This is a genomic window from Pseudomonas sp. KBS0707, assembly GCF_005937945.2.
Lineage (GTDB): Bacteria > Pseudomonadota > Gammaproteobacteria > Pseudomonadales > Pseudomonadaceae > Aquipseudomonas > Aquipseudomonas amygdali.
In genome coordinates this window covers 1-115,343 of the sequence record NZ_CP041754.1, presented here as the reverse complement: position 1 = coordinate 115,343, position 115,343 = coordinate 1, and the positions used below count along the sequence as shown (strand labels likewise).

Here is a 115,343-nt window from a genome sequence, read left to right as displayed (position 1 = left end):
TCAGCGAAAAAATCATGCGTGCTGGCGTACGCTTGCCGGCGGATGATGGAAGCGCTGACAGTGCCAGCAGCCATGCGCCACACGGCTTGCGAACATCAGGGTTGATGGCGGGTTTGGTGGACTATGATGCGCTGTTGACCAGCACCGATACGCAGGCGCTGGAAATGGCGGAGAGGCTTCAGCAAGATGCCAGGCTTCCGGGGTTGTGCAAACTCGGTCTGTCTTCTTGGGTTCAATTAGCGGCCTTCGATGATGTGGTGACGACGTTTCGCGAACAGATATCGTTGCCGGGCTCGGCACGCCGCACCCAGTTGCTCAAAAATCTTGGCTTGCCGCCCGATGCCGCGCCGGACGAAATGGCCGCGCGTATGTCCGATTTATTCCTGGATCTGTTCAACAGGAGTACCTTTTTCTCGACGCAGTCGCGCGGTCTGGAAATTCGCGGGTCGTTGGGGGGCGCCGACTGGAAACATCTTAATGCGTTTAGCGTCGGCATAACTGGCGAGGCGCTTCAGGTACTCGGCGTGGAGCGCATCGGTGACGGCAAGGACGGCGATGCCGGGTTGGTCGCGTTTTTTGTGCGCCACGCCAAGGCCTCCGTATCAGCGACGTCAGGGGTCGGAATCGACTTCAAGCCAGGCCTTGGCACTGGTGGCCGTGTTCTTGATTCGCGGCCGGGTCGCTCGATGAACTCAACGTGGGGAGGCTCCGCCAACCTGGGTATTTCCGGGACATACCAGCATGGTCAAGGCGCCGCCGTGATTATCGCGCCTTCGACGATCTCTGATTTCGTGCGGCTGTTATTCGACGTCAATCACCCCGATAGCACTCAGATCCTGCGCACTGGCGTGAACGGTGGTTCGATTGGTCTGGATCTGTTCGAAACCAATTTGAATGGCTCGGTGGGGGCAAACGTCAGCGTATCGCCGTTTAGCCTGAGCCAGAAATATGGACCACAGAAACCGTCGGCAGATGCTGCTGCATCCGGCGCCGACAACCGACGCAGTACCGCGTCGGGGGCGCTGTCGGTAGGCGCGACGGCGCAGGCTGGCGCGCACTGGGGACAAATGGAGTTGCACCTGGATCACGCCTGGGCAGAGATTATCGGCCTGGAATTTCAGGGGCGCACGGATTTCAATCTGGAATTCAACAGCAACTTGAATCTGGGAGGCGCGCTCTCTTCAGCGCTCGGCGATCGCCCTCAAAAGTTGATAAATGCGTCTACTGGAAACGGTAACCTGCAGCTCGCCGGCATCCGCGTTGCGTCAAGCGATGTGCAACTGCCGACCGATAGCGTGGTGGACGATAAGCGCCGCGGCCCCTTCCTGTCGACGGCCAGCTATAAACGCACCTTCGATACGCAAGTCGCCAAGCCCATTACGGCCGACGAGTGGAGCCAGATGCGTCAGCGCCTGGCCAGCGCCTTTCCTGACAATATCGGGGAGTTGGGTGCGCTCGCTTATTCGACCAGCCCCAGCGAGCGTATCGCGACAATCAATCAGATGATTGACCGTATACAAAGTTCGAAGGCGCGTAACGTTGAAGCCGGTGGTGCCCTGGATGGAAATGCATTGCGCCGTCAGCGCCTTGATGCGGCCCGAGAGATGTCGAACGCAGGCAACAGTGTGTGGCAGGCGAGCTCCGAAATTGATCGCGCCTCGGTAGTGGAGATGCTGCATCAATTGCGTCAGCAGGAACAAAGCGCCGTCCAGCATCATGCCCGCGCAATTCCCGGAGCGCGGGTGGAGTTCAACCTGTTCGGGCGTGAATCGCTAGAAACCGTAGTCTTTCACGCCATCGGCCATATAGGGCTTGGCAGCAAACTGAACGACATGGCGGAACTGCGTCGCAAAACACCTGGCCTCGATCAGGTCATGCGCTGTTTCCAGTCGTTGCCCAACATCAATCAGGTGCGATACGTGTTCGAGATGCGTCCGCAGGCGAGGTTCGCCATCAATGACGCGCTACTGGCGCGCGAGCAGCAGGCGTCGGCACGTGCGCTGGGTTTGCCGGGCTCCTCAGCAAGCGAACTGAATTGGCGCGGCGTTCTGGACAAGATCAAAAACACACCTGACCTGTACCGTCTGGCGGCGATCGCCGTACATAACACCGATGAAAACCCCGTGACTTCAAGAATAGGGCTGCCGCTGCTGAACGTTTCGGCCACTGGCGCGACATCGCATCAGTTGTTCGAAGCGGAAATCCAGTTCCGATACGGTCTTTATGACGGTTTGCAAGGTATTGAGGTGCTGGAAGCCGGAAGCAGAGCGCTGCAGTCGCCGTTACGGGTATTACAGCAATCCGGTATTCAGGCTCTGGGGCAGAGAACCCAGGCCGGGGATGTTCCGTATGGCCCTCCGTCGCCGCGTAAAGAGGCGACGATGCGCACCGCAGGGGAGGCTGCTGCCCTGACAACGAATGACGTATGGCGACAACTTGACGGCAAAATTCAGCGTATGAATTCGGCGCATGAACGTGAGGCGAATGCTATCGGTTCGTTCCAGCATGCTTATGGGACGGCGTCCGCGCATGTAGACAGACTGCTTTTGCGCATTCCTGAATTGCCAGCGCCTGAAATTGATGACCGCAACGCCGATGGAGAAAGTGTGCGGGGTGCATTTGCGTCGCTCAAACGAAATCATCAGGCCCTGGATGAAGATGTAAAGGCCATGCGCCAGGCTAGCGAAATGGTGTACTCGATACCCGGCGAGCGGACCAGGCAGACGGAAACTTCGGCTTTGGCCCATGTGCTCAGTGTTGAAAAAAGTCGGCGTTCGCTCGGACATGCCATGGAAATATTGGCTGGCAAAGGGGTGGAAGCTGGCACGGCAACAGGACTTGAACTTAACAGGGTCTCATCGCAAGTGAACGCCCTGGTCGTTCGCCGCGACGAGTTGCTGACGCAACTTGAACGAGGAGCTCAGGAGGGCGGTTCGAACAGCGAAGAGATGGCGATGGAGCTTCAACAGACAACATCATTACTGCAGCGGCTGCGCGCCGACTTGCTCGGCGAGCGGCAAGCGATGGACGCTACTGCCAAGCGCCTGGATCAGGCAAACCGTGTTGCCCTCGAAGGTGAGCGCAGCTTCAGCGATGCCGTTCGTGATATGACGTGGGGTGAACTCGATAAGATGCCGCAGTAATTCCGTTACTCACTGAAACAACAAAGGAAGCGACCTGAGGGGCGCTTTTTTTGTTGTGGTTCGTCGTTCGTCTGGTTGAATCTCAACGACCGCTATACAAGCAGTAAGTGCTCAGCGTTGATGCGTGATCTATCCCTTGCAAGTCGCTCATAACGATTCCCTGACCACCAGCGGACAATCCACTGGCTGGACTCGGCTGGGCTCCCGAGACTTCGAGGCTTTCTATCAAGTGCCGGGCAGCATTACGACCGATCTCGTAGTACGGCAACTGCACCGTGGTTAGGCACTGCTTCGCACAGACTTGGTGATACTGGATGAACTCAGATATTTGCCCTTCAGTCAAAACGGTGGCACCTCCGCCCTTTTCGGTCGTGGGTTTGGAATATCGCGGTGGTGAGCGTTTCTTGTCAGTCGCCCCGCCTGGCAGCACTCAACTGAGCCCACTGAACCTCATACGCCCCGGCGATATGGTCGCAGCAACTGGCAGCTCAACAGCCTGGATGACTCCCGCGCACTGTTCAGTATCAACGGCTCCACCCGCATTCTGCCCCTGCGTCCTTAGAGATTCATATGTCCATCTACAACCTGAGAATGCTCACACTGGTGGGGATATCAGGGGGTCGATGCGTGCGTAATGACTACCTGTAACGGGTCGCAATCAGCACGCTTTTTGGCTCAGATTATCTACGACTGAAGGATCACTCGGGCTCACATTAACTGTAGCAGGCTTGTCTTCGGCGTTATCGTCCAACACCCTATAGTTTGTTGGACGATAAACGTGCTTTCAATAGGCTACCAGCTGCGATGCAGTTAATGTCATTAGCGCTTAGCCCAATTACAAAATCACTGGATCAAATACGGACCCAGTTAAGATCTACATCAACCTCAATGCCGTCGATGCGACCTTTATTACTGTGCTGCCAAATTGACCAGCTTTTACCTGCTGCCTTCCATGTAGCGGGAATCCTAGATTCACTAACATTCCAATTAGCGATCCACAGAGGGTATTCACTAAGAGGGTGTAGACAAAATCATGTAGTGAGTCGGCGCGCGAGTATTCGAGCCTCGGCCAACCAAACCCATGCCTCGCTTACCGCAAAAAGGCGATCATGATGCATGATCAGTCGCCGAGCTCTCTCATTCCAGGCATGAGTTCGCTCCACTACCCATCGCTTGGGCATGACCACAAATCCAGTCTGAACAGGCTCCACGGAAAATAGATCGCCTTGTTCAGAGTGCCATTGCCCTGTTCTTCTGTTATTCGGGCCACGGATCACTTGAACATCGATAGCGTGCAGTTGATGGGTGCGCTGTGCCCATTTTCCTGCGTACGCACTATCAACAAAAAGCGTGCTCAGTGACGGATATTTTTCCTTCGAGTACGCCACCGCATCATCCGCCGCGTCACGATCCTGCACGCTTGCAGCACTGATACTGACAGCCAGCAGCAGGCCCAATGTATCGACAATCAGACTTCGTTTACGCCCCTTCACTTTTTTGCCTGCGTCGTAGCCGCTGTCACCGCCTTGAGGAGAACTGCGGGTCGACTGTGAATCCAGGATCGCTGCTGACGGGCTGTCAGCGCGTTCTTCCCGCTCACGCCATTGAGCTCGCAAGCGATCATGCATTTGCTCGAACTTGCCTTGAGCGCTCCACCGGCGGAACGTTTTGTAGACATTGTCCCAATGAGGAAAATCGCGGGGTAGCATTCGCCATGAGCACCCCGTGCGTACGACATAGCAACAGGCTTCCAGCAACGTGCGCCGAGAGTGAAGCGGTGGCACTCCTCGTCCGCCCTGGCTTTCAAACAGGTCGGCGACCAGTGCCCACTCGGTATCTGTCAAGCAACTCGGATATAGCTGCTCCGGCAGTTGGCGGCGGTGGGTTTCATTGTAGCCATAGGCTTTATTAGGTTCAGGTGACTGAAAACTTCCCTTGGCCCGCTGCTTTACACGCGTAATCCCTGCCATTTTCAACGCTTTTGCAAAGGTGTCGGGATGCGCAGTGATACCGGTTTCGGCGAAGAATACGAGCGCCAATTCGGCCTGGCTGGAATAGGGCTGTGCATGAGCGAGTTTCACCAGCACGGGATAGTGCTCGGCGGCAATCGAGCGAGGACGTCCGGTTTTAGGCATGGCTTGAGGGCTATTCAGACAAGGGAGTGAAAGTTTAATTTATTTTGTCTACACCTTCTAAGGAAACTCTGAAAAAGACTTCCTAATTTGGCAAAATCTCCGGACACCAGTCGCCGAGCTTTTCGATGATGAAACAGATGACCTTCGCCGACGCCGAGTATGCCGGCAAGCGCAAGCAGACCCGTAAGGAATTGTTCCTGATCGAGATGGATCAGGTGGTGCCCTGGAAAGGTTTGATTGCCCTGATTGAGCCCTATTATCCAAAAGGAGAAGGTGGCCGGCCCGCCTACCCACTGATGGCGATGCTGCGTGTTCATCTGATGCAGAACTGGTTCGGCTACAGCGATCCGGCGATGGAAGAAGCGCTGTATGAGACGACCATCCTGCGTCAGTTTTCAGGCCTGAGCCTGGAGCGCATTCCAGACGAAACCACGATTCTCAACTTCCGTCATCTGCTGGAAAAGCACGAGTTGGCGACCGGGATTCTCGGCGTAATTAATGGTTATCTGGGCGACCGTGGCTTGTCGTTGCGTCAAGGCACCATCGTCGATGCCACGCTGATCCACGCGCCCAGTTCGACCAAGAACAAGGATGGCAAACGCGATCCTGAGATGCATCAAACCAAGAAAGGTAACCAGTACTATTTCGGCGCCAAGGCTCACATCGGCGCCGACGACGAGTCAGGCCTGGTGCACAGCGTGGTAGTAACAGCGGCCAATGTGGCAGACGTCACGCAGGTTGCCAAACTGCTGCACGGCGAGGAAAACGTAGTCTGCGCCGACGCAGGTTACACCGGGGTCGAGAAGCGCGAAGAACACGCTGGGCGCAAGGTCATTTGGCAGATTGCCGCCCGCCACAGCACTTACAAAAAGCACGGAAAACGCAGTATTTTGTACAAGGCGATCCGCAAAATCGAGAAGGCCAAGGCCCAGGTTCGCGCCAAGGTCGAGCATCCGTTTGGGGTCATCAAACGCCAGTTTGGCTATGAAAAAGTGCGCTTTCGGGGCTTGGCCAAGAACACCGCGCAGATGGTGACGTTGTTCGCCCTGTCAAACCTGTGGATGGCCGGCCGACATTTGTTGGCGAGCGCAGGAGAGGTGCGCGTGTAATGCAGGAAATGGTTACCGCAAAAGGCTTTGCAGCGGCCGAAAGAGCTAAAAAGCGAAGATAATTGAGCAAATTTCGACATGCATCGTTTTTTGAAAAGTGCTGAGGACTCGGTAGCCGGAAAACATCCGGCTACTTCAGACCTTCCCTAGCAGGGGTTACTTGACTCTGTGCCTGCTAGCTTTTGCCTCTAGCACAAGGCTTTTGGCAAAAATTTGAGAGGGGCGACCCCATCCGAATATACCGGGTATCGCCCCCACAAAATCGGCTCCACTTATAGCCTTTCAATTCTCTACGCTTAGTTCCCGACCAATCAGTTGATCAAAACGTGTTATCGCGATTTCGAATCGTTTAAATAGACCAAAAAACTCTTCAAGACCTATTTCAAATCTAACCTCCCTAACAAGAACTGGGGTCGTCCCATCAATAGCATTCCTAACCTCATCAAAGCCGGGACTATTTATGAGATAAACAGTCACGTCGACAGGTTTGTTTTGTATGTGGCCATGAACTTCACCTGACCATAGCTTAACCCCAACAATTTGATCACCCTTCCCCATTAATCCTTGCTTTATCATGTAGTCATTAATCGTCGAGCTATCGTGGGCGTCTGCAGCAGCCGTCCCTTTATAATCACCATACTGAACGCTAGCCTTGAAAGTTTCCATGCTCATCACGCGACTCCTTACAAAGTAATTTAGGCACGAGCAGCATCTGCCACCTCTTGAATTAAGGCAAGTAAATCTATGAATAGTACGTAACCATGCTCCTCAATACTGCAGTTCTCCCACGCTTTTACATGGTAACGGCTCTAAGTTGTCCAGCCAGAGTTGCCGCTTTGACTCCATCTGCGGTGAAGGCTGTGGTGTTACCAGGCACGGGTGATGGACCATGAGTGTGTGCCGCAAGCTGGGTATTCATATCCTGAACGAGGTCGAGCAGGTCACAAACCACCTGAAAGATGTTGACTGTTCCGGACCCAATCCAGCTTTTAGGCGCTTGCAGCCGTTGGCTCTTACTGGCGACGCTCTCACGCAAGCCGTGAATCCGTTCATGCATGTCGCCACCCACCGTGGCGTTATGCTCCTGGCCGACCACCAGGTTCAGGTCACGACCTGTTGCCTGGTGCAGGTCGTCCACTGCCGCCAAGCTCGCGGATCCGCCTGACAGCAGCTTGAGCGCGCCCAGAGCCTCGATCTTCTTCACACCACCCACTGACTCAGTCGAATGGTCGTCCACCGTCCTGGTGTGGCTCTGGAAGCTCTCTGTGTTCGTCATGGCGTCGACTTCGCGCTCGATCGCCTGGTCCTGGATCTTGCCGTCAGTCTTGCGCAACCAGTTACCGTCCGCGTCGACGCGCTGCTGCACGGCGTCACTGTGCTGCCAAACCTGGTCGCCCTTGGGGACCTTTGGCAGTGTGAGGCCGTGCGGCAGGATGGTCTGGATGTAGGGCTTGTGTGGCAGGCCATAGGCAAAACATACCACGACCTGAGTGCCTTCTTCCGGAAAGGCAAAGAAACCCATCTCATCGCCACCCACTGGCATGGGCAGCGGCACGCCGGACAGCACCGGCAACGTCGTGTCGATCTCGCCGTCTGGCCCCATCACCTGCAGGTCGACCGAGAAGCGCGGGCGGAAGTCGTCACAAAGCCCAGCGCTGGCCGGCGCATCCGCCACGGCCACTACTTTGGCAAAGCGCGGCAAGTGATAGCCGCCAGTGAGTTCAGGGAATTGCCGCTCTACGCTGCGCTTGATTGCGTCGTCCATTTGATAGCCATCTGCGTGCCGGCCAGCGTCACGTTCGTGATCCGCTCGCCCTGGTTGATTGATACGCCTGGTCGCAGGCCCGGTAAGGCCGCGATCATTGCGCTCTGGCTGCCCTGGTAACCGTCGAAAAGGTTCACCGGCAACTGCAACGGCGACCGAGCGCCGAAGAAACTGTCAGCCCAGGCACCGACGTAGATCTCGCCGTCGCCCTGTTGCTGCCAGATAAAGTCCTTGATGCCAAACACCCGCGCCATGCTGTCCAGTGCCTGGTAACCAGCGGCCAGGTTGTAGAAAAACGGCGTCTCGGTGCGTGTATAAGCCTGATCCGGTACCTGAAAGCGCAGCCCGGTCTTGCCGCCGATATCGGCCAGCACAGCGCGCAGATCCACGTGGCGTAGGTTCATGGGCAACGGGTTGGCCAGCACCGCGGCTAACTCGCTGCAAAGCACCACCTGCTCGATGCCATTGGTGGCGGTGCAGCGTTCGACGTAGCCAATGAAATGACGCTGCAGAACGGCTTCGTTGTAGCCGATATCGAACGTGACCAAACCTTTGACGGTAACGCCCGCCTTGATCGTGAACGTGGCGCGGCCCGGACTCTTGAGGTCAAGGCGGACATCGTCGTTGACCAGCGGCATGACCGTGCCGCCGATCGACAGCACCTTGTGCAGTTTCATGCTCATGACGCGCCACCCAGGTAGGTGAGCGCCAACGACATGCGCGTTCTGGCCAGCATTCTCGCCATCCCCTCCCCCAGTAATTGAGCCGTCAGGTTCTGGCTTTGAGCATCAGGGCGGGACGTTACACTGCCCTGATTGCTGCTTGATATAGAGAGCAATCATGAACTCCCAAACAAGCAATGTTCTCACTTTTGAGGACCTGCAGCGCATCACCGGCTACCAACGCCGCTCCGACGTCGAACGCTCGCTGATCACTCAGGGGATACGCATGTTCCGGGGGCGCACTGGTCCGTGGACGACGCTGGATCTTATTCACCACGCTGCGGGCATCGAGTCTGTAACCTCAGAGAGTTATGACACCAATATCCTATGAGGAAAGCGCGTAAGCGGAAGCACAATCCGCACATCCCCCCACACATCGACCAGGCCGCTCTTCCAGCGGCCATCTATTTTGATCATCGCAACGCCGGCGTCTGGTACACGCTGCATTACGACGAGACCGGCACACAACGCCGGCGCAATGTCGCACCGGCTGACGTGACACTCGCCGAGCTGCACCAAATCATGGAGCACACCTCGGGCGTCGACCAAGGCACCTTGCGTTACGTCTGCGCGCAGTTTCACCTGAGCGATCGTTACAAGAAACTCAGCTTTAAGACTCACGACGATTATTGCTATTCGCGGGACGTCCTGCTGGGTATCCCGACACGGCTGGGCAAACCGCTGGGGGATCTGCTGGTGAAGAAACTCACGGCGGCATTGATCCAGCGGATTGTTGATCGCCTGGCTGACGAGGGCACGCCGTCCAAAGCAGCGCACGTCCTACGCTACCTGCGCCGGGTACTGCGGTGGGGCCGCAACCGGGGCTACCTGGACAACAATCCCGCACAGGGCATTGAAGCGCCTGTTGAGCGCAAACGCCGACGTTTACCGGAGCACCAGGTCATGGAAACGTTGGTCGACCGCGCCTTGGCATTTGGCCGCCTGGCCAGGAACGAAAAAGGCGGCTGTCCGGAATACCTGAGCTACGTGATGGAGATCGGTTACCTGTGCCGATTGCGGGGCATTGAGACCATCACGCTAACAGATGCCCATGAACTGGCTGAAGGGATTATGACCAACCGGCGCAAGGGCAGCCGGGACAACATTGTCCGCTGGACGCCACGTCTGCGCGCCGCCTGGGAGGGAGCGAAGGCCTACCGGGCCAAGGTGTGGGCAAGCAAATCAACGGTCGTTCCGATCCGTCCTGATCGACGCTACATCATCGTGGCCAGCCACGGTGGTGCTTTACGTAAATCCAATCTGGATACGGCCTGGCAACGATTCATCACCTCGGCCATTGAGGACGGCACCATCATAGCCGAACAACGCTTTGGCCTGCATGACCTCAAGCGGCGGGGTATCACCGACACGGTGGGCAATAGGGCGGACAAACAGGAAGCTAGCGGTCACCGGGACGGGGCGATGATGGATGTCTACGATCTAAGCGTTCCTCTGGTGAACCCCTCTCGGACATGAGAGCCCTCGTGGGACAACCTATGTGCTGGGTATAAAAAAGCCGCTAGTTAGCGGCTTATTAAAGAACAAACTCAGGAAAACTAATCAATTGTCCGCCACAGCACTTATGGACGTCAGCTAAGTTTTCGTCCGAGAGATTTCTGCCTTTAGTTTTGAAAGCAACCAACACGCCAGGACAACAAAAATGAAAGATGCAGTTATTACCATATCAATTACAATTCCTTCTCCACTCTCGCCTCCAGCTACGCCAAAAAGATTTTTCATCAAGATGTATATAGAATTACCCACGGGGGTATCAAGCCCGGCTTGAGCCAGCCCGCTATCAATCATGAAACGAGCTAAAAATATGCTCAACAAGATAACAACGAATACTGACAAGATAACTTTAATGATGCGCATTATTTATTATCCCTAGAACTTACCACATCCAACACTCCATAATAATTCAGCCTGGCAAATCGCCACACTGCTGTCAAGCTTAATCAAGCGCGCAGCATCGACCTCATCCAGATCTTATCTGTAGGAATTTAGATATAATCACTTAAACCCTAACCAGCCAAAGTATTTAATAAAAAAAAACTTCCTCTTCTCTTCCATATGAAAATTTATTGATTTTAGCACATCACTAAAAAAAACATGCTCATCAACTCCAAACCTTTCAGGAATGAAACAAAGGTCATACCACGACAGTATCTCGTCAACTGAAAAATCGCCAGATTTTTGAAGACTTATATATGTCTCTATATCTTTTCTCAGCGAGAGGCTGGAGCAGTAAGACTTACTTGACATCCATTTCTCGATTACCTCTTCAACGGTAAGCTGCCCTACCCTTTGCTCTTCAGGTAGATGATCGAGTATTCCATCACTCAATTCTTTCATAAAGCTTATCAATTCCATATATCCGCGCATTACAAAAACCTCAAGGAATCGGGAAGGCAGTAAGGATGTACCTGGGCATGTGATTAAATTCTACAAACTCTATAATCACCCTCACCTTTGTCATGGCTACTGGGATATCTGGCGCTGAACGGTATATGCCCCAACCCACCTCCTGCTTAGCATCAAAGTCCAAGACTAGTCGATTGCTCTTACGAATAAATTGAGTTTTGGAATACATTAGAATTCTGAGACGATTTGCTTTTAATGTTTGGCTTACTGCCCATTCTGCAATATCCATCTTTTCAAATGTAGACATTACAGTCGCCGACCTTACCTTCTTAAAGCGTTGCTGTAATCCGGAAATATCTTTTTGAAAATGTTCCCGCCGTGTATGACCACCTGGATCTTTTCTGGGCAAGTTTTTGGGCTTTTCACTAACTTCAATCGTCATTCTGCCAGCGCGTATCGAGGAAACTCGAAATGCGTTGTACATGGAAGCAGTAGTCAGGGGAACCACAAACTCAGTAGCTAGCCCAATAACCTGACCAGTTTCTCGAGAAGCCCCCAATGCCTCTGCCGCAGTCATCCCGGCTTTGAATGCAAAAGAATCGGTTTGTTTTCCTGTTACAATCTGCGTTGATGCGGCTGACAGCTGGTCAGAAGCATGAACTCCCATTGCCACACAGCCGACTTTTGAAATCATCGTAGGCTCAGGTAATGCACACAAGACGCCCGAACCGGCAAGTTCAATGATGCCGCCGACGAGTCGAAGACTGCCAAATATACGGTTAGACATAATTTCAGCAGGCGTAAGGGACTCATGAGCGAGTATCGCCGCCATTTGGGCAAAATTGAGGATGACGCGAAAGCTTCCATCATCAGACATAAATACGTTTCCTTACGCAAATGGCTTGTTAGCGGTCCTGTCCCAGCCACCGGAAACGATACCCGCACTCCCACCATCAGCACGTCGCTGTTGTGAGTACTCAAACTTTATTCGACCGTAATTTAAAGTCACAACTTCGACAGGAAAGCCAGATTGTTCTGCACCTTGCCCACTCACCAACGCAATCAGCACCTCTTCAAGCACTATATCCAGGTACTTGAATTTTTCAGTTCCCGCTCGATGGATTCGGATGGTCACATTTTTGATGTGGGAGCCCTTGCAGCAAAGCTCAAATAGCTTCGGTGTGGCTCTGTCTACATATTTGCTGATCTGAAAATCCCCAAGGGATACGCCTCCAGCGGTCGCCCCACCACTGGAGCTGGCAGTCTGACTGATCGACTGCATAGCGTCGTAGTGATAAGAAAGCAGCTCGATCCAACCTCTGTGACCATCGTCAAGAGACTCGCCCTCAACACCATCAACTTTCATAAAAGCATCAAAAGACATAATCGCAGCTCCTTGCTTTTCAAAATTTCGAAGGCAAATATTAGCTATGTTTCTTCTTCTTTTACCAGCCTAGAGTGTGCTTGGTCTGATTGCACGATGAGAGCTGCCCCCGTGCCTAGCTGATACGCCCCCTAATCCCGTATACGCCATTTAGACGCCTTAGGACGCAACCACCCCTCGACTGGTAGCCCTAGTCATCAGCGCTCTTCGTGCCACGTAATAACGCGCCACGACCTCACGTAGGTCATCGCCTCCACGTCATGGGCACGTAATAAAAAAAGCTGCAAGTCATTGATCTGTAAGTTAAAAGCACCTTCCTTGTAATCAGTAGGTCCCGGGTTCGACTCCTGGTGCCGGCACCATATAAAAGAAGGGCTTGCAGCGATGCAGGCCCTTGTTTTTTCCCCCAGACGTAATAAGCCACGTAACAAGTCCACCGATCGGGCCTGTCTTACGCGCTCCACGTCGAGCTCCAACCGCAGCTACAGACGCTCATGAGCAGTAGCGCGAGACCCTGCCGACGGCCTTTGATGGCTACGTGGAACGCACCGTCCGTGTCTCTAGCACCTGCCTGATCAGCGTGGCGCGCAATCGTTATTCGGTGCCTTGCGAGCGTGTGGGTCAATGGGTCAGCAGCCGTTTGTACCCTTCGCGAATCGTGGTCATTGCCGACGAAACGGTGATCGCCAGTCACGAGCGCCTCTTTGATCGAGATCAGGTCGGTTTTGACTGGCAGCACTACATCCCACTCATCGAACGCAAGCCTGGTGCACTGCGCAATGGCGCTCCATTTGCTGATCTGCCAAAACCGTTACAGCTTCTTAAACGCGGACTGAGGCGTCACACCAACGGTGATCGAATCATGATGCAGGTACTGGCTGCTGTGCCCATCGCCGGTCTCGAACCAGTGCTGGTGGCGGTGGAGCTGGTACTTGAATCGGGAAGTCTGAGCGCCGATCACATCCTCAATGTCGTTGCCCGCCTGACCTCCACCGCACCACCTCCCTGTGTAGAAACCAGCCTGCAACTCAAAGTGGCGCCGGTTGCCAATACAGCACGCTACGACCGGCTCCGTACGACCGATGAGGAGAATCGCAATGCGTGACCTAATGACTGAACTCAAAGAACTGCGCCTGCACGGCATGGCCAGTGCTTGGGAAGAACTGGTCTCTCAAGGAACAGCGTCGACGGCTTCATCGAAATGGCTGCTGGAACATCTGCTTCAGCAGGAACATGCGGATCGCGCGGTGCGCTCGGTGAATCATCAGATGAACATGGCAAAACTCCCCATGCACCGTGACTTAGCTGGCTTTGACTTCAGCGCTTCCAGCGCTGATGCCCGGCTGGTCAGCGATCTATCCAGCTTGGCGTTCACTGAAACCGCGCAGAATGTCGTGTTCATCGGCGGCCCTGGCACCGGGAAAACACACCTGGCCAGTGCCTTGGCTGTATCCGGAATCACGGCCTACAACAAACGCGTGCGCTTCTTTTCCACGGTGGATCTGGTGAATCTGCTGGAGCGTGAGAAGTACGATGGCAAGGCAGGGCGAATCGCCCAGGCACTGCTGCGCACAGACCTGGTGATACTGAATGAACTCGGATATTTGCCCTTCAGCCAAAGCGGTGGCGCCCTGTTATTTCACCTGCTGTCCAAACTGTACGAACACACCAGCGTGGTCATCACCACCAACCTGAGCTTCTCGGAATGGTCGAGTGTGTTTGGCGACGCCAAGATGACCACCGCGTTGCTGGATCGGCTGACACACCACTGCCACATCGTCGAAACGGGCAACGAGTCCTACCGCCTACAACACAGCACATTGGCTGCCCAGACAAAGATCAAAACACGCGAACGAAAGCGAAAGGACGGAAATGATATCGAGGACGATGAGCCATTTTGATCCGCACCATAAATGCCCTGCTGCATGCGGTGGGGCTTGATGCGTCTTGAATCGGCACACTGCTGCTAAGCTTATTCACAATTGCTGGGGCAAAAATCAGCAATCCATCCTGGGTCAATTTTCAATCGGCAGGGTGGGTCAGTTTTCAATCCGCGCCAACATACATGGCAATTATCTTGTCGTCGAAGCCTGTAAAACGTCGTTCGTGCTTGGGAATCAGGATCGGGGCGAAGCTACCATCGCGGTCTCTGGGGATATCCAGGCGAAGCGGCCCGTCGTCGGTCAGAACCGTCTTGCTGCTTTTGCCATTGCGCTGATTGGTCGACTCCTCAGGGCGCTCCGCGCCCTGAGGATAACCAAGGTGGTGACCCAGCTCGGCGCCTAGCGCACGCTCGATCAGAGCCTTCTTGAACGCCATGGACGCGTCTTGAATGGCTTCGGCGCTCATCGGGCCTTTAACAAACTGCTCGATCAGCTCTTGGGGAATCGAGGGCAACTCCCTCGCTGTTGCATTGGCGGACTTCTTTTTGGTCGGCATACATGCACCTCTAGCTACATGTTATGCCCGAACACAAAATTTCTGACAGTCTCGATGTAGGGACTATCCAGCGACAGGCGGCATGCTCAGTCAGGACGCAATAACGCGGCCCTGATTTACCTACCCAGCCGGTCCGTCGCCTTGCGATAAACCTCTTCCCGTTCACGCTTGTCTACCGCAACCACGAAGACCACAACCTCTTGGTCAATAACCTGATAAACCAGCCGATAGCCGCTACTGCGCAGTTTGATTTTGTAGCAGTCAGGCAATGCATGCAGACGATTGGCTTCAACACGCGGAGCAACCAGAATCGTAGCCAGCTTTTTCTTGAGCTGCTGACGCACGGTATCTCCTAATTTGTGCCATTCCTTTAGAGCCCGCGCATCGAATTCGAGGTTATAGGTCATCCAGTGAAACCTTGACCCGCTGCGGAGCTGCAAGGCGCTCGCGCACAGTTGCCAACAGCGCTTCGTCTTCCTCTGTCATCAGAACCGTCTTGAAGGGTAGCTGACCACGCTCAGCTACGTACTGCAGGGTTTGGCGCAGCAACTCCGAGGGGGTGACGCCAAGCTTTTCCAGCTCGAGGTAAGCACGCGCTTTGAGATCGTCGTCGATACGAACGTTGATAGACGCCATGTGGGCATCCTCCAGTGTAATGACATTTGTATTTACAGTGAGGCAAAGTGGCCATTTTTGCAAGCAGCTGTAAAGATCATTTAGTCCCTACGCTCTCGCTGGTCAGCTCGAGCTGCGCGTACAGCCAAAAACGTGACAACTGCGGATTAATATCCCAACCCGTCAGCACATCGGCAGACGTTGCGGGCGGACATAGTAGTTGTCGAACTCGCCGCTCTCAACGAGCTGAAAACCGTGGCGAATGTAGAAGCGGTTTGAGTCGCTTTCTTTCAGGGCGCCTACCCGTACTGTCGAGGCGGTTGCGTCTGCTTGCGCGAACACCTGCCGAAGCACTGCAGAACCAATGCCCTGCCCTTGAAAGGCGGGCTTGATGTATAGGTGATCCAGCAACAGGCCATCGCTGGTCGGTTTGACGACCATAAAGCCGACCTTACTGCCGTCTACCTGGATGTAGTGTGTGCATGGCGCAGAAAACCCTTCACGAAAACGCTCTCGGGCGCGCACCGGGTCGAACCGGCCAACGCGCTCGAGGCTTTCGCGCATGGCTTCGATACGTATGGCCACCAAGGTTTCGAAGTCTTCGGGTTGGACCATTACCAAGGTAATGTCGGGCTCGGTCTTGCGGGTCAACGGCATTCGGGTCGCCCTCTGTTTATCGGGAATATCACTGGGCTCGTGGTTTTGGCAACAGATTAGTGCCCGGTCGGCCTCTACGTCAGATGTTCGAAGTGGCTGTTTACAGCCCCCGCGCCGACCACTCCTCCCGCGTCATCTCCCAGACTTCCACTTCGAACCGCCCGCTGACGAACTCACCCTCGTGCGTGCTCACTATGCGCATGCCTTCGTTGATCGAAATACGCCGCGAGGCTTCATTCGGGACGGCTTTGGGTACCTGCATCACGGGCATACCCATTACTTCGAACCACTGTCGATTGACCACACGGCAGGCCTCTTTCATGTAGCCGTTACCTTGCCAGTCCGGGTGTAGCCAGAAGCCGCGGTTGTTGCCGCGGTGGGTCATGAGGGTAATGCTGCCGATGATCTCCTGGGGCGCGCTGTGCAGGCGGATCATCCAGTGCCACTCGGTGCCGCTTGCGATGGCTGGCAGCGCAACGTCCTGAATGTAGTGCAGCGCACCGTCCTCAGGGTAAGGCCAGGGGACGCGGTTGTTCAGGTACTGCACGATTTCCCATAGCGGGAAACGCTGCTGGATAGCTGGCGCATCCTCTAGCTTGAGGGGCGTCAGCAGTAGGCGGTCTGTGTACAGCGTGGGGATGTTAGTCATGACTATGTCCCTCTCCGTCGAACAGTGCTCACAGGATGAACGGTCCCGTATGCCGGGGATTTAAGTCGAACTGCTCGATGCACAAGGGAGTCTATCCAGCATCTTTTACAAATCGGTAACGCCAGTGCCCAGAATCATTACGGATCAGACACCCCAAAGCGTGGTGGATGAGCAGCAAGTCAAATTGTTTGGCTCGCCCAAGGAACGGCTGGATTTCTATCGACGCGAAATTCATTACGAAACCACCAATCTGTCCAACCGCACCAACGCCTATTTATCAGCACAGTCGTTTCTGGTGATTGCTTACGCGTCGTCCATGGCGAACATGAACACTGAATGGGGCGCGATGTTCACGCTTGTGGTGCCGCCGATGCTGGCCTTGCTGGGGCTGCTCAGCACGCTGTTCGCCTGGCCGGGTATTCGGGCGGCTTGCGACATCATCCAGCACTGGCATCACAAACAGTCTCAGTTGCTGCTCAGCGAGCCCGTCATCGGGCTGACCTATGACGACTCACCGCTGTTCAGCGACTGGGAATCCAGCGAAACAGGGCCGAAAAAGTCGTTGCTGTTCTCCAAGCGGAGCCCTTGGCTGTTCAGCTTTTTCTGGATATTCCTCGGCGGCTTCGCGGTGTTTGTGCAGTTGATTGCGGATTGAGGCGGCCTTTTTTGCCAGGCCGCCTCCCTCACATCAAAAAACGTTGATCGGGTAGTCGACGAAGATACGCGTCTCGTTGCCTTCGCTGTTGTATGCCAACGCATCATCCGAGACACGCAGGAACGAGTTGCGCAGGCGGATCGAGAGGTCCTTGGCCGGGCCGCTCTGAACCACGTAGGTCAGCTGACTGAAGATCTCGCGTTCGGTGCCATCGCCGCTTCCAGGCGTGCCGTCGTCGATATTGTCGCCGCGTACATAAGCCGCTTTGTAGCTCAGACCGGGCAGGACCAGGCCGGACAGGTCGACGCCGTAGGCAGCCTGCCAGGAGCGCTCGTCCTTGCCGTTGAAGTCGGACCAGTAGGAGTTGGCGAGGTAGATGGTGTTGCCGCCATCACCAAAGCCGCCATCATTGCGATAGCCACCGTAGGCGTAGCCCATGTCGCCGGTGCTGCGCTGGTGTGCGAGGGTGAAGGAGTGGATGCCCACAGCCCAGGTCGCGGCCAGGCTCCAGATTTTGTTGTCACGCGCATCGCTGGTGGTGAAGTCTTTGTCCAGCTTGGTCTTGTAGCCGTTGAAGTCGAAGGTCAGCGACTGATCTTGCGGCAGAGCAAAGACGTAGTTCAGGTTGACGTACTGCTTCTTGAGCACGTCTTCGTTGTCGGAGGCGTAGAAAGCTGCACTGAATGCATCTGTGAACTTGTAGCTGGCACCGTAGACGTTGATGCTTTTCAGATCACCGCTGTCGCGACCCTCAGCACTTTTACGCGCCTCCTGGGTGAAACGCCCGGCAACCACTTCAAGCCCGTCGATCTCTTTAGAGGTGATCATGGTGCCGGTGTAGCTTTCCGGCAGCAGACGGGAATTGTCATAACTGAGCACCGGCAACTGAGGCATCTGGTCGCCGTACTTGATAACAGTATTGGAGATACGGGCCTTTACCGCCGCACCTGCACGGGACAGGTCATCGGCAGCAGCGCCGCTGTCACCTTGCTTGAAAAAGTCGATGCCGCCATTGCCGCTGCGACCCTTGCCGCCATCCAGACGGATGCCGTACAGGGCAAAGGCATCAACGCCGACGCCCACAGTGCCCTGAGTGAAACCGGACGCGAAGTTGCCCATGAAGGCCTGGCCCCATTCGGACTTGTCTTCACGGTCGTTCTTGTAGTCGCGATTGATGTAGGCGTTACGCAGATTGACGATCAGCCTGCTGTCTTCGACGAAACCCTTTGAGTCTGCCTGCCCTTCGGCCATGGCCTGACTGGCGCTGATGATGCCCAAAGCGAGCATGCCCATACGTTTGTTAAGCATTTTGTCTTCCTTTTCTGCGAATTGACACGCGCTGCAGCGACAGCCAATGGCTATCGGGGCCTCCAGCCTCTGAACAAGCAGTATAGAAGGCGACACGAATTCATCGCAGTGGACTGCTGATGCACGTACAGGATTGAGCCACAGACGGTGGGACGCGAATCCTAGTCCCGACGCATGGGGGTGTCAAACACGCAGATGGCCGGCCTAGAGCGGCTCAGCCAAGTTTGCCGGAGCAATCAACACGCTCGGTCAACACGCGGAGCAACGCTTCGAGCTCGGCCTCGTTGAACAGGCCTGCCGGGTAACGCTGTAACAACATTGCGCGAACATCCGGTCTGGATTTCGCGGGCCTGGTCGTCCTTAACCAATCCGCCACTAGCTGGCGGGCCTCGTTACTGAGAGAAGCAGAAAAACCACGAGCACGCTGCTGGTTCGTACCTGCGTTCATAACGAAAACCTCTTGATTTCATGAGGGGCTAAATCTACTCACGCCATATGACAGTCAAGCTAAGAAAACGAACGTTTACCAACCTGCTTCAGAGGTAGCGCTCTGCGCATCTGTTACAGGATGTTACTCGACAGGTAAAAACAAAAAGCCCATCGGGTGATGGGCTTGATACAGCAAGAACGGGACCAGTTGCCCCTTATCGGATGTTACTAGTTATTTCTAACTAGGCCTTGTGAGGGGCCGGTTGCTGCTGCGTCAGGCAGTGAATATTGCCGCCACCGAGCAGTAATTCGCGGCCAGGTGCCATCACCACTTCGTGCTCTGGAAACAGTGTTTGCAGGAGCTCACGGGCCTTTTCGTCCATCGGATCGTCGAAACTCGGCGCAATGATGCCGCCATTGACGATCAGGAAGTTCACATAGGACCCGGCCAAACGCACTGAAGGGTTGCGTTCCTGACTGCCGTGCACCTGATCGACGCCTGCACATTCTTCTTCTGTGGCGAACAATGGTCCGGGAATCGGCATTTTATGAACGATAAACGCGCGCCCCTTTGCATCCAGTGTGTTTTCCAAAATACCCAGCGCCGCATGGCAACGTGAATAGTTGGGGTCTTCGGGATCATCGGTCCAGGCCAGTAACACCTCACCCGGACGAATGTAGCAACAGAAGTTATCCACATGCCCATCGGTTTCATCGTTGAACAGACCATCTGGCAGCCAGACAACTTTATCCACAGCCAGATAATCACCGAGGATTGCTTCGATCTGTTCGCGGGTCAGGTGCGGGTTGCGGTTGCGATTGAGCAGGCACTCTTCGGTGGTAATCAGCGTGCCTTCGCCGTCGACATGAATCGAGCCGCCTTCCAGCACGAAGCCTTTGGTGACGTAACGCGGGCAGCGCTCGATTTCCAGTACCTTGCTGCCCAGCTGAGAGTCCAGGTTCCACGGCGCATACAACCCGCCGTCGAAGCCACCCCAGGCATTGAATTCCCAGTTCACACCGCGCACTTCGCCGCGCTCGTTGATGACGAACGTCGGGCCGCTATCGCGCACCCAGGCGTCGTTGCTGCTCATTTCCACAACCCGGATGTTCGGCACGTCCAACCGCGCACGAGCGTTGTCGTACTGCGCGGCAGACACGGCCACGGTAACCGGCTCAAAGCGGGCGATGGCCTTGGCGATCGCAACGTGGGCGGCCTGGGCGGGCTTGCCGCCCAGGCGCCAGTTGTCCGGGCGCTCGGGCCAGACCATCCAGACCTGGGTTTGCGGTGCCCATTCGGCCGGCATGTGGAAACCGTCGGCGCGTGGTGTGCTATTGAGCGTGGTCATGGCGATCAGGACTCCAGCGAACCGTCGAGGGTCTTCACCGCGCCGTACAGGTTAGGGCGGCGATCACGGAACGTACCCCACGCGCTACGGATGTGCTCCAGCTCGTCCAGGTCGAAGCTATGGACCAGCACGCCTTCTTCGGTTTCGTTGAGCTCGGCGACTTTCTCACCGAACTGGTTGGCAATGAACGACGAGCCGTAGAAGGTGATGTCGTAGCCATCCTGCTCTTCGTTGCCGATACGGTTGCTGGCGATCAGCGGCATCAGGTTCGCGCCGGCATGGCCTTGCTGCACGCGCTGCCAGTGATCGCGCGAGCTGATGGTTTTGTCGTGTGGCTCGCTGCCGATGGCGGTCGGGTAGAACAGAATTTCTGCGCCCTGCAACGCCATGCTGCGTGCGCACTCCGGGAACCACTGGTCCCAGCAGATGCCAACGCCGATTTTCGCGTAGCGGGTCTGCCAGACCTTAAAGCCGGTGTCGCCCGGGTTGAAGTAGTACTTTTCGTGGTAGCCGGGGCCGTCCGGGATGTGGCTCTTGCGGTAGATGCCCAGGTTGGTACCGTCTGCGTCGATGATCGCAATGGTATTGAAACGTGCACGCCCTGCCAGCTCGAAGAAGCTGATCGGCAGTACAACTTGCAGCTCTTTGGCGAGCTTCTGGAAATGCTTGATTGCGACGTTGGATTCGATAGTAGTCGCCAACTGCAGATAGTCCGGGTTCGGCTTCTGGCAGAAGTACGGGGTTTCAAACAGTTCCTGAATCAGGATGATCTGTGCGCCCTTGGCGGCAGCTTCACGCACCAGCTTTTCAGCGGTCTCGATGTTGGCTTCCAGATCCCAGGAACAGGCCATCTGGGTAGCAGCGACAGAAACGATACGGCTCATGAAAATATCTCCAGGGGCGGATGCAAGGACTTATCACCATAGCAGACAGGCGATGACGATTATGAATGCCTTTATAGCGGATATAAATCGGTATTAAAAGCTAAAATTTTGTTACTTTCACTATATTTTGTTATTTTTGCCGATATTAATCGACTTAAAATCCATCACAGTGCCCATTCCCCAAGCTGGGTGTGACGCGGAGCGTCACAAACGGCATTCCCACGCTGGAGCGTGCGGAACGATGGGCGCCCAGGCGCCACCTATCGTGCCCATTCCCTCGCTGGTGCATGCGGAACGATGGGTGCCCGGGCACCCCTATCGTGGCCATTCCCCCGCTGGAGCGTGCGGAACGATGGGCCCCCAGGCACCACCTATCGTGCCCATGCTCCGCGTGGGTATGCCGCTCTGGACGCTCTGCGTCCTCTATTCCAGTTCGTGGAGCACCTTCGATACGTTATCGACGAAAAAATCCACGCTTTGCCGGGTGGTGCACATCGGAGGTTTGATTTTCAGGATGTTCAGGTAGTCGCCGGTCGGCTGCATGAAGATGCCCAGTTCACGCAGGCGCTTGCAAAGCTGCGCGGTTTCTTCTGTGGCAGGTTCCAGGGTCTGGCGGTCGCGGACCAGTTCCATGCCCAGATAAAAACCCATGCCATGCACCGCGCCTACCAGCGGATGTTTATCGGCCAGAGCCTGCAGGCGCGCCTTGAAGTGATCGCCCACGAGCCGGGCATTGTCCCAGAGCCTTTCCTCCTCCATGACGTCCAGCACTGCCATGCCGATCCGGCAACTGACCGGGCTGCCACCGGATGAGGAGAAGAAATAGCCCTCGGCCTCCAGCGCCTCGGCGATCTCACGACGGGTGATGACCGCGCCCAACGGATGGCCGTTGCCCATGCCCTTGGCCATGCTGATGATATCCGGCACCACGCCCTGCTCTTCGAAGCCCCAAAAGTAATGACCCAGACGGCCATAACCCACCTACACCTCATCGGCAATGCATACACCACCCGCAGCGCGAATCTTCTGATACACCTGCTGCAGATAGCCGGCAGGCAAGGAAATCCCGCCCGCATTGCCATACACCGGCTCGCAGATGAAGCCCGCCACCTGCCGTTGCTGCTCTGCCAGCGTGACGAGTACCTGATCGATACTGCGCACATACTCCGGCGCACTGTCGGTGCCACGAAACGGCCCGCGATAGGTATTGGGTGCGGTGACCGGATGCACCCAATCCGGGCGGGTACTGAGTGCCTGCGGGTTGTCGGCAATCGAGGTGGAAATGGCGTCGGTCGCCACCGACCAGCCGTGATATGCCTCCAGCACACTCAGCATGTCGCGTCCGCCGCTGTAGGCCCAGGCCAGCCTGATTGCCAGGTCGTTGGCCTCGGTGCCGCTGTTGACCAGAAACACGCGGTCCATGCCCTCGGGTGCAAGCTCGAGCAAGCGCTCGGAGAACTCGGCAATCGCCGCGTAATGAAAGCGCGAGTTGGTGTTGAGCAGCGACCACTGACGAGCCGCTTCATGGGCCATGCGCGGGTGGCCGTGGCCGAGGACCGCGACGTTATTGAGCATGTCCAGATAGGAACGGCCCTGCATGTCGATCAGGTGATTGCGCCAGCCACGCTCGATCTGCGGCGGAGCCTGATAGTAGTGTTTTTGCGAGCGGGCGAAGCTGGCATCACGCCGCGCCAGCAATTGCGCGGCGTCTGCGAGCGCTGGAGCGTCACAATCAAAACCGAGCAAGGTCGACGGCGACGGGCACACGGTGCGCCAGGCTGCCGCCCAGGCAGGTGTGGTGAACAGCGGCGGGCTGAGGTCTGCCGTGGTGCACAGTTGCAGCAACAGCGAACCACCGCCCTGCCCGATCAGCGCGCCTACTGACACTTGATCAGCCAGTGATGCATCCGGCAGCACGCCCCACAGCTTCAAACTTATGCCCTCGCCGACCAGCAGCAATGCCGCATCCGCGGTCAGCCGCAGAGTGCCGTTGAACGGTGCATGCAGCGCCGTTTCGGCGGGCACATGCAATTCAACGTGCAGGGCGAAAGTTTCGGGCTCCTTAGCACTGTCAGGCAAGGTGCGCGACAGACGGTATTCCCCAAAGCGGCTGGCCGCCAGGCCATCGTCACCCGCAGCCTGGGAGAGCAGGTATTCATCAATGCCACTTTGCTCCCAGTTGCCTGCCACAAAGTGCTCACTGAGCACACCCAGATCCACCACTGTCGGCTTGAGCCCTTGTAGAGCGGGCAGCATCGGCTGGTAAGCGGGCTGTCCGGCAGGCGGAAACTCCACACCCACGGCCTGCAGAATCGCCGCTTCCATCAGCGCCATCGGCACCGAAGTGGCGACGTCGAAGATGTTCCATTCCCCGGCAAGGTTGGCCTGGATGTACGCGTTGTCCGGCTCGATGCTGGCCTGCTGTTCGCTGCTGAGCACCAGCACTGCGGATCGAGCGACAATCAGCGGCCAGAGCGCCTGCAATTCTTCAGTCTTCAGCGGATTGAGGGCGTGGTAGGCGCGAATGGCTGGCAGGATGTACAGCGGGTCGCCGTCGGCATGGTGCAGCAGCGCCGCGCAGGTCACCGACAGGTCGGCCACTCGCCAGGTGCTGACCAGATCGCCGAAGTCGATCAACCCCTGCAATTGCCATTGGCGCTGTGCATCACGCAGCCAGACCACGTTGTGCTCGGTGATGTCCAGATGCACCGCCTGTATCGGCAGCGCTGCTATCAATGGCAACAAACGACGATGAGCCTGTTCACCAGCCTCGATGACACAGGCGCGAGCGTCGGCGTCCTTGATCACCGGCAGCAGGTGCTTGATCAGCGCATGAGCGTGGCGCGGATCCCATTGCAGAATGCGCTCCAGGCCAGGATGATCGAAGCCTGCCAGTGCCAGGTCTACACGGGCACACAGTTCGCCCAACCCGACCACCACCTCATGGCCCAGATGCCCGGCGTGCCCCAGTGACTGCCCATCAATGAATTCAAGCAAGCGCACGTGCACCGCCTGCCCGTCGATCCTGATGGATAACAATTACCCGCCGTCATTGGCGCCAACCACGCCGGGCACGCCAACGGCGCTGTGGCTGCTCAGGTGTTGCAGCGCCGCGTGCTGGGCGTTCAGTTCGGTGCTCGAATAGGCCCCGTGGCAGATTTTCAGCACATAACGCCGCGTGTCGGTTTCAAGCAGAAAGTTGCGATCCTGTTGGCTGCCCAGCGCTTTCAGCGTGCCGCTCAAGCCGTAATGCTGCGCGAGCAATTGCAGCGCCTGATCCACGCTCACCTCGGGACAAGGCAGACTGGACCGGCGGATGAGCGTGGCAAGCGGCATGGAGAACCTCGATCTTGTTGGAAGGCCCGGGCTCGACGAGCAAGGCGTCATGGGCAGTCGCGCAACTATAAGGGCATTGACGGGGGATTGCTCTGCACTCCCCATCAGCACGAGTACTTCAGTGTTGGAAGCCCGCCAGAGTTTTATTCAACCGCCTGCTCGGGTTTAATGGCCTTATCTCGCCATATGCGCTCAAGCGCTATGCTGCTATTACGTCAAAACACACAAGAAGGTCAGTTAATGCGAATACTCGTTACCGGGGGCGCAGGTTTCATTGGTTCTGCACTGATCCGCCACCTGATAAACAACACCGAACACGAAGTGCTGAACTTCGACAAACTGACCTACGCGGGCAATCTTGAATCGCTGCAGTCAATTGCGACCAACACGCGCTATGAGTTCGTTCAGGCCGATATCTGCGATCAGGCCAGCGTCAGCGCGGTGCTGGAACGGTTTGCACCACAGGCGATCATGCACCTGGCGGCCGAGTCCCACGTCGACCGTTCCATTGATGGCCCGGCCGAGTTCATTCAGACCAACATCGTCGGCACCTACAGCCTGCTGGAAGCCACGCGCGATTACTGGCTGAAACTGCCGGAAGCTGAACGTCAGGCGTTCCGTTTTCACCATATCTCTACCGATGAGGTGTATGGCGACCTGCACGGCGTCGATGATCTGTTTACCGAAACCACGCCGTATGCGCCCAGCTCGCCCTACTCGGCGAGCAAGGCGGCGTCGGATCATCTGGTGCGCGCCTGGCATCGCACCTACGGCCTGCCTGTCGTGGTAACCAACTGTTCCAACAACTACGGGCCGTTCCACTTTCCCGAAAAGCTCATCCCGCTGGTGATTCTCAACGCACTGGCGGGCAAGCCGCTGCCGGTGTACGGCAATGGCCTGCAAGTGCGCGACTGGCTGTATGTCGAGGATCACGCACGAGCACTGCTCAAGGTCGTGACCGAAGGCAAAGTTGGCGAGACGTACAACATCGGCGGTCATAACGAGCAGAAAAACATCGACGTCGTCCGCGGTATCTGTGCGCTGCTCGATGAGCTGGCACCGCAGCATCCGGCGGGCATCGCGCAATACAACTACCTGATCACCTACGTGGTTGACCGTCCGGGCCACGACCAGCGCTATGCCATCGATGCCAGCAAAATCGACAACGACCTGGGCTGGACGCCCGAAGAGACCTTCGAGTCCGGGCTGCGCAAGACGGTGCAGTGGTATCTGGACAACCTGGACTGGTGCCGCAGGGTTCAGGACGGCAGTTATCAGGGCGAACGACTGGGTTTCACCGACCCAAAGGACCTGATTGCCTGATCACCCTACTTTTCGGCAGACGCGCGTGAGTGCAGACTGCCGAGCTGCCACCATTTATTGAAGATTGCAGGGGAAGCCACGTGAACGTAGTAGCGACAAAATTGCCGGAAGTCCTGATTCTGGAACCCAAGGTATTCGGTGATGAACGAGGCTTCTTCTATGAAAGCTTCAACGCCAGGGCTTTTCAGGCTGCTACTGGCCTGACCCGTGAGTTCGTGCAGGACAACCACTCGCGTTCGCAGCAAGGCGTGCTGCGCGGCCTGCATTACCAGATCGAAAACGCCCAGGGCAAACTGGTGCGCGTCACCGTTGGCAAGGTGCTGGATGTGGCCGTAGACATTCGCCGCAGTTCGCCGAACTTCGGTCAGTGGGTCGGCGTCGAGCTGTCCGCTGAAAACGCCAGGCAGCTGTGGGTGCCGGAAGGTTTTGCGCATGGCTTCGTAGTACTCAGCGAGCATGCCGAGTTTCTCTACAAGACCACCGACTACTACACGCCGTCAGCTGAGCGTTGCATCGCCTGGAACGACCCGGACCTGGCCATCGACTGGCAATTCGACGGCCAGCCCAATCTGTCGGCCAAAGACCAGCAAGGCAAACGCCTGAAAGAAGCCGATCTGTTTCCCTGAACACATGATCACAGGCCACCCGGCGCAATGTCCGGGTGCCTGACGAGTCGGCGGCGTGCATAATACGCGCCTGATGCCCACGTCAGGATCGACCGGGTGTTTCTGTTGCCTGTACCGGCCTTGTCGTCGGCAGGCATCGCCAACCCTTCGGCGACGGCCAATCGATGACCATGACTTCTGCTGCTCTGCCGCCCCGCCCTCGCTGGCGCAGCCTTGCCCTTCTGGCACTGTGCCTGGCACCGTTGCTGTGGCCGCTGGAGCATCTGGCCGAACGTTATTACCGCAACGTGCTGGCCAACCAGAACCGCCAGACCCTGGACCTGTACGTCGCCAACCTGCTCGGCACTCTGCACCGTTATGAAACCCTGCCGCAGATTCTCGGCGACCTGCCCGCCTTGCGCGGCGCACTGGCCGCACCGAGCGACGTCACCACCCTGAAAAACGCCAATCGTCTGCTCAGCGAGATAACGCGCCAGACCGGTGCCGACGTCATGTACCTGATGGACGCCAACGGCCTGACCCTGGCCGCTTCGAACTCGGAGCAGAAGGACAGCTTCATCGGCCGAAACTTTTCCTTCAGACCCTATTTCATCGATGCGCTGGCAGGCAGAACCGGCCGCTTCTTCGGCCTTGGCACCACGTCGGCCAAGCGTGGCTACTTCTTCGCAGGCCCGGTGCGCGACGGTGATCGGGTGATCGGCGTGCTGGTGATCAAAGTCGACCTGGACCACACCGAAACACTGTGGGGCAAGACGCCCGAGCAACTGCTGCTGACCGATCAGAACGGCGTGGTAATCCTGACCTCCAACCCGGAGTGGCGCTTTCGAGCGACCCGCGACCTGACCGATGACGAGAAAAAAGCCATCGTCGCGATTCAGTCCTACCCGACCCGCGACCCGCGGCCTCTGAGGATTGATGAGCACGCCTGGCTGACCCAGACCCAGGCCATCGAAGAAACCGGCTGGAACGTGAACATTCTCGCGCCTCGCGCCCTTGTCAACCGCCAGGTACGCACGGTGGTGGCGATTGGCGGCGCAGCGCTTCTGGTGCTGATGTTGTTGCTGGGGCTGATGATGCAGCGTCGCCGTCATTATCTGGACCGCATCGCCTTCGAAGCCAAGGCACGTCGCGAGCTGGAAATGCGAGTTATCGAGCGCACCAGCGATCTGGAAGGGCTCAACAGTCGTCTGCGCCAGGAAGTGCTGGAGCGCGAACAGGCGCAGCAGGAACTGGTGCAGGCGCAGGACGAACTGGTGCAGACCAGCAAGCTGACCGCGCTGGGCACCATGTCGGCGAGCATCAGCCACGAATTGAATCAGCCCTTGGCCGCCATTCGCAGTTACGCCGAAAACGCCGAAGTGCTGCTTGATCATCAGCGTACCGAAGACGCGCGCGGCAACCTCAAGCTGATCAGCGAGCTGACCGGGCGCATGGCCTCGATCATTGCTCACTTGCGCGCTTTCGCCCGCCGAGACCGGCACGCCCCTGAAAGCGTGGCGCTACAACCGGCGCTGGACGATGCGCTGGCGTTGCTGGCCAAGCGGCGGCGCGCCATGGAAGTCGAGCTGATCCGAGACCTGCCGGACGCAACGCTGTGGGTACAGGCCGGTGAAACCCGTCTGCGTCAGGTGCTCGGCAATCTGATCGCCAACGCGCTGGACGCCCTCACCGAAAAAGGCCCGCCGCGCAGGCTGTGGATAAGTGCCGAGCAAACTGCCGAGGGCGTCAATCTGTACATTCGTGACAACGGCCCCGGATTTTCTCAGGAAGCACTGGCGCGGGCCCGCGAGCCATTCTTCACGACCAAGACCCGCACCCAGGGTCTTGGCCTGGGTCTGGCCATCTGCGATACGCTGATGCGCGCGCTGGGCGGCGAATTGCTGTTCGCCAACCATCCGAGCGGCGGCGCAGTGCTTACCCTGCGCCTGCGTGCCGGCGCTTCCGGGGCCAATCTTCAACCGCCAGAGGACCTTTCCGCATGAGTTCGGACACAGCCATCGACAGCCAGATTCAGGTGGTGCTGATCGACGACGACTCGCACCTGCGTCAGGCACTTCGCCAGACCCTGGACCTGGCTGGACTGAACGTTCTGTCGCTGTCCGAGGCAACCGGGCTGGCCGAACGCATCGGCCGCGACTGGCCAGGCGTGGTGGTCAGCGATATCCGTATGCAGGGCATGGATGGCCTGGAACTGCTCGACCAGCTTCACGCGCAGGACCCCGACCTTCCAGTGCTGCTGATCACCGGTCACGGCGATGTGCCGCTGGCGGTCAAAGCCATGCGCGCCGGAGCCTACGATTTTCTGGAAAAGCCCTTCGCCAGCGATGCCATGCTCGACAGCGTGCGCCGGGCTCTGGCGCTGCGCCGTCTGGTACTGGATAACCGCAGCCTGCGCCTGGCCCTGAGCGATCGCCAGCAATTGAGCACACGGCTGATCGGTCAGTCACCGTCGATCCTGCGTCTGCGTGAACAGATCGGAGCCTTGGCCGGGACTCGCGCTGATGTGTTGATCCTCGGCGAAACCGGTGCGGGCAAAGAAGTGGTGGCGCGCGCCCTGCACGATCTGTCCAACCGTCGCAGCGGCCCGTTCGTGGCGATCAACGCCGGCGCGCTGGCTGAATCGGTGGTGGAAAGCGAGTTGTTCGGCCATGAACCCGGTGCCTTTACCGGCGCGCAGAAGCGACGTATCGGCAAGTTCGAGTTTGCCAGCGGCGGCACGCTGTTCCTCGATGAAATTGAAAGCATGAGCCTGGACGTGCAGGTCAAGCTGCTGCGCCTGCTGCAGGAACGCGTGGTCGAGCGAATGGGCAGCAATCAGCAGATCCCGCTGGACATCCGCATCATTGCGGCGACCAAGGAGGACCTGCGGCAGGCGGCTGATCAGGGCCGCTTCCGGGCGGACTTGTATTACCGGTTGAACGTGGCCTCGCTGCGTATCCCGCCGTTGCGCGAACGTGGCGAAGACGCGCTGATGCTGTTCGAGCATTATGCCGATGCCGCGAGCATGCGCCACGGCATTCCCAAGCACGAACTCAAGCCCGGCCAGCGCGCGCTGTTGCTGCGTCATAACTGGCCGGGCAATGTCCGGGAACTGCAAAACGCCGCCGAACGCTTTGCGCTGGGTCTCGAGCTGGAGCTGGAGGGCGGCGATGCAGAGCAGGCGCCACCGCCGGGCGGCGGCTTGAGTGATCAGGTGGAAAGCTTCGAACGGGCCTTGATCGCCGCCGAGCTGGCTCGCCCGCACAGCTCGGTTCGCAGCCTGGCGGAAGCGCTGGGTGTGCCGCGCAAAACCCTGCACGACAAACTGCGTAAACACGGCCTGACGTTTGGCGACAGCAGCGGAGCTTCCGATGACAACGATTGAGCCTGAACATGACGCAGCCCGCGAACTTGAGCAGGTGCTGCACCACGACATTCCGCTGACCCGCGAAATGGGCATGCGCGTGATTGACTGGCACAACCAGACACTGCGCCTGCACCTGCCACTGGCACCCAACGTCAATCACAAGAACACGCTGTTCGGCGGCAGCCTGTATTGCGGCGCAGTGCTGGCGGGCTGGGGCTGGCTGCACCTGCGGCTACGCGAGGCCGGGATCAGCGATGGGCATATTGTGATTCAGGACGGGCAGATCAGTTATCCACTGCCGGTACGCACCGACGCCATCGCCCGCTGTGAGGCGCCAGAGCTGGCGCTGTGGGACAAGTTCATCACCACCTACCAACGCAGAGGCCGCGCCCGCATGACCCTGCACACCAGCATTACCGCGCAGGACAGCGAAGAACAGGCTGTTCGTTTTGTCGGGCAGTTTGTATTGCACCGGTGAAGCTGCGCGCAGTGGATGCACTGGACGCAGACCTGTGGGAGCGAACTTGTTCGCGAAGGCGTCGTTTCAAGCACTGGATTTGCTGTGGATTCACCGGCCCTTTCGCGAGCAAGCGAAGCGTCGCCCGGTTCGCCCCTACGCTCGACGGGCAGAGGCCTTGAAGTCGGCCTCAGGACTGCGCAAGCACCAGCAGTTTGTCGCGCCATTCGGCGTTGGCAGGCAACGCCAGGAAGAACGGGTTGAGCAGCGATTCGCGTGCCGGGTAGCTGAACGGTTTGCCGTCCAGTTGCAGCACTTCGCCGCCAGCGCCTTCAAGCACGCCTTGCGCCGCAGCAGTGTCCCATTGCGAAGTCGGGGCCAGTCGCGGGTAGCAATCGGCAGCACCTTCGGCCAGCAGGCAGAATTTCAATGAACTGCCGATATTGGTCAGCTGCAAATGCCCAAGCCCGCTCGACAGGCCAGCCAGCAAATGCTCCTGCTCCGGACTGGAATGACGGCGGCTGGCGACTACGGTAAAGGTCTGCCCTTCGCCCGGCTGAGTGCGCACGGCAATCGGCTGGAGGTGGTCGATGTCATCACTGCGCCAGGCACCCAGCCCTGCACCGCCGAAGTAACAACGGTTGTTGGTGGGCATCGACACCACACCGAACACCACACGACCGCGCTCAATCAGCGCGACGTTGACGGTGAACTCCTCACTGCCGGAGATAAACTCCTTGGTACCATCCAGCGGATCGACCAGCCACCAGCGCTCCCATTTCGCTCGCTCGCTGAACGGGATGTCGGCGTCTTCTTCAGAGAGCACATGAATGCTCCGATCAAGCGCCTGCAAGCCCTCGACCAAAACCTGGTGGGCTGCCAGGTCGGCGGCGGTCACTGGCGAGTCGTCGGTCTTGGTGGTGACGGTGACATTGGCTCGCCAGAACGGCAGGATCACCTCGCCCGCCAGGCGGACCAGTTCAATCACCGGGGCGAGCAGCGGATGTGGCAGGTTTTGTAACGAATCGGTCATGGCTGGAACAATCCACGCTGGGTTAGCAGGTCACGGGTCAGGTACAGCGCCGCAAGCGCCCTGCCTTCACTGAACTGGGCATTCTGCGCAAGGCTCGACAGCTCGCGCAGGTTGATCCGGTCGACCCGGATTGGCTCGGGCTCGTCGCCTTCCAGCCGCTCTTCATAAAGGTCAGTGGCGAGGACCACCTGAATTTTCTGGCTCATGTAACCGGGGGACAGCGACAGTTCAGTCAACAATTCCAGTTGCCGGGCACCGAAACCGGCTTCTTCCTTGAGTTCGCGGTTGGCGGCCGCCAGCACGTCTTCGCCGGGCTCGATCAGCCCCTTGGGCAGGGACAGCTCGTAGGCATCGGTACCACCGCAATATTCTTCGATCAACACCGCGTGGTCGGCATCGAGCATGGCCACGATCATCACCGCGCCGGGCCCCGTCCCCCGGCTGGCCAGACGCTCGTAGGTCCGCTCGACGCCATTGGCAAAGCGCAGTTGCAGCTCTTCAACGCGGAACAGACGACTACTGGCGACAATTGCACGGGCAAGTACGGTAGGTTTCTGACGCATGACAGGCTCCTTTACATGAACGAGGTACTATACCGAGCTTTTCCCGATGTCTGTGTCGGATATGCTTACCCGCTCTCAACCCCTGACGAGGCCTGAATGCTTTCCATGCCCTGGAGCGAAATCGATACCGTCCTGCTGGATATGGACGGCACGTTGCTCGACCTGCATTACGACGAACACTTCTGGATGCAACACCTGCCGCAGCGTTATGCCGAGCTACACGGCGTCAGTTTCGCCATGGCCTGGCTGGAGTTAAAGCCGCTGTTCGAAAACAACGCGGGCACGCTCAATTGGTACTGCCTGGATTTCTGGAGTGCCGAGCTTAAACTGTCGGTTCGCGACCTGAAACGCGAAATTGCGCACATGATTGCACTGCGCCCGGACGCCGAGACCTTTCTCGCCGCCATCAAGCAAGCAGGCAAACGGGTGATCATGATCACCAACGCGCACCGCGATTCGTTGTCGCTGAAGATGGAGCGAATCGAACTGGCACCTTATTTTGAGCGCCTGATCAGCTCTCACGATTACGGCTTCCCCAAAGAGAGCCAGCATTTTTGGGACGCCTTGAAGGCCGACACCGCGTTTGACCCGGCACGCAGCCTGTTTATCGACGACACCTTGCCGATCCTGCGCAGCGCCCGCCACTTTGGTGTAGCCCATTTGCTGGCCGTCAGCCAGCCCAACAGCCAGAAAGGCCCGAAAGACACCGAAGAGTTCGCTGCGGTGGACGATTATCGGGAGCTGATCAAGGGCGTGCTCCATCCTTCAGCCTGAACGCGTAGAATCGGCTGTCTGGACGGCCCAGCGGAGTGAATATGGACATCAAGCAACTTAAGTTTCTGATCGCCCTCGATGAAACGAGGCACTTCGGCCATGCGGCTGCGCGTTGCAATATCACCCAGCCCACCTTGTCGATGCGTCTGCGCAATCTGGAAGAAGAACTCGGTTTGCCCCTGGTCAATCGGGGCCAGCGTTTTGAAGGCTTCACTGCGCCAGGCGAACGCGTGTTGGCGTGGGCACGCACGGTACTGGCAGCCTACGACGGCCTGCAGGCTGAAGCGGCTGCCTGCCGGGGGCACTTGGTCGGCACACTGCGCTTGGGTGTAGTGCCGCTGTCGAGCTTCGATCCGCTGCCATTGCTGCACCGGCTGCACCAGATGCACCCCAACCTGCGCTTCGAGCTGTCGTCACTGAGTTCCGAGCAGGTGCTGGAACAACTGGCGAGCAATCGTATCGATCTGGGCGTTTCGTACCTGGAACGGCTGGACACCGAACGCTTCGACTCGCTGACCCTGGACGACACGCGCATGGGGCTGCTGTATGACCGTCGGCACTTTACCTTTGGTGACGAACCGTTGAGCTGGGCCGATCTGGTCGAATTGCCGCTGGGCACTCTGACCAGCGGCATGCATTTTCGCCAATCGATCGATCACAACTTCCACAGCCGTGGCCTTCAGCCCAATCCGTTGATCCAGACCGATGCCGTTCATCAGTTGCTGCAGGCCGTCCATGGCGGTTTTTGCTGCGCGATCATGCCGCTGGATGGCGGCCTGGAAACGCTCACCGAGCATTTGCGCCTGCACCCGATCGCCGACGCCCGTACGCTGGCCCGGCTGGGGTTGATCATGCGCCGCAGTGCACCGCGCTCGGCACTGGCTGAAGCCTGTTTTGCACTGGTAGCAGAAATGCCGCGCTAGAGCGTTGATCGACGTCATCTATCGGCACATCAGCACTAGCGATTAGACGATTTACCAGAACGGGCCTAGTCTTGCAGATGTCATTCTGCCGGTATTTCAGCCCATGCCCGTTACGCGCAAGGTCAGCTCGGCGTCCTTTGCTACGCCAGCCCCCGAAGCAAGCCAGTCTTACAGCTACTCGAACCTCGAGGGCACGGACTCTGCACGTAACGAACTTGCCGAAGAAGTGGCACTGGCGATTGCCTACAACGGCATCAGCCAGGCAGTCATGCTGGTCAGCCCCACCGATCTGGAAGACTTTATCGTCGGCTTCAGCCTGGGCAGCGGCATCATTGCCTCGCACGACGAAATCTACGACTTCAAAATCAGCGGTTGCGGCTCGGCGATGCAGGCCGAGGTCGAGATCGCCAGCCGCGCGTTCTGGGAACTCAAGCAGCAGCGTCGGCAACTGGCTGGCACCAGCGGTTGCGGACTGTGTGGCGTTGAAGCCGTCGAGCAGGCACTGCCTGACCTGAAGGCGCTGCCCGGCGCGCCCCTGCCCCCGATCGAATGGCTGGAAGGCCTGCGTCAGCGCATCGGTGAGTTCCAGCCGCTCGGCCGCCATTGCGGCGCCGTACATGCGGCGGTGTTCATGGACGGTAACGGCCAGCTGTTGCTGGGACGTGAAGACATCGGCCGTCACAACGCGCTGGACAAGCTGATCGGCGCATTGATCCGTCAGGACATCCCCTTGGCAGGCGGCGTCGCCATCGTGACCAGCCGCTGCAGCCTGGAACTGATTCAGAAAGTATTGCGCGCCGGCATCCAGACCCTGGTCAGCCTGTCGTCGCCCACCGGCCTGGCCCTGCAATGGGCCCGCCGCCACAACCTCAATTTAATTCACCTGCCGCAGCACAGTGCGCCGCGGGTCTATAGCCCTGCGATGGAGATTCAAGCGTGAGCACTCATCATCAAGCCGACAAGACACCTATCCCCCGCTACAAGCCATACAAAGGTGCGGCAGGCGGCTGGGGCGCACTGATCAGCGTGACGCAACACTGGCTGGGCAGTGACAACGCGCTGAAGAACCTGCGCATGATGCTCAAGACCAACCAGAATGGCGGCTTCGACTGCCCTGGCTGCGCGTGGGGCGATTCGCCGGAAAGCGGCATGGTCAAGTTCTGCGAGAACGGCGCCAAGGCGGTCAACTGGGAAGCCACCAAACGCCGTGTCGATCCGGCCTTCTTCGCCCGCTACAGCGTCAGTGCATTGCTGGAGCAGAGCGACTACTGGCTTGAGTATCAGGGCCGCCTGACCGAGCCTCTGGCCTACGATGCCGAAACCGACCGTTACAAGCCGATCAGCTGGGACAACGCATTCGCGCTGATCGCCAAGCACCTGAAGAACCTGCCCAGCCCGAACATGGCCGAGTTCTACACCTCGGGTCGCGCCAGCAACGAAGCGGCGTACCTGTATCAGTTGTTCGTGCGCGCCTATGGCACCAACAACTTCCCGGACTGCTCGAACATGTGCCACGAAGCCAGTGGTGTAGCGCTGTCGCAAAGCGTCGGCGTGGGCAAGGGCACCGTGACGTTCGAAGACTTCGAACACGCCGACGCCATCTTCGTCCTCGGCCAGAACCCCGGCACCAACCACCCGCGCATGCTGGAACCCCTGCGTGAAGCGGTACAACGCGGCGCGCAGGTGGTGTGCGTCAACCCGTTGAAAGAGCGTGGTCTGGAGCGTTTCCAGCACCCTCAGCACCCGGTCGAAATGCTCACCAACGGTGACCGTCCGACCAACACCGCCTACTTCCGCCCTGCCCTGGGCGGCGACATGGCGCTGTTGCGCGGCATGGCCAAGTTCCTGCTGCAATGGGAGCGTGATGCACAGCTGGCGAATGAGCCGTCGGTCTTTGATCACGCGTTCCTCAACGAACACACCGAAGGCGTGCTTGAATACCTGGCCGCCATCGATGACACGTCCTGGGACGAGATTGTCGAGCAGTCCGGCCTGCCGCTGACTGACATCGAACAGTCGGCACGCATGTACGCCAAGGGCAAGAACGTCATCATGTGCTGGGCAATGGGTATCACCCAGCACCGCCATTCGGTTGCGACCATTCAGGAAATCGCCAACCTGATGCTGCTGCGCGGCAACATTGGCCGTCCAGGCGCAGGCCTGTGCCCGGTGCGCGGTCACAGTAACGTGCAGGGTGACCGCACCATGGGCATCAACGAGCGCCCACCGGTGTTCCTGCTCGATGCTCTGGAAAAACGCTTCCAGTTCAAAGTGCCCCGCGAAAATGGCCACAACGTGGTCGAAGCCATTCACGCCATGGCCGAAGGTCGCGCCAAGGTGTTCATCGCGCTGGGCGGCAACTTCGCCCAGGCAACACCGGACAGCCATCGCACTGCAGAAGCCCTCAGCAACTGCGACCTGACCGTGCAGATCAGCACCAAACTGAACCGCAGCCACCTGTTCCATGGTAAGGACGCGCTGATCCTGCCGTGCTTCGGCCGTACCGACATCGACATCCAGGCCAACGGCCCACAAGCCGTGACCGTGGAAGATTCGTTCAGCATGGTCCACGCGTCCAACGGACAGTTGAAGCCGTCGTCGAAGCAGATGCGTTCCGAGCCTGCGATCATCGCCGGTATCGCCAACGCAACACTGGGCAAGACACCTGTGGACTGGTTGTGGCTGGTCGAAGACTACGACCGCATTCGCGACCTGATCGCCGACACCATCCCCGGCTTCAAAGACTTCAACGAGCGCGTAAAACATCCGGGTGGCTTCTACCTGGGCAACGCCGCCGGTGCCCGCCGCTGGAACACAGCCTCGACGCGCGCCAACTTCAAATCCAACGCGTTGCCGCTGAGCCTGATCCATGAAGACATCAGCTCGACCGGGCAGATTCCGGACCTGATCATGCAATCGATGCGCTCGCACGATCAGTACAACACCACTATCTATGGCCTGGACGACCGTTATCGCGGTGTCAAAGGCCAGCGTGATGTGCTGTTCGTCAACGAAGCCGACATCATTCGTCTGGGCTTTCAGCCGGGTCAGAAAGCTGACGTGATCTCAATCTGGAGCGACAACCGCGAGCGCCGCGTCAAAGGCTTCACCCTGCTGGCGTTCGACATTCCGGCCGGTCAGGCTGCGGCCTACTACCCAGAGGTCAACCCGCTGGTACCGCTGGAAAGCGTTGGCGATGGCAGCAGCACGCCGACGTCGAAGTTCGTGGCCATTCGTCTTGAGCGATCGGCAGAGTCGGCCCGCATCATCTGACGTTCATAAAAGACGCCCACAAAAAAGGCCCGTTTCGCTGGAAACGGGCCTTTCACAAGTAACCTCAGACTCTCTTTTCCGACTTAAGTTCCTTAGCCAAAACAATAACTTAGCAGCTTGTGTGGCAATCGTGTTACTCGTCGGAATTGCATTGCTACATTCTTCACTTGACACCAAGATCGCGCCGTCATCCCTATGAGATTCCATACATGAAGTATTCCTCGATACTGTTGTTGTCTCTTGCCTTGATCAGCGGTGCAGCCTCTGCAGGCAACCTCGAATCAGGCGCAGGCGGAGCATTGGGTGGGGTACTCGGCTCGGTCGTCGGTCAACAGCTCGGCGGCAGCACCGGTTCAGCGATTGGCGCTGGCCTGGGTGGCGCAGCCGGCGGTGCGGTCGGTGCAGACCGTCGCAACCGTACAGAAGCAGCCATTGGCGGCGGTCTGGGCGCAGCAGGCGGTAACGTTGTAGGCCGCAGCGTTGGCGGCAGCACCGGCAGCCTGATCGGCTCGGCGGTAGGCGGCGGCGGTGGTGCCGCACTCGGCAACTACATGGGCAACGAAAGCCGCAGCGATGATCGTCGTTATCGCGGTGGCCGTGATGATCGCCGCTACTATCGCGATCATGACCGTCGTCCGAAGCACCACGGCCATCGTCGTCATCGCGACTGATACAGCCGTTATTTACTGATGAATCAAAACCGGCCGCTCCTGAGCGGCCGGTTTTGTTTTAGAGCATCGCCTGCACCCATGCCCTCACCTGCGCATACGGATAATCCTCCAGCAAGGCAAAACCGCTGGTGGCGCGAGCCTTGAGCCTAGTGAACAAGGGCACGCTGATACCGCACAAAAAGCGCGTCAGGCATTCGGCGCTGGGCGGCTGACCAGTGAAGTCCTGGTGCTTGTGGATAAAATCACCGCACACCTGCTGAAAGTCCCGGTTATCCAGAGGTTCCAGCGCAGGTGGCTGTGGAAGATGGGCGATCTGGCCGTGGCAGACCGAGCAATGGCCGCATTGCTCGGGCGCATTGTAATCGCCGAAGTAGCGTGCCAACCGATGAGTCAGGCACTGATCACTGGAGAACACCTCAAGCATTGCATGAATGCGCGCAACTTCAGTAGCCTCGTGATGGCGAAATAATCGTGCAGCTCGACGCTCAGGGCCTGCGGGTCAAAGTCACTGCGCAACACGCTGTAGACCTCGGTCATCTGCTTGCTTTCCAGCTCGATCCAGCCCTTTTCCTGAAAGTAATCCAGCGCCTTGACCACCCGCCCACGCTCGGCACCGTATTGCTGGTACATCGCGTCAAAGTTGACCGTGGCCCAGGTCCGCGCCCGGCTGGACGTATCGATCAACGCCTGAACGAATTCGCGCCGCTCACCCTCGAAACGCGTCATCAGGTCGTGCGGCTGAAGCAGAAACTTGAAGCGGTACTCGGCGAAGTAAGCGTAACGCGGTGCGATGATTCCGCGCAGTTCCAGCTGCACCAGCAGGGTCTTCAACGGCAATTGACGGATATTGCTGAGATCAGCCAGCGGCCCGAGCAGAAACTCCCACTGCCCGTCATGGCGTGCATCGAGCAAATCCTCCAGCACACGGGCAATCCCCTCGCGCTCCGGCGTGTCGCCATACACAAAACTTTCCAGCACATTGAGGCTGTCGCGGTTGGCCAGCACCAGACAATCCGAGGCACCACCATCGCGCCCTGCCCGGCCGATTTCCTGGCTGTAGTTCTCGATGGATTTGGGCAGGTCGAAATGCACCACATTACGGATGTCGCTTTTGTCGATGCCCATTCCGAACGCAATGGTCGCCACGATGCAGTTCAGGCTGCCGCCCATGAAACGCTTCTGAATCGACTCGCGCTGATCGTTGGGCAGCCCGGCATGGTAAGCACTGGCAGGCAGACCATTCTGTTCAAGGTGCCCCGCGACATGCTCGGCGGTCTTTTGCAGCGTCACGTAAACGATTGTCGGTTGGCCGCGCCGCTCATTGAGCCACTCGACCAGCAGCCGCCTTTTGTCACGCCCGCTGACCGGCTTGACCCACAGGTGCAGGTTGGCGCGGTAGAAGCCGGTGGTGATGACATCCTCGGGGGCAATGGCGAATTTGTCCTGCATGTCGGTAATGACCTGCGGTGTCGCGGTCGCCGTCAGCAGCAGTGCCTGAGGGATGTTGAATTCGCGCTGGTAGTCCGGCAGCTTCAGATAATCAGGCCGGAAGTTATGCCCCCACTCCGAAATACAGTGCGCCTCGTCGACCACCAGCAAGGAAATCGGCACCTGGGCGATGAAGTTGCGGAAACGTTCGTTCTTGAGGCGCTCGACCGAGATCATCAGGATCTTCAGCTCTCCGGAACGCGCGCGAGCCATGACGTCGGCGACATCATCGCGGCTTTGCGCCGAATCAATGCTTGCTGCGGCAATGCCGTGGCGGTGCAAAAAGGCAAGCTGATCCTGGATCAGCGCCAGCAACGGCGAAACCACCAGCGTCAGATTGGGCAGCAGTAGCGCAGGCAATTGGTAACATAGCGACTTGCCTGAGCCCGTCGGGAAAATTGCCGCAGCCGAGCGTCCGGCCAGCACGGCGCTGATCGCTGCCTCCTGGCCTGGCCGGAACTGCGTGTAACCAAAAACCTGCTCAAGACGCTGGTGCATTCGCGGTTCATCCATCAGTCAAACAAAACGGTCCCAACCTTAGCGCGACAGGCCAAATGCATACACTACCAAAGCGTTACAGAAACACGGCGCGTGGCCGATAACGTTGAGATTTCATGCCTGCTGCGTCAGCAGGCGCGGCGCTCACCTTCATACCGCTTGATCTGGAGCAGGAATGGATTCCACACAGCAACCCGAAGACGACGGGATCATCCGCATTCAGCGCCTTGTGCCGGGCCAGGTCGATGTCGTTCTGGGCGCGCATCCAAGCCGTAAACTTAGCGCTCGACCGGGCAAGTCGCGGCCCTACTGGCTATGGCTGGCAGGCCTTATCGTTGCGGGTTGCCTGGCCGGGCTGGTCGTGTCTCATGGGCGAAGCCCGAAGGTGGTACTGGCACCACCTGTCGAGCGACCTGCACCCGAACCAGAGACCACCGTGATCGACAGCGAACCGACAATGGTGGCAAGCCCCGCACCCGCACCGTCGATCCATGCGCCTGACCTGATACCTGTCGCCGCAACCCGGGAACAGCCAGCCGCCGTGCAGCCGCTGGATAACTGCATGAAAAGCGGCAATGTCATCGATGAGAGCGTATTGAACTGTCGCTTTGGCCAGGTTCCTCGACCCGCTCAGGCAGAACCGGCGAAAGGCATGGTGTCCGCAGACTACATGGCTGACTTCAAAGCCAACGCTGCTCGCAACCCTGCTCGCTCGGCCCGTCCCTACAGCGTTGCGACGGCCTCCATCCGTGAATGGGACGGCAGAAACCGCTATCGGGCGCAGTGGCGGGTTTACGGCAACACCATCGACGGCGACAGCGTCTGCGAAAACTTCGCCATTCGCTCATTCGAACGGCGCGAGTGTCGCAAGGCTGCGCAGGTCAACTTCAAGGAGGAATGCCGGGAGTGGACCAAACGTGCTGCCCGAAATCGCGACGAGGACAGTAAAAATGCCGAGCAGCGTTATTGTGAAGTGGCGGCGACTTTCTCGCCTTAGCAACACATTGAACCCCTCTGGAGCAACTGTTTCGCCGCTGAAACCGGTTTTTTGATGCGTACGTTCACGGCCATCCACATACAAAACCTTACACATGTATAGCCAAAGGCTTACACGCAATAGGGAAGGTTGGCTATTTTTCACCTGCTATCAGCGCCGTAAGATTGGATCCAACAACTGGCGAACAAGGAGTTCGCCAGGATCAGGGACGATCGACCATCGCCGGGAAGGCAGCCGACAGGGAGTTGGAATGGTCTTGGTACAAACCCGCTTCGGCGGGTTTTTTATTGCCTGCGATTTTTGCTGTCGGCGAACCTGCAGATGCAAAATCTTTCCTGACGCCAGAATTCCTGCCCCTCACCCCGCTGTTCGAGCATGAACACGTGAGGTATAGCGAAAGGCTTACACGCGGCGGGGGAACTTGGCTATTCCCGAACCTGAACGCGGCGCATAAGATTGGATCCATCAAGTGCTGAACAGGGACTTCACCAGGATCAAGGATGATCGACCATCGCCTGGGAGGCGTCCGACAGGAAGTCGGGATGGTCTTGGAAAAACCCGCTTCGGCGGGTTTTTTATTTGCTGCAAGAAAATCCGGGGACGTTTATCAGCAAGCACCTTCCTCCTTGCGCTCGGCAAGAATCGGTGTGCGCTTCACTCACTCTCCTGTTGCCACCTGAACCACTCGTGGTGCCATCATCCCTCATCCGAGAAATATCCGCTCACAAGACGGCATCGTGATTTTATCGTCTTGAAGACGCAAACAGCGGGCAAATAAGTTCATCTTTTTAAGCTTAATTGCGTTCGAAATCGGATCCAGATAACGCTCCAAAGCCCTTATAAATCAAGGCTTACGGCTATATTACTGCTGCAATATTAACCATTAGTGGCTCATAGCAATCATTGCTTACTGTAACAAAACCGAGAAAATATCCACCGTCTGTAGGAACTTTCCTACTGAAAATAGTGCCATAGACCACACTGCTGGCTAGACGACATCTATATGCCAGCACCAAATCCTTCCTCATAGTGGCGGTGCGTTTTGCTTTACGCACATGGCAAAACCACTTCATGAGCAGGTGTGCAGTCGAGAAATTCGCAACTCTTCCCCGTCCCCGGTCTGATCCGGGAAGCGGTCGTGAAGGGTTCAAGGACGATGTACCGATGACTCAGACGTTCGATATAGAAGCATTGATCAAGCTGCGCAAGCAGACGCGCGCTATTTCCGACGCGCTCAAGGTGCAGGCGTCCGACTATCTGTCGACCCTCGCGTTGCTGATACGCCCGCAGACATTCTTCGGTGAATACCTGCAGGGCGCGCAACGCAGCAGCGGTCGAGAAACTCAGCACCATTTCAAGGAGCTTAAAGAGCTCTATGACCGCATTGCATCGGCAGAGCCGTTCAAGCTGGTCAATGAACTGGAAGTGCCGCTCAACCTGATCAGTACGACGCCCGAGCTGTTCCCGCTCGAATACGACATGGTGCTGTCACAAAGCGGGCAGACCATACGCATCACCAGCCCGGTGCGCTGGGTGGTGGGCTTCAACTCCTTCGATCTGGCGCAGTTTCGCAAGGTAATCAAGGACCCGAATCGCAGTAGCGCCGAGCTGTATCGCTACGTTGTGCATTATCTGGTCCTGTTCTATTGCCTGAGCAAGTCACCCGGCATGAGCCGCCTGTTCGAAGGGTTGCGCTTCCCGGTCAGTTTCGAGCGCTTGAAAGACTTCGGCGATCTGCCGTTCTGCGTGATCAGCTCACCGGTGCGCTCCGAGCTGCCGGACGAGTCGGTCATTCGCAACAGCACGCAGATCGCAGGCAATACAAGCTTCGAAGAGTTGGTCGGGCACGAAAACATTCTGGAAATGAACGATGAAATCCGTCAGCGCCTTTTGCTGACGATTGAAGGACTCTAATCGCGCCCGGCCTGTCCAGGCCCGGTACGCAAACGACTTGCAGCGAGTTGCTCGCACAGGAGATGACGATGGCGAAGAAGGAAAGTACCCAGCACAAACTTGACCGCGTTCGCGCGCCTCGGGTCCATATCACTTACGACGTTGATATCGGCGACGCTCAGGAAAAGAAAGAGCTGCCATTCGTTGTAGGCGTTCTCGGCGATTTCTCCGGCAACCCCCTGGAGCCGCTGCCCAAGCTCAAGGATCGCAAGTTCATCTTCATCGATCGCGACAACTTCAACGGCGTCCTTAAAGGCATCAAGCCGCGCCTGGCGTATCGCGTCGACAACACCCTGGCCAAGAACGGTACTCAGCTTGGCGTCGAATTGAACTTCAATGCACTGGAAGACTTCGAGCCGCAGAACGTCGTGCGTCAGGTCGAGCCGCTGCGCAAGCTGCTGGAAGTGCGCAACAAGCTGGCTGACCTGCGTAACAAGATGGGTGGCAACGACAAGCTTGAAGAACTGCTGATGGACGTGTTGCAGAACACTGAAAAGCTGAAAACCCTGGGCAAGGAGTTCGGCCGTGAAGCCGCCGTTCCTGCCACCGACAGCAAAGAGTAAGGAGGAGCCTGACGATGACCGATAAGCAACCCGTGACTCAGCAGGACAGCGCTCTGGTTGAAGTTGAAAACTTCGCCCCGCAATCCTCCCTGCTCGACAGCATCATTTCCGAAAGCCGCGTTGCACGCTCCGAAACCGAGCGCACTCGTACCCGCGATCTGATCGGCGAACTCGTGGCCCAGGTGCTGGAAGGCGAGATGACGCCGAGCAAAGACCTGATTGCCGTGCTCGACGCGCGCATCGCCGAGATCGATTCGATGCTCTCCGAGCAGATGAACGAAATCATGCACGCCCGTGAATTCCAGCAACTGGAAGCGTCCTGGCGCGGCCTGAAATATCAGGTTGACCAGACCGAGACCAGCACCACGCTGAAGATTCACCTGCTCAATGCGTCGAAAAAAGACCTCGTGCGTGACCTCAAGGCCTCGTCCGAATTCGACCAGAGCGCACTGTTCAAGAAGATCTACGAAGAAGAGTACGGCACCTTCGGTGGTGCACCGTTCGGTATGTTGCTGGGGGACTACGAGTTCAACCGCAGCCCGGAAGACATGTACCTGCTCGAGGAGATCTCCCACGTTGCAGCCGCCGCCCACGCGCCGTTCATTTCCGCGGCATCGGCTGAGTTGTTCGGTTGGGACTCGTTCACCGACATGGCCGGCCCTCGCGATCTGGCGAAAATCTTCGATACCGTCGAATACGCCAAATGGAAGTCGTTCCGCGCCTCTGAAGACTCCCGCTATGTCGGCCTGACCCTGCCGCACGTGCTGGGTCGCCTGCCATATGGTCCGGATACCACGCCCGTCGAAGAATTCAACTTCGTCGAAAGCGTCGATGGCCGTGACCACAACAAATACCTGTGGATGAACGCTGCCTACGCACTGGGCACTCGCGTGACCGATGCATTCTCCCGCTACGGCTGGTGTGTGGCGATCCGCGGCGTGGAAGGCGGCGGTCTGGTCGAAGGCCTGCCGACCCACACCTTCAAGACCGATGACGGCGAAATCGCGCTGAAATGCCCGACTGAAATTGCCATCACCGACCGTCGCGAAAAAGAGCTGTCGGACCTGGGGTTCATTCCTCTGGTGCACTGCAAAGGCACCGACTACGCCGCATTCTTCGGCACTCAGTCGACCCAGAAGCAGAAGCAGTACAACACCGACATTGCCAACGCCAACGCGCGTCTTTCGGCGCAACTGCAATACATCTTCGCGACCTCGCGTATCGCTCACTACATGAAAGCGATCATGCGCGACAAGATCGGCAGTTTCGCATCGCGCAAGGATGTCGAGTTGTTCCTCAACAAGTGGCTGTCCAGCTACGTGTTGCTGGATGACACCGCCAGTCAGGAAGCCAAGGCCAAGTTCCCGTTGCGCGAAGCGCGTGCCGAAGTGTTTGAAGTTCCCGGCAAGCCTGGCGTCTACAAGGCCGTGACCTACCTGCGTCCGCATTACCAACTGGATGAACTGACAGCATCGTTGCGTCTGGTCGCCGAATTGCCGCAATCGACTCGCGGCTGATCCATCACTTAGCCAGGGAGGCAACATGAGTAGTCAACACAAGCTGTTGCCTTCATTGCTGGATCGGTTGCTCGACGATCGTCCGCATCAGTCCGTGGAATCGTCATCGCAACGGTTGAGTTCGCTGGCCGATTACAAGGCCAGCATCGTTCGTGACCTGGAGATTCTGGTGAACACTCGCCAGTCTCTGGTCGCTAACGAGCTGGAGGGTTTCGCCAATCTGAGCGGCACCATCCTCGATTACGGTATGCCCGACTTCACCAGTAGAAGCGTGCTCGACCCACAGGACCGTCTTTTGATTCAGCGCCAGCTGGAGAAGGCAATTTCTGTCGGTGACCGACGTTTCCGCAGCGTGAAAGTCCAGTTGCTTGCACAACAGACCGGCCAGCGCATGCTGACTTTTCGTGTGGACGCAGTACTGCGTCTGCAGGACATTTCGCGTCAGGTTTCCTTTGACGCCGTGCTGCAGGTCAACACTCAGGAATACAAAGTGCAGAACCTCAACTGATGCTCGACGATCTGCTGCCCTATTACGAGAAGGAACTCTCGCACCTGCGCTTTCTGGGCCAGGAATTTGCCGCTCAATATCCGAAGATCGCTTCGCGATTACTGATTGAGGGCGACAACTGCGAAGACCCGCACACCGAGCGCCTTATCGAGGCGTTCTCGTTCCTGTCGGCGCGCGTACACAAGAAACTCGACGATGAGTTTCCTGAAATCGTCGAGTCGTTTCTGGAGGTGCTGTACCCGCACTACCTGCGCCCTACCCCTTCGATGTCCATCGTCGAGTTCAACATGGGCAAGCAGGAAAAGGTCACCGAATCCTATCGCGTAGCCCGGCACACCGAGCTGCATGCCACACCGATAGACGGAATAGTGTGCAAGTTTCGTACGTGCTACCCGGTCGAACTGTGGCCAGTGGCAGTGCAAAGTGCTTCGTTCATTGAAATGGAGCGTTCGGCGTTCAACGGCCACAGTGCAGACCTGATTGCGCGCTTGCGCATCGGCCTGGGTGCGACCTCCGACGTCCTGTTCGGCAAGATGGAACTGGACCGACTGCGCTTTTTCCTTGATGGCGAAAGCACGCTGATGCATCAACTGTATGAGCTGCTGTTCAACAACCTGGCCAAAGCGACCCTGTCGTTCGAAGACGAAGGGCGCATTCGTGAAGTGGTGCTGCCCGCCGACGCCCTGAAGTCTGTCGGTTATGGTCTGGATGAAGGGCTGGTGGATTACTCGGAGCGTTCGTTTCTGGGTTATCGACTGCTGCACGAATACTTCACCTTCCCTGACAAGTTCATGTTCTTCGACCTGTCAGGCTTTGCCCGTATTCTGGCTGGCAAAGAGATCGCCAAAGTGGAAATCAATTTCTACTTTTCCGACTACGACCTGACGGATCGTCTGGCACGCCTGACCCAGAACATCGGCCGTAACAATTTCAAGCTCAACTGCACGCCCATCATCAACCTGTTCCGCCAGCAGGCCGAGCCGATCAAGCTGACCCACGTCCAGCATGAATACGCGGTGACACCGGATGTTCGCCTGCAAAGCTCTGCCGAAGTGGTCTCTATCGATCGCGTGCGGCGGGTGAAGAAGATCAATGGCAACGATCAGGTCGGCACCTGCCATCCGTTCTTTGAACCACGCGGTGATCAAGGCCCCGGTCAGAGCTTCTGGATCGCCCGGCGACGTCCGACGCAGAGCCGACAAAGCGATGGCTCGAACATGTTCATCCGCGTCGTGGATCGGGATCTGGAACTGATTGATTCCAACAACGACACACTCAGTATCCGCCTGACGTGCAGCAACCGCGATTTGCCACTGATGCTGCCTTTTGGCGGCGAGCGCGGGGACTTCAACATTCCCTCCAACTCGGTGATCAAGGACATCCGCTGCCTGCGCAAACCGACGGCGACGGTGCGCGTGCCGCTGGGCAACGGCGTGATCTGGCGGCTCATCTCGCACCTGTCGCTGAACCACATGTCGCTGGTTTCGAAGGGGCGCGAAGTGCTGTTGGAACTGCTGTCGCTTTACAACTACCGCAACGTGTCGGCGATTCGCAAACAGATCAACGGGATCGTTTCGGTGAGCAGCGAGCCGGTCGTGGCACGCATCGGCCATCCGCGGCCGAACTTTGTGCGCGGCGTCGGTATTACGCTGAAGTTCGATGAAAGCCAGTACACCGGCAGCGGCGTGTTCCTGTTCGGCATGGTCCTTGACCACTTCTTTGGTCAGTACTGCTCGATGAACAGCTTTACCCAATTAACCCTTCGCACCGTGCAGCGCGAAAAGAGAGTGGTCCAATGGCCCCCGCGAACAGGCGATCAACCCCTGGTCTGATTGACCAGGCAAGGGCTGAGCCGCACCGATTCGAATTTTTTCAGTTGGTGCGTTTGCTTCGCCTGCATTACAGCAGGAATGGGCGCATGGACCTGGAAACCAGGCCGCATGAGGACCCTCTGCGCTTTCGTTCGCAGCTGTCGCTGAACTTTCCGGCCAGTGAAGTCAGCGACCTGCAGTTCGAACGCGAAGGCAAGCTCTCGGCGGCCGGTTTGCCGCTGTCCGAGGTGCAGGTCACGTTCATGGGCCTGGTCGGCCCATCAGGCGTGCTGCCGCGGCCGTACACCGAGCTACTCATCGATAGGCATATTCAGTACCGAGACGACGCTGCGCATGCGTTTCTGGATATTTTTTCGCATCGCATGACCACGCTGTTTTACGAGGCCTGGCAGAAGTACAAGTTTTACATCGAGTACGAGCGTAACGGCACGTCGAACTTTGATCGTTATTTGCTCAACCTGGTGGGTTTCGGCCCCGAAGCCTTGAAGCAAAAGTTCGACAAGGGCGAGTCGCCATTGCGTCGCGAACTGTTCAGCTACTTCTCGGGGATGTTCGCCCAGAAGCCGCGCAACGCCCTGAACCTTGAAGTCATGCTGAGTTTTTATTTCTCGCTGCCGTTCAAGATCCAGCAGTTCGCCGGGCGCTGGCTGAAGCTCGACAGCAGCCAGTGCACGCAGTTGGGCCGCAAGAACGCCGTGCTAGGGCAGAGCGCCGTGGCTGGCAATCGCGTCTGGGATTACCAGTCGTGCGTACGTATCGAAATGGGGCCTCTGGAACTGGCTGACTACCAGCGCTTTCAGCCGGGCACCGAGGATTACCAGAAGCTTGTTGAGCTGGTGCGTTTTTACATCGGCGCCGAACTGGACTTCCAGATTGCGCCGAAGCTCAAGCGCGAAGCTGTACCCGTGGCCCGCTTGGGCCGCCAAGGCAATGTATCGCTGGGCTGGCTTGGCTGGCTCAAACGCCCCGGTGTCGACGTGGAGCCCTCCCGTTGCGCTGTTTTCCATATTCCTTTTGATGGGGTCTCCCTGTGAACCTGAAGTCCCTGTTCGCCAAGCTGAACGAAACGAGCCGCACTGCCACTGAAAGCGCTGCTGCGCTGTGCCTGTCGGAGAACCACTACGACGTTGAAGTCGAGCACTTGCTGCTGCAATTGCTCGACAACAACGATAACGACCTGCCGGTGATCCTGCGCCACTACGACGTAGTGCCTGATCGCCTGCAAGCACAGCTGGTCACCGCGCTGGGGACGTTCAAGAAAGGCAACACACGGACGCCTGCGCTCTCGCCGCACATCACGCGCATGATCGAGCAGGCCTGGGTACTGGCGTCGATCGAATTCGGTCAGTCGCAGATCCGCACCGGCCACCTGATTCAGGCCTTGCTGGATGACGATGCCCTGCGCCGCGTGGTCATCGGTTCGGCGCCGGAACTGGAGAAAATCAACGCTGACGACCTGCGCCTGAATATGAGCGCGCTGGTCGAAGGCAGCCCGGAGACCAAACTGAGCAAGCCTCTGGCCAACGCCGACGCAAGCACGGGCGCAACCACCAAGGGCAACGGCAAGACCCCTGCCCTGGACCAGTACACCGTCAACCTGACCCAGAGCGCCCGCGATGGTCGTATCGATCCGGTACTGGGACGCGAGTTCGAAGTGCGGCAGATGGTCGACATCCTGACCCGCCGCCGTCAGAACAACCCGATCCTGACTGGTGAAGCGGGTGTGGGTAAAACAGCCGTGGTGGAAGGTCTGGCGCTGCGCATCGTGCAGGGCGACGTGCCTTCGGTGCTCAAGGGCGTCGCCATTCACACCCTGGATCTGGGCCTGTTGCAGGCCGGTGCAGGGGTCAAAGGCGAGTTCGAAAACCGCCTCAAGTCGGTCATCGAAGAAACCAAGCGCAGCCTGCACCCGATCATTCTGTTCATCGACGAAGCCCACACGTTGATCGGCTCGGGTGGCCAGGCCGGGCAGAACGACGCAGCGAACCTGCTCAAGCCTGCCTTGGCGCGTGGCGAGCTGCGCACCATCGCCGCCACTACATGGGCAGAATACAAAAAGTATTTCGAAAAAGACGCCGCATTGGCTCGACGCTTCCAGGTCGTGAAAGTCGAAGAGCCTGACGAAGACAAGGCCATCCACATGCTTCGTGGGCTGCTGGCGAAGATGCAGGAGCATCACAAGGTCACCGTGATGGACGAAGCGCTGGTGCAGGCCGTACGCCTTTCCAATCGCTACATCACCGGCCGCCAATTGCCGGACAAAGCCGTCAGCGTGCTGGACACCGCTTGCGCACGCGTCGCGCTGGGCCAATCGGCGCAGCCAGGCGCGCTGGAAGACTGCAAGCGCCACATCGACAACCTGAATGCAGAAATCACCGTGCTGGAGCAGGAAACCGCCAAGGGCAGCGACCACGCTCGCCGTTTGACGGCCCTGCACGAAGAGCTGAAAGCCGAACAGGAAACCCGCGAGTCGCTGGAGCAACAGTGGAAGCGCGAGCTGGAACTGGTCGAAAAGCTTGGCGCACTCAGCGTTCCGGAAGACGGCGCGCCTGATGCTGAGCAGATCGCTGCAGTGCGTGCCGAACTGGCCAGTGTGCAGGGCGAGCAACCGCTGGTCCACGCGCTGGTAGACGGCGGCACCATCGGTGAAGTGATTTCCGGCTGGACCGGTATCCCGCTGGGCAAGATGCTGCGCGACGAGATCGATACCGTACAAAGCCTGCCGGCGCTGTTGGGTGAACGCGTACTGGGGCAGGATCATGCGCTTGAAGAGATCGGCAAGCGCATCAAGATTTCCCGCGCGCGCATGGAAGACCCGAACAAGCCGATCGGTGTGTTCCTGCTGCTCGGCCCGAGCGGTGTCGGCAAGACCGAAACTGCGCTGGCGCTGGCTGACACACTGTATGGCGGCGAGCGTAACGTCATCACCATCAACATGTCCGAATACCAGGAAGCCCACACAGTCTCCAGCCTCAAAGGCTCCCCGCCGGGCTACGTCGGTTATGGCGAAGGTGGCGTGCTGACCGAAGCCGTGCGCCGCAAGCCTTACAGCGTGGTGCTGCTCGACGAGGTGGAGAAAGCCCACCCGGACGTGCTCGAGCTGTTTTTCCAGGTCTTCGACAAAGGCGTGCTGGACGATGGCGAAGGTCGCGAGATCAACTTCCGCAATACCGTGATCATTCTCACCTCCAACACCGGTACTGATCGCATCATGCAGTGGTGCCTGAACACCGAGCAGAAGCCAACCCCCGATGACATCGTGGAAGGCCTGCGCGACGAGCTGAATCAGGTGTTCAAACCTGCGTTCCTCGGTCGCTTGACCATCGTGCCGTACTACCCGGTTCAAGACGCGATTCTGGAACGCATTGTCGGCCTGAAACTTGAGCGCATCCGCAAGCGTTTCGAGCGCAATCACCAGGCAGTGCTGCGTTACGACGAGGCGCTGATCAAGGCCATCGCATCGCGTTGCACGGAAGTCGACAGCGGCGCACGCAACATCGACAACATCCTGTCCAAAACCCTCATGCCGGAACTCGCCCAGCGAGTGCTGGAGCGGATGGCGCAGGACAAGCCGATTCAGAGCCTGACCATCGATCTGGGCAGCGATGGCGACTTCGCTTACACACTGACCTGATCGATCACCCCATAGGTAAGACGTGATGAATAAAAGACTTCAAGGCAATTGTTCCTCGAAGCCAGCCTTGGCAAGGTGCCTGGCTGTTCTGGCAATGATGCTGGCTCTGTCCGCCTGTGGCGTGACGGACCGTGTCGCCAAGCGCATGGATGACACCTGGGCTGGCGACATGATGTTTGGTGACAACGAAAAGGTCATCCTGACGACTGACGGCGGTAATCAGCTCAACCCTGACGAGTACGGCAAACCGCTCTCGGTGGTGGTGCGCGTTTATCAACTGTCCTCTCTGGAGCGCTTCGAGTCAATCAACGCCGACACCCTCTGGGATGATCCGCAAAAGGCTCTGGGCAACACACTGGTCGAAAGCAGAGAGCTGATTCTGTTGCCTGGCATAGGCGAGACCGATCAATGGCCGCTGAACCCGAATGCCTCGTATGTGGGCATCGCGGCGTTCTTCCGCACCGACGTCGACAGCCGCTGGAAGGTCGCGTTCGACGCCAACACGCTGCGCAAGGACGGTATCTGGTTCTCGTCCGACGGTGTGCGCGTGCTGGTGGACAACAACTACATCCTCGCCGTTCGTGGCGTGGATGTGCTGAACAGGCTCAAGACTGAAGAGCAGTTCACTAAATCCAATTCGATGCCCGAACAACCCGCCGGCAAAGGTATTACCGAGCGTGTGCAGGACGCCGCTGTCCAGCAGGTTCAGGACTCGGCCGGCAGTGCTGCGAAAAAGGCAGCGGACTCACAATTCAATTCTCTGTTGGAAGGCGCCAAATGAGTAAACAAAGCCGCGTGATGTGGTCGGAAGGCATGTTCCTTTTGCCACAACATTTCCAATATCAGGATGAGTTTCACCAGCATCAGCTTGCTGAGTCGACACTGCGTTCCACGCCTTTCCATTGGGGCGTGCAAACGCTGGAAGTCGACGTCGAGGCATTGGCCACAGGCTCGTTGCAACTGAAGCGCCTGAAGCTGGTGTTCCCTGACGGCAGCCTTTACGACGCGCCGCAGCACGACCCGCTGCCCGCCGCCCGCGACCTGAAAAATCTGATCAAGGGTGGAGAAATCAAGGTCTATGCGGCGCTCAAGCTGCCCGAGCCCTTTGGCCTGAACTACGTTGAAGATGGCCAGGAACAGAAGAGCGCCCGGCGCTTTCGCAAACAGTTCGACACCCTGCCTGACCTCAACGAAGGCGATCTGGAAAACGAGATCACCAGCCTGCGTCTGAACGTCGTGATGCTGGTCGATGGCGACACTCTGGATGGCTACAGTTATTGCCCGATTGCCCGACTGGCACGCAATAGCATCGGCGGTTTCAACCTTGACGCGCATTTTGTGCATCCTACGTTGCACGTGGGCACCCACGAGACGCTGGTTGGCCTTGGCAGACGCCTGATCAGCGTGCTGCAAGCCAAGAGCAAGGCACTTTCTGGCCGCCGCCGCGAGCGTGCCGACCAGATCGCCGAGTTCGGTTCCAGCGACGTTACGTTGTTCTGGCTGCTGAATACGGTCAACCGCGCCTACCCGCAACTGGCCCACCTGCTGGCGCACCCACGCCTGCATCCAGAGCGGCTGTATCTGTTTCTCGCGGAACTGGCGGGCGGTTTGCTGACGTTCTCGCTGGACACCCAGCTCACTGACATCCCCGATTACGATCATCAGGACCCGGCGGCCTCGCTGGTGAAGCTCGACGAACTGGTTCGTCTGCTGCTTGAGAACGTGATTCCGAACCAGTGCATCGTCATCAATCTGAGCCAGGTCCGGCCTTCGTACTGGCAGGGCCAATTGCTCGACCCACGCCTTACCGAAGCGGATTTCTATATTTCAGTGCATGCCGACATGCCCGGCTCCAGCCTGCTGGAACTGGTGCCGCGTGCGTTCAAGGTCGGCTCGCCGGAAGACATCGAGGTGGTCGTCAACAGCGCCATGCCGGGCGTCACCCTGAACCACTCGACACGCCTGCCAAACGCCATTCCGGTGCGCCTGGACAACCATTACTTCTCCATCGAGCCACATGGCCGGGTGTACGAACGCATGATGGAAGCCCAGGCCATTTCCTTCTACGCGCCCAGCGCGTTTACCAATCTCAAGCTTGAACTGTTGGCGGTGCTTAAATGACTGAAGCCGTGATGCAAGGTGCCGCTGCGGCCGCAACCGAAAAACCTACGCTCAAAGACCTGGTACGTGACTTCATCACCATGGCGCTGATTGTCCGTCGCGGCCGCCAGGCGATCTCGGTCACCGCGTTCGAAGCCAGCGTCGATACTTTCTTCGCCAACCTGGAGCGTCAGGCGCGCAGCGCCAATTACAGCGTCGAACAGGTAAAAGACGCGCAGTACGCACTGTGCGCATTCCTTGATGAGAGCGTGCTGCGTTCGGGCGACAACGATATGCGTCGCCACTTCGAAATGGAGCCGCTGCAGTTCCGTTATTTCGGCGTCCACCTGGCGGGCGAAGGCTTCTTCGAGAAAATCGAACTGCTGCGCGCCGACGTGAAAAAGAACCTGGATGTGCTTGAGGTGTACCACCTGTGCCTGGCGCTGGGTTTCGAAGGCAAGTTCGGCCTCGGTCAGAAAGACCAATTGCGCTATCTGGCCAACACGCTGGGCCAGGACATCGCACGCTACCGCAAGACGCCAAAGGCGCTGTCGCCTGACTGGGCATTGCCTGACCAAGTGTCGCAGATGCTTCGCCATGAAGTTCCGGTATGGCTTTACCTGGTGCTCATCGCCCTCGTGTGCCTGGGTGTCTATCTGACGCTTGACTGGTTGCTGGGCAAAGACGTGGCCGCATTGGCCGAACAAATCAGCCAACTGTTCAATGCTTGAGTCCCGATCAGGTAACCGAGTCAGGAAGACATGAAGACATTACTGCGCCTGTTAAAAAGTTTCTGGTTCCTGGTACCGATACTGTGGCTGATCAGCCTGGCTGTCTGCTGGTTTTTCGCCCCCAGGATCAGTTGGCTGCAAGGCTATACGCTTGAAGCGATGGCGATCATCAGCGCCTTCTATCTGCTGTTGATCGTACTGCGCCAATACCGACGGATTCGTACAGAACACAACCTCGAAAATCTGGTTCAGATCGAAGTTGACCGCTCGCTGAAATCCACCGGTGAGTTCCGTGATCAGCAAGTGCTGCGCGACCGCCTCAAGCATGCCATTGCCATGCTGCGCACCGATCGCTCGGCAGGCGGTGGCGGCTCCTCGGCGCTCTACGATCTGCCCTGGTATCTGGTCATCGGCATGTCGGCGGCAGGCAAGACCTCCTTGCTGACCCGCTCCGGCCTGTCGGCCAGCATTGCCAGTAGCGCCAATGACACGGAAAGCGGCACCCAGCATTGCGACTGGTACTTCAGCCCTGAAGCAGTGATGATCGACACCGCGGGTCGCTACCTGCGTGACGATCAGTCTGCCAGCGAATTCGCTGCGTTCCTGCGTATGCTCAAAAAGCAGCGCAGCAAGGCCGCCGTTAATGGTCTGGTGCTGGTGGTCAGCCTGCCAGAGCTATTGGCCGCCTCTGCCGCCGAGCGCAACGAGATGGGGGCGCGCTTGGTAACGCGCATCGAGGAATATACCGATTGCCTGGACGCCAACCCGCCTATTTATCTGATGCTGACCAAGACCGACCAACTGCCCGGCTTCAACCAGGCTTTCGACGGTATGGACCTGCATGAGCGCCAGCAGCCGCTGGGCATGACGTTCGGTCTGACAGAGATCACCACAGAAAGCCTGCGTTCGGTGCTCGATCGCAAACTGGCGAACCTGCAAGCGCATGTCAGTCGCCACGTCGATGCACAGATGATCGCGCTGGGTGCCGACGCCAACAGCGCCCTGCTCAACTTCCCCAACTACTTTGCCGAGCTGTCGGCGATACTCGAACAGTTCCTGCAGCATTTCGCGCGCAGTAACGTCAACGGTACCCAGTTGTTGCTGCGCGGCCTGTATTTCACCAGTGCCCTGCAAACCGACAAGCAGCTGACACCGGTGTATGAAGACGAGCTTTCAGAGTCGTTCGTCTTGCGGCCAGCGACCGCACCCGATGCGCTGGAAGAGGACGAACAACGGAAAATCAGTGATCGCAGTTACTTCATCACCGATACCTTCCGCCGCGTCATTTTCCCTGACCGTGACCTGACCCTGTACCAGTCACGTCATGGCCGCGACAAATCACTGGGGCCGATTGTCATCGCTCTGGCGCTGTTCGCCGGGCTGTCCTTCATCGGCTGGCAGGCCCTGTCGTTCCAGAAAAACCGCGAGTGGCTGGCCGCGATCAGCCAACAGTTGACCGAACTGGAACAGTCCCCGGACCGTGCCCAGCGCCTCGCCTCCGGCCAAGGCCTGGAATTGCTGCGCAACCAGCTGGCTGCCATCGAGAAATACCGCACCAAGGGCGTGCCTCTTCAGCTCAGTGGCGGCCTGTACCGTGGCGACGATATCTACTTCGCCACCCAGACTGCCTACCTGCAGCAACTGCGTACCCAGGCGCTGGAACCGATCACGCTGAAACTGCAATTGCAGATGCGTGAATTCAACGAGTTCGCCAAAACCATGGACCCGCAGTATGGCTTCGGGGCTACACCCGCAGGGTCGGAAACCAAAACGGGCAAGGTACGCGCTCAAGGTCAGAAACTGCTGGACCGCGGCGCGCGCAACGTCGCTGCGGGCCGTCCGACCAGCCTGAGCAGCATCCCGCGCAGCACCGGCGAGGTTGCCAATCGACTGACCGGCGCAGCAAGAGGCACAGCCAGCCAGACGCGCAGCGAAGCGATTGCCGCGCTACGCAACCCGGCCACTGCCAACGATGCTGCCGAGCTTTCAGCCACAACAGGCGGCTTGTCGTTGTCGGAAGAGATGCTCGGGCGACTCGATGAACGGCAAGTGGCGTCCATCATCGAGTCATACAACGCCCTCAAGCTCTATCTGATTCTGACTCAGCCGACCACGCACCCGGAAACCGAGTTCGTCAACGCGGCGTTGCCGGTGGCCTGGGCGGGCATTTCCAGCGAGACCAATCCGATCAGCGACGACGTCATCGAGGACAACTCGCCGGTCTACGTACAGCTGCTCAAGAATGGTGACGCGCCGGCCATGCCACGCAATGAGCAACTGATCGACGAGACCCGCAAGAGCCTGAAGTTTTTCATGATCTCCAGTTCGCTGGTGGACCGTGAATACCTGCGCCTGCAACTGGAATCCAGCCGTCAGTTCCCGGCAATCGGCCTGAATGATCTGGTACCTATGCCGGGTCGCCAGTTGCTCTACGGTTCGGAGGCTGTACCTGCGATTTTCACCCGCCAGGGCTGGGAAGAGTTCGTGAAACCCGAGCTGATCAAGCTGGTGTCCGGCAACCTGCGTAACGAGTCGGACTGGGTTCTGGATGGCGAAGGCGGCGACAGCGTGGTGCAGAAAGCCAACTTCGTCCGTGAATTCATGGCCCGCTACAAGCGCGACTACACGCAGGTCTGGTACACCATGATCGACAGCGTCGGTGTGCGCCGCTTCAGCGACATGGCCAACGCCACGCAGCAGTTGTCATTGCTCAGCGACGTACGCAATTCGCCGGTCAAACTGCTGCTGTCTGCCGTCAACGACAACACGCAATGGGACGTGCCTGCGCCTCGCGAAGCGCAACAGACCGGAGTCAAACGCGACGATGGCTTCTGGGGCAAGGTCAGCGGTATCTTCGACAACAAGGAAGCTGCGGCCAGCGTACTGATCTCGCCATTGCCTGCCGTGGATGACGGCAGTCTGGCCAAACGCTTCGAACCTGTATCAAGGGTTTTCGCAGCGCAGAATGCCGAAGGCGCTGACAGCACCATCATGGATCGCTACCTGGCAGCGCTGCGTAAACTCAAAGTGCGGATGAACAACATCCAGCGCTCGCAGGATGTCGGCAAGAGCAGCAAGCAGTTGATCAGCGAAACCCTTGAAGGGCAGCCGAGCGAAGTCACCAACGTGCGTAACTACGTTGAAACCACGGTCGATACCAGTCAGGGCGGGCTTTCCACCTCGCTGCAAAGCCTGTTCAGCCTGCCGATCCAGTTCGCCTGGGAAACGCTACGCGATCCGGCCGGCGAACAGATCGCCAAAGCCTGGGCCAAACAGGTCGCCAAACCTTGGGAACAGGTCATGGCGCATCGTTACCCGATTGCTGCGGACAGCCGCAACGAGGCATCGGTGAAAGACCTGCAACGCTTCGTCGACCCGGAATCCGGCCTGCTACCGAACTTCAAGCGCAACGAAATCGGCAACCTGTCCGATGGCGAAGGCCTGGGTATGGGCAGCGGGTCCAAGGCTGCGCCGCTGGTCAATCCGAAAATGGTCAGCAACATCGACAAGGCCAGTTCGTTGGGCGAGGTCATCGCCAGCCTCTCGGATCGCGACAATGGTTTCGAGATCATGCTGGAGCCGTCGGCCTACTTCACTGACATCATCTTCACGCTGGATGGCCAGGAGCAGCATTACCGCAACGGCAAAACCAGCTGGAGCCGCTTCTCATGGCCGGGCACCACGACAGCACCGGGCGCACGCCTGGATGTGGTCACGCTGACCGGCGAGCGCATCACCGTGTTCGACTACACCGGGCGCTGGGGACTGCTGCGCATGAACGACAGCGCACGGGTCGCCGACCTGGACGGCATTCAGCAGCGTTTCAGTTGGAACACGGCCAAGGGGCCGGTCAGTCTGGTGGTGCGCAACTATGGTGGCGTGAAGCTGACCGACCTGGCGAACGTCAAGGCGCTGAGCGCGCTTAACGCAACAGATGGGCGGACCAAGTGAGGATGCACATGCTCGATCTGGAGGGCGGTCGATGATTGGCTGCTTCGGAAAAGTGCCCGCGAGCGCAGATTTCGTCAGCCTGCATGGCGCCAGCGACGATGTCTGCGAGTTCGATGCCTGGCTGCAAGGCGCACTCGCCGACATGCAGCAGCGCGACGACTGGCGCACGTTGTTCGACCAGTTGCCCGTGTGTTTTTTCAGCTATCGGGCACGCAGCGGCAACTGGCTGGTAGGCGGTTTGATCAGCTCGCGGGACTCGAGTGCACGGCGTTATCCGTTCTTCATCTTTCAAACGGTGAAGTCCAGCGACGCCGGTGTGTTCGTGAACCCGTTTACCCTGAGCGAACTGTTCGCCGGGCAGATCAAACCGCTGCTGCACATGGCCGCACAGGGCGAAGGCACCTCAGTGCTGTTCGAGCGCATCAGGGCCCTGCGCCCGCTGCAAGGACAGGACTTCGAACTGTTCCGGCGTGTGCATGAGAAGTTTCTGGTGAACTTCACCCTGCGTGACATTGCGACTTCGCTGGAGAGCTCATACCCCGAGTTCATCAGCAATGCCGTGCTCACCCGACTGCAAGCGCTGGGTCGCCCGTCGTACAGGGCACCGATCGGTATTTCGCTGCCACTGCCTGCCGAGCGAGGCTTGAAGAACCCGACAGCAGATCTGTGGGTCAATTGGCTGACACGCATTGACCCGAACAAGGCAGTGCCGCAAATCAGCATTCTGGCGGACGACTTCATGCGCCCCCGACTGTTCTGCTTCCCGTCGCGCAACACCTCAGGCGTGTACCGCGTGGTGACGGGCGTGGGCGAGCATTCGGAGAACTATGACGTGCTGGCACCCTTTGACGCGTTCGACGAACACCACCGAGGCCATGTGTTTCCAGACATTGACCGCCCTCTTTATGACGTTATCGACCGCTTTGTCGATGTGCTGGATTTGAAGTCCGTATGAACAAGATCAAATACTACTTTTTGCGCTACCAGCCCTATGTTCTCGGGGTCTGCTTTTTTCTGTCTATCTTCATCATCTGGAGCATCGGCCGTGCCCTGGGCTTCAGTTCGATGAACAGCCTGCTGACGGGGATAGGCCTGTTCCTGCTGCTGTCGGCGGCGTATGTGCTGTTGCTGTATCGGGGCGTATCACAGCATCAGAACCTGGAGGGTCTGCTGCGTGATGACGCCGATCAGGCCGTGCTCAATGCCAGCCCGGCGGATCGCGAAGAGGTCAGCCTGCTGCGTGAGCGCTTGCTGCAAAGCATCGAACGGTTGCAGAGCAACAAGCCGAACGGCAGCAACGCCAAGGACGCGCTTTACGCCCTGCCCTGGTATCTGGTGGTGGGTCAGCCCGCAGCGGGCAAAAGCACCATGCTGTATCAGTCGGGCCTCAACTTCCCCTACGCCGAGCGCGAAGGCGCACGCGTTGCCGGGCTGGGCGGCACGCGCAATTGCGACTGGTTCTTCAGCTCGGAAGCCGTGCTGCTGGATACCGCTGGCCGCTACATGAATGATCAGCAGGAAGCCGGCAAATGGCGCGCCTTTCTGCAATTACTGCGTCAGCACCGCCAGCGCAGACCGCTAAACGGCCTGATTGTCACGGTCAGCATTCATGACATCCTGCAATCCTCGGTGGAGGATCAGGAGCGCATCGCCAAGCGTCTACGTGAGCGAATCCAGGAAACCCACGCGCTGCTGGAAGTGCGTCTGCCGGTGTATCTGGTGTTCACCAAGTGCGACCTGGTACCGGGCTTTGTCCCCTTCTATCGCCAGCTGGATGATGTGGCGCGTGGCGAAGTGATGGGCAAGACCTTCCCGCACAAGGGCTTCGAGCAAGCTGACTGGGGCCAGCGCTTCGGTGTGGCGATGGACGAGCTGATCAATTATTGGAAAGAGATCGCCAACCAACAGCTGGTGCTTCAGGACATCCAGATCACGCGTCAGGACACAGCGGTGTATCGCTTCCCGCTGGAGCTGGAAGCCTTGAAACCGCGCCTGCTGATGTTCGTCGATGCCCTGCTGCGCGCCAACCCGTATCAGAGCGCCGAGATGCTGCGCGGTTTCTACTTCACCAGCGCACTGGACGCCGACCAGCCCGAGATGGGCGGACACACCCGTCAGGTGACCGAGCGCTTCCAGCTGGAAAGCGAGCAGGACCTGGTCGACGGCAATGCGCAGCCGCACCCGCTGTTCATCAACAGCCTGTTCCGCAAGGTGATCATTCCCGACCAGCATCTGGTGGCGCTGTACACCACCAACCATCGCGAGCGTCGCCGCAAGGCCGCGTGGATTGGCGGTGCCAGTCTTGTTGCTCTGTTGATCTGCAGCCTGTGGGGCTGGTCGTACTGGAACAACAAGGACAACATCCAGTCCATTTCCACCGAACTCGCCCAGGCTGCAGCCGATGACAGCAAAGCCACCGGTCAGTACACCGAGTGGCAAACGCTGGATCGCATGCGCTTTTGGACTTCGCTTTACTACGATCGTCATCACGACGAAGGCGTACCGCTGCGCTTGCGCCTGGGTCTTTACCGGGGCTATGACGTCGAGCCGTTGCTGCGCACGCGCTACTTCAACCGTCTGGAAACGGTGATGCTCAAGCCGACCGCAGACAACCTGACGCGCTCGCTTTACCTGCTGACCACTATCAAGGTCTACCAGCGCAATGCCAAGGACCTGATGCCGGTCACCGGCGTCGACAGCGTCGAACCCAAGGCATTGCCGCCGGATAACCGCGCGCAGTCCATCGCGGCCTTCGGCAAGGCGACGCTGGATACTTACGTCATGTTGTCGCGAGCGCAGCGCGAGAAGGCTGACCCGGCCTTCCTGAAAGCGAAGATGCCTGATTACTGGTACCCGGCCATCGCGCGCCAGACCGGCAAGACCATCACTGCGAACGCCGAGGCAGGCTCCAATCAGGATTACGAGTACGCCAGCCGCCAGATCAACTTCTACAGCGATCAGATTCACGAACTGGACGTGCCACGGATTCTCGACAACGCATTTCTGACATCCAGTTCGCGTAATTACATCAACAGCCTGCTGACGCAGTCGTTGAAGGCTATCGAAACCATCACGCTGGAATCGGACACCCTGTTTGCCTTTGGTCGTGCCGACTTCCAGAGCCTGAAAACCGAAGGTCAAAACCAGTTGAGTGCGATCGCCGGCAAGCTGTTGAGCACACCGAACATCGGCAAGATCGTGATTGCAGGCCACGCCGACCAACTGGGCGACCCGCAAAGCAACATGCAGGTGTCCAAGCAGCGTGCACAGACCATCAAGACTTATCTGGTCGGCAAGGGCGTGCCCGCCGAGCTGGTGGATGCGGTCGGCGAAGGCAGCGAGAAACCCTTGGTCAACTGCGATATGCAGCAGCCGAGGGCTCAGTTGATTCAGTGCCTTGAGCCGAATCGACGCGTAGAGATCGAAGTGCGCGCGCTCAATTGATCGCGCAGTGCAAGCAAACCGAAGCCCGGGTTGTCCACATGAGACCAGGGCCGTGGCAAGAGAACCTTTCTTGATCGTTTCAGGAAGGTTAATCAAAGGGGTCGTGTTCTGTCTTTAGACACCACAACCTTAAATGAAGAAAGGAGACGCAGAAAATGGCATTTGACGCATACATCCAAATCGACGGCATCCCGGGCGAAGTTCTGGACGACAAGCACAAAGACTGGATCGAAGTGCTCGGCTACGAGTTCGGCGCTACCCAGGCCACCTCCGCCACCGCCAGCTCGTCGGGCGGTGCTTCGTCCGAGCGCGTTGCACTGAGCGACTTCAGCATCCGCAAATCTGTGGACAAGGCTTCTGCCAAGCTGTTCGAAGCGTGCTGCAAAGGCACTCACATCGCCAAGATCCAGCTGAACGTCAACCGTGCTGGCGGCGACAAGCTGACCTACCTGACCATCAACCTGGAAGAAGTCGTTGTGTCTTCCGTGAAGGCTGTAGCAGGCGGCAACCAGAAAGGCGAAGACAACGCCGTCAGCGATCTGCCGATTGAAGAAATCAGCTTCAACTTCGCTCGCATCAAGACTACCTACACCCAACAGAGCCGTTCCGATGGCCAGGGTGGCGGTAACGTCACTGGCGGCTGGGACCGCACTGCGAACAAAGTATTCGCATAAGTCTGTGACACCTCGGGTCGCGCAAGCGGCCCGTCTTCAGCACCGTGTCTGCCCAGGCACGGTGCTCTTTTATCCTCTGATCAGAGTTGACTATGTCTGAATTTCTCAACGACCTTTCGCTTGCCGATCTGACGGCGCCCATCAACGGGGGCAGCGGCGAAGACCTGAGCTTTTCCACCCTGTTCGATCAGGTCAAGGAAGCTCGTCGAGCAGACCCCGATTACCTCACCCAAGGTGACTGGCAAACCGATCTGAAGTCCTCGGACTGGGATCAGACCATCACGTTGGCCGCACAGGGCCTTGCTGAACAAAGCAAGGACCTGATGCTCGTCGCCTGGCTCAGTGAAGCCCTGGCGCACAAATACCACTTTGTCGGCATTACCTTCGGCCTGACCGTGGCCGAGCGGATCCTGCAAAATTTCTGGGACGATCTGTACCCGTCGCTGGAAGACGGCGTAGAAGAACGCGCCGCCCGCCTGGCCTGGCTGAAAACCACGCTGACCGAAGTCGTCGGCGGGCTGCCGATCACCCAGGGGCAGAACTTTGGCCTGTTGCGCTACGACGAGTCGCGCCACGTGGAAAACCTCGCCCTGCAAAACCCCAAGGCCATGCAGGCTGCTGTTGACGAAGGCAAGATCAACGCCGAAATCTTCCAGCGCTCCGTGGTACTGACCGACTCGGACCACCTGCGCCTCAAGGCCAGCGAAATCGCTGCCAGCCTGTACGCCTGCCAGCAGCTCCAGGCCACTGCCGATACCCTGTTCGGCAGCGACGCGCCCAGCCTCGTCACCCTGAGCGACATCCTGCAACGTGCCGGGCAACTGACCGAAAAGCTGCTCAAGGACCGAGGAATAGAACTGAGCCCTGCCCCCGCAGCCGCCGCTCAGACCGCACCCGAAATCGCCATCGACCAACCCGCAGGTGCCGCGATGACCCAGCCCACCCAGGACAGCGCATCCGCACCACTGCGCACCACCCCGGCCACTCGCGACGAAGCCTTCACCATGCTCGCCGGCATCGCACAGTTCTTCAAAAACACCGAGCCGCAAAGCCCCGTCCCGTACCTCATTGAGCGCGCCATCAAGTGGGGCAACATGCCGCTGGAAGGCTGGCTGAACGACGTCATCAAGGACAGCAACGTCGTGGACAGCATTCGCGATGTGCTGGGTACGAAAGAGCCTAAGCAGTAAGGGCAATTCGTAGGATCGGTCTGTATGAACGTGCGTACAGACCATCAGGAAATGCACCACAGGGCGAGTCTGTCTGTACGACTGACGCGCCCTCGATTTACCCGTATTTTGCGTCGTACCCAGCGCTGCAACAGGGAACGACCATTCACGTGATTCACACACATCAGGGATTAGAGAATGAACACGTCAGACCCGGTAAACGCATCAGGCCACTACAGCGACAAATGGAAAGAGCGCTTCGCCTTTTTTGAAGCGCACGGCGGCCCAAGCGCACCAGGGTTCAGACCTGCGCTCAAGCAACTGCCCTTTCTGAAAAAAGTGAAAATCAACTTCAACTTCTTCGCGTTCTTTTTCGGGCCGGTTTACCTGTTCATTCTGGGGCTATGGAAGAAGAACCTGTCCTTTATCGCAATGATAGTAGTGGTCTCTATCGTGCTGGACATGGTGTGGAAATGTTTGAGTTCCGCTAAGCCAAGGAGGCGAGTTCTGCGCTGGGTTTTGTGTTTAATGCGTTGTATGGGCAACTGACCAACTATGCGTATTACCTGAAGGAAGTGAAAGGCGAGCAGGGCTGGAATCCGTTTGAGGGGTTGCGTTGGTAATGCGAAATTATTGAGCTCTATTTTCAGGGAGGTATACATGTTTGAGCCTGTGGTTACTACGGTGGTACTGCTATTTTTTTCAGTGGTGGCATTTTTTACTTTTTATGCGCCGGTCAGCACGGCAGTGTTACTGATCCGTAAGAAAAACCCTCTTGACAGGGTGTCTCGACTTTCCTATGGAGCATCCGAGACTGTCAGAAATTTTGTGTTCGGGCATAACATGTAGCTAGAGGTGCATGTATGCCGACCAAAAAGAAGTCCGCCAATGCAACAGCGAGGGAGTTGCCCTCGATTCCCCAAGAGCTGATCGAGCAGTTTGTTAAAGGCCCGATGAGCGCCGAAGCCATTCAAGACGCGTCCATGGCGTTCAAGAAGGCTCTGATCGAGCGTGCGCTAGGCGCCGAGCTGGGTCACCACCTTGGTTATCCTCAGGGCGCGGAGCGCCCTGAGGAGTCGACCAATCAGCGCAATGGCAAAAGCAGCAAGACGGTTCTGACCGACGACGGGCCGCTTCGCCTGGATATCCCCAGAGACCGCGATGGTAGCTTCGCCCCGATCCTGATTCCCAAGCACGAACGACGTTTTACAGGCTTCGACGACAAGATAATTGCCATGTACGCCCGGGGCATGACGGTGCGTGAGATCCGCGCTTTTCTATCTGAGCAGTATGGAACTGACGTGTCCCATGACTTCATCAGCTCAGTCACCGATGCGGTCATGGAAGAGGTGGGCGCTTGGCAGCAACGACCCTTGGAACCGATGTATCCGGTGATCTTCTTCGATGCGTTACGGGTCAAAATCCGGGACGAGGGGTTAGTGTGCAACAAGGCTATTTATCTGGCGCTGGGGGTATTACCTGATGGCACGCGCGACATTCTGGGTATATGGATCGAGAGCACCGAGGGTGCCAAGTTTTGGATGAAGGTGTTCAACGACCTCAAGACTCGTGGCGTTGAAGATGTTCTGATCGCCGTCACGGATGGCCTCAAAGGAATACCGGAGGCGTTGGGGGCGGTTTTTCCTGCCACGACGCTGCAAACCTGCATCGTGCATCTGATCCGCAACAGCTTGGACTATGCCGCTTGGGATAAACGTCGGGCACTGGCCAAAGCACTCAAGCCGATCTACCAGGCGATCAATGCCGATGTGGCTGAGCAAGAGCTTAACGCCTTTGAAGCGGGCCCCTGGGGCAAGCAGTATCCGACTGTAGTTGCTGCATGGCGTCGCGCCTGGGATCGGGTTATACCGTTTTTTGTTTTTCCGGCGGGCATTCGCAAAGTGGTTTACACGACCAATGCCATCGAGAGCATCAATGCCCAGTTACGCAAGATCATCAAGACTCGAGGGCACTTCCCGACCGATGAGGCTGCGACGAAACTGATATGGCTTGGGTTGCGCAACATCACCGCCAACTGGGGTCATGCGGCACACGACTGGAAAGTGGCAATGAATCAATTTGCGATCCTGTACGGAGACCGATTTACCAGACCGAGCTGGTAAAACAAGGGCCTGCCTGACGGCAGGCCCTAACCAGCCCGAACACAAAAAAACTGATACTCCCGAGCATCCATGCTCTTATCGTTTCCTGCGTCAGGTTTTGCTCTTATAGTCAATGTTGTCCCGAACTCCAGGTATAGCGATTACACGAATTTATTCCTCTCGATCTCCGCCTATTTCTTTGTTCAGGCAGTGACGATGGCGGTACTAATGAGTAAAACCAGAGTACATTGAGGTCAAGGAATAGTCTGTAGAAGTTTGTATTAGCCAAGAAGGTTAATTTTACCGTTAGTACTCCTCACTGCCTATCTAAGCAGAAATGGAGTCATCACTTACAGGGAAGCCCGTATGCGCCCAATTATCGTTATCAACGATCCTACCTCCGATGCAGGTCAGGTCCTTGAAGGATCGCCCAGCACGTTCATAAACGGTTTGGCCGTGGCAAGGGTCGGAGACCGAGTGTCCTGCCCGCATGGCATCGGGACCATCGTAAGCGGAGATGAAACCCTGCTGGTGGATGGTCGCCCGGTTGCTCGGGAAGGTGATTTTATCTCCTGTGGTGCGCGGCTGATGGCAACGCAGCAGGATACCGTGGACCTCTAAGGAACAGAGATGAATACAACACTCAGCATCAATGCGCCGGGAGCTTGACCATGACCACACCTTTAATCACCACCCCGGTCGCTACCAGCAAGAACATGTCGTGCAACATCAACCTCCCTTGGTTTGTGCAGGGCACCGAATATTGCCCGACAGAGGCTACTTTTGAGCCTTTGGTCAACGGCGAGCGTGCGTTTGGTGCTGTGTACGATGCGATAATGAAAGCCGAGCAAAGTGTTGAAATCATCTGCTGGGGGTTTCAGCCCTCGATGTATTTCAAGCGTGGCGACACCAGTTCTCTGTGTATTGGTCAACTTCTTGCTATGAAGGCTGACAAGGGCGTTAAAGTGCGTATTTTGTGCTGGTCTGACAGCGCGCATGTAACAGCCGCGTTTTCAGAAAACATGACTCCTGGACGTAATTTAGCATCGGTCATGGATGATCTACGGAACGAAACCCAGCACGCCATTGACTGGGAATGGTATCGAAGAGCTACAAAATCCACGCTTGGGAACCGCTCTTTACTTTTAGATCGTAATGGTACGGCCCTTGCTGGCGCATTCAGCTTCGGCAAAGAACCCTTCAAAAACATCGAGTTTGTTGTACGAGACATGAGCTTGTCAGACCGAGTTGAAATTGCATGGCAGGTGGCCATGAGGAGTACAGACAAAGATCGGCCTACTTGGAACAAGATTATGACAACCGTGGGAATGACTTCCATTCCGACACATCACCAGAAAATGGTTCTGGTCGACTATGAGACTCCAAATAAAGCAGTAGGCTTTGTGATGGGTCATAACTCGTTGGACGCCTACTGGGATAACGACGACCACAGCGCTGCTAGAATGCATGCACAATTCGGCCGTAATGGAGCTACACCACGTCAGGATATTTCCAGCCGTGTCACAGGCCCGATACTTGAATACCTGAACCACAATTTTACCCAGGCATGGCAGCACGAAACCGGTGTGGACCTGTTGCCCGCCAGAAGGCATGTCGCAGACCAGCTCAAACCCCGTAAAGGGCATGGCCCCAGATTGATTGCTCAGGTCCTGAGGACTCAGCCTCAGGAAAACAAGCGTGATATCAAAGAGATGTATCTCAAGGCAGCAGGCAATGCAAACAGCTTCATGTACCTGGAGAACCAGTATTTTCGCTGGCCGCCCTTGGCGGAAAAAATTAAAGAAAATGTCCTTCGTCAGTTTGCAGAAGGGCGGAGCCTGATTGAGCATGGCCCGCTCTATCTTTTTGTTGTGACCAACTCAACGAAAGAAGGAATGGGCGATGGAACAATCAATACCTATCGAATGCTCAGGCAGTTAGGTCGCCCCGAACTCATGCCGGAGGTTACGAGATATGAACGCGATAAAGAACTGGAAGCCCAAGTCGCTCAGGCCAAGGAGCGCTATGATACAGCAAAAGGCAAAATCACCATTATTGAAGGTACCTATGGGCGCTCATTTAATCCAGCAATGAGCAAACTGTGGGAGCCTCAGCGAAAAGCGGCCGAAGCAGCTGAGGCCGAATATCGAGCACTAAAAGCTAAACTGCCCGCCGATAAAGCAAAGCCATTAACGGTACCAGGGACTGAAGGCCTAAAAGTTTTGATTTGTACATTGGTCGCCTCTGACTCGCCCCCGGAAAAGTGGATGGATATTTACATTCATAGCAAACTAATGATTATCGATGATGTTTTCACAACATTAGGATCGAGCAATATCAACACACGCAGCATGGAAGTCGACAGCGAACTGAATATCTGCGTTGAAGATCCGGCAGTGACCAAGCCTTTGCGCAAGCACTTGTGGAGTATCCACACGGATAGCGAAGGGTCAGGTGATGATATTGAAACTGCTTTTAGCACTTGGTCGAGAATAGCCAGCTTTAACGCTGCCAATAGAAAAAACAAAGAAAATACGAACCGTCCGACTCACTCTCTGACAGAGTTTTACAGGGACAGCAAAAAGCGTTCCAACCTGGATTAATATGCCTACTAGAATCATACTAATAATATTAATAGCTGCAGCACTATGCGCTTGCAAAAAGGAAGACGCTATGCACATAACAAAAGACCAGATGACACATGCTCTTGACAGGCTTTCCTTTACCTGTGTCAAAGAAGCGGACAGCCTACCTAAAATTTCTGAAAACTCACAGCAACTGTATCGCTACGCATTATTTTTGCGTTTACGAGAGGGGGCTAAAGACTTCGTTAAAATTGCCAGATATTATCGTTTAGCGTACGCAGCAGGAAGCTACAAAGCAGCTACCAACCTGCACGCTTTGATCTCAGAGGGTCTTATCGAAAGTACCGATCCAGAGAATGAAGTTATTGATATCGTGGAAAGTTTGATCGCTCGGGAAATTCCCGGAGGCTACTACGACATGGGGCATTATTTAGAAACAGGATATGGAGTCAAACAAGACACGAGTCGTGCTAATGCTTACTTCCGGAGAGCTGCCGACTTGGGAAATGCTTACGCTCAATACTACGTGTCTAATTTGCTTGAGAACATCGAAGACGCCAAGCAGGTAGTGCTTGATATGCGTCGTTGCGCTATGGATCAGGGTCATGCCGAGGCAGCCTACAGCTACGGTATTTTTCAGAAAGCACGGGATATTTATCCTGAAGCGGTACAAGGTTTCCAAGCAGGTGTCCGGAACGGTAGTTCCAATAGCGCCGGTTTTTTGAGCGGTGGGTTTAAAACCACGGAGGCCAAAAACCGCCTCTATTATTTTGCCCTTGAGGCTGATTCTGAGCGTTCTGTGCGATATAAAAAAATTGAGAAGTTTTTGAGTCGCTATGAACATCTCGGACCAAAAGTTCCAGATATCGACCAGATCGTTCCCCTGCCCCCAGCCAAGCTTCCGGAATGGGACGGTACATTCGAATGGCTGAAAAAACGCGAGTCCACGCCCCCTGCCGAAAAGCCATCGGAAGACATGATCCGGGCGCTAAGCCAGGAGAAAGGCCTCGACCCGGAAACAGGTCTGCCGCTACCGAAATGACGTGATAACGATGGGTATACGTTAAGCCATACCCGCTACGCCCCAAAGGAACGGACTCCGGAATCGGGGAATCTGACCTCGACACAAAGGAATGGAAATGTTCACAAGGCTGGTTTTTCTGGCAATTCTCACGACAAGCCTCTGCGCTTGCGAGAAGAAAGGTCACGACAGCGTTACTGATGAAGACATGGCTAAAGCCATGGAGAGGCTTTCGTTTACCTGCACTCACGAAGCCGACAATCTGCCTGCTATAAGCGAGGATGCTCAGGCACTGTATCGCTATGCGCTATTTCTAGAATCGAAAAAAGGCACCAAAGACTATCAGCAAATAGGCAGATACTACCGTTTGGCCTATGCAACAGGGAACTATAAAGCAGCGACCAACCTGCACATCCTGATTTCTCAAGGTGCTGTTGATAGTAACAATCGCAGCAAAGAGGCGATTGACATTGTGGAGCATCTGATCGCGCAGGGTATTCCGGGCGGTTATTACGATATGGCGCACTACCTTGAGAAAGGTTACGGAGTAAAGCAAGATTTACCCGCATCAAAGGCATATTTTCGGCAAGCTGCTGATCTCGGGGATTTAGGGAAGGTCTGAAGTAGCCGGATGTTTTCCGGCTACCGAGTCCTCAGCACTTTTCAAAAAACGATGCATGTCGAAATTTGCTCAATTATCTTCGCTTTTTAGCTCTTTCGGCCGCTGCAAAGCCTTTTGCGGTAACCATTTCCTGCATTACACGCGCACCTCTCCTGCGCTCGCCAACAAATGTCGGCCGGCCATCCACAGGTTTGACAGGGCGAACAACGTCACCATCTGCGCGGTGTTCTTGGCCAAGCCCCGAAAGCGCACTTTTTCATAGCCAAACTGGCGTTTGATGACCCCAAACGGATGCTCGACCTTGGCGCGAACCTGGGCCTTGGCCTTCTCGATTTTGCGGATCGCCTTGTACAAAATACTGCGTTTTCCGTGCTTTTTGTAAGTGCTGTGGCGGGCGGCAATCTGCCAAATGACCTTGCGCCCAGCGTGTTCTTCGCGCTTCTCGACCCCGGTGTAACCTGCGTCGGCGCAGACTACGTTTTCCTCGCCGTGCAGCAGTTTGGCAACCTGCGTGACGTCTGCCACATTGGCCGCTGTTACTACCACGCTGTGCACCAGGCCTGACTCGTCGTCGGCGCCGATGTGAGCCTTGGCGCCGAAATAGTACTGGTTACCTTTCTTGGTTTGATGCATCTCAGGATCGCGTTTGCCATCCTTGTTCTTGGTCGAACTGGGCGCGTGGATCAGCGTGGCATCGACGATGGTGCCTTGACGCAACGACAAGCCACGGTCGCCCAGATAACCATTAATTACGCCGAGAATCCCGGTCGCCAACTCGTGCTTTTCCAGCAGATGACGGAAGTTGAGAATCGTGGTTTCGTCTGGAATGCGCTCCAGGCTCAGGCCTGAAAACTGACGCAGGATGGTCGTCTCATACAGCGCTTCTTCCATCGCCGGATCGCTGTAGCCGAACCAGTTCTGCATCAGATGAACACGCAGCATCGCCATCAGTGGGTAGGCGGGCCGGCCACCTTCTCCTTTTGGATAATAGGGCTCAATCAGGGCAATCAAACCTTTCCAGGGCACCACCTGATCCATCTCGATCAGGAACAATTCCTTACGGGTCTGCTTGCGCTTGCCGGCATACTCGGCGTCGGCGAAGGTCATCTGTTTCATCATCGAAAAGCTCGGCGACTGGTGTCCGGAGATTTTGCCAAATTAGGAAGTCTTTTTCAGAGTTTCCTTAGAAGGTGTAGACAAAATAAATTAAACTTTCACTCCCTTGTCTGAATAGCCCTCAAGCCATGCCTAAAACCGGACGTCCTCGCTCGATTGCCGCCGAGCACTATCCCGTGCTGGTGAAACTCGCTCATGCACAGCCCTATTCCAGCCAGGCCGAATTGGCGCTCGTATTCTTCGCCGAAACCGGTATCACTGCGCATCCCGACACCTTTGCAAAAGCGTTGAAAATGGCAGGGATTACGCGTGTAAAGCAGCGGGCCAAGGGAAGTTTTCAGTCACCTGAACCTAATAAAGCCTATGGCTACAATGAAACCCACCGCCGCCAACTGCCGGAGCAGCTATATCCGAGTTGCTTGACAGATACCGAGTGGGCACTGGTCGCCGACCTGTTTGAAAGCCAGGGCGGACGAGGAGTGCCACCGCTTCACTCTCGGCGCACGTTGCTGGAAGCCTGTTGCTATGTCGTACGCACGGGGTGCTCATGGCGAATGCTACCCCGCGATTTTCCTCATTGGGACAATGTCTACAAAACGTTCCGCCGGTGGAGCGCTCAAGGCAAGTTCGAGCAAATGCATGATCGCTTGCGAGCTCAATGGCGTGAGCGGGAAGAACGCGCTGACAGCCCGTCAGCAGCGATCCTGGATTCACAGTCGACCCGCAGTTCTCCTCAAGGCGGTGACAGCGGCTACGACGCAGGCAAAAAAGTGAAGGGGCGTAAACGAAGTCTGATTGTCGATACATTGGGCCTGCTGCTGGCTGTCAGTATCAGTGCTGCAAGCGTGCAGGATCGTGACGCGGCGGATGATGCGGTGGCGTACTCGAAGGAAAAATATCCGTCACTGAGCACGCTTTTTGTTGATAGTGCGTACGCAGGAAAATGGGCACAGCGCACCCATCAACTGCACGCTATCGATGTTCAAGTGATCCGTGGCCCGAATAACAGAAGAACAGGGCAATGGCACTCTGAACAAGGCGATCTATTTTCCGTGGAGCCTGTTCAGACTGGATTTGTGGTCATGCCCAAGCGATGGGTAGTGGAGCGAACTCATGCCTGGAATGAGAGAGCTCGGCGACTGATCATGCATCATGATCGCCTTTTTGCGGTAAGCGAGGCATGGGTTTGGTTGGCCGAGGCTCGAATACTCGCGCGCCGACTCACTACATGATTTTGTCTACACCCTCCTAGCTACATGTTATGCCCGAACACAAAATTTCTGACAGTCTCGTCGAAACCTACCGTTTGCTGCAGCTGCTTTCGACACATTCGGTTCATGCGTCCAGCTCATTTATTAATTCGCGCCAGCCATCCTTTGCCTCCTGCTCCGAGGTAAAGACGTGTACTTTTGGATGCCAGAACGGCCCCTCAATGACGATGCATTCCAAGGTAGAGTCCTGAAACGTGAAGACATAATGGACAGCATCTTTTATGAACAGCCGTTTATCGTGTCGTGGATGGATGGCGTTTCTCTGCTCAAGCTCTGCTAGCCAAGGCGAATTATCTATCCGATGAATTTGGTAATGCTTGAGGCCAAGCCCAATAAGCGGATGGCCGCCCAACGCTTCATCGTTTGGTGAGCCAAACTGAAATTTTTTTACCAGAGGAAAATGGATTACAGCTATCTCTTCCCCATCGGTGCAATACCGTAAACATAGCTGAGTGTCCGTGGCGAACACGACGGGGTCGGGCGACGTGCTTGGCTGTGGCCAAGCGTCGATCAGTACTACGGTCGCGGATGACATACAGAAGCCTAGTAAATAAATAGGGGAAAAACAGCGTGCGCGAGTGACGCGTTGTCGTCAAAGGCTTCTGTTCGCGGAGGGTTGCTTCTGGTCGATAACGATCTGCCACGAATGACAGGCCGGGTATGCGCCCAGCTGTCAATTGGGCCGAAATTCGACTGTTGCACCTAACTCCTTCAATTGGTCGCACAATTGGCGCAGTTGACGTTTTGAGCCGCTTCCGGCCTTGAATTCAGACGCGTCGGCAAGTGCCAGAGCTTCCTTCAGTGACAATTCGCGCTCTTTGCTGACTAACTGAACGACCTTGAGCTTATGAAGACCCAAGGCAATAACAATCAAGTCGCCACTTTCAAAATCAGCCGGATCACAGGCACTGATTTCGGGTGTCGATTGCTCCAGGAGCTCTGCTTCCTGACGCGCCTCGATTACTTCACGCCAGTACTGATTCGCAGAGCCGATCTCGGCCATGATCAAGCGATTGAATTCGACGACGTCATCATTCACTTCTACCAATGCTTCCAGCAAACGGCGAAAAACCATAAGGCTCGGCGCTATCTGTATTGCGTCCCATCGACCTGCTCCGTGGGCGGCTATGTAGACGGGATAGCCGCTTGGAGCTTCGGTCGCTGCAATAAAAACCGGGTCATCCAGCCCGGTCATTGCAAGGACATGCCAATCGGGATTCCATTCGCCTTCAGTATCGGATACCAGGCTTTCGCCGGTATTCCCGTGGGTCCGGAAGCCCGCCTGAAAATCATCAAGACGATCCAGTTTGGCATAGTGCGTGGGTAAAAGAAGATCGCCCACAACGACGCCATTGATAAGAAAATCTCGAATTTCTTCGCGGGCCAAATTCATACTTCGGTAGGTCTCTCTATGGAGCTCAAGCACATGGCGTGAGTGGCATCGTCATGATCTATTCGCATAAAGCCACACTTCAGATAAAACGCGTCGCCTGCGGAAGTATCGGTGGCGAGGCGCACGCTTTGAAAGCGCAGAGCTGCATGCGCAACAAGCGCCTTTACCAGTGTCCGCCCTACGTGGCACCCTCTTGACGAAGCGCTGACGTAAACGCGTCGTAGCCTTGCCGTGTTCGTTTTGACGTATGGATCAACTGAAAGGCCTCCGATGCCTATTAGTTGCTGGTTCAAATACGCTGCCATAAAACATTCGCCGGGGGCATCGAAGCGATTTGCCCCGGAGTGCCACTCGGCAATCAGGCGGGTGATAAATCTGAAACCCTCTCCAATCGCCTCTTTTTCTAACGCGAGAATTTGCGCGGGGAGATGGGTGATGTGTCGAATTTCCACTTGGCTCATGCGTTGCCCTGGATCTGGTGAGTGAGATAAGTCACCAAACAATAGGCTTATCATCCCAAGCCCAGAAGGTCCCGCTGTCGGCCGGTCCATGTGCGCCTACCACCTCAATGATGCGATCCGCCGAGAACGCCGGTTCGAACAGTTGGCCTTCGGGTACGTTCGCCTGGAAGGGCTGAGACAGCTCCGTGTCAGTCGTGCCTGGGTGTATTGCCAGGACAGTAGAGGCCGGGTTAAGGCGTTTCAACTCGATACTGGCCGTGTGCAGCAACTGGTTGAGCGCCGCTTTGCTGGCTCTGTAGCTGTACCAGCCACCCAGTCGGTTATCGCCAATGGAGCCAACCCTCGCGGAGAGCGCCGCGAAGGTAGAAGGTTGTTTGCGCAATAACGGGAGTAGGTGTTTGAGCAGCTGGATCGGTGCAAAGGTGTTGGTCGCGAAACTCGCCTGCAGGCTCGCAAGTGTCAGTTGTGCCAGGCCCTTTTCTGCTTTTGCGCCGTCCTGATGAAGAATGCCTAGCGTACTGATGACGAGGTGCAGATGCTCACATCCCTCAAGCGTCTCGCTCACGAGTGCTTCAAGGGATTGTTCATCACGCGCGTCGCAGTCGACTCGTTTGATGCGTTGGCCATATTGCTCTGCGAGCTTTTCCAGCTCTGTAGAGCTGCTGGCTTGTCGCGCGACCGCCCATACCTGAGCCACATCATCGCGAGCAAGCAACGCTGCGCACATTGCCAAGCCGATACCTCGGCTGGCTCCGCATATCAGCACGCTCGCCTCGCTGTTCAGTTCGGGTATCAAATTCATAGGGCACCTTGAGGAGCATGGCTGGAGTGTTTTTTAACGTCTGTGAGAGAACTATAAGCCCTACCGCTTCGCCAACAACCGCGCCAACCCAGCCGTCACCACAACAGCCAGCAAAACGGCAGCCGTGATAGACACAAGCGCGCCCCATTGCAGTATGGAATACCTGAGGGTCAGGTAGAAACTCACCACCCCGACCGCGCCAATGGCATTGCCCCGGACTATTGCCGCCAGTTCATAACGCCCGCCTTGCACATGGACAAACACTGCAAGCGGCCAGGCGATCACCGGGATCGGTGCCAGCAGCCCACTGACCACCGGCCCGAGCCAGGTAGCGCTTGCGGTAATCGCCAGCAGCAGAAGGGTGGCCGTCAGCATTCGCATTGGAATGACACAGCGCGGCATTGCAACGTATGACGCTACATCCGGTGGTGCCTGTTTCGAGGTGGCAACAACGATCAACGCAACCATCAGCAGCGTGAAGATGATCGACAGCGCCAGTGAGCCCGACAGGTTCATCGCAAAGGCCGTTACGCCATACACAGCCAAGGCCAAGGTGCATCCCGTCACCGCTGAAACGCGTCGAGTAACCAGAAAGTAAAACAGATAAGTCGCCTGAATCGCCGCCAGCCCGGCCAATGCGCCGGGCACCGCCATCGAGACGAATGCAGTGCCTTGCTCAAGACTGAGAAACAGCATGACCAGCGCCGAGGTCATCGGCAGGCCGGAAAGCAACCCTGCCACGCCGGTACCCCAGCGCTTTGCCGCCAATGAAATAGCCAGCATCAGCGCGGGGGTGATGAGTAACTTGAGGTAGAAGGCCGTCATGCAGAAAACTTCACATCCGAAAGTGGGCTGAATGCTAAACCTTTTGGCAGTGGGTAACGATGGATGTCAGCGCTTGCTCCATCGCTCGGCAGCGCATCCGCCAATCGCCAGAAACAGAAAAGCCCGGCGAACCGGGCTTTCTGAAAACGGGCAGTGCTTATTTAGCGGTTTTCAGCTTGATCACGTCACCAGAAACGGTAGTGGTGTAGCCGTTCAGAACCCAAGCCCAGAACCACTTCTCCTGCACTTGGGTATTGATCAGCGCATCGCCACCCTTGGCCTGGATGGCGCCGTTCTGCGCACGAACGAAACGGTCGTTCTGACGAATCGGGATCAAACCGAACAGCATCAGGCCGGTGGCGCTTGCTTCACTGTGACCTACGACGGTGTACTGGTTGCTATCGTATTGCGGGGTTTTCATAGGGGTGCCGGTGCAACCCGCCAGAACCAGACCACATACTGCTGCGGCGACGACTTTGCTAAATGACTTCAAGATGAAACTCCATGGGAAAACCCGGATCCACGTCTCGGGCGGCGGTACTTTACTCGTCGGGGTCGTGGTTTAGGTATTTTTTATAGTGGTAACAAGGCGTTCTCACATGCCCAGGCGGGATTCGAACCCACGACCCCTGCCTTCGGAGTCCTAAAAGTCGACGTTTAGAATCAATACGTTAGCGGGGATTAGCTGGTAAATCAATGGGTTGTGTTAGCTGGGGTTAGCGAGTTTTCGCCCCAGTTAGCGGGGCGAGTGTGGCAAATTTGTGGCATTTTAAGGCCCCACTAGTGATGTAAAAGGGGGGTATTTTAAAACCACGACAACAGCCCAAAGTAGCCCGCTCCTATGCATTCTAGCTGTCCGTTGCAGCTGCCGGTCCCGTATAGGGAAGGCCCCGTTGCTTATCTCAACTGCCAAAAGCGTGGTTGCATTGGTTAAGATGCGTTCCTTAGCTTGCACATGGCCGCGTTAAAGCGTCCTGGCAGCGCTGCCAGCCAGCGCTTTGATTTGGAGTATTTGCAGTTGAACCACGCGGTCCACAACAAACTGGTTTCGTTTATCTGGTCAATTGCCGACGACTGCCTGCGTGACGTCTATGTGCGCGGCAAGTACCGCGACGTCATCCTGCCCATGGTCGTACTGCGCCGGCTGGATGCCCTTCTGGAGCCGAGCAAAGCCAAGGTTATGGAAGAGCTGGCCTTTCAGCAGGGGGAAATGAGCCAGACCGAGCTGGATGACAGCGCCCTGCGCTCCGCTTCCGGCTACGTCTTCTACAATACCAGCAAGTGGACGCTGAGCCAGCTGCAGAAGACAGCCACCAACAACCAGCAGATCCTCCTGAACAACGTTGAGGAATACCTCGACGGTTTCAGCGATAACGTTAAGGACATCGTCCGGCGCTTCAACCTCAAGTCGCAGATGCGCCACATGGCCAGCAAGGACGTGCTGCTGGACGTGCTGGAAAAATTCACCTCGCCCTACGTCAACTTGACCCCGACGGATATCGAGGATCCAGAAGGCAACCGTCTGCCTGCCCTGAGCAATCTAGGAATGGGCTATGTTTTTGAAGAGTTGATCCGCAAGTTCAACGAAGAGAACAATGAAGAAGCCGGCGAGCACTTCACCCCGCGTGAGGTGATCGAGCTGATGACTCACCTGGTATTCGACCCGATCAAGGATAGCCTGCCCCCGGTCATGACCATCTACGACCCTGCCTGCGGCAGCGGCGGCATGCTTACCGAGTCGCAGAACTTTATCGAAGAGAAATACCCGGATCCTACCACCCAGCGTGACATCCACCTGTACGGCAAGGAAATCAACGACGAGACCTACGCCATCTGCAAGTCGGACATGATGATCAAAGGCAATAACCCCGCCCACATCCGTCCCGGCTCCACCTTGTCGGTGGACGAGTTCGCCGGCAGCCGTTTCGACTTTATGCTGTCCAACCCCCCCTACGGCAAGAGCTGGGCCAGCGAGCAGAAGTTCATTAAAGACTGCGGCGAGGTGATTGACCCTCGCTTCAAGGTCAGCCTCAGGGACTACTGGGACAACCCAGAGATGCAGGACGCCACCCCGCGCTCCAGCGACGGCCAGCTGCTGTTTCTGATGGAAATGGTCAACAAGATGAAGGCCTCGGGCGAGGGTAGCCTAGGCTCGCGCATCGCCTCGGTGCACAACGGCTCCAGCCTGTTTACCGGCGACGCCGGGAGTGGCGAGAGCAATATCCGCCGCCACCTGATCGAAAACGACCTGCTCGACGCCATCATCCAGTTGCCCAACAACCTGTTCTACAACACTGGCATCACCACCTATATCTGGCTGCTCTCCAGCAACAAGCCGGTGCAGCGCCGTGGCAAGGTGCAACTGATCGACGCCAGCCTGCTGTACCGCAAACTGCGTAAGAACCTCGGTAACAAGAACTGCGAATTTGCCCCCGAACATATCGAGCTGATTACCCAAACCTACCTCGACCTCGCCAGCCTTGACCGCCCGGCCGGTGGCGACGGCATTGCCGCCCAAGTGTTCGACAACCGCGACTTCGGCTACCACAAGGTCAGCATCGAACGGCCAGACCGGCGCAAGGCGCAGTTCAGCGCCGAGCGCATTGAAACCCTGCGCTTCGACAAAGCCCTGCGCGAACCCATGCAATGGATCTACCAGCAGTGGGGCGAAGCGCTGTACCAGGATGAAGCCCTGGCCACGCACGAAAAAGCCATCCTCGCCTGGTGCGAAGAACAAGGCTTGGAGCTCAACATCAAACAACGCAAGAAGTTGCTGAACCTGGAAACCTGGGCCAAGCAAGCGCTGCTGGTGACCGTGGCCAACTACTTGATGCAGGCCATCGGCAGCGACGAATACGACGACTTCAACCTGTTCGCCAAGCTGGTGGACAAGGTGCTCAAACAACTAAACAAAGAGGTCGGCATCAAGCTCGGTGCCAGCGAGCGCAACCAAGTGCTCAACGCCGTCAGCTGGTACGACGAAAACGCCGTCAAGGTGCTGCGCAAGGTAGAGAAATTCGACCGCGCCGAGTTGGCCGCCCTGCTTGAGCGGCTGGATTGCATCGAGGCCGACCTAGCCGATTTCGGTTACTACCCGAGCGACAAGGCCGGCGAATGGATTACCTACGAGTCCAATAGCGACCTGCGCGACAGCGAAAGCATCCCCCTGGCCGACTCCATCCACCATTTCTTCAAAGCCGAGGTGCAGCCTCATGTTGAGGAAGCTTGGATCAATCTGGAGTCGGTGAAGATCGGCTACGAGATCAGCTTCAACAAATACTTCTACAAGCACCAGCCGCTGCGCAGCACGGACGAGGTGGCGCGGGAGATAATTGCGCTGGAGCAGCAGGCCGAGGGATTGATAGCGGAGATTCTTGGCATTTCTGTAGATACCGTTTCAGGGGCGCAGTATGGCCGCGCCTGAAATTCTGCAGTTACAGGTTGCTGAAGGCACCTGTTCGAGCTCAGACACTGCGAAGAAATGGCGGATATGCCGGTTAAAGCATGTTGCCCTCATAAATCCTTATCTGTCCTTGTCCAGAGTTAGATGGGGAGAGCCTGCGTCCTTTCTTCCTATGGAGGCTGTAAGCGCTGACGGCCAAGTAGACTATTCAGAACCTAAGGATTCCAAAAATCTGGTTTCGGGATTTACTAACTTCGAGGCTGGGGATGTGATCCTGGCCAAAATAACGCCTTGCTTTGAAAATGGGAAAGGAGCTGTTTTAAGTGATATGCCAACCAGGGTAGGGTTCGGCTCCACAGAGTTTCATGTTCTTCGAGCAAATAAAAAAGCCATACCTAATTTTATTTACTACATAACCAAGAGCGATCTCTTTATGCGGCAAGGAGAGGCGCTAATGATTGGTTCTGCAGGACAGAAGCGTGTTTCGACTTCATATGTTGAAAATTTCCAGTTGGCGCTACCCTCGCTGCATGAGCAGCGAAAAATAGTTGATTTTCTGGAAGAAAAAACATCACTAATCGCCCAGGCTATTTCTAAAAAAGAACACCAGATCGAGTTGCTTGAAGAGCGCAAGCAGATACTGGTCCAGCAGGCCGTGACCCGTGGCCTCGATCCTGCTTCGCCCATGCGTAATGCCGGCATCGAATGGATTGGCGAAATCCCTAAACATTGGGAGGTTAGAAGAAGTAAATTCACGTTTGCTCAGCGAAAAGAACTTGCAAGAAAAAATGACATCCAATTGTCTGCAACTCAGTCCTATGGCGTCATACCGCAGGATGAATATGAAGAAAAGGTTGGCAGAAAGGTTGTAAAAATCCTATTTAATCTAGAAAAAAGGAAGCATGTAGAAGTTGATGATTTCGTAATAAGCATGCGTAGTTTTCAGGGCGGATTAGAGCGCGCCTGGGCGAGCGGATGCATCCGATCCTCTTATGTGATTCTCAAACCATTGCCCGGTATTGATCCTGACTACTATAGCTACCTGTTGAAGTCCAAGCGATATATTGCTGCATTACAAGCAACAGCAAATTTTATTCGGGATGGGCAAGATCTAAATTTCGAAAATTTTGCTCTTGTTGACTTGCCAATCCCTCCTCTGGATGAGCAAAAAGAGATTGCTAGATATTTAGCTAGCTGGCTGTCAAAAGCAGATCGGAGTCTATATTTGCTGGAACAACAAATCACCAAACTTAAAGAATACAAAGCCACCCTGATCAATAGTGCCGTGACCGGCAAGATTAAGGTGCCGGGGGTGGTGGAGCCTGCCGAAATCAAGGAACGGGAGTTCGCCTGATGAGCGTTGAGCGCGACGTTGGCTATCTGCAATCACTGCTGCGGGAGCTGCGTGCGCTGCCGCAGGAAACCGAATGGGTAGAGTTCAAGCAGAGCAACGATGACGCGCCACTGATTGGTGAATATATCTCGGCGCTGGCCAATGCCGCCGCCCTGCTCGGCAAGCAATATGGCTATTTGCTGTGGGGTATCGACGATGCCAGCCATGCGGTGATCGGCACGGCCTTCAAGCCCTCGGCCACCCGCTACAAGCAGCAGGAGCTGGAAAGTTGGCTGCTGCAGAAAACTGCGCCAAAGATCCACTTCCGCTTCTTCGAATTTGCCGCCGCCGACGGCCAGTCGGTAGTGATTTTAGAGGTTCAGGCAGCCAGCCATACCCCAGTGCAGTTCGATGGCGTCGAATATATCCGCGTCGGTTCCTACAAAAAGAAGCTGCGCGAGTTCCCGGAAAAGGAGCGGGCGCTCTGGCGCGTGTTCGACCGAGTGCCCTTCGAGCAACAACTGGCCGCGCAGAACCTCGGCGTCGATCAGGTGCTCAAGCTGCTCGACTATTCCGCCTACTTTGACCTGACTCACCAGCCCCTACCGGAAGGACGCGAGGCGATTCTCGCCGCGCTGGCGTCAGACCGCATGATCCAGCGCAGCGACAGTGGGCAATGGCATATCAGCAACTTGGGCGCGATTCTGTTCGCCAAGCGCCTGCAGGACTTTCCCGCCCTGGGGCGCAAGGCCGTGCGGTTGATCCATTACAAGGGTAACGGCAAGCTAGAGACGGTACGCGAACTGACCGGCAACAAGGGTTATGCCCTGGGCTTCGAGGGGCTGATCGATACCCTGAAAACCCTGCTGCCGGCCAACGAGGAAATTGGTAAGGCCTTCCGCCAGGAAGTGCCGATGTACCCGGAGCTGGCCCTGCGTGAGCTGGTGGCCAACGCCATCATCCATCAGGACTTCAACCTGAGCGGCACCGGGCCGATGATCGAGCTGTTCGAGCGGCGCATGGAGATCACCAACCCCGGCGTGCCGCTGGTCGACCCGCAGCGTTTTCTCGATAGCCCGCCGCGCAGCCGCAACGAGGTGCTGGCCTCCTTTATGCGCCGCATCGGCATTTGTGAAGAGCGCGGCAGCGGTATCGACAAGGTGATCGCCCAGACCGAGCTGTACCAACTGCCGGCCCCGATCTTCGAGCGGACCGACGAACATACCCGTGTGGTGCTGTTCGCCCACAAGGACTACCGGGATATGGAACAAGAAGACCGCGTGCGCGCCTGTTACCAGCACTGCTGTCTGAAATACGTAAACCGCGAGCCGATGAACAACACCTCGCTGCGCGAGCGTTTCCATATTGAGGAAGGTAATAGCGCCATGGCCAGCCGGATCATCAAGCATACCATCGAGGCAGGTCTGATCCGCCTTTATGACCCCAAGGCCAATCGCAAGACCTATCGCTATGTACCGAGCTGGGCCTGATCTCATTTGACGGTCATTTGACTGGCCCGCCCTTAGCCGCGGGCAGATTAGGCTAAAGGCCCGGTTTTAGGCGCTTGTCGGCGCGCCGCTCATTTGCCGGCCATTTGACAGAGACGGCCAGCGGCGCTAGAAAACCGCTAAAACCCGGTAGATTCAAGGTGTTGGAAATAACGCTCATTTGACTGAGCAGATAGATCTAGACGAATAGGCCGAGGCATTAGACATTCGGCAGGTTCTCAGCCAGCCCTGCTCATGGCTGTGATGCCAGGGAAACAAAGGGTTAGTGGTAGCTCAGGTGGGTGACGACGAATGTCTACGCCCCGTTGGCTGGATAGTTTTAGACATTTCTACACATTCGCACAGCGCGCCGGGCTAGCCTGGCAGCGACACGAAGGATCAGGCACAAGGAAGCCGGCATGGTAAGCAAGACCAACGAACAGGCGCTGGAAGCCAGCATCGAAAAATACCTGACCGGCAACTGCCTGGAAGAGCAGGCGACGATTCGCGATGGCGTGAAGGAGTTGCCCTTCGACCCCAACCACGGATACCAACTGGGCCGCGTCCAGGACTTCAATGCCCGCTACGCCGTGGATACCCGCTGCTTGTGGCGGTTCCTGCATGACAGCCAGGGCGATGAATTGGAGCGCCTCAAGCAGCGCTATGATGATTGGGATCTGCGCATCCTTGAGCGCTTTGACCGGCTGGCGAAGAAGTACGGAGTGCTACACCTGTTCAAACGCGGCCTGGCCATCGACGATGTGCACCTCAACCTGATGTACCCCGCGCCGTTGGCCAGCAGTTCGGGGCGGGTCAAACGCCAGTTCGCGGCGAATATCTTCAGCAGCACCCGCCAGGTGCGTTACTCCCTAAGTAATCCCCTAGAAGAGATCGATCTGGTGCTGTTTGTCAATGGATTGCCCGTTGCCACGCTGGAGCTGAAGAACCCCTGGACCGGCCAAACTGCCCGTTATCACGGGCAGAAGCAGTATCGTCAGGGTCGCGATAGCAGCCAACCGCTGCTGCAATTCGGCCGCTGCCTAGTGCATATGACGGTAGACACCGACGAGGTCTATATGACCACCAAGCTGGCCGGTACTGCGACCTTCTTCCTGCCGTTCAACAAGGGCCACAACTACGGTGCAGGCAACCCGCCCAACCTGGCCGGGCATAAGAGCGCCTACCTCTGGCGGGAGATTTTCAGCCGCGAAAGCGTGGCCAACATTATCCAGCACTTCGTGCGCCTGGACGGCAGCAGCAAGACGCCGCTGGCCAAGCGCACGCTGTTCTTCCCGCGTTATCACCAACTGGATGTGGTGCGCCGCCTGGTGGCGCATGCCAGCCAGCAGGGCGTGGGCCAGCGCTACCTGATCCAGCATTCGGCCGGCTCGGGCAAGTCGAACTCCATAACCTGGGCGGCCTATCAACTGATCGAAACATACCCGGCCTCGCTGAACGTTGCCGGGGCACGCGGCCTGGATGTGCCGCTGTTCGACTCGGTAATTGTGGTGACTGACCGGCGTCTGCTGGACAAGCAATTACGTGAGAACCTGCGCGAATTCTCCGAGGTAAAGAACATCATCGCCCCAGCGCTGAAATCATCCGACCTCAAGCAGGCGCTGGAGCAAGGTAAGAAAATCATCATCACCACCATCCAGAAATTCCCCTGGATCGTCGATGGCATCGACGACATGGCCGGCAAGCGCTTCGCCGTGATCATCGACGAGGCGCACAGCTCGCAGGACGGTAGCAGCCACGGGACGATGAACTCGGTGATGGGAGGCGACGATCAAGACGACACTCAAGAGAAAATCCTCAGCGCGATCAAGAACAGCAAGATGCGCGGCAACGCCTCCTACTTCGCCTTCACCGCCACGCCGAAGAACAGCACGCTGGAGAAGTTCGGCGAGCAGCAAGCCGATGGCCGCTTCGAGCCTTTCCATCTGTATTCGATGAAACAGGCAATCGAGGAAGGCTTTATCCTCGATGTGCTGGCCAACTACACCACTTACCGCAGCTACTACGAGATTCAGAAGTCCATTGAGGACGACCCACTGTTCGACAAGCTGAAGGCGCAGAAAAAACTGCGCGCCTATGTCGAGCGTGACCAGCAGACCATCGACGTAAAGGCAGAGGTGATGCTGGACCACTTCATCGATCAGGTGGTTACGCCGAAAAAGCTCAAGGGCCAGGGCAAGGGCATGGTCATCACGCAGAACATCGAGTCAGCCATCCGTTATCACAAGGCCATCAGTCGGCTATTGGCTGCACGCGGCAACCCGTTCAAGGCGCTAATCGCCTTCTCTGGCGACAAGCTAGTTGATGGCATTGAGTACAGCGAGGCGGGAATCAACGGCTCCGCCGAAGCTGATACGCGGGACAAATTCGACACCGACGAGTACCGCCTGTTGGTGGTGGCCAACAAGTACCTTACCGGCTTCGACCAGCCCAAGCTGTGTGCCATGTATGTGGACAAGAAACTGCAGTACGTACTCGCCGTGCAGGCTCTGTCACGCCTTAACCGCGCTGCGCCGAAGTGGGGTAAGAAGACCGAGGACCTGTTCGTCCTCGACTTCTTCAACCTTGTAGAGGATATCAAGGCCTCCTTCGACCCGTTTTACACGGCCACTAGTCTGTCGCGCGCGACGGACATCAACGTGCTGCATGAGCTCAAGGATCAGTTGGACGAGCTCGGCGTCTACGAGTGGCCAGAGGTCGAAGCGTTTGCTGCGCAGTACTTCGACAATGTCGATGCCGAGCAACTGGCTGTGCTGATCGATATTGCCGTCGAGCGTTTTGAGGTAGAGCTGGAGTTGGAGGACGAGGCGAAGGTCGATTTCAAGATCAAGGCCAAGCAGTTCGTGAAGATCTACGGCCAGATGGCCTCGATCATGCCGTACGAAATCGTGGCGTGGGAAAAGCTGTTCTGGTTCCTCAAGTTTCTGATTCCGAAACTTAAGGTCCAAGACAAAGACGCTGACGAGATCGACGCCTTGCTCAACTCGGTAGACCTTTCGTCCTATGGGCTAGAGCGGGTCAAACTGAACCACAGCATTGCCCTGGATGACGCTGACACTGAGCTGGACCCGGCCAACCCTAACCCGCGCGGGGTACATGGTGGCGAACAGGAGAAAGACCCGCTGGATCAGATCATCCAAAGCTTCAACGAGCGCTGGTTCCAGGGCTGGGGTGTGACCACTGAGGAAAAGCGCGTGAAGTTTCTGAGCATTCTGCAGGGTATTCAGGAACATCCGGACTTCGAGCCCAAGTATCAGAAAAGTCAGGACGAAGACCACCGCGCCCTTGCATTCGAGAAAATGTTTGAGGAGGTCATGCTGATGCGGCGACGTCAAGATCTGGAGCTCTACCGCCTAGTGGCCAGCGATGCAGTGCTTAAGTCGTCATTGCAGCAGAGCATGCGGGGCATGCTGGACTAAGACATTAGCAAGCTAGGCGCGTTTCAGCATGATGCGGCTAGTATTCAATAAAACGCTTGGGACCTACGTCGTGCGTAAAGGTACGGCGCGGTTCCGACGCAGCCCAGTTGCCGCTGATAATGAAACGAGCCGCTACTGATATACAGTTGACACAAGCTCGTGGTGCATAAAATTCCACTTTTGCTGGCTCTCAGTTGACTGCTGATGAGTAGCTGCATGCCAACTCCAGGTAAAAACTAAGTCGTCCGTAAACCTCATATTCACTGTCACGGCCCATAGCAAGGTCATTAGTCGTCTTTACCGAATTTCAGCTTGCCGAGCTTTTGCAAGCGCTCGCGCATATATGCACCATCCCGCTTCATTTCAACACGCAAGTCCTCTATTTCCTCGGGAGAAAGGAAAAATAAGGTACGGGTCGGTGGCTCTTTACTAGTTCTTTGATCATCGACCTTTTCAGGATCGAACTGCCCTCTATCGAATTTCATTCCATGCACCTCTACAAAGTTGAAGTCGGCGTGGCACTCACGGCCCCACGGGTCATGCACCCACAAATCTCCATATCCGTCCCTGATGACGTAGTATTCACCGGGATCATTTCTAACTAACAGGGTAGGCACGCTGTGAAATTCTTGTGCCTCTGGATTGAAGCACCACGCATACTGCATTAGTTCTAGCAAGGTACCTCCTTACTGATAGCGGTTTCCGAAGCGGCTCGGAAGAATGAGGTATGAGCACCCATGCACATGAATGCAGCATGGGGGCCGGTGATCATAGATAAAAGCAGTAAATTATCCATCTGATCTAGAGGCATCTCAGCGACCATGAGGGTTTTTCACGGCAGTTCTCTGCCATTCAGCCCTCTCACCTTTAGCCATTGAAAAGTATATTGCATCGGGTACACCACTCTTGTGCTGCGCGCTGAGTCATTGGAAAGCGTAGGGTCGGTTGACTTGCATCAGCAACCGTCAAAATCAGTGCGAAGTCTTTGAATCGACGTGTGCGCTGGAATGTTGGAACGCTCATGCCTGTCGCGTTAACGACCCGAGCACTGCCTCCCATCTCCATAGTCTCGACCTCCCGCCATTCGCAATGCCAGCCTATGACCCACGAGAAGTCTCGGATTTGATAATCGCCAGTCGCACTTTGACATTGAGCGAGTTTCCGCCGGGCTTGGTCAAAGACTATGAAGACCGGGCTTGGATAGCCGAGCAACTGGGTACCGTCGAGGCCCAAGCATTCCTGATGGTTGACAGAGGCGACGAGTGATTTCGCTCGTTTTTGCTGCTGTACCAAATACCACATTGCGAGGCAGAGAATTGAAACGGCCACTAGGAAAAATTGAAATACGTCGGTTGTCCGGTTCTCACTCGAAAGGGCCATGGTCAGTGATGACCCTATTGTCGCGAGTCCTGATAGGCCCGCTGCCTCAAGTCCCCGAGTCTCCATCTCAGGCGTGAAAGACCTGGAACAGGATCAAGATCCGTTGACGCACTGTCAGCAAGCTGAAGCCGGTCAGTGCTGCTACCTCTGCTACGCCAACGAGAACATCGTCGCCAAGCTTTTGGATTTTTAGAATGGTTTCGTAGTCTACTGTCATCTCGGTTCCGCTCGATTGCTCTGAAGTGACTCCAGTTTTCGCCAATCAAGCGCTCCATTTCTAGGACAGCTTTTTGGCAGGGGGTATCGGCCTCATGAGCGCAAGCATTCAGTCGCAGCTGCTTTTACCTGACGTCCCAGATGAAGACGTTTCGAATTTCATAGTGCTTGAAATGACAAGGCATCGAGAATCGGGACGAAAGAAATTCTTGGTTCGAGTGCCCGTGGACAGAGTCACGCATCTGTACGCGCTCATGTTGCGAGCATCAAAAAAGACAAAGAGCTCGCTAGAAAATCAGCTGACAAGTATCACAGGGCTGGAAAATGGCAGGACCCTGCGGCGCTACGTTAGCGGTGAGGCGCACATGGCTTGGCCCACATATCGAAGGATGTTGACGTGGGCGCTGGCCGAAGGCTGGATCAAGGATTACGTTTTTGGATTTTTGGTCATGGAGTCGTTCCATAGCGAAGCCGCGCAGCTCGCATTGCGGGGGGTTATGGAAAAGACTAGGAGACAAGCTACAGAGATAATTTTAACGAAAGAAGAAATTATCAGTGCGTTCAACAAAGCTTACAGAGCCGTGGAGCTCGAACGTAATGCCATCGTCGTTCGTCGAGCCGAACTCAATAGCCAGTTTAAGGAATTGGCTATCGAGTTCGATTTCCAGTTCGACTGATCAGGCTAATGTCGGTTGCAAACGTAGCAATTCTAAATATCCCTCGCCCGTCCAACGGACGTATGCATGTGTGTTGGGGGCGATTGAACACTGGCCACGGGCATACAAGAGTATCTAAAGCCGCGATTATTGATCGGGAGTGGGCTTTGGTACAGGACCCGCCTCGTCATTCCCCCACGGCAGTTCAGTCAGCTCGGCAATGGATTGAAATTCTTTTAAATACTCTGGTTGGTGTCTGGCTAACCATCGCACAACGGAGGCGTTGGCGAGGAGCTTGGTTAGGTAACCTTTGATGACCGTGAGATGAAGAACGTCAGGCCCGTAGTCATCCTCGATTGTTTTGATCTGCATCTGCAGGGCGGCTAGCTCACGCTCTAAGCGTGCAATGGACTCTGGAGATATCGGCTGGTCAGGTAGGGGTTTTCTCGTGAAGACCAGTTGGTCGGATGGCGTGGCTGCCAACAGGGCTTTGGCAAGAAGAACGGATAAATTTCGGTTTCCAATCATTAGCTCAGCTGCTTCGATTTGTCTCAATGGTTTCATCTGTCGTAGAAGATTGAACACATTGGCAGGGCAATCAGTGTCACCCAGGAGCGAAATGACCTCGGCACAAATCCCGTTAAGCAGACGAAACCGTTGCTTGATCGTCTGTTGTGACAAGCCAAGAGCCTTGCCGAGCCGCTCGGCAGAGACCCCTCGCTCCATTGCTCGCACGATCATCTTGTTGCTGTGCACTGCAGAAAGTCGGTTGGTACGTTTATTATACGAGTACGTGTCATCGTCAGTTGCCACTAGGCAATCGACTTCGAGCTCGTCCAAATCCTTAAGTGCCTCAATACGTAGATGACCATCCAACAAAAAGTAATGTCCGGTTTGGCCAGGCACTGGTATCACAACTGGTGGCTCGACCAGCCCAACGTCTTGAATCGAGGCGAGGATTTGCTGGTATTTGAGACTTTCTTTAACAGCAGGTCGTGATATTTTGAGCGGCATAATATTGATGATTTCGACTCGAACGCACTCATCCAAAAAGGCATTTTTCGGTACGTGAGTCGGCTGAGTGTTAGAAGAAGCATATCGTCGACTAGACATTACAAACCTCCTCCATTCCAAAGCCGAGCTTGTATCAACTTCGGCAACGAATCCAGATGCTCATCAAAAAGGAGCTTTTCGAAATCACTGACGGATAAGAGTTCTTTGATAGCCTGAATGGAAAAAACAACCCGATCATGTGTAAAAGCTGCCTTTTTAACCATTAAGCGCTGTCGTTCGGCCTCTCGCTCGAACAGCCGCCTTAAGTCAGCTGGGGTCAGTCTTTTCTTTTTGTTATTCTGGCTAATTCCGAGTGCGCTTCCTCGCACGAGCTTGTCCTTTTTGGCGCGGAGTTCCAGAAGGTGCCTAAGTTTGGTTATTTTCTTTCCCTTGAATCCGCGTTCGTAGGCGTCAGTCAGTAAATTTTGAATGTCACTTTCGCTACTGCGTGCGATATCCGTCGCCATACTCAGCGGAATCAAACCAGTCTCAACCGCCGATAGGAGTTTTTCTTCACCTCTCTCGATCAACACAACAATCATGCTGACCCATGAAGCAGTGCTTCCAATTATTTTTGCGATATCGGCATCCGTCTTACCCCGCTCTTTCAGGCGTCCAACCTCATTCATCAGGTCTATCGGACGGTGCTGCCTTCGAGCAACATTCTCAACCAAGCTCATCACAAGGCATTCTTCTTCATCAGCGTCAATTACAAACGCTGGAATTTCTAATGCTTCCAGAGCGAGAAATGCTTCAAGACGGCCTTGCCCACACACCAAATCGTATTTGATCGGCCCTTGGGGAGATGCTTTTCGACTTACGGTAATGGGTCGTTTGAGGCCCGCCGTTCTAATATTTTCGATGAGCTCGCTGTGGACCTTCTTGTTCCTGGTCCGAGGGTTCAGGATATGGATTTGTGCTATCGGTATTAGTGTTACACGGTCTCGTATAGTTGATGGGCCGGTCATTGGCAAGCCTCTTTCAGGGAGCAACGAGCAGCTAGCCCGTTAAGAACATCCAGAGTTGCGAAGCAGTAGCTGTCGATCAAAGGGCTGTTTTCTTCGGCCATTTTCTGTGGCCAAGCGCCCATGTCTATAAGTGGAACAAGGTAATAGTCCCTGACTTTTTGGTTTGCTTGCTCCATGCGCACAGCAATGGTGATATCAGGGGCCAAGCTATTGTCAAATCTCAGTTTCCATCGAAGAGTGCCTGCCGGAGTGGATTGGCAGCGGGCGATAACTACGGATGCGGTCCATTCATCGTTAACTGTCAATACATCATTTTGAGCACTGATTTCCACACTCGCCCCAGCAAGTTTCAAGTGCTTTATTACGTTTTCAAAAACCTGCGGATGCAGTTGTCGCAGCGACCGATTTATATCCAAATATCGGTAGTCCCGATCCGGTGCATAACCTACAAGGGTATATGCACGTAAAAGCCCGCCAAAACGACTTATATAAGCGGCGCTAGAGGGCATATTATCCTGCTCGTCGATGAGCATCCCGGACAACGATCCCGCCTGTTGAAGTAAGGCTCCGAGCAGCTCTAGCATTTGTACGTCATCTAGGCGATATGAGCGCTGCAAGATTATTTCGCGAGCGCAGGTAAACACCTCCAGCGAAACAACTCCTTGAAATGCGCCGTCGCAGCGAACCCACTTGTCGGGTGGATTGCGACTGATACGTTTGCGCAGCTTGGAGGATGTTTTGTTGTAGACATTGTTGCCAATATATTTCTCGTTGGTCAGCACTTGGTGGACGCTGCCCCTGCTCCAAGGACGGTCGAAGTCGGTGAGCAGGCCATCTGCATTTAGTACGTTGGCAATCTCACGCTCGTTCAGTCCGCTGTGGATGAATTGGTGATAGATGTGCTGTACCACCTCAATTTCAGCCTCGGGCCCAGGAACTAGGATGACCCTGTCTGTCTGGATGCTTTTTTGCTGGCCTCTCGATAGTTCTGCCTTGAATTCATTTTTCTCATCAATCAGCGCCCGGCGTAGTCCATAACCAGCCGGGCCACCCTGATGAAAGCCTTTCTCCACAAGACGGCATTGACCGGCGAAAACTTTTTGAGAGAGCTCGCGGCTGTACTCTCCAGCCATTGAACGCTTGATGCCCTTATAAATCGTTGCTAAAGGTGAACCGTCGTTCTCGAAGGGCTCTGCGCAATACACCACCTGGATGCCGGAACTGGTGCATAGGTATTCATAATGAGCACTTTCGTCAGTGTTTTGAAAACGTCCCCAGCGACTCACGTCATAAACCAGAATGACTTGGAACTGGATATTCCCCGCCTGGACGTCATCAATCAATCTGCGCAAAGCATCGCGACCACCGATATCTAGGCCGCTTTTGCCTTCATCGCGATAGGTTCTAACGATCTCCATACCATGGCTCGTGGCGTAAGCATGGATAGCCGCAGACTGATTTTCGGTGGAATAGCGTTGGTGATCAGTAGACATGCGGACGTATTCCGCAGCTTGGATCAAACTGGCAGAGCTGTCTTCCGATTTTTTTCGCTTGGGTGGAGAGGGCAAGGTGGGCCTCCTCTAGACCAGAAAGTCTGGCCCATCTATTCAGCGTAGCGATGCTTTGTGACGTGGTTGTGACGAGGCATTACCACAAACTGGCTCATAGCGACAACCAGCCAACCATCGCGCCAGAAACGATAGCTGTAAGCTGAACCGAAACCAATTTCGTACAAGCTGCGCCCGGCTAAAATGGGTCGGTTTCTGCCGTTGGCCAATGATCGCAATGGGTCTACTTTTTGAGGGTCGAGTTCTTCAACTTTACTGGTCAATTTCGGTGCAAACGACTGGCCAAGTCGAATGCAAGTGTGCCCCGTCTGAGCGATAGCCACAGACGGGTGTGGTCTGATCAAGCCAGCTTTGCTGCCAGCTCCTCCGCAGTAATGTTGTAATACCGCTTCAGCATGTTCACCTCTCGATGCCCCGTCACGCTCGCAAGCTCAATCAAATTGGGCAGCTTAGTCGCAAGCCGACAGGTCGCCTCATGCCGCAAGTCGTGAAAGCGCAGATTAATCAGAAAGTCTTCCTGAGGCGTTACCTGCGCCGCCCCGCAATCCCCTAAGTATTTTAGCCTGGCTCGCTCTAGGCCTCGCACAAAGGCCTTCTTGAGCGCATCAGCGGTGGTGGGGAAAACTCGCCCGCACAGCGAGCGCGGCAAATCTTTCAGCAACTGGATAGCCTTCGGCGAAAGCGGGACGGTCCGGGGCAGGCCGTTCTTGGTTGCAGGAAGGTGCGCGGTTCTACGATCCAGGTTCACATGCTTCCAGCGCAGCTCGAAAATCTCACCACGGCGCATCGCTGTCTCAATCGCCAGTTGGACTATGGGCCGTATCCAGGGATTGTGTGATGCATCGGCGTAGGTGCCGTCGGTACGTCGCTCACGAAGCTCTAACGCGCCGAGCATGTATTGTTCTTCAATTGGGTCGAGCCGTCGCGAGCGCTCGTCGTTATAGCTTGGACGACTGACCATCCTGACCGGATTTTCAGCGAGATGAATTCCCCACTCGCGGCGAGCGACCTCGATCACGCACTGAAACAAAGCCAGCTCACGTTTCACCGTATTGCCTTTGCGGATCTTCAAGCGCTCGTCACGGTAGCGGGCAAAATCTGAGGAGGTAAGGGTCGCAACGATGCGTGTCGCCAGCGGATGACGCTTGAGTGCTTCCAGGCGTTTGATTTCCGAATACGCGCCTTTGTGCTTCGGAGCAATTTCGGAAATGTAGCGATCGATGAGTTGATGAAAGGCAGTGCGTTCAGCCTCGACGCGAGAGACAAAGATGCCCCTGTCAATTTCGCTTTCGATCATGCGCGCCCAGGCTTGAGCATCGGATTTGGTTTCGAAGGTTTTGCGCTGGGCTGGATAGCCCTTACGGCGAATTTGCGCTTCCCACTGATACTCACCGCGATTCCTGATTGTTGCCATTTCGACCATTCCCGCCACACTTGAGTGTGGCAAATTTGTGGCAAAAACGACTTTCAGGACTAGGACAGGTTTCTGGCAGTGAAGCTAACCCCTTGTTATACAAGGGATAGGAGGTGGTGCACCAGGCGGGATTCGAACCCACGACCCCTGCCTTCGGAGGGCAGTACTCTATCCAGCTGAGCTACTGGTGCGACGCGGGCGACATGATACTCACATGGGTACGGGGCGTCCAGTTACAGGCGGCCTGCAACGCAACTCATCCCGCGCCCCGTGCCGACTAACGCCAGCGAGCCTTTCATCACCCCACACCCACTGCCACCCACAAAGGAACAACCCACCGCTACCGGCACAACCGCCAGCTGGTGCATGATGCTCCCCATACCACTCAGCCAGATCGTTCTCACCGAGGGCCTCTTATCAATCAGTTCAAAAGCATCGAGCGCAGCCCGTGCCGCGTTCTTATTACCGGGGCCAGTATCGCGGGGTGTGCCGCGGCCTGGTGGCTGGCGCAGCGTGACTGTGATGTCACGGTTGTCGAGCAGGCGTCTGCCTTTCGCGATGGCGGGCAGAATGTGGATGTGCGGGGCGCGGCTCGGCAGGTTCTGCGCTTGATGGGGCTTGAGCAGGCGGTGAAGGGCCTCAATACCGGCGAGACCGGGCTTGCGTGGGTCGATGAGGACAACCGCACGGCGGCGCAAATTGATCTGTCCGGTCTGGAGGGCGATGGCCCGACGGCTGAGCTTGAGGTGTTGCGCGGGGATCTTGCGCGCCTGCTGTATGAGGCGTCGTCTGCTGATGCGTTCTATCGCTTTGGAGATCGTATTGTCTCGGTCGAGCATGATGATGAGGGCGTATCTGTCACGTTCGAGAGCGGTGGCGAGGAGCGTTTTGATCTGCTGATTATTGCTGAAGGTGTCGGCTCGCGTACGCGGGAGCTGGTGTTTCCCGGCGAGAATCAGCCGCGCCGGATGGACCTGGCCAGCGCGTTCTTTACCGTGCCTCGGGCACCGACCGATAGCCAGACGGCGCGTTGGTATAACGCGGTGGGAGGTCGCAGTGCGGGTGTTCGTCCGGACAATCGCGGTACGACGCGTGCGTTCTTTAATGTGCACGGCCGTAGCCATCTGACGGTCGGCAACAGCATTGCCGAGCAGAAGGCGTTTCTCCGGGCGTCGTTTGCAGGCGCGGGATGGGAGGTGCCTCGTCTGCTGGAGGGGATGGAGGCGGCGGAGGACTTCTGGTTTGATGATCTGCGCCAGGTGAAGATGGATCGCTGGTCGAATGGCCCTGTGGTGTTGCTGGGCGATGCGGCCTGGTGTGTCACGCCGCTGGGCGGGGTCGGTGCTTCGCTGGCGCTGATTGGTGCGTATGTGCTGGCGGGCGAACTCACCAGAACCGACACGATTGCAGGGGCCCTTGCTGCGCACGAATATTTGCTGCGGCCTGTGGTGAAAAAGTCGCAGAATGTGCCGAAGCTTGTGCCGCGTCTGGTTCATCCTCGCAGTCGCACGGGGGTGAAGGTCCTTCGCGCCGTGCAGCGTTTGGTCGCAACACCCTTCATCAGCAAGCGTGCTGCCAAGGCGCTGACCCCGGCGATTCAGTCCTTCACGCTTCCGGATTATCGATAGCGCTACAGGCGTGAGTTAAAAGCTGCGCTGGGCCCTGCGGTGGTCATGGCGCTGTCGAACTCGATCAGCCACGGCCCGGCCAGGACGATGACCGGGTCGTTCGGCAATGCCTTGAGGTTGATCGTGACCTTCGCCGGTTGCTCCGTGGTCGCTCACGGCTTTTATGCGCTGCCTGATCACGCTGCGGCTGCCTTGCGGTCAGGTTCGGCGCTGATCAGAAAACCACCCACCTCCGTACGTCCGTTCTTTTTTTCGAACGGGCTATTGTCCTTTGCCCCCGCAATGCCTAGGATTCGTTTGAGATTTCAAACGCTCTTGTTCGGTCTTCCTGCCTTCCTGCGTTGCGCAGCGCTGGAACCCGATGGAATGTTTTCCTGACGATGGCTTCCAAATGGGGTGCATCGATATTCAATTGTTCGCGTCGCCTCTCGGGCGATGCTGTTTAGGAGGCCGACATGCAGCTCAAAGATTCCACACTGTTCCGCCAGCAAGCCTACATCAACGGCCAGTGGCTGGATGCGGACGGTGGTCAGTCGATCAAGGTCAACAACCCTGCCAATAACGAAATCCTCGGCACTGTGCCCAAAATGGGCGCAGCCGAGACGCGTCGGGCGATTGAGGCGGCTGACAAGGCGCTGCCGGCCTGGCGTGCGCTGACCGCCAAAGAGCGCGGCAACAAGCTGCGCCGCTGGTTCGAGCTGATGATCGAGAACCAGGACGACCTGGGCCTGTTGATGACCCTGGAGCAGGGCAAGCCGCTGGCCGAAGCCAAGGGCGAGATCACCTACGCCGCGTCGTTTATCGAGTGGTTCGCTGAAGAAGCCAAGCGCGTCTATGGCGATGTGATCCCCGGTCACCAGCCGGACAAGCGCCTGATCGTGCTCAAGCAGCCGATTGGTGTGACGGCGGCGATCACCCCGTGGAACTTCCCGGCGGCAATGATCACCCGCAAGGCCGGTCCGGCACTGGCGGCGGGCTGCACCATGGTGCTCAAGCCTGCGTCGCAAACGCCGTTCTCGGCACTGGCCCTGGCTGAACTGGCCGAGCGTGCGGGTATCCCGGCTGGTGTGTTCAGCGTGGTGACCGGCAGCGCAGGCGATATCGGTGCCGAGCTGACCGGTAATCCGATTGTGAGCAAACTGTCCTTCACCGGCTCGACCGACATTGGTCGCCAGTTGATGGCCGAGTGCGCCAAGGACATCAAGAAGGTGTCCCTGGAGCTGGGCGGTAACGCGCCTTTCATCGTGTTCGACGACGCCGACCTCGACAAGGCGGTCGAAGGCGCGATGATTTCCAAGTACCGCAACAATGGTCAGACCTGCGTGTGCGCCAACCGTATCTATGTGCAGGACGCGGTGTATGACGCGTTCGCCGAGAAGCTCAAGGCGGCGGTCGGCAAGTTGAAGATCGGTAACGGTCTGGAAGACGGCGTCACCACCGGCCCGTTGATCGACGACAAGGCCGTGGCCAAGGTCAAGGAACACATCGCCGACGCGGTCAGCAAAGGCGCAACCGTGCTGACTGGCGGCAACAGCCTGGAAGGCTCGTTCTTCGAGCCGACTATTCTGGTCAACGTATCGAAAGATGCCGCCGTGGCCAGGGAAGAAACCTTTGGTCCGCTGGCCCCGCTGTTCCGCTTCAAGGACGAGGCTGAAGTGATTGCGATGGCCAACGACACCGAGTTCGGTCTGGCGTCGTACTTCTATGCGCAGAACATGAGCCGTGTGTTCCGTGTTGCCGAAGCGCTGGAATATGGCATGGTAGGCATCAACACCGGCCTTATCTCCAACGAACTGGCACCGTTTGGTGGTATCAAGTCGTCCGGTCTGGGCCGTGAAGGCTCCAAGTACGGCATCGAAGATTATCTGGAAATCAAATACCTCTGCCTGTCGGTCTGACTGACCCGGTTTGATTGACTCGGTCTGACTGACGTTGAGGTATTGCATCCGATGATGCGCGAGAGCGACGTGTCATCGGCTTTTGTTGCACCGTAATTTCCTGGTGGCCTGAAGGCTGCAGCAGTCGATCATCGTATGCTGCCGCAGTTGATCCGGTCCGCTTGATCCTTGACCCACGCCGACCGATGAGCGGCGAATGAGGAATACATGAGCAAGACTAACGAATCCCTGATGCAACGCCGCCATGCTGCCGTCCCGCGTGGCGTTGGTCAGATCCACCCGATCTTCGCTGCTTCGGCGAAGAACGCGACCGTTACCGACGTGGAAGGTCGTGAGTTCATCGACTTCGCGGGCGGTATTGCCGTTCTGAACACCGGTCACCTGCACCCGAAGATCATTGCCGCTGTGCAAGAGCAACTTACCAAGCTGAGCCATACCTGCTTCCAGGTGCTGGCCTACGAGCCTTACGTCGAGCTGTGCGAGAAGATCAACGCCAAAGTGCCGGGTGATTTCGACAAGAAAACCCTGCTGGTGACCACCGGTTCCGAAGCGGTTGAAAACGCCGTGAAGATCGCGCGTGCTGCCACTGGCCGTGCGGGCGTGATCGCCTTCACCGGCGCTTACCACGGTCGCACTATGATGACCCTGGGCCTGACCGGTAAGGTTGTGCCTTACTCGGCGGGCATGGGCCTGATGCCGGGCGGTATCTTCCGCGCGCTGTACCCTTGCGAGCTGCATGGTGTGAGCGTTGACGATTCCATCGCCAGCATCGAGCGCATCTTCAAGAACGACGCCGAACCCAAGGACATCGCTGCGATCATCATCGAGCCGGTTCAGGGCGAAGGTGGTTTCTACGTGGCACCGAAGGCGTTCATGCTGCGTCTGCGCGAGCTGTGCGACAAGCACGGCATTTTGCTGATCGCTGACGAAGTGCAGACCGGCGCTGGCCGTACCGGCACGTTCTTCGCGATGGAGCAGATGGGCGTTGCGGCCGACCTGACCACCTTCGCCAAGTCCATCGCCGGTGGCTTCCCGCTGGCGGGCGTGTGCGGCAAGGCTGAATACATGGATGCCATCGCACCGGGCGGTCTGGGCGGCACTTATGCTGGTAGCCCGGTTGCTTGCGCTGCGGCGCTGGCGGTGCTGGATATCTTCGAAGAAGAGCACCTGCTGGACCGTTGCAAGGCGGTGGGCGAGCGTCTGGTGACTGCGCTCAAGGGCATTCAGGCCAAGTACCCGGTCATTGGCGAAGTGCGTGCGCTGGGCGCGATGATTGCCGTCGAGCTGTTCGAAGATGGCGATTCGCACAAGCCTAACGCCGCAGCAGTGGTGCAGGTAGTTGCCAAGGCGCGTGACAAGGGTCTGATCCTGCTGTCCTGCGGTACTTACGGCAACGTGTTGCGCGTACTGGTACCGTTGACCGCTGAAGACGAATTGCTGACCCGTGGGCTGGCCATTCTGGAAGAATGCTTCGCTGAAATCGCGTAAAAAGTGTGAAGTCGTAAATTGATTAATTTATGACCAAACAGACAAAAAAAGCCCGTTTCGACGGGTTTTTTTGTTCTGGAGCAGGGTATTTCGCTCTTTTTGCTATATCCGGACGATGGCTTTGGCTAAGGTGAACGCATCGATGTCGGAGAGTCATGATGACTGCTGTAGATTTGCCCGCGGTACCTCGCGTATTGATTGCTGAGTCTGATCCGTGGGTTCGCGAAACACTCAGCGATCTGGTGTTGGGTGTGCGAGCGGACGTCGACCTGGAAATGTGTACCGATGGCAAGCAGGCCGTCGAATGGATGAAGAAACAACTGCCTGACCTGATCATCGCCGCACGCGAGCTGCCGGGGATCGACGGGTTGAGCCTGTTGCGTGGCGTACGCAACCTGCGTCGTCAGCCCGCCATCCCTTTCATTCTGATCAGCAATCGCAACGACAGCGCCAGCGTGCGTGAGGTCTTGCCACTGGCGCCGACTGCTTATCTGACCAAACCCCTGAATACCGAAGGGCTACGCCAGCGCCTGGAAAGCCTGCTGCTGGAACGTCAGGCCCCGGTTGCGGGCGCAGTGCCCGCGCTGACGCCGGGTTTGACGCTGACCAAGTTTCTCGACAAGCGCCGTGACGTGGCTGACGGCGCACCGCTGTTCGTCGATGTCGCGACGGCGATAAAACTCAGCCAGACCGCCAACGGCCTCGACGCTGCCTTGCTGGAGCAGGAGCTGCGCAACGATCCGCACATCACTGCCGTGTTGATCGCGGCCGCCAACAGTGCCGCGCAACATTTGGGCAAGCCGGTGCAGACCATGGGCGGGGCGCTGGCCATTCTCGGGCCGGTGCAGGGCGCAAATATCGCGTCAGGCCTGGCCAAGAAACGTATGGCCGTGCTGACCAGCGACGCGTTGCTGGCCCGGGCCAGTGAGCTTTGGACCATGTCGCAGCGAACGGCTGATTACGCGCGCATTCTGGGCGGCATGCTGGAGCTGGATGTAGAGCGTTGCTTCTGTGCCGGTCTGCTGCAGTCGCTGGGCGATCTTGCTGTGCTGGGTTGTTTGCAGGAATGGCTGCTGGCTGGCGGCGAGTTGAATGAAGACGTGATCAAGCAATCGCTGGAGCAGTATTCCGCTGCCTTCGGTTCCGCTCTGCGCACCCGCTGGCGTTTGCCGCTGGAACTGCGTGAGCTGATCGCTGCGGTGTATCAGTACAACACCGGTATCTTCACTCGCGAAGTGCTGGCAATGAACCTGGCGGGGCAGATGGCACGTCTGGGCGAGGAAGAGAGTGTCAACACGCTGATCAAGACCAAGTCGGCCAAGTTGTTGAAGCTGAGCGTCGGTGACTTGCAGCGTTTGCGCAAGAAACTGACCGGCGTGACTGACCCTAGCCTGTTGAAACCCTTGCCGACCGAACCTGAAGTGGCTGCCGAGACGGTCGAGGGGGAGGACGAGCCTGATTTGCTGGACCTGACACCTGAACCACCTGCCGAAGAGGCTGCTGTAATCGAGGACCCGGCCAGCGCCATTCAGGGCCCGCTCGAGAAGTAGAACCTGACTGAGGCCTTCGCGAGCAAGACGGATCGCCGCCCCGGTCGCGCCCACAGGGTGTGATGCCGTGTGCGCACTTGCTCGCGAAGGCTATATTCCAAACACAGCCAATGCATTGACTGTACCGCCCTCTTCGCGGACAAGTCCGCTCCTACAGGGCACCGCAGACCCCCACAGGACTTGATGCCGTGAGTTTGTGGGAGCGGACCGGGCGGCGATCCGCCTTGCTCGCGAAGGGGCCAGTCGTGCCCTCTACAGTCGAGAGGGCATGTCAGACCAGCACGATCTGATTCTTGCCCTGGCGCTTGGCCTGATACATGGCGGCGTCGGCGCGGCCGTAGAGGGTTTCCAGGCTTGAGTCTTCCGGGCCCAGATTAGTCAGGCCCTGGCTGGCGGTGATGCTGAAGGTGGTGCCGCCTGACTGAAAGTTCTGGCGCTGGATCTCGCGTTGCAGGCGCTCGGCGATCTGCATGGCCATATCCGGCGCGCAGCCAGGGAATACCGCGGCGAACTCTTCGCCACCGATACGCCCGAACAAATCACCACGTCTCAGTGCCGAGCGGCCACTTTCAGCGATGCGTTGCAACACGGTATCGCCTTCCTGATGGCCGTAGGTGTCGTTGACCAGCTTGAAGTCATCGATATCCAGCAGCAGAAAGGCCAGCGGAGTGCCGTTGAGGCGAGCCAGTTCGAACTCGCGCTGGGCGCATTCGAAAAAGTGCCGACGGTTGCTGCTCTGGGTCAGTACGTCGGTGGTTGCCAGGCGCTGCAGCTCATCCTCGAGGTGCTTCTTGTCGGTGATGTCTTCGGCGATGCCCACCACGATCAGGCGCTGGCTGGCGTCGGCGCGATGGCTGACGAAGCATTTGTCGCTGAGCCAGCGTACTTCGCCATCCGCACGGATGATTCGGTACTCGCGGTCCTCGATGGAGCCTTTCTCGATCACCTCGTTGAGGCTGCGCTCGGCGTAGTTCAGGTCATCCGGGTAGATACTGTCGCGCCACTCGCTGTAATCGGCCAGCAGCAAGCCCGCCGAGCGGCCGAAGATACGCTCGTACGCCGGGCTGACGTAAATCATGTGCTGGGTTTCCCAGTCAAACGCCCACAGAACAGCATTCACGCTCACCAACAATGAGCTGAACAGTTGTTCACGCTCGCTCAAGCGGGCAACTTCTGCCTGGGCGTGCATCAGGGCTAACAGGGTTTCTGCGGCTGCGGGCATATCAGTGATCGGCGTGCCGGGTAGGGAGGTAGGAGGCTGCTTTTCCATAAGATCCATCTCAAGCGTTACGGCCAGTGCCGTGCCCTATCCCGTTTGGCGGGAAAGTTGATGAGATAGATTGGCAGGGGATAAGTTCCGGGACCGGCGCACCTGCGGGAGGCGCGCCGATCAACGGTATCAGGCGTGGGCGGGGCGTAGCGAGTAGGTTTTCAGCTGGTCGGCGAACTCACGCAGCGAGTGAATACCACTGGCTTCGGCCTCGTGAATCCACTCTTTGATGGCTGAAAGCATGTCATGGCCATTGCTGCTGGTCTTGACCCAGATCTGCTGCAACGCCAGACGCTTTTCGTAGATCACTTTCAGCGCATGGCTATGTTCCAGCATGGTCTGGATGCGCAAGTGGTGCTTGTCATCGAGCAGACTGGTCTCACGTGACAGCAGCCGTTTGGCGCGACTGAACTGATGACGCACCGATTCGTCGGCCTTGGCCAGTTCCTGGGCAACCAGCGGCGCAATTACCAGCTTGCGATACTGCCCCATGATCTGGAAACGGTTGTTGAGGATCGCCATGGCGGTGTCCATGTCCATGTGGCCCTTGCCTTCGACCCGATGGGCGATGGGCGCGACCCGCTGGACTTTGGCCAGCCCCAGGAAACTGAACAGTTTGATCCACGCCCAGCCCATGTCGAATTCCCAGGGCTTGACCGACAGCTTGGCCGAGTTGGGATAGGTGTGGTGGTTGTTGTGCAGCTCTTCACCACCGATCACGATGCCCCACGGCACCAGATTGGTGGCCGCGTCACGGCATTCGAAGTTGCGATAGCCGACGGCATGGCCCAGACCGTTGACCACGCCAGCAGCCCAGAAGGGAATCCACATCATCTGGACGGCCCACACGGTGATACCGAGCGCACCGAACAGTGCCACGTCGATGACTGCCATCAGGGCGATACCCAGCAGCTTGTAGCGCGAATACAGGTTGCGCTCGATCCAGTCTTCCGGGCAGTTCTTGCCGTAGATACGCAGGGTGTCCTGGTTCTGAGCTTCTTCGCGGTACAGCTCGGCGCCTTTGCGCAGCACGGTGGACAGGCCTTTGACGACCGGGCTGTGCGGGTCGTCGACGGTTTCGCATTTTGCGTGGTGTTTGCGGTGGATGGCTGTCCACTCGCGGGTGTTCTGGGCAGTGGTCAGCCACAGCCAGAAACGGAAGAAGTGTTTCAGCCCCGCATTGAGCTCAAGCGAGCGGTGGGCTGAGTAGCGGTGCAGATAGACCGTGACGCCGACAATAGTCACATGGGTCATCGCCAGCGTGACTGCTATTACCTGCCAGACGGAAAGGTCGAGCAAACCGTTGTAACACATAGGCTGTTTGGCCCTCGTAAAGATACTCATGAAGAAAAAAGTTACGCGTGCATTATCACTGACATTCCACAGAAAACCAGTCACCCTTTCAGATAAGAGTCGCAGGATGTTTCTTGCTTTATAATTCCGGCTTTATCTGAGGTTCTTCGTTTCCGATGTCAGATTACTCCCTTGGCGCGCTGCGAACGGCCGTCCTGTATGGGCTGCTGTCCATTTTGTGGTTTGTGACGTGCGACCTGTTGCTGCCCTTTTTCATAAAAGAACCTGCTCGATTGGCGTTCTGGCAACTGATGGCCGGTTACAGCTGGGTGTTGCTCAGCGCGGTCATGATCTTCATCGCACGTGACAGATTGAGAAGCCTGATCGGCGGCGATGCGCTTTTTCAGCGCCAACAAGCCGATTACGACCGGCTGCGGCTGGCGGAAGCGGTGTTCGACAGCACTCGCGAAGGGGTGCTGGTCAGCGATGCGCAGGGCCACATCGTTCACGTCAACCGCGCTTTCGTCGATATCACTGGTTATCAGGCCGAAGAAGTACTGGGCCTCAACCCCAGCAAGTTCAAGTCCGGCCGACACGGCCCGAAGTTCTACAAACAGATGTATCACTCGATCATCAGCGAGGGCCAGTGGAGCGGCGAGATCTGGAATCGGCGTAAAAGCGGCGAGATCTATCCGCAATGGCAGACCATTCGCAGCGTTATGGGCGATGACGGCCAACCCAGGCACTTTGTAGCGGTGTTTTCCGACATTACAGCTATCAAACGCTCCGAGCAGGAGCTGGCCCAGTTGATCCACTTCGATGGGCTGACCGATTTGCCCAATCGCCTGCTGCTGACTGATCGCATCAGCCAGACGCTGACTTCGGCGCGCGCCAGCAAACGCGGCTGCGCACTGTTGCTGATCGACCTGGACCACTTCAAGAACATCAATGACAGCCTTGGCCACAACGTGGGCGACGATGTGCTCAGGGCCGTCGCCGAGCGGCTCAAAAGCGTGTCCGGCAATGAAATGACTCTGGCGCGTCCGGGCGGCGACGAGTTCGCCCTGTTGATCAAGAATTGCTCGCAGCTGGTTCAGGCTGCCGCGCTGGCACAGCAGGTGATCAATGCGCTCAAGGCACCGTTCGCGATTGCCGCGCATCAGCTGTTTGTCACTGCCAGCATTGGCATCAGCCTGTTCCCCGGCGATGCGCTGACCGCCGAGCAACTGTTGCGCAATGCAGACTCGGCGCTGTTCAAGGCCAAGGGCGACGGTCGTGAGTGTTATGCGTTGTACACCGAGGAATTGACCGCCCACGCCCAACAGCGCGTGCAACTGGCCTATGAACTGCGTCAGGCCGTCGAACTGGAACAACTGCGGGTCTTCTATCAGCCGGTTCATGACCTTGTCACCCGCCGTATTCGCGGTGTCGAGGCGCTGGTGCGCTGGCAGCACCCCGAGCGCGGGATGGTTTCGCCGGGGGAATTCATTCCGATTGCCGAGCAAAGCGGGCTGATCGCTGATATTGATGCCTGGGTCTTGAAAACCGCCTGTCTGCAGATGAAGGCCTGGCTGGCGGAAGGCGTGCCGGTCGAGTTCGTCGCGGTAAACGTCTCCAGCCGCCTGTTCAATCATGGCGACCTCGACCGTCGGGTAGCACAGGCACTGCATGAGACCGGGCTTGAGCCTGCCTTTCTGGAGCTGGAAGTGACTGAAAGCGCAGTCATGGAAGACCCCGAACAGGCCATCGAACAATTGCATCGCCTGCGCGAACTGGGCCTGAGCCTGGCCATCGATGACTTCGGTACGGGTTATTCTTCGCTGCTGCGGCTCAAGCGCATGCCGGTTCAGAAGCTGAAGATCGACCAGGGTTTTGTGGCCGGACTGCCGGGCGACGATGACGACATCGCGATTGTCAGAGCGGTCATCGCGCTGGCGGGCAGCCTGGGCATGCGGGTTCTGGCTGAAGGCATCGAGCATGCGAATCAGGCTGCGTTCCTGCTGGGCAACAGTTGCCAGTTGGGACAGGGCTACTGGTTTGCCCGGCCAATGGTCGCGCAAGCGATAGACTGGACGCATGCACCGGTCTTCGAGCAGCCCGGCTGAAGCCGCAAGAGCAAGGCTTGCCAGGGTGTGCAACGCATCCTGGCAAAATCTCTAACCGCTAAATTTCTTTTGGTTATATCTGCATTCTTAAATAGTCTTTTTAAGAATATCCGCACCTCATTATTATTGCCTCACCGCCATACGCCATCGCCCCCAGTCGCGACGGCCGGCTTCTCATCTTTCAAGGAATAAGACAATGAGCGCATCTCTACGTAGTGTTGACGGTCAGGACGAAGCAGCAATTCTGCGTGAGATTCAGAGTGCGTTGCGTGACCTGCGTTTTGGCGCCGTCGAAATCACTGTGCATAACGCGCAAGTGGTGCAGATCGAGCGCAAGGAAAAGTTTCGTTTGCAGAACCCCGCCGCCAAGCAGAGCTGAAGCGGCATTACCCGACTGGTCAACCGGAGGGCTTCATCCTGACTCCTGATACCTCCCCTGAAAAAAGCAGCGCGCCCGTGCGGATGCCGTTCTGACGCGCCAAGAAGAAATTAAAAAAGCCAACACACCGCATTTCCAGGAGCTTCATCTATGTCCATTCGCCGTTTTGCTCTGGCCGCTCTCGCCAGTGCTGTTTTCGCAGGTTCGGCTGTTGCCAAGGATTACGAACTGCTCAACGTGTCTTACGATCCGACCCGCGAGCTGTATCAGGATTACAACGCAGAATTCGTCAACTTCTGGAAAAAATCCCATCCGGACGACAAGGTCGAGATCAAGCAGTCCCACGGTGGTTCGGGCAAGCAGGCCCGTGGCGTGATCGACGGTCTGCGTGCAGACGTGGTGACCCTGGCACTGGCCGGTGACATCGACGAAATCGCCAAGCTGGGCAAGACCCTGCCCGAAAACTGGCAGACCCGTCTGCCGGATGCGAGCACGCCTTACACCTCGACCATCGTGTTTCTGGTGCGCAAGGGCAACCCCAAAGGCATCAAGGACTGGGGCGACCTGATCAAGAAAGACGTCTCGGTGATCACGCCGAACCCGAAAACCTCAGGTGGTGCACGCTGGAACTTCCTGGCGGCCTGGGCCTACGGCCTGAAGGCGGGCGGCGGCGACGAAGCCAAAGCCAAGGAATATGTGCAGACGCTGTTCAAGCACGTGCCGATTCTGGACACCGGTGCGCGTGGTTCGACCATCACCTTCGTCAACAACGGTCAGGGTGACGTGCTGCTGGCGTGGGAAAACGAAGCATTCCTGGCGCTGAAAGAAGACGGTGGCAAAGACAAGTTCGACATCGTCGTGCCGTCGCTGTCGATTCTCGCCGAACCTCCGGTAGCCGTAGTCGACAAGAACGCCGAGAAGAAAGGCAACACTGAAATCGCGACTGAATACCTGAAGCACCTTTACAGCAAGGAAGGTCAGGAAATTGCTGCGAAAAACTTCTATCGTCCACGTGATGCCGAAGTAGCCGCCAAGTACGAGAAGCAATTCCCGAAACTTGATCTGGTGACTATCGACAAAGACTTTGGCGGCTGGAAAACTGCGCAGCCGAAGTTTTTCAATGACGGCGGCGTGTTCGACCAGATTTATCAGGCGCAATAAGCCGAATCAGGATGCCGTGCGAGTGGCATTGCAGGTTGGGTCAAGCAGCCCGGATTAACGTCCGGGCTTCGTGCAAGTGAAACCAGGGACTTTTATGTCGCGTCGTATCTCCCCCGTCATACCCGGCTTCGGGCTGACGCTGGGCTACACCTTGGTGTACCTCAGTCTGATTGTGCTAATACCGCTGGCCGCCATGTTCGTGCATGCCGCGCAGCTGACCTGGGATCAGTTCTGGACCATCATCACGGCACCACGCGTGATCGCGGCACTCAAGCTGAGTTTCGGCACTGCTTTCTACGCGGCCCTCATCAATGGCGTGATCGGCACGCTGCTGGCCTGGGTGCTGGTGCGTTACACCTTCCCCGGTCGCAAGATCATCGATGCAATGATCGATCTGCCGTTCGCCCTGCCGACTGCTGTGGCCGGTATCGCCCTGACAGCGCTGTACGCGCCCAACGGCTGGGTCGGGCAGTTCGCCGCCGACCTGGGCTTCAAGATCGCCTACACGCCGTTGGGTATTACCCTGGCGCTGACGTTCGTCGCCCTGCCATTCGTGGTGCGCACCGTGCAGCCTGTGCTGGCCGACATCCCCAAGGAAGTCGAAGAAGCCGCTGCCTGCCTGGGCGCGCGTCCGCTGCAGGTGTTTCGCCACATCCTCGTTCCGGCCTTGTTGCCTGCCTGGCTGACCGGCTTCGCTCTGGCGTTTGCCAGAGGCGTGGGCGAGTACGGTTCGGTGATTTTCATTGCCGGCAACATGCCGATGAAAACCGAGATCCTGCCGCTGCTGATCATGGTCAAGCTCGACCAGTACGACTACACCGGCGCGACCGCTATCGGCGTGATGATGCTGGTGGTTTCCTTCATTCTGCTGCTGCTGATCAACCTGCTGCAGCGGCGCATTGAAACCCCATCCTGAGGAGGCGCAGAACATGTCTTATTCATCTGTTTCAGCCGCCGCCTCTGCCAACGCCGCCCGTCGTGGCAGCGCGGTGTCGCGACGTATTCTGATCGGCCTGTGCTGGCTGGTGTTCTTTCTGTTTCTGGGCCTGCCGCTGTTCATCGTGGTGTCTCAGGGGCTGAAAAACGGTCTGGGCGCGTTCTTTACCGCAATCCTTGAACCGGATGCCTTGTCAGCGCTGAAGCTGACGGTCATTGCGGTCCTGATCTCGGTGCCGCTCAATCTGGTATTCGGCGTCAGCGCCGCATGGTGCGTGAGCAAATATTCGTTCCGCGGCAAGAGCATTCTGGTCACGCTGATCGATTTGCCGTTCTCGGTATCGCCGGTCATTGCCGGTCTTGTCTACGTATTGATGTTCGGTGCGCAGGGCCTGTTCGGGCCGTGGTTACAGGACCACGATATCCAGATCGTCTTTGCCCTGCCGGGCATCGTGCTGGCGACCATTTTCGTCACTGTGCCGTTCGTTGCGCGCGAACTGATCCCGCTGATGCAGGAGCAGGGTACTCAGGAAGAAGAGGCGGCGCGGCTGCTGGGTGCCAATGGCTGGCAGATGTTCTGGCACGTCACGGTGCCGAACATCAAATGGGGCCTGATCTACGGCGTGGTGCTGTGTACTGCGCGGGCGATGGGTGAGTTTGGCGCGGTGTCGGTGGTTTCCGGGCACATTCGCGGCGTCACCAATACCCTGCCGCTGCACGTCGAAATTCTCTACAACGAGTACAACCACGTTGCAGCCTTTGCCGTGGCGAGCCTGTTGCTGATCCTGGCGCTGTTCATCCTGCTGCTCAAGCAGTGGAGCGAATCCCGCATTAACCGTCTGCGCCATAACGCGGCGGAGGAATAATCATGTCGATCGAAGTCCGTAACGTCAGCAAGAATTTCAACGCCTTCAAGGCCCTGAACAACATCAGTCTGGACATCCAGAGTGGCGAGCTGGTGGCTTTGCTCGGCCCGTCAGGCTGCGGCAAGACCACCCTGTTGCGCATTATTGCCGGCCTGGAAACCCCGGATGACGGCAGTATCGTGTTCCATGGCGAAGATGTTTCCGGCCATGACGTGCGTGATCGCAACGTCGGCTTTGTGTTCCAGCATTACGCGCTGTTCCGCCACATGACGGTGTTCGACAACGTCGCGTTCGGCCTGCGCATGAAGCCCAAACGCGAGCGCCCGAACGAGACACGGATTGCCGAGAAGGTCCATGAGCTGCTGAACATGGTGCAGCTGGACTGGCTGGCCGACCGTTATCCGGAGCAACTGTCGGGTGGACAGCGCCAGCGCATCGCCCTGGCCCGCGCCCTGGCGGTCGAGCCAAAAGTGCTGCTGCTGGACGAGCCGTTCGGGGCGCTGGACGCCAAGGTGCGCAAGGAACTGCGTCGCTGGCTGGCGCGCCTGCACGAAGACATTAACCTGACCTCGGTATTCGTGACCCACGATCAGGAAGAGGCCATGGAAGTGGCTGATCGCATCGTGGTGATGAACAAGGGTGTGATCGAACAGATCGGCTCGCCGGGCGAGGTCTACGAGAACCCGTCCAACGACTTCGTCTACCACTTCCTGGGTGACTCCAACCGCCTGAGCCTGGGCGAGGAAGGGCACCTGTTGTTCCGTCCGCATGAAGTGTCGTTGTCGCATCAGGAAATCGAAGACCACCACGCCGCTGAAGTCCGCGACATCCGCCCGCTGGGCGCGACAACGCGGGTCACGCTGAAAGTGGAAGGGCAAAGCGAACTGATCGAGGCCGAAGTGGTAAAAGACCACGACAGCCTGGTAGGCCTGGCCAAGGGCGAGACGCTGTTCTTCAAACCGAAGGTCTGGCAGAAGCTTTAAGCCCACCCCCCCGACTATCGTTCCCATGCTCCGCATTGGCACGATAGTGATCTCGGGATTTTCATCGTTCCCATGCTCCGCGTGGGAATGCCTTTCCGGACGCTCTGCGTCCGATCTTGAGTGCGCGGCGTCAGCACGAGCATGTGACGCGGAGCATTGGCACGATAGTGATCTCAAGATTTTCATCGTTCCCATGCTCCGCGTGGGAATGCCTTTCTGGACGCTCTGCGTCCTCGGGCGGTTAGCGCACTGACAACGCGAGCATGAACGCGGCAACAATGCCGCACAGCGCGAACAGCTGTTGCAGGCGCGGGCCGACGAGGTAGCGGGCGACTTGTCTGCCAGCTATCAAGCCGATGACTGCACCCAGTGCAAAAGGCGCACCCACCGTCCAGTGCATCACGCCGCTCAAGGAGGCGGTGATGACGCTGCCCGTCGAGACCAGCGCAATCACCGCCAGTGACGTCGCTACAACGCTTTTCATGCTCAGATCGCTGTAGCGGGTCAGCGCCGGAATGATCACGAAACCGCCGCCCACACCTAATAGCCCGGACAATAACCCTGAACCCACGCCCGTCAGCGTCAAAGCGCGCAGGCACGGCATGGTCCAGTGCAAACGGCCTTGCAGCGGGTTGAGCACGCAGGGCAGCATTTCTGCGCGCGGCGGCGGTTGGCCGTGGCGCAATTCGCGGCTGGCCCTGATGAACATACGTGTGCATGCGTACAGCAGCACGACCGAAAAGACCAATGCCAGCGGTGTATTGGGCAGCCGATGGGCGAGCCACAGGCCAAGAGGTGCCATCAGCACACCAATGGATGCGATGTACCCGGCAGCGCGATAGCGGACGATACCCTGACGCAGTCCCAGTACCGCACCGATTCCCGCCGCCAGCCCGACGGCCAGCAGGCCGACAGGTGCCGCTTCGACAATCGACAGGCCAAGACCAAAAACCAGCAGCGGGACCGCGAGAATGCCACCGCCCGCGCCTGTCAGCGCCAGTACCACGCCAATGATCGCCCCCAGGCCAACGCCCAGCAGTTGATGCTCATCCATGCCTGGCGTCAGCCTTTTCCGGTTTGGCCAACCATTCACGTCCCTTGAGCATGCCATGCCAGTAAAGTACGGGCAGCACGCGTTCTTTCAGCCACCAGGCCAGCCGGGTCGGTTGACGGCCATCCAGCAGCCAGCGCGGGAAGCTCGGCGCAACCTTGCCGCCATAGGTGAATTCAGCCAATACGATCCGGCCTTTCTCGACGGTCAGCGGGCACGAGCCATAACCGTCGTAGACGGCAGACTCACTCAGACGACCCAGCGCGACCAGCACATTATTGGCCACCACCGGTGCCTGCTTGCGGGCGGCGGCTGCGGTTTTGGCGTTGCTGGTATTGGTGGCATCACCCAGAGCATGAACATTGGCGAACTGTCGATGCCGGAGCGTGGCAGGGTCCACGTCCACCCAGCCTGCGGGATCGGCCAGCGGGCTGCTGCGAATGAAGTCGGGGGCAATCTGCGGGGGCACCACGTGCAGCATTTCAAAGCTGTGCTCGACGGTTTCGCTGCTGCCATCGGCCTGCGTGCAAACAAACGTAGCACGCTTGCCCGGCCCGTCGACTGCCACCAGCCGATGGCTGAACTTGAGGTCGATGGCGTACCGCTCGATGTAATTCATCAGCGCCGGTACATAGTCCGCCACACCAAACAGCACGCCACCGGCGTTGAAGAACTGCGTATTGATCTGCGCCAGACGGCCGGTTTTCAGCCAGTGGTCACAAGACAGGTACATGGCCTTCTGTGGCGCACCGGCGCATTTGATCGGCATGGGCGGTTGAGTAAACAGCGCGCGCCCTTGCTTCAAGCCCTGCACCAGCTTCCAGGTATAGGGTGCCAGGTCATAGCGATAGTTGGAGGTCACGCCGTTGGCACCCAGCGTCTCGACCAACCCGTCGATGGCCGCCCAGTCCAGCTTCAGGCCGGGGCAGGCCACCAGTTGCTGATAGCCAAGCGTACGCCCGTCGGCGAGCGTCAGGGTATTGTGCTGCGGTTCGAAGGTCGCCACCGCAGCCTTGATCCACTGCACACCTTTGGGAATCAGCGACGCCATGCTGCGTGCCGTCGACTGCGGCGTGAAAATGCCCGCGCCGACCATGGTCCAGCCCGGCTGGTAATAGTGGGTATCGGCAGGGTCGACCAGGGTGATCTGCAGGGCAGCATCACGGGCGAGCAGGCTTGCGGCGGTGGCGATACCGGCAGCACCACCACCAACGATCAGGATCTGACAGGTAGTTATCGAAGCATTCATCACAGAGTTTCCCAAGGCGGGCAGCGGTCAAAAAGCATTGAGCGGGATCTTCAGGTAGACGACGCCGTTGTCTTCCGGCTCGGGAAAGTGCCCGCAGCGCATGTTGACCTGCACCGAAGGCAGCATCAGCACAGGCATATCCAGCGTCATGTCACGGGCTTCACGCATGCTGACGAACGCGTCTTCATCTACACCGTCATGAACATGGATGTTGCTGGCGCGCTGTTCGGCGACGGTGGTCATGTATTTCAGCTCACGACCGTTGGGCAGGTAGTCGTGGCACATGAACAGCAGGGTGTCAGGCGGCAACGCCAGCAGTTTGTGAATGGAGCGGTACAGGGTGCGCGCATCGGCTCCGGGAAAGTCGCAACGGGCGGTGCCGTAATCGGGCATGAACAGCGTGTCGCCCACAAACGCGACCGTGGCGTCACCAACCTGCACCAGGTAACTCATGCACGCCGGTGTATGCCCGGGCGTATGCATGGCCTTGACCTGAAGTGTTCCAAGGGCAAACGAGGCGTTGTCTTCCAGCAGCACATCGAACTGGCTGCCATTGCGGGCAAAGTCAGACGGCGCGTTGAACAGCGCGCCAAAGGTTTCCTGCACGGCGGTGATGTGGCTGCCGATGACGATTTGTCCGCCAAGCTGCTGTTTCAGGTACGGCGCAGCCGTGAGGTGATCAGCATGCACATGGGTTTCGAAAATCCACTGCACCGAAGCCCCCAGCGCCTGTACCCGGCCGATCATCCGGTCGGCAGACTCGGTCCGGGTGCGGCCCGACTTGGGGTCGTAATCGAGCACGCTGTCGATCAGCGCGCACTGCTTGCTAGCCAGGTCCATCACCAGGTAGCTGATGGTCCAGGTATGGCTGTCGAAGAGGGCTTCGACATAAAGTTTTTCACCGATGATCATGTGCAATTCCCATGGCTGTAAATCGCCTCGAGGTTCGTTTGGTCAGGCCGGACGGTTGGCAGTCGTTGCTATGACTTCTCAATAACCATGCCAACGGCCGGAAAACCCATTGAGCATAGTAAATACAAGGCGTTGAGGGATTCTGCGGAAAACCCGCGTGATGGTTGCCAAGGCGCTGACTGCCACATTCTGGCAGTCGCTTGGCAGACGGTGGCATAAGCTGGCAGCGAGATGGGTTAAGCTGCGGCCAATCCACAGGAGCAAGCATGACCCTCATCGCCACTGATTTACCCGGCAGTCGCATGCAGTCGCTGGTGTCATACCTCGAACATGACCTGCGACCGACCATCGTTCTGGACACCGACTACAACATTATCGCGGCCAACACCGCCTATCAGCGTCAGTTCGGCGTTGAAGGCACGCCACATGTGGGCGAGAAGTGTTATCGGGTGTCGCATCAGTTCGCGGTGCCGTGCGATCAGGCCGGTGAACATTGCCCGATGCGCAAGGCCCACGACACGCGGCTTCCGGAGCGTTTGCTGCATATTCACCATACGCCTCGCGGCCCTGAGCATGTGGATGTGGAGCTGCGGCCGATTCTCGATGACGGGGGTGAAGTCATCGCCTACGTCGAGCGACTGAGCTCGGTGGCCGTGGCGTCGGTCCAGCCGCAGCAGCACGGGCTGGTCGGTCGTTCAGCAGCATTCAAAGAGGTCCTGAGTGCCTTGCAACGCGCTGCACCCGCGCAGATTCCGGTGCTGCTGCAGGGTGAGTCGGGTACCGGCAAGGAATTGTTCGCTCGCGCACTGCACGCCAGCAGCGCCAGGTCCGCCGGACCGTTGGTGGTGGTCGATTGCACCGGGCTTACGGAAACCCTGCTGGAGAGCGAGCTGTTCGGCTATGAAAAGGGCGCATTCACCGGGGCGTTACAGCGCAAGACCGGTCTGGCCGAAGCCGCTCATGGCGGCACGTTGTTCCTTGATGAAATCGGCGAAGTGCCGCTGGCTATGCAGGTCAAGCTGTTGCGGCTGATCGAATCAGGCAGCTTCCGCCCGGTGGGCAGCCTGCGAACGGTGCATTCGGATTTTCGGCTGGTGATGGCCACACACAAACCGCTCAAGGAGATGGTCACCAACGGCAGTTTTCGCCAGGATTTGTTTTACCGCATCAGCGCCTTCCCGATCCGTCTGCCCGCCCTGCGCGAACGCAGCGAGGACTTGCCGTTGCTGATCGACAGCCTGCTGCAACGCATCGCGCCAGGTGCTGCTCCGCGTGTCGACGCCGAGGCCATGAAGCTGCTGAGTCTGTACAGCTACCCCGGCAACATCCGCGAACTGCGCAACATACTTGAGCGCGCCCGCCTGTTTACCGATGACGGCGTTATTCGCGTACAGGATTTACCCGCTGAAGTGCGCGGTCAGGGCGAAGAAGCGGGTGGCGTGACTTACCGCCAGCAGGACGACGGCCTGGAGAAACTCGCCCATGCACTGCGAGTGTTCAACGGCTCGCGCAGTGAGCTGGCCAGAGAGCTGGGGCTGAGCGAACGCACCCTGTATCGACGTTTGCGTGCACTCGGCATTCCGCGCTGAAGCACGCACACGGCGACGCAGAGCGTCGAGAACTGCATTCCCACGCTGGAGCGTGCGGAACGATAATCGTAACTATCGTGCGGCGCTCCGCGTCGCATGCCTTTCTGGACGCTCCGCGTCCTCTTGGCGACGCAGAGCGTCGAGAACTGCATTACCGCGCTGGAGCGTACGGAACGATAATCGCAACTATCGTGCGGCGCTCCGCGTCGCATGCCTTTCCGGACGCTCTGCGTCCTCCCTTGAACACGTTACTTGAACGTCACAACCCCACCGGCCAGGGATTCAACCCGCGCCAGCGATTCCACTCTATAGCCCTGTGCATCCAGTTCGGCACGGCCGCCCTGGAAGGACTTCTCGATCACGATCCCCAGCCCGGCCACGGTCGCACCGGCCTGTTTGATGATCGAGATCAGCGCCTGCGAGGCTTTGCCGTTGGCGAGGAAGTCATCGATGATCAGCACGTGATCGTCGCTGCTCAGATGACGCGGCGAGATCGCCACGGTGCTCTCCACCTGTTTGGTGAATGAGTACACGGTCGCCGACAGCAGGTTTTCGGTCAGGGTCAGGGACTGGTGCTTGCGGGCGAAAATCACCGGCACGCCCATGTTCAGACCCGCCATGACGGCCGGCGCAATGCCGGAAGCTTCGATGGTCACGATTTTGGTCACGCCAGCGTCGGCGAACAGACGGGCGAATTCGTCACCAATTTCCTTCATCAAGGCCGGATCGATCTGATGGTTGAGAAACGCATCGACTTTCAGCACCTGGTCGGACAATACGATGCCTTCTTCGCGAATCTTCTTGTGCAGTGCTTCCACTTCAATTCCTAGACTGCGCCATTGCGCAATAAATGATCAATTTCGTTTGTCGACTAGCGTTTCAGCATGGCGCGAATATCGGCAAGCGCGGTATTGCCGCGAACCGCTTTGACTTCCGTCGGAGTGTCGTCATTGCCTTCCCAGGCCAGATCATCCGGGGGCAGCTCATCCAGAAAGCGGCTTGGCGCGCAGTCGATGATTTCACCGTACTGCTTGCGCTTGGCGGCGAACGTGAAGGCCAGAGTCTGCCGCGCGCGCGTAATGCCGACATAGGCAAGACGGCGTTCTTCTTCGATGGTGTCGGCTTCGATGCTGGAGCGGTGCGGCAGGATCTCTTCTTCCATGCCCATGATGAACACGTAAGGAAACTCCAGCCCCTTGGAGGCGTGCAAGGTCATCATCTGCACGCCTTCGGCACCATCTTCCTCTTCCTGCTGACGTTCAAGCATGTCGCGCAGGACCAGCTTGCCGATGGCTTCCTCAATGGTCATACCGCCTTCTTCGTCCTTTTCCAGCGTGTTTTTCAACGCCTCGATCAGGAACCAGACGTTACTCATCCGGTAATCAGCGGCCTTTTCGCTGGAGCTGTTCTGCCGCAGCCAGTTCTCGTAATCGATATCCATGACCATGCTGCGTAGCGCGGCAATGGGGTCGTTCTGCGCGCATTGCTGGCGCACGCCGTCCATCCAGCGCTTGAAGCGCTGCAAACGGTCGGTGTAACGGCTGTCCAGGTGCTCGCCCAGGCCGATTTCTTCGGTGGCGGCGTACATCGAGACCTTGCGTTCGGTGGCGTAGTTACCGAGTTTTTCGAGCGTGGTCGAGCCGATTTCACGACGCGGCACGTTGATGACCCGCAGGAAGGCGTTGTCGTCGTCCGGGTTCACCAGCAAACGGAAATACGCCATCAGGTCTTTCACTTCCTGGCGACCGAAGAAGCTGTTGCCGCCCGAAAGTCGATACGGCACCTGGTGGTGCTGCAATTTGAGTTCGATCAGCTTGGCCTGGTAGTTGCCGCGATACAGGATGGCGAAGTCGCTGTAGGGTCGGTCGGTGCGCAGGTGCAGGGTGAGGATTTCCATCGCCACGCGCTCGGCTTCGGCATCTTCGTTACGGCAACGGATGACACGGATTTCGTCGCCGTGGCCCATCTCGGACCACAGTTGCTTTTCGAAGGCGTGCGGGTTGTTGGAGATGAGCACGTTGGCACAGCGCAGGATGCGGCTGGTGGAACGGTAGTTCTGCTCCAGCATGACGACTTTCAACGACGGGTAGTCGTCCTTGAGCAGCATCAGGTTTTCCGGTCGCGCACCACGCCAGGCGTAGATCGACTGGTCGTCGTCGCCCACCACGGTGAACTGATGGCGCGAACCGATCAGCAGTTTAACCAGCAGGTACTGGCTGGCGTTGGTGTCCTGATATTCGTCCACCAGCAGGTAGCGCACCTTGTTCTGCCATTTCTCCAGAATGTCGGCGTGTTCCTGGAACAGCTTGACCGGCAGCAGAATGAGGTCGTCGAAGTCCACCGCGTTATACGCCTTGAGCGTGCGCTGGTAGTGGGTGTAGACGATGGCGGCGGTCTGTTCCTTGGGGTTGCGGGCGTTTTCCAGCGCGTCGGCAGGCAGAATGAGGTCGTTTTTCCACGAACCGATCATGTTCTTGATTTCGTCGACACCGTCATCGCCCGAATACTCTTTCTGCATGATGTCGGTCATCAGGGCCTTGACGTCGGTCTCGTCGAAGATCGAGAAGCCCGGTTTGTAGCCCAGCCGCGTGTGTTCCTTGCGGATGATGTTCAGACCCAGGTTGTGGAAGGTCGAGACCGTCAGGCCGCGTCCTTCGCCGCCTCGGAGCAGCGTACCGACGCGCTCCTTCATCTCGCGCGCGGCCTTGTTGGTAAAGGTCATGGCGACAATGTACTGGGCGCGGATGCCGCAGTTCTGGATCAGGTGCGCAATCTTGCGGGTGATCACACTGGTCTTGCCGGAACCGGCACCGGCGAGCACCAAAAGAGGGCCGCCGACGTAGTTCACGGCTTCCTGCTGCCGGGGATTGAGTCGGGACAT

Annotated in this window: 93 protein-coding genes, 1 tRNA gene and 10 pseudogenes (1 of these 104 running past the window's edge); 59 read left to right on the top strand and 45 right to left on the bottom strand. The window is 57.3% G+C overall.

The annotated features are described in order from the left end of the window. Positions 1 to 3,143 carry the 3' portion of a hypothetical protein gene (locus FFH21_RS00550; RefSeq protein WP_041924695.1) on the top strand. It extends 2,596 nt beyond the left edge of the window, so 3,143 of the gene's 5,739 nt are visible here — the last part of the coding sequence; its start codon lies beyond the left edge, outside the window; it ends in the stop codon at positions 3,141 to 3,143. Positions 3,144 to 3,290: 147 nt separating this feature from the next. Here FFH21_RS00550 and FFH21_RS00545 read toward each other — a convergent pair. Next, positions 3,291 to 3,426 (bottom strand): annotated as a pseudogene (locus FFH21_RS00545) (transcriptional regulator); the annotation flags it as partial. A gap of 67 nt (positions 3,427 to 3,493) precedes the next feature. Between FFH21_RS00545 and FFH21_RS00535 the strand changes: the two are divergent. Further along, positions 3,494 to 3,705, top strand: a pseudogene (locus tag FFH21_RS00535) (hypothetical protein); the annotation flags it as partial. A 289-nt stretch (positions 3,706 to 3,994) separates the two neighbouring features. Here FFH21_RS00535 and FFH21_RS00530 read toward each other — a convergent pair. Both FFH21_RS00530 and FFH21_RS00525 read right to left on the bottom strand, forming a co-directional pair. Beyond that, positions 3,995 to 4,165, bottom strand: a pseudogene (locus FFH21_RS00530) (GH25 family lysozyme); the annotation flags it as partial. Between the two features lie 9 nt (positions 4,166 to 4,174). Beyond that, positions 4,175 to 5,278 (bottom strand): IS5-like element ISPsy19 family transposase, encoded by a 1,104-nt coding sequence (locus FFH21_RS00525; RefSeq protein ID WP_004663854.1) that lies wholly within the window; start codon positions 5,276 to 5,278, stop codon positions 4,175 to 4,177. 128 nt (positions 5,279 to 5,406) lie between these two features. Here FFH21_RS00525 and FFH21_RS00520 point away from each other — a divergent pair, with 128 nt between their 5' ends. Then, a complete protein-coding gene (locus FFH21_RS00520) occupies positions 5,407 to 6,387 on the top strand; it encodes an IS5-like element ISPsy2 family transposase (RefSeq protein WP_145119537.1) in 981 nt (326 codons plus the stop codon). Positions 6,388 to 6,669: 282 nt separating this feature from the next. On the opposite strand, the gene FFH21_RS00515 is transcribed toward FFH21_RS00520, so the two are convergent. The 3 genes from FFH21_RS00515 to FFH21_RS00505 form a co-directional block, all read right to left on the bottom strand. Further along, positions 6,670 to 7,059 (bottom strand): hypothetical protein, encoded by a 390-nt coding sequence (locus FFH21_RS00515; protein WP_041924384.1) that lies wholly within the window; start codon positions 7,057 to 7,059, stop codon positions 6,670 to 6,672. Positions 7,060 to 7,180: 121 nt separating this feature from the next. Next, positions 7,181 to 8,152 carry a phage baseplate assembly protein V gene (locus tag FFH21_RS00510; protein ID WP_041924383.1) on the bottom strand — a complete coding sequence of 324 codons (972 nt, stop codon included), beginning with the start codon at positions 8,150 to 8,152 and terminating at the stop codon, positions 7,181 to 7,183. Further along, positions 8,125 to 8,835 (bottom strand): hypothetical protein, encoded by a 711-nt coding sequence (locus FFH21_RS00505; protein WP_041924382.1) that lies wholly within the window; start codon positions 8,833 to 8,835, stop codon positions 8,125 to 8,127. Before FFH21_RS00505 ends, FFH21_RS00510 begins: the two co-directional genes overlap by 28 nt. Before the next feature lie 157 nt (positions 8,836 to 8,992). On the opposite strand from FFH21_RS00505, the gene FFH21_RS00500 reads away from it, so the two are divergent. Both FFH21_RS00500 and xerC read left to right on the top strand, forming a co-directional pair. After that, positions 8,993 to 9,205 carry a hypothetical protein gene (locus FFH21_RS00500; RefSeq protein ID WP_005737208.1) on the top strand — a complete coding sequence of 71 codons (213 nt, stop codon included), beginning with the start codon at positions 8,993 to 8,995 and terminating at the stop codon, positions 9,203 to 9,205. Next, positions 9,202 to 10,350 (top strand): tyrosine recombinase XerC, encoded by a 1,149-nt coding sequence (xerC, locus tag FFH21_RS00495; RefSeq protein ID WP_011167368.1) that lies wholly within the window; start codon positions 9,202 to 9,204, stop codon positions 10,348 to 10,350. The genes FFH21_RS00500 and xerC overlap by 4 nt, the downstream gene beginning before the upstream one ends. A 117-nt stretch (positions 10,351 to 10,467) precedes the next feature. Here the strand turns inward: xerC and FFH21_RS00490 are convergent, their stop codons facing one another. From FFH21_RS00490 to FFH21_RS00475, 4 genes are all read right to left on the bottom strand, one after another. Then, positions 10,468 to 10,749, bottom strand: coding sequence for a hypothetical protein (locus tag FFH21_RS00490; RefSeq protein WP_041924381.1), 282 nt, complete (start codon positions 10,747 to 10,749; stop codon positions 10,468 to 10,470). Between the two features lie 138 nt (positions 10,750 to 10,887). Next, entirely contained in the window at positions 10,888 to 11,229 is a 342-nt protein-coding gene (locus FFH21_RS00485; protein WP_230383627.1) for a hypothetical protein, read from the bottom strand. Between the two features lie 40 nt (positions 11,230 to 11,269). Then, positions 11,270 to 12,115 (bottom strand): RNase A-like domain-containing protein, encoded by an 846-nt coding sequence (locus FFH21_RS00480; RefSeq protein WP_011167366.1) that lies wholly within the window; start codon positions 12,113 to 12,115, stop codon positions 11,270 to 11,272. A 12-nt stretch (positions 12,116 to 12,127) separates the two neighbouring features. Then, on the bottom strand, positions 12,128 to 12,622 hold the full coding sequence (locus FFH21_RS00475) for a type VI secretion system tube protein Hcp (protein WP_011167365.1): 495 nt from the start codon (positions 12,620 to 12,622) through the stop codon (positions 12,128 to 12,130). 514 nt (positions 12,623 to 13,136) lie between these two features. Here FFH21_RS00475 and FFH21_RS00470 point away from each other — a divergent pair. Both FFH21_RS00470 and istB read left to right on the top strand, forming a co-directional pair. Next, positions 13,137 to 13,727: pseudogene (locus FFH21_RS00470) on the top strand (IS21 family transposase); the annotation flags it as partial. After that, a complete protein-coding gene (gene istB / locus FFH21_RS00465) occupies positions 13,720 to 14,523 on the top strand; it encodes an IS21-like element ISPsy20 family helper ATPase IstB (RefSeq protein ID WP_011167363.1) in 804 nt (267 codons plus the stop codon). The pseudogene FFH21_RS00470 and the gene istB, both read left to right, overlap by 8 nt. Before the next feature lie 160 nt (positions 14,524 to 14,683). Here the strand turns inward: istB and FFH21_RS00460 are convergent. The 5 genes and pseudogenes from FFH21_RS00460 to FFH21_RS00440 form a co-directional block, all read right to left on the bottom strand. After that, positions 14,684 to 15,061, bottom strand: a pseudogene (locus tag FFH21_RS00460) (transposase); the annotation flags it as partial. A gap of 116 nt (positions 15,062 to 15,177) precedes the next feature. Further along, positions 15,178 to 15,468, bottom strand: coding sequence for a type II toxin-antitoxin system RelE/ParE family toxin (locus FFH21_RS00455; protein ID WP_002551445.1), 291 nt, complete (start codon positions 15,466 to 15,468; stop codon positions 15,178 to 15,180). After that, positions 15,458 to 15,697 carry a type II toxin-antitoxin system RelB/DinJ family antitoxin gene (locus FFH21_RS00450; RefSeq protein ID WP_002551444.1) on the bottom strand — a complete coding sequence of 80 codons (240 nt, stop codon included), beginning with the start codon at positions 15,695 to 15,697 and terminating at the stop codon, positions 15,458 to 15,460. Before FFH21_RS00450 ends, FFH21_RS00455 begins: the two co-directional genes overlap by 11 nt. Before the next feature lie 162 nt (positions 15,698 to 15,859). Then, positions 15,860 to 16,333, bottom strand: a complete 474-nt coding sequence (locus tag FFH21_RS00445; RefSeq protein ID WP_011167361.1) for a GNAT family N-acetyltransferase — start codon at positions 16,331 to 16,333, stop codon at positions 15,860 to 15,862. A gap of 100 nt (positions 16,334 to 16,433) precedes the next feature. Continuing rightward, entirely contained in the window at positions 16,434 to 16,982 is a 549-nt protein-coding gene (locus tag FFH21_RS00440; RefSeq protein WP_004667255.1) for a GNAT family N-acetyltransferase, read from the bottom strand. Between the two features lie 160 nt (positions 16,983 to 17,142). On the opposite strand from FFH21_RS00440, the gene FFH21_RS00435 reads away from it, so the two are divergent. Beyond that, positions 17,143 to 17,637: a hypothetical protein gene (locus FFH21_RS00435; RefSeq protein WP_004667254.1), complete on the top strand. Its 495-nt coding sequence runs from the start codon at positions 17,143 to 17,145 to the stop codon at positions 17,635 to 17,637. A gap of 33 nt (positions 17,638 to 17,670) precedes the next feature. On the opposite strand, the gene FFH21_RS00430 is transcribed toward FFH21_RS00435, so the two are convergent. From FFH21_RS00430 to FFH21_RS00405, 5 genes and pseudogenes are all read right to left on the bottom strand, one after another. Then, positions 17,671 to 18,945, bottom strand: coding sequence for an OprD family porin (locus FFH21_RS00430; RefSeq protein ID WP_004667253.1), 1,275 nt, complete (start codon positions 18,943 to 18,945; stop codon positions 17,671 to 17,673). A gap of 214 nt (positions 18,946 to 19,159) precedes the next feature. Continuing rightward, complete coding sequence (locus FFH21_RS30370; protein ID WP_011167360.1) at positions 19,160 to 19,393, bottom strand: hypothetical protein; 234 nt, start codon at positions 19,391 to 19,393, stop codon at positions 19,160 to 19,162. A gap of 223 nt (positions 19,394 to 19,616) precedes the next feature. After that, positions 19,617 to 20,723, bottom strand: coding sequence for an agmatine deiminase (gene aguA, locus FFH21_RS00420; protein WP_011167359.1), 1,107 nt, complete (start codon positions 20,721 to 20,723; stop codon positions 19,617 to 19,619). A 5-nt stretch (positions 20,724 to 20,728) separates the two neighbouring features. Continuing rightward, positions 20,729 to 21,607 (bottom strand): N-carbamoylputrescine amidase, encoded by an 879-nt coding sequence (aguB, locus tag FFH21_RS00415; protein ID WP_004654103.1) that lies wholly within the window; start codon positions 21,605 to 21,607, stop codon positions 20,729 to 20,731. A gap of 423 nt (positions 21,608 to 22,030) precedes the next feature. After that, positions 22,031 to 24,943, bottom strand: a pseudogene (locus FFH21_RS00405) (aminotransferase). Between the two features lie 240 nt (positions 24,944 to 25,183). On the opposite strand from FFH21_RS00405, the gene rfbB reads away from it, so the two are divergent. Further along, a complete protein-coding gene (gene rfbB, locus FFH21_RS00400; RefSeq protein WP_011167358.1) occupies positions 25,184 to 26,266 on the top strand; it encodes a dTDP-glucose 4,6-dehydratase in 1,083 nt (360 codons plus the stop codon). A gap of 80 nt (positions 26,267 to 26,346) precedes the next feature. Beyond that, positions 26,347 to 26,892 carry a dTDP-4-dehydrorhamnose 3,5-epimerase gene (gene rfbC / locus FFH21_RS00395; RefSeq protein WP_004654097.1) on the top strand — a complete coding sequence of 182 codons (546 nt, stop codon included), beginning with the start codon at positions 26,347 to 26,349 and terminating at the stop codon, positions 26,890 to 26,892. An 8-nt stretch (positions 26,893 to 26,900) separates the two neighbouring features. On the opposite strand, the gene FFH21_RS29810 is transcribed toward rfbC, so the two are convergent. Continuing rightward, positions 26,901 to 27,053, bottom strand: a complete 153-nt coding sequence (locus FFH21_RS29810; RefSeq protein ID WP_011167357.1) for a hypothetical protein — start codon at positions 27,051 to 27,053, stop codon at positions 26,901 to 26,903. 3 nt (positions 27,054 to 27,056) lie between these two features. Between FFH21_RS29810 and FFH21_RS00390 the strand changes: the two genes are divergently transcribed. Genes FFH21_RS00390 through FFH21_RS00380 form a run of 3 tightly spaced genes read left to right on the top strand, consistent with a single transcriptional unit; the run spans position 27,057 to position 30,716 of the window. Continuing rightward, positions 27,057 to 28,874, top strand: a complete 1,818-nt coding sequence (locus FFH21_RS00390; RefSeq protein WP_004654094.1) for an ATP-binding protein — start codon at positions 27,057 to 27,059, stop codon at positions 28,872 to 28,874. Further along, complete coding sequence (locus FFH21_RS00385) at positions 28,871 to 30,256, top strand: sigma-54 dependent transcriptional regulator (RefSeq protein ID WP_004654092.1); 1,386 nt, start codon at positions 28,871 to 28,873, stop codon at positions 30,254 to 30,256. The genes FFH21_RS00390 and FFH21_RS00385 overlap by 4 nt, the downstream gene beginning before the upstream one ends. Continuing rightward, positions 30,243 to 30,716: a YiiD C-terminal domain-containing protein gene (locus FFH21_RS00380; RefSeq protein ID WP_004654091.1), complete on the top strand. Its 474-nt coding sequence runs from the start codon at positions 30,243 to 30,245 to the stop codon at positions 30,714 to 30,716. The genes FFH21_RS00385 and FFH21_RS00380 overlap by 14 nt, the downstream gene beginning before the upstream one ends. 169 nt (positions 30,717 to 30,885) lie before the next feature. Here FFH21_RS00380 and cysQ read toward each other — a convergent pair whose 3' ends face one another. Beyond that, entirely contained in the window at positions 30,886 to 31,728 is an 843-nt protein-coding gene (gene cysQ / locus FFH21_RS00375) for a 3'(2'),5'-bisphosphate nucleotidase CysQ (protein WP_004654088.1), read from the bottom strand. Continuing rightward, on the bottom strand, positions 31,725 to 32,291 hold the full coding sequence (gene nudE / locus FFH21_RS00370; RefSeq protein WP_005734101.1) for an ADP compounds hydrolase NudE: 567 nt from the start codon (positions 32,289 to 32,291) through the stop codon (positions 31,725 to 31,727). The genes cysQ and nudE overlap by 4 nt, the downstream gene beginning before the upstream one ends. Positions 32,292 to 32,387: 96 nt before the next feature. On the opposite strand from nudE, the gene yrfG reads away from it, so the two are divergent. From yrfG to FFH21_RS00345, 5 genes are all read left to right on the top strand, one after another. After that, a complete protein-coding gene (gene yrfG / locus FFH21_RS00365) occupies positions 32,388 to 33,065 on the top strand; it encodes a GMP/IMP nucleotidase (protein WP_002551431.1) in 678 nt (225 codons plus the stop codon). Positions 33,066 to 33,106: 41 nt separating this feature from the next. Continuing rightward, on the top strand, positions 33,107 to 33,988 hold the full coding sequence (locus FFH21_RS00360; RefSeq protein WP_002551430.1) for a LysR family transcriptional regulator: 882 nt from the start codon (positions 33,107 to 33,109) through the stop codon (positions 33,986 to 33,988). Positions 33,989 to 34,091: 103 nt separating this feature from the next. Beyond that, entirely contained in the window at positions 34,092 to 34,928 is an 837-nt protein-coding gene (fdhD, locus tag FFH21_RS00355; protein WP_011167356.1) for a formate dehydrogenase accessory sulfurtransferase FdhD, read from the top strand. After that, positions 34,925 to 37,261, top strand: coding sequence for an FdhF/YdeP family oxidoreductase (locus FFH21_RS00350; protein WP_011167355.1), 2,337 nt, complete (start codon positions 34,925 to 34,927; stop codon positions 37,259 to 37,261). Before fdhD ends, FFH21_RS00350 begins: the two co-directional genes overlap by 4 nt. A 209-nt stretch (positions 37,262 to 37,470) precedes the next feature. Further along, positions 37,471 to 37,932 carry a glycine zipper domain-containing protein gene (locus tag FFH21_RS00345; protein WP_002551428.1) on the top strand — a complete coding sequence of 154 codons (462 nt, stop codon included), beginning with the start codon at positions 37,471 to 37,473 and terminating at the stop codon, positions 37,930 to 37,932. 58 nt (positions 37,933 to 37,990) lie between these two features. Here FFH21_RS00345 and FFH21_RS00340 read toward each other — a convergent pair. Beyond that, positions 37,991 to 39,918 (bottom strand): annotated as a pseudogene (locus tag FFH21_RS00340) (ATP-dependent DNA helicase RecQ). Between the two features lie 175 nt (positions 39,919 to 40,093). Here FFH21_RS00340 and FFH21_RS00335 point away from each other — a divergent pair. The 23 genes and pseudogenes from FFH21_RS00335 to FFH21_RS00220 form a co-directional block, all read left to right on the top strand. Beyond that, positions 40,094 to 40,915 carry a hypothetical protein gene (locus tag FFH21_RS00335; protein WP_004663077.1) on the top strand — a complete coding sequence of 274 codons (822 nt, stop codon included), beginning with the start codon at positions 40,094 to 40,096 and terminating at the stop codon, positions 40,913 to 40,915. Positions 40,916 to 41,415: 500 nt separating this feature from the next. Further along, on the top strand, positions 41,416 to 41,595 hold the full coding sequence (locus tag FFH21_RS00330; RefSeq protein ID WP_125856974.1) for a hypothetical protein: 180 nt from the start codon (positions 41,416 to 41,418) through the stop codon (positions 41,593 to 41,595). A 484-nt stretch (positions 41,596 to 42,079) separates the two neighbouring features. After that, a complete protein-coding gene (locus tag FFH21_RS00325) occupies positions 42,080 to 42,829 on the top strand; it encodes a hypothetical protein (RefSeq protein WP_002551426.1) in 750 nt (249 codons plus the stop codon). 68 nt (positions 42,830 to 42,897) lie between these two features. Then, a complete protein-coding gene (tssB, locus tag FFH21_RS00320) occupies positions 42,898 to 43,431 on the top strand; it encodes a type VI secretion system contractile sheath small subunit (RefSeq protein ID WP_002551425.1) in 534 nt (177 codons plus the stop codon). Positions 43,432 to 43,445: 14 nt separating this feature from the next. After that, positions 43,446 to 44,948, top strand: coding sequence for a type VI secretion system contractile sheath large subunit (gene tssC, locus FFH21_RS00315; protein WP_003343625.1), 1,503 nt, complete (start codon positions 43,446 to 43,448; stop codon positions 44,946 to 44,948). A gap of 25 nt (positions 44,949 to 44,973) precedes the next feature. Next, positions 44,974 to 45,456, top strand: a complete 483-nt coding sequence (gene tssE, locus FFH21_RS00310; RefSeq protein ID WP_003420335.1) for a type VI secretion system baseplate subunit TssE — start codon at positions 44,974 to 44,976, stop codon at positions 45,454 to 45,456. Beyond that, positions 45,456 to 47,288 carry a type VI secretion system baseplate subunit TssF gene (tssF, locus tag FFH21_RS00305; protein WP_002551423.1) on the top strand — a complete coding sequence of 611 codons (1,833 nt, stop codon included), beginning with the start codon at positions 45,456 to 45,458 and terminating at the stop codon, positions 47,286 to 47,288. Before tssE ends, tssF begins: the two co-directional genes overlap by 1 nt. Next, entirely contained in the window at positions 47,252 to 48,322 is a 1,071-nt protein-coding gene (gene tssG / locus FFH21_RS00300) for a type VI secretion system baseplate subunit TssG (RefSeq protein ID WP_002551422.1), read from the top strand. The genes tssF and tssG overlap by 37 nt, the downstream gene beginning before the upstream one ends. Then, a complete protein-coding gene (gene tssH, locus FFH21_RS00295) occupies positions 48,319 to 50,922 on the top strand; it encodes a type VI secretion system ATPase TssH (RefSeq protein ID WP_054072862.1) in 2,604 nt (867 codons plus the stop codon). Before tssG ends, tssH begins: the two co-directional genes overlap by 4 nt. Positions 50,923 to 50,947: 25 nt before the next feature. Further along, positions 50,948 to 51,703 (top strand): type VI secretion system lipoprotein TssJ, encoded by a 756-nt coding sequence (gene tssJ, locus FFH21_RS00290; RefSeq protein ID WP_011167351.1) that lies wholly within the window; start codon positions 50,948 to 50,950, stop codon positions 51,701 to 51,703. Then, positions 51,700 to 53,043 (top strand): type VI secretion system baseplate subunit TssK, encoded by a 1,344-nt coding sequence (gene tssK / locus FFH21_RS00285; protein ID WP_005781681.1) that lies wholly within the window; start codon positions 51,700 to 51,702, stop codon positions 53,041 to 53,043. Before tssJ ends, tssK begins: the two co-directional genes overlap by 4 nt. Continuing rightward, positions 53,040 to 53,753: a type IVB secretion system protein IcmH/DotU gene (gene icmH / locus FFH21_RS00280; RefSeq protein ID WP_002551418.1), complete on the top strand. Its 714-nt coding sequence runs from the start codon at positions 53,040 to 53,042 to the stop codon at positions 53,751 to 53,753. The genes tssK and icmH overlap by 4 nt, the downstream gene beginning before the upstream one ends. A gap of 30 nt (positions 53,754 to 53,783) precedes the next feature. Continuing rightward, entirely contained in the window at positions 53,784 to 57,704 is a 3,921-nt protein-coding gene (locus tag FFH21_RS00275; RefSeq protein WP_011167350.1) for a type VI secretion protein IcmF/TssM N-terminal domain-containing protein, read from the top strand. A gap of 31 nt (positions 57,705 to 57,735) precedes the next feature. After that, a complete protein-coding gene (gene tagF / locus FFH21_RS00270; RefSeq protein WP_004663091.1) occupies positions 57,736 to 58,659 on the top strand; it encodes a type VI secretion system-associated protein TagF in 924 nt (307 codons plus the stop codon). Beyond that, positions 58,656 to 61,148, top strand: a complete 2,493-nt coding sequence (gene tssM, locus FFH21_RS00265; RefSeq protein WP_011167349.1) for a type VI secretion system membrane subunit TssM — start codon at positions 58,656 to 58,658, stop codon at positions 61,146 to 61,148. Before tagF ends, tssM begins: the two co-directional genes overlap by 4 nt. Positions 61,149 to 61,303: 155 nt before the next feature. Then, positions 61,304 to 61,822 carry a type VI secretion system tube protein Hcp gene (locus FFH21_RS00260; RefSeq protein ID WP_002551414.1) on the top strand — a complete coding sequence of 173 codons (519 nt, stop codon included), beginning with the start codon at positions 61,304 to 61,306 and terminating at the stop codon, positions 61,820 to 61,822. Positions 61,823 to 61,914: 92 nt separating this feature from the next. After that, positions 61,915 to 63,012 (top strand): type VI secretion system protein TssA, encoded by a 1,098-nt coding sequence (tssA, locus tag FFH21_RS00255; protein WP_041924379.1) that lies wholly within the window; start codon positions 61,915 to 61,917, stop codon positions 63,010 to 63,012. A 177-nt stretch (positions 63,013 to 63,189) separates the two neighbouring features. Beyond that, a pseudogene (locus FFH21_RS00250) lies at positions 63,190 to 63,614 on the top strand (DUF2628 domain-containing protein). Positions 63,615 to 63,854: 240 nt separating this feature from the next. Beyond that, entirely contained in the window at positions 63,855 to 65,114 is a 1,260-nt protein-coding gene (locus tag FFH21_RS00240; RefSeq protein ID WP_004666928.1) for an IS256-like element ISPsy17 family transposase, read from the top strand. Between the two features lie 345 nt (positions 65,115 to 65,459). Then, a complete protein-coding gene (locus tag FFH21_RS00235) occupies positions 65,460 to 65,714 on the top strand; it encodes a PAAR domain-containing protein (RefSeq protein ID WP_003343651.1) in 255 nt (84 codons plus the stop codon). 50 nt (positions 65,715 to 65,764) lie between these two features. Next, complete coding sequence (locus FFH21_RS00230) at positions 65,765 to 67,696, top strand: phosphatidylserine/phosphatidylglycerophosphate/cardiolipin synthase family protein (RefSeq protein ID WP_011167346.1); 1,932 nt, start codon at positions 65,765 to 65,767, stop codon at positions 67,694 to 67,696. 1 nt (position 67,697) lies between these two features. Continuing rightward, positions 67,698 to 68,720, top strand: a complete 1,023-nt coding sequence (locus FFH21_RS00225) for a sel1 repeat family protein (protein WP_011167345.1) — start codon at positions 67,698 to 67,700, stop codon at positions 68,718 to 68,720. A 97-nt stretch (positions 68,721 to 68,817) separates the two neighbouring features. Further along, positions 68,818 to 69,306, top strand: a pseudogene (locus tag FFH21_RS00220) (sel1 repeat family protein); the annotation flags it as partial. Between the two features lie 150 nt (positions 69,307 to 69,456). Here FFH21_RS00220 and FFH21_RS00215 read toward each other — a convergent pair. After that, positions 69,457 to 70,437, bottom strand: a complete 981-nt coding sequence (locus tag FFH21_RS00215) for an IS5-like element ISPsy2 family transposase (protein ID WP_145119537.1) — start codon at positions 70,435 to 70,437, stop codon at positions 69,457 to 69,459. Positions 70,438 to 70,565: 128 nt separating this feature from the next. Between FFH21_RS00215 and FFH21_RS00210 the strand changes: the two genes are divergently transcribed. Further along, the gene (locus FFH21_RS00210; protein WP_004663854.1) at positions 70,566 to 71,669 is read left to right on the top strand and encodes an IS5-like element ISPsy19 family transposase; all 1,104 of its coding nucleotides are present in this window, start codon (positions 70,566 to 70,568) and stop codon (positions 71,667 to 71,669) included. A 103-nt stretch (positions 71,670 to 71,772) separates the two neighbouring features. On the opposite strand, the gene FFH21_RS00205 is transcribed toward FFH21_RS00210, so the two are convergent. From FFH21_RS00205 to FFH21_RS00180, 6 genes are all read right to left on the bottom strand, one after another. Further along, positions 71,773 to 72,243 (bottom strand): hypothetical protein, encoded by a 471-nt coding sequence (locus tag FFH21_RS00205; protein ID WP_004663126.1) that lies wholly within the window; start codon positions 72,241 to 72,243, stop codon positions 71,773 to 71,775. A gap of 138 nt (positions 72,244 to 72,381) precedes the next feature. Beyond that, the gene (locus tag FFH21_RS00200; protein WP_004663124.1) at positions 72,382 to 73,101 is read right to left on the bottom strand and encodes a hypothetical protein; all 720 of its coding nucleotides are present in this window, start codon (positions 73,099 to 73,101) and stop codon (positions 72,382 to 72,384) included. Further along, positions 73,098 to 73,562 carry a GNAT family N-acetyltransferase gene (locus tag FFH21_RS00195; protein WP_004663122.1) on the bottom strand — a complete coding sequence of 155 codons (465 nt, stop codon included), beginning with the start codon at positions 73,560 to 73,562 and terminating at the stop codon, positions 73,098 to 73,100. Before FFH21_RS00195 ends, FFH21_RS00200 begins: the two co-directional genes overlap by 4 nt. A 31-nt stretch (positions 73,563 to 73,593) precedes the next feature. After that, positions 73,594 to 74,364, bottom strand: a complete 771-nt coding sequence (locus FFH21_RS00190) for an SDR family NAD(P)-dependent oxidoreductase (RefSeq protein WP_041924377.1) — start codon at positions 74,362 to 74,364, stop codon at positions 73,594 to 73,596. A gap of 60 nt (positions 74,365 to 74,424) precedes the next feature. Continuing rightward, the gene (locus tag FFH21_RS00185; protein ID WP_041924376.1) at positions 74,425 to 75,189 is read right to left on the bottom strand and encodes a hypothetical protein; all 765 of its coding nucleotides are present in this window, start codon (positions 75,187 to 75,189) and stop codon (positions 74,425 to 74,427) included. A gap of 157 nt (positions 75,190 to 75,346) precedes the next feature. Then, positions 75,347 to 75,682 carry a hypothetical protein gene (locus FFH21_RS00180; protein WP_004663115.1) on the bottom strand — a complete coding sequence of 112 codons (336 nt, stop codon included), beginning with the start codon at positions 75,680 to 75,682 and terminating at the stop codon, positions 75,347 to 75,349. 525 nt (positions 75,683 to 76,207) lie between these two features. On the opposite strand from FFH21_RS00180, the gene FFH21_RS00175 reads away from it, so the two are divergent. The 4 genes from FFH21_RS00175 to FFH21_RS00160 all read left to right on the top strand — a co-directional run bounded on the left by FFH21_RS00175 (position 76,208) and on the right by FFH21_RS00160 (position 84,849). Next, positions 76,208 to 78,613: a class I SAM-dependent DNA methyltransferase gene (locus FFH21_RS00175; protein ID WP_011167339.1), complete on the top strand. Its 2,406-nt coding sequence runs from the start codon at positions 76,208 to 76,210 to the stop codon at positions 78,611 to 78,613. Beyond that, on the top strand, positions 78,600 to 79,946 hold the full coding sequence (locus FFH21_RS00170) for a restriction endonuclease subunit S (protein WP_011167338.1): 1,347 nt from the start codon (positions 78,600 to 78,602) through the stop codon (positions 79,944 to 79,946). Before FFH21_RS00175 ends, FFH21_RS00170 begins: the two co-directional genes overlap by 14 nt. Further along, on the top strand, positions 79,946 to 81,415 hold the full coding sequence (locus FFH21_RS00165) for an ATP-binding protein (RefSeq protein WP_011167337.1): 1,470 nt from the start codon (positions 79,946 to 79,948) through the stop codon (positions 81,413 to 81,415). The genes FFH21_RS00170 and FFH21_RS00165 overlap by 1 nt, the downstream gene beginning before the upstream one ends. A gap of 416 nt (positions 81,416 to 81,831) precedes the next feature. Next, positions 81,832 to 84,849 carry a type I restriction endonuclease subunit R gene (locus tag FFH21_RS00160; protein WP_011167336.1) on the top strand — a complete coding sequence of 1,006 codons (3,018 nt, stop codon included), beginning with the start codon at positions 81,832 to 81,834 and terminating at the stop codon, positions 84,847 to 84,849. A 287-nt stretch (positions 84,850 to 85,136) separates the two neighbouring features. On the opposite strand, the gene FFH21_RS00155 is transcribed toward FFH21_RS00160, so the two are convergent. After that, positions 85,137 to 85,526 (bottom strand): hypothetical protein, encoded by a 390-nt coding sequence (locus tag FFH21_RS00155; RefSeq protein WP_011167335.1) that lies wholly within the window; start codon positions 85,524 to 85,526, stop codon positions 85,137 to 85,139. A gap of 770 nt (positions 85,527 to 86,296) precedes the next feature. Then, complete coding sequence (locus FFH21_RS29805; RefSeq protein WP_162885656.1) at positions 86,297 to 86,491, bottom strand: hypothetical protein; 195 nt, start codon at positions 86,489 to 86,491, stop codon at positions 86,297 to 86,299. A 49-nt stretch (positions 86,492 to 86,540) separates the two neighbouring features. Between FFH21_RS29805 and FFH21_RS00145 the strand changes: the two genes are divergently transcribed. Then, the gene (locus FFH21_RS00145) at positions 86,541 to 87,122 is read left to right on the top strand and encodes a hypothetical protein (protein ID WP_005737332.1); all 582 of its coding nucleotides are present in this window, start codon (positions 86,541 to 86,543) and stop codon (positions 87,120 to 87,122) included. A 126-nt stretch (positions 87,123 to 87,248) separates the two neighbouring features. Here FFH21_RS00145 and FFH21_RS00140 read toward each other — a convergent pair whose 3' ends face one another. From FFH21_RS00140 to FFH21_RS00120, 5 genes are all read right to left on the bottom strand, one after another. Further along, entirely contained in the window at positions 87,249 to 88,214 is a 966-nt protein-coding gene (locus FFH21_RS00140) for a plasmid partitioning protein RepB C-terminal domain-containing protein (RefSeq protein ID WP_011167334.1), read from the bottom strand. Further along, on the bottom strand, positions 88,214 to 89,122 hold the full coding sequence (locus FFH21_RS00135) for a plasmid partitioning protein RepB C-terminal domain-containing protein (RefSeq protein WP_011167333.1): 909 nt from the start codon (positions 89,120 to 89,122) through the stop codon (positions 88,214 to 88,216). Before FFH21_RS00135 ends, FFH21_RS00140 begins: the two co-directional genes overlap by 1 nt. Next, positions 89,119 to 90,690 carry a recombinase family protein gene (locus FFH21_RS00130; protein WP_011167332.1) on the bottom strand — a complete coding sequence of 524 codons (1,572 nt, stop codon included), beginning with the start codon at positions 90,688 to 90,690 and terminating at the stop codon, positions 89,119 to 89,121. The genes FFH21_RS00135 and FFH21_RS00130 overlap by 4 nt, the downstream gene beginning before the upstream one ends. Positions 90,691 to 91,030: 340 nt before the next feature. Continuing rightward, positions 91,031 to 92,113: a site-specific integrase gene (locus FFH21_RS00125; protein ID WP_234696893.1), complete on the bottom strand. Its 1,083-nt coding sequence runs from the start codon at positions 92,111 to 92,113 to the stop codon at positions 91,031 to 91,033. A 105-nt stretch (positions 92,114 to 92,218) separates the two neighbouring features. Beyond that, a tRNA-Arg gene (locus FFH21_RS00120) sits at positions 92,219 to 92,295 on the bottom strand. Between the two features lie 168 nt (positions 92,296 to 92,463). On the opposite strand from FFH21_RS00120, the gene FFH21_RS00115 reads away from it, so the two are divergent. The 5 genes and pseudogenes from FFH21_RS00115 (at position 92,464) to FFH21_RS00090 (ending at position 98,668) form a co-directional block, all read left to right on the top strand. Next, entirely contained in the window at positions 92,464 to 93,732 is a 1,269-nt protein-coding gene (locus FFH21_RS00115; RefSeq protein ID WP_041924373.1) for an FAD-dependent monooxygenase, read from the top strand. A gap of 45 nt (positions 93,733 to 93,777) precedes the next feature. Next, positions 93,778 to 93,858 (top strand): annotated as a pseudogene (locus tag FFH21_RS30940) (LysE family translocator); the annotation flags it as partial. A gap of 329 nt (positions 93,859 to 94,187) precedes the next feature. Next, the gene (gabD, locus tag FFH21_RS00105) at positions 94,188 to 95,630 is read left to right on the top strand and encodes an NADP-dependent succinate-semialdehyde dehydrogenase (protein ID WP_011167329.1); all 1,443 of its coding nucleotides are present in this window, start codon (positions 94,188 to 94,190) and stop codon (positions 95,628 to 95,630) included. A gap of 207 nt (positions 95,631 to 95,837) precedes the next feature. Further along, entirely contained in the window at positions 95,838 to 97,118 is a 1,281-nt protein-coding gene (gene gabT / locus FFH21_RS00100) for a 4-aminobutyrate--2-oxoglutarate transaminase (protein WP_011167328.1), read from the top strand. A 155-nt stretch (positions 97,119 to 97,273) separates the two neighbouring features. Next, positions 97,274 to 98,668 (top strand): response regulator, encoded by a 1,395-nt coding sequence (locus FFH21_RS00090; protein ID WP_081002665.1) that lies wholly within the window; start codon positions 97,274 to 97,276, stop codon positions 98,666 to 98,668. Positions 98,669 to 98,939: 271 nt separating this feature from the next. Here the strand turns inward: FFH21_RS00090 and FFH21_RS00085 are convergent, their stop codons facing one another. Next, positions 98,940 to 99,938 (bottom strand): sensor domain-containing diguanylate cyclase, encoded by a 999-nt coding sequence (locus FFH21_RS00085; protein WP_002551400.1) that lies wholly within the window; start codon positions 99,936 to 99,938, stop codon positions 98,940 to 98,942. A gap of 129 nt (positions 99,939 to 100,067) precedes the next feature. Then, a complete protein-coding gene (gene desA / locus FFH21_RS00080) occupies positions 100,068 to 101,252 on the bottom strand; it encodes a delta-9 fatty acid desaturase DesA (RefSeq protein ID WP_041924372.1) in 1,185 nt (394 codons plus the stop codon). Between the two features lie 155 nt (positions 101,253 to 101,407). Here desA and dibA point away from each other — a divergent pair, with 155 nt between their 5' ends. From dibA to FFH21_RS00050, 6 genes are all read left to right on the top strand, one after another. Next, the gene (gene dibA / locus FFH21_RS00075) at positions 101,408 to 103,336 is read left to right on the top strand and encodes a phosphodiesterase DibA (RefSeq protein ID WP_011167324.1); all 1,929 of its coding nucleotides are present in this window, start codon (positions 101,408 to 101,410) and stop codon (positions 103,334 to 103,336) included. Positions 103,337 to 103,532: 196 nt separating this feature from the next. Next, complete coding sequence (oscA, locus tag FFH21_RS00070) at positions 103,533 to 103,715, top strand: sulfur starvation response protein OscA (protein WP_002551397.1); 183 nt, start codon at positions 103,533 to 103,535, stop codon at positions 103,713 to 103,715. Positions 103,716 to 103,865: 150 nt separating this feature from the next. Continuing rightward, on the top strand, positions 103,866 to 104,876 hold the full coding sequence (locus FFH21_RS00065; RefSeq protein WP_002551396.1) for a sulfate ABC transporter substrate-binding protein: 1,011 nt from the start codon (positions 103,866 to 103,868) through the stop codon (positions 104,874 to 104,876). A gap of 94 nt (positions 104,877 to 104,970) precedes the next feature. Beyond that, on the top strand, positions 104,971 to 105,792 hold the full coding sequence (cysT, locus tag FFH21_RS00060; protein WP_011167323.1) for a sulfate ABC transporter permease subunit CysT: 822 nt from the start codon (positions 104,971 to 104,973) through the stop codon (positions 105,790 to 105,792). A gap of 13 nt (positions 105,793 to 105,805) precedes the next feature. Beyond that, positions 105,806 to 106,678 carry a sulfate ABC transporter permease subunit CysW gene (gene cysW / locus FFH21_RS00055; protein ID WP_004662918.1) on the top strand — a complete coding sequence of 291 codons (873 nt, stop codon included), beginning with the start codon at positions 105,806 to 105,808 and terminating at the stop codon, positions 106,676 to 106,678. Between the two features lie 2 nt (positions 106,679 to 106,680). Continuing rightward, on the top strand, positions 106,681 to 107,661 hold the full coding sequence (locus FFH21_RS00050) for a sulfate/molybdate ABC transporter ATP-binding protein (protein ID WP_011167322.1): 981 nt from the start codon (positions 106,681 to 106,683) through the stop codon (positions 107,659 to 107,661). 241 nt (positions 107,662 to 107,902) lie between these two features. On the opposite strand, the gene FFH21_RS00040 is transcribed toward FFH21_RS00050, so the two are convergent. The 3 genes from FFH21_RS00040 to FFH21_RS00030 are packed head-to-tail and all read right to left on the bottom strand — an operon-like array spanning position 107,903 to position 110,873. Further along, on the bottom strand, positions 107,903 to 108,715 hold the full coding sequence (locus FFH21_RS00040; protein WP_011167321.1) for a sulfite exporter TauE/SafE family protein: 813 nt from the start codon (positions 108,713 to 108,715) through the stop codon (positions 107,903 to 107,905). Continuing rightward, positions 108,708 to 109,961 (bottom strand): FAD/NAD(P)-binding oxidoreductase, encoded by a 1,254-nt coding sequence (locus FFH21_RS00035; RefSeq protein ID WP_011167320.1) that lies wholly within the window; start codon positions 109,959 to 109,961, stop codon positions 108,708 to 108,710. Before FFH21_RS00035 ends, FFH21_RS00040 begins: the two co-directional genes overlap by 8 nt. Before the next feature lie 27 nt (positions 109,962 to 109,988). Continuing rightward, positions 109,989 to 110,873 carry an MBL fold metallo-hydrolase gene (locus FFH21_RS00030; protein ID WP_004660024.1) on the bottom strand — a complete coding sequence of 295 codons (885 nt, stop codon included), beginning with the start codon at positions 110,871 to 110,873 and terminating at the stop codon, positions 109,989 to 109,991. A gap of 266 nt (positions 110,874 to 111,139) precedes the next feature. Here FFH21_RS00030 and FFH21_RS00025 point away from each other — a divergent pair, with 266 nt between their 5' ends. Then, the gene (locus FFH21_RS00025) at positions 111,140 to 112,462 is read left to right on the top strand and encodes a sigma-54-dependent Fis family transcriptional regulator (RefSeq protein ID WP_011167319.1); all 1,323 of its coding nucleotides are present in this window, start codon (positions 111,140 to 111,142) and stop codon (positions 112,460 to 112,462) included. Between the two features lie 248 nt (positions 112,463 to 112,710). Here the strand turns inward: FFH21_RS00025 and FFH21_RS00010 are convergent, their stop codons facing one another. Together FFH21_RS00010 and rep are read right to left on the bottom strand one after the other, a co-directional pair. Next, positions 112,711 to 113,280 (bottom strand): xanthine phosphoribosyltransferase, encoded by a 570-nt coding sequence (locus FFH21_RS00010; RefSeq protein WP_002551388.1) that lies wholly within the window; start codon positions 113,278 to 113,280, stop codon positions 112,711 to 112,713. Between the two features lie 53 nt (positions 113,281 to 113,333). Beyond that, positions 113,334 to 115,343 carry a DNA helicase Rep gene (gene rep / locus FFH21_RS00005; protein WP_004660029.1) on the bottom strand — a complete coding sequence of 670 codons (2,010 nt, stop codon included), beginning with the start codon at positions 115,341 to 115,343 and terminating at the stop codon, positions 113,334 to 113,336.

Coding starts and splice junctions, on each gene's coding strand:
- FFH21_RS00505 (WP_041924382.1), bottom strand. CDS start 8,835: ATGAGCATGAAACTGCACAAGGTGCTGTCGATCGGCGGCACGGTCATG.
- FFH21_RS00525 (WP_004663854.1), bottom strand. CDS start 5,278: ATGCCTAAAACCGGACGTCCTCGCTCGATTGCCGCCGAGCACTATCCC.
- xerC (WP_011167368.1), top strand. CDS start 9,202: ATGAGGAAAGCGCGTAAGCGGAAGCACAATCCGCACATCCCCCCACAC.
- FFH21_RS00385 (WP_004654092.1), top strand. CDS start 28,871: ATGAGTTCGGACACAGCCATCGACAGCCAGATTCAGGTGGTGCTGATC.
- FFH21_RS00335 (WP_004663077.1), top strand. CDS start 40,094: ATGGATTCCACACAGCAACCCGAAGACGACGGGATCATCCGCATTCAG.
- cysQ (WP_004654088.1), bottom strand. CDS start 31,728: ATGACCGATTCGTTACAAAACCTGCCACATCCGCTGCTCGCCCCGGTG.
- FFH21_RS00475 (WP_011167365.1), bottom strand. CDS start 12,622: ATGTCTTTTGATGCTTTTATGAAAGTTGATGGTGTTGAGGGCGAGTCT.
- gabD (WP_011167329.1), top strand. CDS start 94,188: ATGCAGCTCAAAGATTCCACACTGTTCCGCCAGCAAGCCTACATCAAC.
- FFH21_RS00035 (WP_011167320.1), bottom strand. CDS start 109,961: ATGAATGCTTCGATAACTACCTGTCAGATCCTGATCGTTGGTGGTGGT.
- FFH21_RS30370 (WP_011167360.1), bottom strand. CDS start 19,393: ATGAACGCAGGTACGAACCAGCAGCGTGCTCGTGGTTTTTCTGCTTCT.
- tssF (WP_002551423.1), top strand. CDS start 45,456: ATGCTCGACGATCTGCTGCCCTATTACGAGAAGGAACTCTCGCACCTG.
- gabT (WP_011167328.1), top strand. CDS start 95,838: ATGAGCAAGACTAACGAATCCCTGATGCAACGCCGCCATGCTGCCGTC.
- FFH21_RS00445 (WP_011167361.1), bottom strand. CDS start 16,333: ATGCCGTTGACCCGCAAGACCGAGCCCGACATTACCTTGGTAATGGTC.
- aguB (WP_004654103.1), bottom strand. CDS start 21,607: ATGAGCCGTATCGTTTCTGTCGCTGCTACCCAGATGGCCTGTTCCTGG.
- oscA (WP_002551397.1), top strand. CDS start 103,533: ATGAGCGCATCTCTACGTAGTGTTGACGGTCAGGACGAAGCAGCAATT.
- cysT (WP_011167323.1), top strand. CDS start 104,971: ATGTCGCGTCGTATCTCCCCCGTCATACCCGGCTTCGGGCTGACGCTG.
- FFH21_RS00040 (WP_011167321.1), bottom strand. CDS start 108,715: ATGGATGAGCATCAACTGCTGGGCGTTGGCCTGGGGGCGATCATTGGC.
- FFH21_RS00330 (WP_125856974.1), top strand. CDS start 41,416: ATGATCGACCATCGCCTGGGAGGCGTCCGACAGGAAGTCGGGATGGTC.
- FFH21_RS00160 (WP_011167336.1), top strand. CDS start 81,832: ATGGTAAGCAAGACCAACGAACAGGCGCTGGAAGCCAGCATCGAAAAA.
- FFH21_RS00135 (WP_011167333.1), bottom strand. CDS start 89,122: ATGACCGGCCCATCAACTATACGAGACCGTGTAACACTAATACCGATA.
- tssB (WP_002551425.1), top strand. CDS start 42,898: ATGGCGAAGAAGGAAAGTACCCAGCACAAACTTGACCGCGTTCGCGCG.
- FFH21_RS00145 (WP_005737332.1), top strand. CDS start 86,541: ATGAGCGCAAGCATTCAGTCGCAGCTGCTTTTACCTGACGTCCCAGAT.
- FFH21_RS00225 (WP_011167345.1), top strand. CDS start 67,698: ATGCCTACTAGAATCATACTAATAATATTAATAGCTGCAGCACTATGC.
- FFH21_RS00085 (WP_002551400.1), bottom strand. CDS start 99,938: ATGGAAAAGCAGCCTCCTACCTCCCTACCCGGCACGCCGATCACTGAT.
- FFH21_RS00065 (WP_002551396.1), top strand. CDS start 103,866: ATGTCCATTCGCCGTTTTGCTCTGGCCGCTCTCGCCAGTGCTGTTTTC.
- FFH21_RS00345 (WP_002551428.1), top strand. CDS start 37,471: ATGAAGTATTCCTCGATACTGTTGTTGTCTCTTGCCTTGATCAGCGGT.
- cysW (WP_004662918.1), top strand. CDS start 105,806: ATGTCTTATTCATCTGTTTCAGCCGCCGCCTCTGCCAACGCCGCCCGT.
- tssA (WP_041924379.1), top strand. CDS start 61,915: ATGTCTGAATTTCTCAACGACCTTTCGCTTGCCGATCTGACGGCGCCC.
- FFH21_RS00240 (WP_004666928.1), top strand. CDS start 63,855: ATGCCGACCAAAAAGAAGTCCGCCAATGCAACAGCGAGGGAGTTGCCC.
- tssK (WP_005781681.1), top strand. CDS start 51,700: ATGAGTAAACAAAGCCGCGTGATGTGGTCGGAAGGCATGTTCCTTTTG.
- desA (WP_041924372.1), bottom strand. CDS start 101,252: ATGTGTTACAACGGTTTGCTCGACCTTTCCGTCTGGCAGGTAATAGCA.
- FFH21_RS00210 (WP_004663854.1), top strand. CDS start 70,566: ATGCCTAAAACCGGACGTCCTCGCTCGATTGCCGCCGAGCACTATCCC.
- FFH21_RS00235 (WP_003343651.1), top strand. CDS start 65,460: ATGCGCCCAATTATCGTTATCAACGATCCTACCTCCGATGCAGGTCAG.
- tssE (WP_003420335.1), top strand. CDS start 44,974: ATGAGTAGTCAACACAAGCTGTTGCCTTCATTGCTGGATCGGTTGCTC.
- FFH21_RS00360 (WP_002551430.1), top strand. CDS start 33,107: ATGGACATCAAGCAACTTAAGTTTCTGATCGCCCTCGATGAAACGAGG.
- FFH21_RS00215 (WP_145119537.1), bottom strand. CDS start 70,437: ATGAAACAGATGACCTTCGCCGACGCCGAGTATGCCGGCAAGCGCAAG.
- istB (WP_011167363.1), top strand. CDS start 13,720: ATGCGTGACCTAATGACTGAACTCAAAGAACTGCGCCTGCACGGCATG.
- FFH21_RS00185 (WP_041924376.1), bottom strand. CDS start 75,189: ATGACGGCCTTCTACCTCAAGTTACTCATCACCCCCGCGCTGATGCTG.
- tssC (WP_003343625.1), top strand. CDS start 43,446: ATGACCGATAAGCAACCCGTGACTCAGCAGGACAGCGCTCTGGTTGAA.
- FFH21_RS00165 (WP_011167337.1), top strand. CDS start 79,946: ATGAGCGTTGAGCGCGACGTTGGCTATCTGCAATCACTGCTGCGGGAG.
- FFH21_RS00260 (WP_002551414.1), top strand. CDS start 61,304: ATGGCATTTGACGCATACATCCAAATCGACGGCATCCCGGGCGAAGTT.
- FFH21_RS00450 (WP_002551444.1), bottom strand. CDS start 15,697: ATGGCGTCTATCAACGTTCGTATCGACGACGATCTCAAAGCGCGTGCT.
- FFH21_RS00050 (WP_011167322.1), top strand. CDS start 106,681: ATGTCGATCGAAGTCCGTAACGTCAGCAAGAATTTCAACGCCTTCAAG.
- FFH21_RS00140 (WP_011167334.1), bottom strand. CDS start 88,214: ATGTCTAGTCGACGATATGCTTCTTCTAACACTCAGCCGACTCACGTA.
- dibA (WP_011167324.1), top strand. CDS start 101,408: ATGTCAGATTACTCCCTTGGCGCGCTGCGAACGGCCGTCCTGTATGGG.
- fdhD (WP_011167356.1), top strand. CDS start 34,092: ATGCCCGTTACGCGCAAGGTCAGCTCGGCGTCCTTTGCTACGCCAGCC.
- icmH (WP_002551418.1), top strand. CDS start 53,040: ATGACTGAAGCCGTGATGCAAGGTGCCGCTGCGGCCGCAACCGAAAAA.
- tssJ (WP_011167351.1), top strand. CDS start 50,948: ATGAATAAAAGACTTCAAGGCAATTGTTCCTCGAAGCCAGCCTTGGCA.
- FFH21_RS00490 (WP_041924381.1), bottom strand. CDS start 10,749: ATGCGCATCATTAAAGTTATCTTGTCAGTATTCGTTGTTATCTTGTTG.
- FFH21_RS00025 (WP_011167319.1), top strand. CDS start 111,140: ATGACCCTCATCGCCACTGATTTACCCGGCAGTCGCATGCAGTCGCTG.
- FFH21_RS00480 (WP_011167366.1), bottom strand. CDS start 12,115: ATGTCTGATGATGGAAGCTTTCGCGTCATCCTCAATTTTGCCCAAATG.
- FFH21_RS00325 (WP_002551426.1), top strand. CDS start 42,080: ATGACTCAGACGTTCGATATAGAAGCATTGATCAAGCTGCGCAAGCAG.
- tssG (WP_002551422.1), top strand. CDS start 47,252: ATGGCCCCCGCGAACAGGCGATCAACCCCTGGTCTGATTGACCAGGCA.
- FFH21_RS00515 (WP_041924384.1), bottom strand. CDS start 7,059: ATGAGCATGGAAACTTTCAAGGCTAGCGTTCAGTATGGTGATTATAAA.
- FFH21_RS00485 (WP_230383627.1), bottom strand. CDS start 11,229: ATGAAAGAATTGAGTGATGGAATACTCGATCATCTACCTGAAGAGCAA.
- rfbB (WP_011167358.1), top strand. CDS start 25,184: ATGCGAATACTCGTTACCGGGGGCGCAGGTTTCATTGGTTCTGCACTG.
- FFH21_RS00125 (WP_234696893.1), bottom strand. CDS start 92,113: ATGGTCGAAATGGCAACAATCAGGAATCGCGGTGAGTATCAGTGGGAA.
- rep (WP_004660029.1), bottom strand. CDS start 115,343: ATGTCCCGACTCAATCCCCGGCAGCAGGAAGCCGTGAACTACGTCGGC.
- FFH21_RS00390 (WP_004654094.1), top strand. CDS start 27,057: ATGACCATGACTTCTGCTGCTCTGCCGCCCCGCCCTCGCTGGCGCAGC.
- FFH21_RS00455 (WP_002551445.1), bottom strand. CDS start 15,468: ATGACCTATAACCTCGAATTCGATGCGCGGGCTCTAAAGGAATGGCAC.
- FFH21_RS00380 (WP_004654091.1), top strand. CDS start 30,243: ATGACAACGATTGAGCCTGAACATGACGCAGCCCGCGAACTTGAGCAG.
- FFH21_RS00090 (WP_081002665.1), top strand. CDS start 97,274: ATGATGACTGCTGTAGATTTGCCCGCGGTACCTCGCGTATTGATTGCT.
- nudE (WP_005734101.1), bottom strand. CDS start 32,291: ATGCGTCAGAAACCTACCGTACTTGCCCGTGCAATTGTCGCCAGTAGT.
- FFH21_RS00030 (WP_004660024.1), bottom strand. CDS start 110,873: ATGATCATCGGTGAAAAACTTTATGTCGAAGCCCTCTTCGACAGCCAT.
- FFH21_RS00205 (WP_004663126.1), bottom strand. CDS start 72,243: ATGTCATCCGCGACCGTAGTACTGATCGACGCTTGGCCACAGCCAAGC.
- tagF (WP_004663091.1), top strand. CDS start 57,736: ATGATTGGCTGCTTCGGAAAAGTGCCCGCGAGCGCAGATTTCGTCAGC.
- FFH21_RS00275 (WP_011167350.1), top strand. CDS start 53,784: ATGAAGACATTACTGCGCCTGTTAAAAAGTTTCTGGTTCCTGGTACCG.
- FFH21_RS00520 (WP_145119537.1), top strand. CDS start 5,407: ATGAAACAGATGACCTTCGCCGACGCCGAGTATGCCGGCAAGCGCAAG.
- FFH21_RS00195 (WP_004663122.1), bottom strand. CDS start 73,562: ATGAGCCAAGTGGAAATTCGACACATCACCCATCTCCCCGCGCAAATT.
- tssM (WP_011167349.1), top strand. CDS start 58,656: ATGAACAAGATCAAATACTACTTTTTGCGCTACCAGCCCTATGTTCTC.
- FFH21_RS00230 (WP_011167346.1), top strand. CDS start 65,765: ATGACCACACCTTTAATCACCACCCCGGTCGCTACCAGCAAGAACATG.
- FFH21_RS00170 (WP_011167338.1), top strand. CDS start 78,600: ATGGCCGCGCCTGAAATTCTGCAGTTACAGGTTGCTGAAGGCACCTGT.
- FFH21_RS00430 (WP_004667253.1), bottom strand. CDS start 18,945: ATGCTTAACAAACGTATGGGCATGCTCGCTTTGGGCATCATCAGCGCC.
- FFH21_RS00190 (WP_041924377.1), bottom strand. CDS start 74,364: ATGAATTTGATACCCGAACTGAACAGCGAGGCGAGCGTGCTGATATGC.
- FFH21_RS00440 (WP_004667255.1), bottom strand. CDS start 16,982: ATGACTAACATCCCCACGCTGTACACAGACCGCCTACTGCTGACGCCC.
- FFH21_RS00510 (WP_041924383.1), bottom strand. CDS start 8,152: ATGGACGACGCAATCAAGCGCAGCGTAGAGCGGCAATTCCCTGAACTC.
- aguA (WP_011167359.1), bottom strand. CDS start 20,723: ATGACCACGCTCAATAGCACACCACGCGCCGACGGTTTCCACATGCCG.
- yrfG (WP_002551431.1), top strand. CDS start 32,388: ATGCTTTCCATGCCCTGGAGCGAAATCGATACCGTCCTGCTGGATATG.
- FFH21_RS00500 (WP_005737208.1), top strand. CDS start 8,993: ATGAACTCCCAAACAAGCAATGTTCTCACTTTTGAGGACCTGCAGCGC.
- FFH21_RS00200 (WP_004663124.1), bottom strand. CDS start 73,101: ATGAATTTGGCCCGCGAAGAAATTCGAGATTTTCTTATCAATGGCGTC.